At 59.8% G+C, this 115343-nt stretch carries 105 protein-coding genes and 4 pseudogenes (1 of these 109 running past the window's edge); 24 read left to right on the top strand and 85 right to left on the bottom strand.

Annotation, left to right across the window (positions count from 1 at the left end; translation table 11 throughout):
• The 11 genes from AC0Z4S_RS20980 to flhA all read right to left on the bottom strand — a co-directional run.
• Positions 1–257 carry the beginning of a ParA family protein gene (locus AC0Z4S_RS20980; RefSeq protein WP_024012121.1) on the bottom strand. It extends 532 nt beyond the left edge of the window, so the window shows 257 of its 789 coding nt (coding positions 1–257); its start codon is at positions 255–257; its stop codon lies off the left edge, out of view.
• A 43-nt stretch (positions 258–300) separates the two neighbouring features.
• Positions 301–1194 carry a flagellar motor protein MotD gene (motD, locus tag AC0Z4S_RS20975; RefSeq protein ID WP_429462228.1) on the bottom strand — a complete coding sequence of 298 codons (894 nt, stop codon included), beginning with the start codon at positions 1192–1194 and terminating at the stop codon, positions 301–303.
• A 12-nt stretch (positions 1195–1206) separates the two neighbouring features.
• Positions 1207–1947 carry a flagellar motor protein gene (locus AC0Z4S_RS20970; RefSeq protein WP_039763601.1) on the bottom strand — a complete coding sequence of 247 codons (741 nt, stop codon included), beginning with the start codon at positions 1945–1947 and terminating at the stop codon, positions 1207–1209.
• A complete protein-coding gene (locus AC0Z4S_RS20965) occupies positions 1947–3086 on the bottom strand; it encodes a protein-glutamate methylesterase/protein-glutamine glutaminase (protein ID WP_083353303.1) in 1140 nt (379 codons plus the stop codon). Before AC0Z4S_RS20965 ends, AC0Z4S_RS20970 begins: the two co-directional genes overlap by 1 nt.
• Before the next feature lie 49 nt (positions 3087–3135).
• Positions 3136–5406: a chemotaxis protein CheA gene (locus tag AC0Z4S_RS20960; protein WP_485624440.1), complete on the bottom strand. Its 2271-nt coding sequence runs from the start codon at positions 5404–5406 to the stop codon at positions 3136–3138.
• Positions 5407–5460: 54 nt separating this feature from the next.
• Positions 5461–6249, bottom strand: coding sequence for a protein phosphatase CheZ (locus tag AC0Z4S_RS20955; RefSeq protein WP_042607546.1), 789 nt, complete (start codon positions 6247–6249; stop codon positions 5461–5463).
• A gap of 18 nt (positions 6250–6267) precedes the next feature.
• Positions 6268–6639, bottom strand: a complete 372-nt coding sequence (locus AC0Z4S_RS20950) for a chemotaxis response regulator CheY (protein WP_024012118.1) — start codon at positions 6637–6639, stop codon at positions 6268–6270.
• Positions 6640–6806: 167 nt separating this feature from the next.
• Positions 6807–7547, bottom strand: a complete 741-nt coding sequence (gene fliA / locus AC0Z4S_RS20945) for an RNA polymerase sigma factor FliA (protein ID WP_016771059.1) — start codon at positions 7545–7547, stop codon at positions 6807–6809.
• Positions 7544–8374: a flagellar synthesis regulator FleN gene (gene fleN / locus AC0Z4S_RS20940; RefSeq protein ID WP_016771060.1), complete on the bottom strand. Its 831-nt coding sequence runs from the start codon at positions 8372–8374 to the stop codon at positions 7544–7546. The genes fliA and fleN overlap by 4 nt, the downstream gene beginning before the upstream one ends.
• Positions 8375–8490: 116 nt before the next feature.
• A complete protein-coding gene (gene flhF, locus AC0Z4S_RS20935) occupies positions 8491–9831 on the bottom strand; it encodes a flagellar biosynthesis GTPase FlhF (RefSeq protein WP_137216012.1) in 1341 nt (446 codons plus the stop codon).
• Between the two features lie 11 nt (positions 9832–9842).
• A complete protein-coding gene (gene flhA, locus AC0Z4S_RS20930; RefSeq protein ID WP_253500429.1) occupies positions 9843–11972 on the bottom strand; it encodes a flagellar biosynthesis protein FlhA in 2130 nt (709 codons plus the stop codon).
• A 613-nt stretch (positions 11973–12585) separates the two neighbouring features.
• Here flhA and AC0Z4S_RS20925 point away from each other — a divergent pair.
• Together AC0Z4S_RS20925 and AC0Z4S_RS20920 are read left to right on the top strand one after the other, a co-directional pair.
• Positions 12586–12828: pseudogene (locus AC0Z4S_RS20925) on the top strand (DUF6124 family protein); the annotation flags it as partial.
• 244 nt (positions 12829–13072) lie between these two features.
• Positions 13073–17533, top strand: a complete 4461-nt coding sequence (locus tag AC0Z4S_RS20920) for a hypothetical protein (protein ID WP_485624439.1) — start codon at positions 13073–13075, stop codon at positions 17531–17533.
• A gap of 331 nt (positions 17534–17864) precedes the next feature.
• Here the strand turns inward: AC0Z4S_RS20920 and AC0Z4S_RS20915 are convergent, their stop codons facing one another.
• A complete protein-coding gene (locus AC0Z4S_RS20915; RefSeq protein ID WP_485624438.1) occupies positions 17865–18101 on the bottom strand; it encodes a hypothetical protein in 237 nt (78 codons plus the stop codon).
• 374 nt (positions 18102–18475) lie between these two features.
• Here AC0Z4S_RS20915 and AC0Z4S_RS20910 point away from each other — a divergent pair, with 374 nt between their 5' ends.
• Positions 18476–21031, top strand: coding sequence for a putative mucin/carbohydrate-binding domain-containing protein (locus tag AC0Z4S_RS20910; protein ID WP_485624437.1), 2556 nt, complete (start codon positions 18476–18478; stop codon positions 21029–21031).
• Between the two features lie 39 nt (positions 21032–21070).
• Here the strand turns inward: AC0Z4S_RS20910 and AC0Z4S_RS20905 are convergent.
• The 54 genes and pseudogenes from AC0Z4S_RS20905 to AC0Z4S_RS20640 all read right to left on the bottom strand — a co-directional run.
• Positions 21071–21259, bottom strand: a pseudogene (locus AC0Z4S_RS20905) (flagellar biosynthetic protein FlhB); the annotation flags it as partial.
• Positions 21260–21391: 132 nt separating this feature from the next.
• A complete protein-coding gene (locus AC0Z4S_RS20900; RefSeq protein ID WP_485624436.1) occupies positions 21392–21676 on the bottom strand; it encodes a hypothetical protein in 285 nt (94 codons plus the stop codon).
• A 133-nt stretch (positions 21677–21809) separates the two neighbouring features.
• A complete protein-coding gene (gene flhB, locus AC0Z4S_RS20895; RefSeq protein ID WP_485624435.1) occupies positions 21810–22949 on the bottom strand; it encodes a flagellar biosynthesis protein FlhB in 1140 nt (379 codons plus the stop codon).
• 3 nt (positions 22950–22952) lie between these two features.
• Positions 22953–23738, bottom strand: a complete 786-nt coding sequence (gene fliR, locus AC0Z4S_RS20890) for a flagellar biosynthetic protein FliR (RefSeq protein ID WP_253500415.1) — start codon at positions 23736–23738, stop codon at positions 22953–22955.
• A gap of 3 nt (positions 23739–23741) precedes the next feature.
• On the bottom strand, positions 23742–24011 hold the full coding sequence (gene fliQ, locus AC0Z4S_RS20885) for a flagellar biosynthesis protein FliQ (RefSeq protein WP_016771067.1): 270 nt from the start codon (positions 24009–24011) through the stop codon (positions 23742–23744).
• Positions 24008–24766 (bottom strand): flagellar type III secretion system pore protein FliP, encoded by a 759-nt coding sequence (gene fliP / locus AC0Z4S_RS20880; RefSeq protein WP_485624434.1) that lies wholly within the window; start codon positions 24764–24766, stop codon positions 24008–24010. Before fliP ends, fliQ begins: the two co-directional genes overlap by 4 nt.
• The gene (gene fliO, locus AC0Z4S_RS20875) at positions 24766–25218 is read right to left on the bottom strand and encodes a flagellar biosynthetic protein FliO (RefSeq protein WP_485624433.1); all 453 of its coding nucleotides are present in this window, start codon (positions 25216–25218) and stop codon (positions 24766–24768) included. The genes fliP and fliO overlap by 1 nt, the downstream gene beginning before the upstream one ends.
• Positions 25219–25677, bottom strand: a complete 459-nt coding sequence (gene fliN / locus AC0Z4S_RS20870) for a flagellar motor switch protein FliN (RefSeq protein ID WP_016771070.1) — start codon at positions 25675–25677, stop codon at positions 25219–25221.
• 55 nt (positions 25678–25732) lie between these two features.
• A complete protein-coding gene (gene fliM, locus AC0Z4S_RS20865) occupies positions 25733–26701 on the bottom strand; it encodes a flagellar motor switch protein FliM (protein WP_003222890.1) in 969 nt (322 codons plus the stop codon).
• Between the two features lie 9 nt (positions 26702–26710).
• Positions 26711–27214, bottom strand: coding sequence for a flagellar basal body-associated protein FliL (gene fliL, locus AC0Z4S_RS20860; protein WP_110645071.1), 504 nt, complete (start codon positions 27212–27214; stop codon positions 26711–26713).
• Between the two features lie 339 nt (positions 27215–27553).
• Positions 27554–28921, bottom strand: coding sequence for a flagellar hook-length control protein FliK (locus AC0Z4S_RS20855; protein ID WP_485624432.1), 1368 nt, complete (start codon positions 28919–28921; stop codon positions 27554–27556).
• Positions 28922–29025: 104 nt separating this feature from the next.
• Positions 29026–29373 (bottom strand): Hpt domain-containing protein, encoded by a 348-nt coding sequence (locus AC0Z4S_RS20850; RefSeq protein ID WP_253500405.1) that lies wholly within the window; start codon positions 29371–29373, stop codon positions 29026–29028.
• Positions 29374–29403: 30 nt separating this feature from the next.
• Positions 29404–31107, bottom strand: coding sequence for an ATP-binding SpoIIE family protein phosphatase (locus AC0Z4S_RS20845; protein ID WP_485624431.1), 1704 nt, complete (start codon positions 31105–31107; stop codon positions 29404–29406).
• Positions 31108–31112: 5 nt separating this feature from the next.
• The gene (locus tag AC0Z4S_RS20840; protein WP_471879938.1) at positions 31113–31418 is read right to left on the bottom strand and encodes an STAS domain-containing protein; all 306 of its coding nucleotides are present in this window, start codon (positions 31416–31418) and stop codon (positions 31113–31115) included.
• A gap of 164 nt (positions 31419–31582) precedes the next feature.
• On the bottom strand, positions 31583–32032 hold the full coding sequence (gene fliJ / locus AC0Z4S_RS20835; protein WP_065617406.1) for a flagellar export protein FliJ: 450 nt from the start codon (positions 32030–32032) through the stop codon (positions 31583–31585).
• 6 nt (positions 32033–32038) lie between these two features.
• On the bottom strand, positions 32039–33397 hold the full coding sequence (gene fliI, locus AC0Z4S_RS20830; RefSeq protein ID WP_039761176.1) for a flagellar protein export ATPase FliI: 1359 nt from the start codon (positions 33395–33397) through the stop codon (positions 32039–32041).
• On the bottom strand, positions 33387–34193 hold the full coding sequence (gene fliH / locus AC0Z4S_RS20825) for a flagellar assembly protein FliH (protein ID WP_485624430.1): 807 nt from the start codon (positions 34191–34193) through the stop codon (positions 33387–33389). Before fliH ends, fliI begins: the two co-directional genes overlap by 11 nt.
• 4 nt (positions 34194–34197) lie before the next feature.
• A complete protein-coding gene (gene fliG, locus AC0Z4S_RS20820) occupies positions 34198–35217 on the bottom strand; it encodes a flagellar motor switch protein FliG (protein ID WP_039761172.1) in 1020 nt (339 codons plus the stop codon).
• On the bottom strand, positions 35210–36997 hold the full coding sequence (gene fliF, locus AC0Z4S_RS20815; RefSeq protein ID WP_253500389.1) for a flagellar basal-body MS-ring/collar protein FliF: 1788 nt from the start codon (positions 36995–36997) through the stop codon (positions 35210–35212). Before fliF ends, fliG begins: the two co-directional genes overlap by 8 nt.
• Positions 36998–37011: 14 nt before the next feature.
• On the bottom strand, positions 37012–37341 hold the full coding sequence (gene fliE / locus AC0Z4S_RS20810; RefSeq protein WP_016771081.1) for a flagellar hook-basal body complex protein FliE: 330 nt from the start codon (positions 37339–37341) through the stop codon (positions 37012–37014).
• Positions 37342–37469: 128 nt separating this feature from the next.
• The gene (locus tag AC0Z4S_RS20805; RefSeq protein WP_485624429.1) at positions 37470–38852 is read right to left on the bottom strand and encodes a sigma-54-dependent transcriptional regulator; all 1383 of its coding nucleotides are present in this window, start codon (positions 38850–38852) and stop codon (positions 37470–37472) included.
• A 5-nt stretch (positions 38853–38857) separates the two neighbouring features.
• Positions 38858–40069, bottom strand: coding sequence for a sensor histidine kinase (locus tag AC0Z4S_RS20800; RefSeq protein ID WP_485624428.1), 1212 nt, complete (start codon positions 40067–40069; stop codon positions 38858–38860).
• A gap of 110 nt (positions 40070–40179) precedes the next feature.
• On the bottom strand, positions 40180–41655 hold the full coding sequence (locus tag AC0Z4S_RS20795; RefSeq protein WP_485624427.1) for a sigma-54 dependent transcriptional regulator: 1476 nt from the start codon (positions 41653–41655) through the stop codon (positions 40180–40182).
• Between the two features lie 172 nt (positions 41656–41827).
• Positions 41828–42124, bottom strand: coding sequence for a flagellar protein FliT (gene fliT, locus AC0Z4S_RS20790; protein ID WP_016771085.1), 297 nt, complete (start codon positions 42122–42124; stop codon positions 41828–41830).
• Between the two features lie 11 nt (positions 42125–42135).
• Complete coding sequence (gene fliS, locus AC0Z4S_RS20785) at positions 42136–42534, bottom strand: flagellar export chaperone FliS (RefSeq protein ID WP_485624426.1); 399 nt, start codon at positions 42532–42534, stop codon at positions 42136–42138.
• Positions 42535–42663: 129 nt separating this feature from the next.
• Positions 42664–44112 carry a flagellar filament capping protein FliD gene (gene fliD, locus AC0Z4S_RS20780; protein WP_253500383.1) on the bottom strand — a complete coding sequence of 483 codons (1449 nt, stop codon included), beginning with the start codon at positions 44110–44112 and terminating at the stop codon, positions 42664–42666.
• An 82-nt stretch (positions 44113–44194) separates the two neighbouring features.
• Positions 44195–44551: a flagellar protein FlaG gene (locus tag AC0Z4S_RS20775; protein ID WP_253500381.1), complete on the bottom strand. Its 357-nt coding sequence runs from the start codon at positions 44549–44551 to the stop codon at positions 44195–44197.
• 73 nt (positions 44552–44624) lie between these two features.
• Positions 44625–45476 (bottom strand): flagellin domain-containing protein, encoded by an 852-nt coding sequence (locus AC0Z4S_RS20770; protein ID WP_073472782.1) that lies wholly within the window; start codon positions 45474–45476, stop codon positions 44625–44627.
• A gap of 242 nt (positions 45477–45718) precedes the next feature.
• A complete protein-coding gene (locus tag AC0Z4S_RS20765; RefSeq protein ID WP_485624425.1) occupies positions 45719–45985 on the bottom strand; it encodes a hypothetical protein in 267 nt (88 codons plus the stop codon).
• Entirely contained in the window at positions 45982–47271 is a 1290-nt protein-coding gene (locus AC0Z4S_RS20760; protein ID WP_485624424.1) for a motility associated factor glycosyltransferase family protein, read from the bottom strand. Before AC0Z4S_RS20760 ends, AC0Z4S_RS20765 begins: the two co-directional genes overlap by 4 nt.
• A gap of 87 nt (positions 47272–47358) precedes the next feature.
• Positions 47359–48285 carry a ketoacyl-ACP synthase III gene (locus AC0Z4S_RS20755; protein WP_485624423.1) on the bottom strand — a complete coding sequence of 309 codons (927 nt, stop codon included), beginning with the start codon at positions 48283–48285 and terminating at the stop codon, positions 47359–47361.
• 227 nt (positions 48286–48512) lie between these two features.
• Positions 48513–49565, bottom strand: a complete 1053-nt coding sequence (gene pseI / locus AC0Z4S_RS20750) for a pseudaminic acid synthase (RefSeq protein WP_485624422.1) — start codon at positions 49563–49565, stop codon at positions 48513–48515.
• Positions 49558–51063 carry a UDP-2,4-diacetamido-2,4,6-trideoxy-beta-L-altropyranose hydrolase gene (gene pseG / locus AC0Z4S_RS20745; RefSeq protein ID WP_485624421.1) on the bottom strand — a complete coding sequence of 502 codons (1506 nt, stop codon included), beginning with the start codon at positions 51061–51063 and terminating at the stop codon, positions 49558–49560. Before pseG ends, pseI begins: the two co-directional genes overlap by 8 nt.
• The gene (gene pseF, locus AC0Z4S_RS20740; RefSeq protein ID WP_485624420.1) at positions 51060–51755 is read right to left on the bottom strand and encodes a pseudaminic acid cytidylyltransferase; all 696 of its coding nucleotides are present in this window, start codon (positions 51753–51755) and stop codon (positions 51060–51062) included. Before pseF ends, pseG begins: the two co-directional genes overlap by 4 nt.
• On the bottom strand, positions 51752–52372 hold the full coding sequence (locus AC0Z4S_RS20735) for a pseudaminic acid biosynthesis-associated methylase (RefSeq protein WP_485624419.1): 621 nt from the start codon (positions 52370–52372) through the stop codon (positions 51752–51754). Before AC0Z4S_RS20735 ends, pseF begins: the two co-directional genes overlap by 4 nt.
• 27 nt (positions 52373–52399) lie before the next feature.
• Complete coding sequence (pseC, locus tag AC0Z4S_RS20730; protein ID WP_485624418.1) at positions 52400–53560, bottom strand: UDP-4-amino-4,6-dideoxy-N-acetyl-beta-L-altrosamine transaminase; 1161 nt, start codon at positions 53558–53560, stop codon at positions 52400–52402.
• On the bottom strand, positions 53557–54558 hold the full coding sequence (pseB, locus tag AC0Z4S_RS20725; protein WP_253500365.1) for a UDP-N-acetylglucosamine 4,6-dehydratase (inverting): 1002 nt from the start codon (positions 54556–54558) through the stop codon (positions 53557–53559). Before pseB ends, pseC begins: the two co-directional genes overlap by 4 nt.
• A 22-nt stretch (positions 54559–54580) precedes the next feature.
• A complete protein-coding gene (locus tag AC0Z4S_RS20720) occupies positions 54581–57496 on the bottom strand; it encodes a glycosyltransferase family 2 protein (protein WP_485624417.1) in 2916 nt (971 codons plus the stop codon).
• Between the two features lie 54 nt (positions 57497–57550).
• Entirely contained in the window at positions 57551–58288 is a 738-nt protein-coding gene (locus AC0Z4S_RS20715; protein ID WP_485624416.1) for a cephalosporin hydroxylase family protein, read from the bottom strand.
• Positions 58289–58305: 17 nt separating this feature from the next.
• A complete protein-coding gene (locus AC0Z4S_RS20710; protein WP_485624415.1) occupies positions 58306–59376 on the bottom strand; it encodes a class I SAM-dependent methyltransferase in 1071 nt (356 codons plus the stop codon).
• A complete protein-coding gene (locus AC0Z4S_RS20705) occupies positions 59366–60238 on the bottom strand; it encodes an NAD-dependent epimerase/dehydratase family protein (protein ID WP_485624414.1) in 873 nt (290 codons plus the stop codon). Before AC0Z4S_RS20705 ends, AC0Z4S_RS20710 begins: the two co-directional genes overlap by 11 nt.
• On the bottom strand, positions 60235–60795 hold the full coding sequence (gene rfbC, locus AC0Z4S_RS20700) for a dTDP-4-dehydrorhamnose 3,5-epimerase (RefSeq protein ID WP_485624413.1): 561 nt from the start codon (positions 60793–60795) through the stop codon (positions 60235–60237). Before rfbC ends, AC0Z4S_RS20705 begins: the two co-directional genes overlap by 4 nt.
• Entirely contained in the window at positions 60792–61874 is a 1083-nt protein-coding gene (gene rfbG, locus AC0Z4S_RS20695) for a CDP-glucose 4,6-dehydratase (RefSeq protein ID WP_485624412.1), read from the bottom strand. The genes rfbC and rfbG overlap by 4 nt, the downstream gene beginning before the upstream one ends.
• Positions 61856–62629, bottom strand: a complete 774-nt coding sequence (rfbF, locus tag AC0Z4S_RS20690) for a glucose-1-phosphate cytidylyltransferase (protein WP_485624411.1) — start codon at positions 62627–62629, stop codon at positions 61856–61858. Before rfbF ends, rfbG begins: the two co-directional genes overlap by 19 nt.
• Before the next feature lie 891 nt (positions 62630–63520).
• Entirely contained in the window at positions 63521–65455 is a 1935-nt protein-coding gene (locus tag AC0Z4S_RS20685) for a calcium-binding protein (protein WP_485624410.1), read from the bottom strand.
• A gap of 224 nt (positions 65456–65679) precedes the next feature.
• A complete protein-coding gene (locus AC0Z4S_RS20680; protein ID WP_485624409.1) occupies positions 65680–69267 on the bottom strand; it encodes a glycosyltransferase in 3588 nt (1195 codons plus the stop codon).
• A gap of 109 nt (positions 69268–69376) precedes the next feature.
• Entirely contained in the window at positions 69377–70945 is a 1569-nt protein-coding gene (locus AC0Z4S_RS20675) for a flagellar hook-associated protein 3 (protein WP_485624408.1), read from the bottom strand.
• Positions 70946–70959: 14 nt separating this feature from the next.
• On the bottom strand, positions 70960–73005 hold the full coding sequence (gene flgK, locus AC0Z4S_RS20670; protein ID WP_485624407.1) for a flagellar hook-associated protein FlgK: 2046 nt from the start codon (positions 73003–73005) through the stop codon (positions 70960–70962).
• Positions 73006–73030: 25 nt separating this feature from the next.
• Positions 73031–74347 carry a flagellar assembly peptidoglycan hydrolase FlgJ gene (flgJ, locus tag AC0Z4S_RS20665; RefSeq protein ID WP_485624406.1) on the bottom strand — a complete coding sequence of 439 codons (1317 nt, stop codon included), beginning with the start codon at positions 74345–74347 and terminating at the stop codon, positions 73031–73033.
• Between the two features lie 11 nt (positions 74348–74358).
• On the bottom strand, positions 74359–75447 hold the full coding sequence (locus AC0Z4S_RS20660) for a flagellar basal body P-ring protein FlgI (RefSeq protein WP_024012083.1): 1089 nt from the start codon (positions 75445–75447) through the stop codon (positions 74359–74361).
• A gap of 27 nt (positions 75448–75474) precedes the next feature.
• A complete protein-coding gene (gene flgH / locus AC0Z4S_RS20655) occupies positions 75475–76170 on the bottom strand; it encodes a flagellar basal body L-ring protein FlgH (protein WP_042607505.1) in 696 nt (231 codons plus the stop codon).
• A gap of 51 nt (positions 76171–76221) precedes the next feature.
• Positions 76222–77007 carry a flagellar basal-body rod protein FlgG gene (flgG, locus tag AC0Z4S_RS20650; protein ID WP_016771111.1) on the bottom strand — a complete coding sequence of 262 codons (786 nt, stop codon included), beginning with the start codon at positions 77005–77007 and terminating at the stop codon, positions 76222–76224.
• A gap of 45 nt (positions 77008–77052) precedes the next feature.
• Positions 77053–77793: a flagellar basal body rod protein FlgF gene (locus AC0Z4S_RS20645; protein ID WP_137216246.1), complete on the bottom strand. Its 741-nt coding sequence runs from the start codon at positions 77791–77793 to the stop codon at positions 77053–77055.
• A gap of 272 nt (positions 77794–78065) precedes the next feature.
• Complete coding sequence (locus AC0Z4S_RS20640; RefSeq protein ID WP_253500340.1) at positions 78066–79628, bottom strand: sigma-54-dependent transcriptional regulator; 1563 nt, start codon at positions 79626–79628, stop codon at positions 78066–78068.
• Positions 79629–80020: 392 nt separating this feature from the next.
• On the opposite strand from AC0Z4S_RS20640, the gene phhA reads away from it, so the two are divergent.
• The 6 genes from phhA to AC0Z4S_RS20610 all read left to right on the top strand — a co-directional run bounded on the left by phhA (position 80021) and on the right by AC0Z4S_RS20610 (position 84424).
• Entirely contained in the window at positions 80021–80812 is a 792-nt protein-coding gene (gene phhA / locus AC0Z4S_RS20635) for a phenylalanine 4-monooxygenase (RefSeq protein WP_485624405.1), read from the top strand.
• Positions 80813–80928: 116 nt separating this feature from the next.
• Positions 80929–81285, top strand: a complete 357-nt coding sequence (locus AC0Z4S_RS20630) for a 4a-hydroxytetrahydrobiopterin dehydratase (protein WP_016771115.1) — start codon at positions 80929–80931, stop codon at positions 81283–81285.
• Positions 81285–82478 carry an amino acid aminotransferase gene (locus tag AC0Z4S_RS20625; RefSeq protein ID WP_485624404.1) on the top strand — a complete coding sequence of 398 codons (1194 nt, stop codon included), beginning with the start codon at positions 81285–81287 and terminating at the stop codon, positions 82476–82478. Before AC0Z4S_RS20630 ends, AC0Z4S_RS20625 begins: the two co-directional genes overlap by 1 nt.
• Positions 82479–82739: 261 nt before the next feature.
• A complete protein-coding gene (locus AC0Z4S_RS20620; RefSeq protein WP_016771117.1) occupies positions 82740–82871 on the top strand; it encodes a hypothetical protein in 132 nt (43 codons plus the stop codon).
• A 70-nt stretch (positions 82872–82941) separates the two neighbouring features.
• A complete protein-coding gene (locus AC0Z4S_RS20615) occupies positions 82942–83124 on the top strand; it encodes a hypothetical protein (RefSeq protein ID WP_471880304.1) in 183 nt (60 codons plus the stop codon).
• Positions 83125–83236: 112 nt separating this feature from the next.
• A complete protein-coding gene (locus tag AC0Z4S_RS20610) occupies positions 83237–84424 on the top strand; it encodes an MFS transporter (protein ID WP_485624508.1) in 1188 nt (395 codons plus the stop codon).
• Here the strand turns inward: AC0Z4S_RS20610 and arfB are convergent.
• The 3 genes from arfB to AC0Z4S_RS20595 all read right to left on the bottom strand — a co-directional run bounded on the left by arfB (position 84421) and on the right by AC0Z4S_RS20595 (position 87022).
• A complete protein-coding gene (gene arfB, locus AC0Z4S_RS20605) occupies positions 84421–84834 on the bottom strand; it encodes an alternative ribosome rescue aminoacyl-tRNA hydrolase ArfB (RefSeq protein ID WP_016771119.1) in 414 nt (137 codons plus the stop codon). The two genes, AC0Z4S_RS20610 and arfB, sit on opposite strands and share 4 nt — an antisense overlap.
• 192 nt (positions 84835–85026) lie before the next feature.
• On the bottom strand, positions 85027–86439 hold the full coding sequence (locus tag AC0Z4S_RS20600; protein ID WP_485624403.1) for an amino acid permease: 1413 nt from the start codon (positions 86437–86439) through the stop codon (positions 85027–85029).
• A gap of 433 nt (positions 86440–86872) precedes the next feature.
• Positions 86873–87022 carry a hypothetical protein gene (locus AC0Z4S_RS20595; RefSeq protein ID WP_485624402.1) on the bottom strand — a complete coding sequence of 50 codons (150 nt, stop codon included), beginning with the start codon at positions 87020–87022 and terminating at the stop codon, positions 86873–86875.
• A 147-nt stretch (positions 87023–87169) separates the two neighbouring features.
• Here AC0Z4S_RS20595 and AC0Z4S_RS20590 point away from each other — a divergent pair.
• Positions 87170–87406: pseudogene (locus tag AC0Z4S_RS20590) on the top strand (hypothetical protein); the annotation flags it as partial.
• A gap of 184 nt (positions 87407–87590) precedes the next feature.
• On the opposite strand, the gene rluB reads toward AC0Z4S_RS20590, so the two are convergent.
• The 6 genes from rluB to AC0Z4S_RS20560 form a co-directional block, all read right to left on the bottom strand.
• On the bottom strand, positions 87591–88811 hold the full coding sequence (gene rluB, locus AC0Z4S_RS20585) for a 23S rRNA pseudouridine(2605) synthase RluB (RefSeq protein WP_039761212.1): 1221 nt from the start codon (positions 88809–88811) through the stop codon (positions 87591–87593).
• A 143-nt stretch (positions 88812–88954) separates the two neighbouring features.
• Complete coding sequence (locus AC0Z4S_RS20580; protein ID WP_016771121.1) at positions 88955–89146, bottom strand: DUF1289 domain-containing protein; 192 nt, start codon at positions 89144–89146, stop codon at positions 88955–88957.
• Positions 89147–89290: 144 nt separating this feature from the next.
• On the bottom strand, positions 89291–90262 hold the full coding sequence (gene scpB / locus AC0Z4S_RS20575; RefSeq protein ID WP_485624401.1) for an SMC-Scp complex subunit ScpB: 972 nt from the start codon (positions 90260–90262) through the stop codon (positions 89291–89293).
• A gap of 11 nt (positions 90263–90273) precedes the next feature.
• Positions 90274–90972: a segregation and condensation protein A gene (locus tag AC0Z4S_RS20570; protein WP_172828192.1), complete on the bottom strand. Its 699-nt coding sequence runs from the start codon at positions 90970–90972 to the stop codon at positions 90274–90276.
• A gap of 123 nt (positions 90973–91095) precedes the next feature.
• Entirely contained in the window at positions 91096–91725 is a 630-nt protein-coding gene (locus AC0Z4S_RS20565; RefSeq protein ID WP_016771124.1) for an L-threonylcarbamoyladenylate synthase, read from the bottom strand.
• A gap of 13 nt (positions 91726–91738) precedes the next feature.
• Complete coding sequence (locus tag AC0Z4S_RS20560; RefSeq protein WP_485624400.1) at positions 91739–92602, bottom strand: PHP domain-containing protein; 864 nt, start codon at positions 92600–92602, stop codon at positions 91739–91741.
• Between the two features lie 87 nt (positions 92603–92689).
• Between AC0Z4S_RS20560 and AC0Z4S_RS20555 the strand changes: the two genes are divergently transcribed.
• The 4 genes from AC0Z4S_RS20555 (at position 92690) to AC0Z4S_RS20540 (ending at position 94791) form a co-directional block, all read left to right on the top strand.
• On the top strand, positions 92690–93286 hold the full coding sequence (locus AC0Z4S_RS20555; protein ID WP_101158611.1) for a septation protein A: 597 nt from the start codon (positions 92690–92692) through the stop codon (positions 93284–93286).
• A 1-nt stretch (position 93287) separates the two neighbouring features.
• Positions 93288–93587 carry a YciI family protein gene (locus AC0Z4S_RS20550; RefSeq protein WP_016771127.1) on the top strand — a complete coding sequence of 100 codons (300 nt, stop codon included), beginning with the start codon at positions 93288–93290 and terminating at the stop codon, positions 93585–93587.
• Between the two features lie 108 nt (positions 93588–93695).
• The gene (locus tag AC0Z4S_RS20545) at positions 93696–94106 is read left to right on the top strand and encodes an SH3 domain-containing protein (protein WP_016771128.1); all 411 of its coding nucleotides are present in this window, start codon (positions 93696–93698) and stop codon (positions 94104–94106) included.
• 7 nt (positions 94107–94113) lie between these two features.
• The gene (locus tag AC0Z4S_RS20540) at positions 94114–94791 is read left to right on the top strand and encodes a response regulator transcription factor (RefSeq protein ID WP_016771129.1); all 678 of its coding nucleotides are present in this window, start codon (positions 94114–94116) and stop codon (positions 94789–94791) included.
• A 160-nt stretch (positions 94792–94951) separates the two neighbouring features.
• Here the strand turns inward: AC0Z4S_RS20540 and AC0Z4S_RS20535 are convergent, their stop codons facing one another.
• Genes AC0Z4S_RS20535 through AC0Z4S_RS20525 form a run of 3 tightly spaced genes read right to left on the bottom strand, consistent with a single transcriptional unit; the run spans position 94952 to position 96670 of the window.
• Positions 94952–95431, bottom strand: a complete 480-nt coding sequence (locus AC0Z4S_RS20535; RefSeq protein WP_485624399.1) for a hypothetical protein — start codon at positions 95429–95431, stop codon at positions 94952–94954.
• On the bottom strand, positions 95406–96104 hold the full coding sequence (locus AC0Z4S_RS20530; protein ID WP_485624398.1) for a hypothetical protein: 699 nt from the start codon (positions 96102–96104) through the stop codon (positions 95406–95408). The genes AC0Z4S_RS20535 and AC0Z4S_RS20530 overlap by 26 nt, the downstream gene beginning before the upstream one ends.
• Positions 96104–96670 (bottom strand): PAAR domain-containing protein, encoded by a 567-nt coding sequence (locus AC0Z4S_RS20525; RefSeq protein WP_485624397.1) that lies wholly within the window; start codon positions 96668–96670, stop codon positions 96104–96106. Before AC0Z4S_RS20525 ends, AC0Z4S_RS20530 begins: the two co-directional genes overlap by 1 nt.
• A gap of 255 nt (positions 96671–96925) precedes the next feature.
• Here AC0Z4S_RS20525 and AC0Z4S_RS20520 point away from each other — a divergent pair, with 255 nt between their 5' ends.
• Positions 96926–97366 carry a Spy/CpxP family protein refolding chaperone gene (locus AC0Z4S_RS20520; RefSeq protein WP_150742442.1) on the top strand — a complete coding sequence of 147 codons (441 nt, stop codon included), beginning with the start codon at positions 96926–96928 and terminating at the stop codon, positions 97364–97366.
• Positions 97367–97541: 175 nt separating this feature from the next.
• Positions 97542–98882, top strand: a complete 1341-nt coding sequence (locus AC0Z4S_RS20515; protein WP_485624396.1) for a sensor histidine kinase — start codon at positions 97542–97544, stop codon at positions 98880–98882.
• Between the two features lie 96 nt (positions 98883–98978).
• On the opposite strand, the gene AC0Z4S_RS20510 is transcribed toward AC0Z4S_RS20515, so the two are convergent.
• The gene (locus AC0Z4S_RS20510; RefSeq protein WP_042607492.1) at positions 98979–99545 is read right to left on the bottom strand and encodes a nitroreductase family protein; all 567 of its coding nucleotides are present in this window, start codon (positions 99543–99545) and stop codon (positions 98979–98981) included.
• A 121-nt stretch (positions 99546–99666) separates the two neighbouring features.
• On the opposite strand from AC0Z4S_RS20510, the gene AC0Z4S_RS20505 reads away from it, so the two are divergent.
• Positions 99667–101121 carry a TrkH family potassium uptake protein gene (locus tag AC0Z4S_RS20505; protein WP_485624395.1) on the top strand — a complete coding sequence of 485 codons (1455 nt, stop codon included), beginning with the start codon at positions 99667–99669 and terminating at the stop codon, positions 101119–101121.
• Here AC0Z4S_RS20505 and AC0Z4S_RS20500 read toward each other — a convergent pair.
• The gene (locus AC0Z4S_RS20500; RefSeq protein WP_485624394.1) at positions 101078–102139 is read right to left on the bottom strand and encodes an AraC family transcriptional regulator; all 1062 of its coding nucleotides are present in this window, start codon (positions 102137–102139) and stop codon (positions 101078–101080) included. The genes AC0Z4S_RS20505 and AC0Z4S_RS20500 overlap by 44 nt on opposite strands.
• A 165-nt stretch (positions 102140–102304) precedes the next feature.
• Between AC0Z4S_RS20500 and AC0Z4S_RS20495 the strand changes: the two genes are divergently transcribed.
• Positions 102305–102616, top strand: a complete 312-nt coding sequence (locus tag AC0Z4S_RS20495) for an Mpo1-like protein (protein ID WP_485624393.1) — start codon at positions 102305–102307, stop codon at positions 102614–102616.
• A 14-nt stretch (positions 102617–102630) separates the two neighbouring features.
• Positions 102631–103221 carry an HD domain-containing protein gene (locus tag AC0Z4S_RS20490; RefSeq protein ID WP_460125134.1) on the top strand — a complete coding sequence of 197 codons (591 nt, stop codon included), beginning with the start codon at positions 102631–102633 and terminating at the stop codon, positions 103219–103221.
• 111 nt (positions 103222–103332) lie between these two features.
• On the opposite strand, the gene AC0Z4S_RS20485 is transcribed toward AC0Z4S_RS20490, so the two are convergent.
• On the bottom strand, positions 103333–104148 hold the full coding sequence (locus AC0Z4S_RS20485; protein ID WP_024012063.1) for a UDP-2,3-diacylglucosamine diphosphatase: 816 nt from the start codon (positions 104146–104148) through the stop codon (positions 103333–103335).
• A 222-nt stretch (positions 104149–104370) separates the two neighbouring features.
• Here AC0Z4S_RS20485 and AC0Z4S_RS20480 point away from each other — a divergent pair, with 222 nt between their 5' ends.
• A complete protein-coding gene (locus AC0Z4S_RS20480; protein ID WP_485624392.1) occupies positions 104371–105264 on the top strand; it encodes a DMT family transporter in 894 nt (297 codons plus the stop codon).
• Here the strand turns inward: AC0Z4S_RS20480 and AC0Z4S_RS20475 are convergent.
• On the bottom strand, positions 105258–105545 hold the full coding sequence (locus AC0Z4S_RS20475; protein WP_253500310.1) for an Rdx family protein: 288 nt from the start codon (positions 105543–105545) through the stop codon (positions 105258–105260). The two genes, AC0Z4S_RS20480 and AC0Z4S_RS20475, sit on opposite strands and share 7 nt — an antisense overlap.
• Before the next feature lie 69 nt (positions 105546–105614).
• Here AC0Z4S_RS20475 and AC0Z4S_RS20470 point away from each other — a divergent pair, with 69 nt between their 5' ends.
• The gene (locus AC0Z4S_RS20470) at positions 105615–107804 is read left to right on the top strand and encodes a patatin-like phospholipase family protein (RefSeq protein WP_485624391.1); all 2190 of its coding nucleotides are present in this window, start codon (positions 105615–105617) and stop codon (positions 107802–107804) included.
• Between the two features lie 130 nt (positions 107805–107934).
• Here AC0Z4S_RS20470 and AC0Z4S_RS20465 read toward each other — a convergent pair whose 3' ends face one another.
• From AC0Z4S_RS20465 to recQ, 3 genes are all read right to left on the bottom strand, one after another.
• On the bottom strand, positions 107935–109734 hold the full coding sequence (locus AC0Z4S_RS20465) for a motility hub landmark protein FimV (RefSeq protein ID WP_485624390.1): 1800 nt from the start codon (positions 109732–109734) through the stop codon (positions 107935–107937).
• A 127-nt stretch (positions 109735–109861) separates the two neighbouring features.
• On the bottom strand, positions 109862–110296 hold the full coding sequence (locus AC0Z4S_RS20460; RefSeq protein WP_016771142.1) for a MarR family transcriptional regulator: 435 nt from the start codon (positions 110294–110296) through the stop codon (positions 109862–109864).
• A 322-nt stretch (positions 110297–110618) separates the two neighbouring features.
• Positions 110619–112748: a DNA helicase RecQ gene (recQ, locus tag AC0Z4S_RS20455; protein ID WP_485624389.1), complete on the bottom strand. Its 2130-nt coding sequence runs from the start codon at positions 112746–112748 to the stop codon at positions 110619–110621.
• 406 nt (positions 112749–113154) lie between these two features.
• On the opposite strand from recQ, the gene AC0Z4S_RS20450 reads away from it, so the two are divergent.
• From AC0Z4S_RS20450 to AC0Z4S_RS20440, 3 genes and pseudogenes are all read left to right on the top strand, one after another.
• Positions 113155–113742: a UPF0149 family protein gene (locus AC0Z4S_RS20450; protein ID WP_042607482.1), complete on the top strand. Its 588-nt coding sequence runs from the start codon at positions 113155–113157 to the stop codon at positions 113740–113742.
• A 10-nt stretch (positions 113743–113752) separates the two neighbouring features.
• Positions 113753–114148, top strand: coding sequence for a YbaN family protein (locus AC0Z4S_RS20445; protein WP_485624388.1), 396 nt, complete (start codon positions 113753–113755; stop codon positions 114146–114148).
• 416 nt (positions 114149–114564) lie between these two features.
• Positions 114565–114923, top strand: a pseudogene (locus tag AC0Z4S_RS20440) (DUF6124 family protein).
• The last annotated feature ends 420 nt before the right edge of the window (positions 114924–115343 follow it).

Below are 115343 nucleotides of genomic sequence, written 5' to 3'. Positions count from 1 at the left end.
ATGCGTTCGTCGCTGGTCGACAGCAGTAACTGTCCCGGCAGGCCTTGCGGCACGCTGCCCTTGTGCAGGAACAGGTCGTAGTTGCTGTGTTCCAGGCTGTCGGGGTCATAACCGAAATAGCTGGTCATCGAGCCGTGCGGGTCGAGATCGACCACAACCACGCGCTTGCCCGCCTCGGCCAGCAACCCGGCTAAAGCGATGGAGGATGTGGTTTTACCGACACCACCCTTTTGATTGGCGACTGCCCAGACTCTCATTCAGTTCGTTCCTCCCGGCCGGGTTGATTGGCCGAGACATGCTTCAGCGTGTTAATGCGGGCGACGGAGAATTGACGGCACTCTCGCGTCCCGGCGTCTTGACCGGGGTCGGTGCAGTTTGTGTGCCAGCGCGCTTCAACGCCGCATCCGGTTGCGCATTGGCGGTTCCGGTGCCGGTGAGGCTGCGGCGCACATCAAGATTGCGCGACACCACCAGCACCACGCGACGGTTCTTCGCCCGACCTTCGACCGTGGCGTTGTTGGCCACCGGCTGGAATTCGCCGTAGCCCACCGACGCCAGCCGGCCCGGGTTCACGCCCTGCATGGCGAGCATGCGCACGATGCTCGCCGAGCGCGCCGAGGACAGTTCCCAGTTGGTCGGATACTGCGCCGTGCGGATCGGTTGATCATCGGTGAAGCCTTCGACGTGGATCGGGTTGTCGAACGGTTTCAGGATCGCCGCGACCTTGTCGATGATGCTGAAGGCGATGTCGCTCGGCATCGCATCGCCGCTGCCGAACAACAGGCTGGAGTTGAGTTCGATCTCGACCCATAACTCGTTGCCGCGCACGGTCATCTGGTTGGAGCTGATCAAGTCACCGAACGCGGCACTGATGTCGTCAGCAATGCTTTTCAGCGGATCGCTGGCGCCGGCGATACCGGCGTCGACCTGTTCGGCATCCTTGACCAGCGGCTTGGCCGGGGTCACGGTTTTCGGCCGCTCGTCGCCGATCGGAATCGGTTTGAGCGAGCGATCGGAGTCGGTAAATACGCCGATCAGCGCTTCGGAAATGACTTTGTACTTGCCTTCGTTGATCGACGAGATCGAGTACATCACCACGAAAAACGCGAACAGCAAAGTGATGAAATCCGCGTAGGACACGAGCCAGCGCTCGTGGTTAACGTGTTCTTCCTGGTGCCTGCGACGAGCCATGATCCATTTCCCCCATCAATCCATGAAGCCCTGAAGCTTCAGCTCGATAGAGCGCGGGTTTTCACCTTCGGCGATCGACAGGATTCCTTCCAGCAACATTTCGCGATAACGCGACTGCCGCAATGCGATGGACTTGAGCTTGGCCGCGACCGGCAAGAGGATCAGGTTGGCACTGGCCACGCCGTAGATCGTCGCGACGAAAGCCACGGCAATGCCGTTACCCAGTTGCGACGGATCGGCGAGGTTGCCCATCACGTGAATCAGGCCCATCACCGCACCGATGATGCCGATGGTCGGCGCGTAGCCGCCCATGCTTTCGAAGACTTTGGCGGCTTCGATATCACGGGATTCCTGGGTGTAGAAATCCACTTCGAGAATGCTGCGAATGGCTTCCGGCTCGGCGCCGTCGACCAGCAGTTGCAGGCCCTTGCGCGAGTAACTGTCGGGTTCGGCATCGGCCACGCCTTCGAGACCGAGCAGACCTTCCTTGCGCGCCGTCAGGCTCCAATTGACCACGCGGTCGATGCCGCCGGCCAGGTCGACACGCGGTGGAAAGAAGATCCAGGCGAGAATCTGCATGGCGCGCTTGAACGCGCTCATTGGCGACTGCAACAGCGCAGCACCGACGGTGCCGCCCAGTACGATCAGCGCTGCCGGGCCGTTGGCCAGTGCGCCGAGGTGACCGCCTTCCAGGTAGTTGCCACCGATGATGGCGACGAACGCCATGATGAGGCCGATAAGGCTGAGAACATCCATCAGATACACGCCTCGACGATGTGCTTGCCGATGTCGTCCAGACCGTACACCGCGTCAGCCAGATCGGCTTTGACGATGGCCATCGGCATGCCGTAGATCACGCAGCTTGCCTCATCTTGCGCCCACACCGAGCTGCCGCCCTGCTTGAGCAGACGCGCGCCTTCGCGACCGTCGGCGCCCATGCCGGTCAGCACCACTGCCAGAACTTTGTCGCCGTAGGACTTGGCAGCAGAACCGAAAGTGATGTCCACGCACGGCTTGTAATTCAGACGCTCGTCGCCCGGCAGAATCTTCACCGCGCCACGGCCGTCGATCATCATCTGCTTGCCACCCGGCGCCAGCAGCGCCAGGCCCGGACGCAGGATGTCGCCATCCTCGGCTTCCTTGACGCTGATGCGGCAGAGCTTGTCGAGACGTTCGGCAAACGCCTTGGTGAACGCTGCCGGCATGTGCTGAATCAGCACGATCGGCGCCGGGAAATTCGCTGGCAATTGCGTCAGCACGCGTTGCAACGCAACCGGGCCGCCCGTCGAAGTGCCGATGGCAACCAGTTTGTAGGCCTTGCGTTTCGGGGCCGACGACGAAGCGCTGGCAGCGGATGCACGAGCAGGCGCTGGCGCTGGACGCGCCGGCACAGGGCTGCTGTGGCTGCTGTGGCTGCTGTAGCTCGAGGCTGCCGGGGCAGGCGTCGGCGCTGGCGCAGCGGCGGGAGCCGGCGCGCTATAGGCACTGAAACGACGATTGCTGCGCGAGATGCTGTGGACTTTCTCGCACAGCAACTGCTTGACCTTCTCGGGGTTGCGCGAGATGTCTTCGAAATTCTTCGGCAGGAAATCCACCGCGCCGGCGTCCAGCGCATCGAGGGTTACCCTTGCACCTTCATGCGTAAGCGAGGAGAACATCAACACCGGGGTCGGGCAGCGCTGCATGATGTGCCGCACTGCCGTGATGCCGTCCATCATCGGCATCTCGTAGTCCATGGTGATCACGTCAGGCTTGAGCGCCATGGCCTGATCGATCGCCTCTTTACCGTTGGTGGCCGTGCCGACCACCTGGATGCTCGGATCCGCCGAAAGAATTTCCGAGACGCGGCGGCGGAAAAAACCCGAATCGTCCACCACCAGGACTTTGACTGCCATAAACACTCCATTAGGTGCAGCGGCGCGTCATCGCGCCGCCGCCCCGGATTCAAATACGCTTTGTGGCGTAACGCTTGAGCATGCTTGGAACATCGAGAATCAGCGCAATGCGGCCGTCACCGGTGATGGTGGCGCCGGACATGCCCGGAGTGCCCTGGAGCATTTTGCCCAATGGCTTGATGACCACTTCTTCCTGGCCGACCAATTGATCGACGACGAAGCCGATCCGCTGGGTGCCCACCGAAAGAATCACCACATGGCCTTCGCGCTGCTCTTCGTGAGCGGCGGAGCTGACCAGCCAGCGCTTGAGGTAGAACAATGGCAGCGCCTTGTCGCGCACGATCACCACTTCCTGACCGTCGACGACGTTGGTGGTCGACAGGTCGAGGTGGAAGATTTCGTTGACGTTGACCAGCGGGAACGCGAACGCCTGATTGCCGAGCATCACCATCAGGGTCGGCATGATCGCCAGCGTCAGCGGCACCTTGATGACGATCTTCGAACCCTGGCCCTTGGTCGAGTAGATGTTGATCGAACCGTTGAGCTGGGAAATCTTGGTCTTCACCACGTCCATGCCGACACCACGGCCGGACACGTCGGAGATCTCGGTCTTGGTCGAGAAACCCGGAGCGAAAATCAGGTTGTAGCACTCGGTGTCGCTCAGGCGATCGGCCGCGTCCTTGTCCATCACACCGCGTTTTACCGCGATCGAACGCAGGACGTTCGGGTCCATGCCTTTGCCGTCGTCGGAGATCGACAGGAGGATGTGGTCGCCTTCCTGCTCGGCCGCCAGCACCACGCGACCGCCACGGGCCTTGCCCGACGCTTCGCGTTCTTCCGGCGACTCGATGCCGTGGTCGACGGCGTTGCGCACCAAGTGGACCAGCGGGTCGGCCAGGGCCTCGACAAGGTTTTTGTCGAGGTCGGTTTCTTCACCCACCAGTTCCAGGTTGATCTCTTTCTTCAGCTGCCGCGCAAGGTCGCGAACCAGACGCGGGAAGCGCCCGAAGACCTTCTTGATCGGCTGCATCCGCGTCTTCATCACGGCGGTCTGCAGGTCAGCGGTGACCACGTCGAGGTTCGACACGGCCTTGGACATGGCTTCGTCGCCGCTGTTGAGACCCAGGCGCACCAGACGGTTACGCACCAGCACCAGCTCGCCGACCATGTTCATGATCTCGTCGAGCCGCGCGGTGTCGACGCGCACGGTGGTTTCCGCTTCGCTGGCCGGTTTTTCCGCTGGCGGTGTCGCAGGAGCACGGGCCGGAGCCGGTGCAGCAGCGGCAGCCGGTTTCGGCGCCTCGGCTTTCGGTTCAGGCTTGGCCGCAGGTTTCGGCGCAGCAGCGGCAGCCGGTGCTTTCGCCGCTGGCGTGGCGACGCTCGACGCGGAGCCAGCAGTCGCAGCGCTGGCGTCAAACTTGCCTTTGCCATGCAATTCGTCGAGCAGCGATTCGAATTCGTGATCGCTGATCAGGTCGCTGCCGGCCGCTGCTGCGGCTGGTGCAGCAGGGGCTGCCGGCGCCGAGGCGATGGCCGATTCCAGCGCGTCAACGGCGAAGTTGCCCTTGCCGTGCAACTGATCGAGCAAGGCTTCGAATTCGTCGTCGGTGATGTCCGAGCTATCGCCCGCAGCAGGCGCGGCCGGCGCTGCTGGTGCCGCCGGAGCGACCGCATCGACAGCAAACTGGCCTTTGCCATGCAGTTGATCGAGCAGCGACTCAAATTCGGCATCAGTGATTTCATCGCTGGCGGCCGTGTCGGCAACCGGCGCGGGGGCCACAACAGCAGCCGGGGCCTCGGCTTGTGCCTTGACGGCATTCAGCGAGTCCAGCAGTTGTTCGAATTCGTTGTCGGTGATGTCGTCCGATGCGCTTTCGGCGACCGGCTCTTCCACCACTTCTACCGGTGCAGCAACAGCTTCATCAGCCGACTGCGGCTCGGCCAGACGCGCCAGCGCGGCCAGCAGTTCCGGCGTGGCGGCGGTGATCGGTGCACGCTCGCGGACTTCGCTGAACATGCTGTTCACCGCGTCCAGTGCTTCCAGCACAACGTCCATCAGTTCTGCATCAACGCGACGCTCACCCTTACGGAGGATGTCGAACACGTTTTCGGCGATGTGACAGCACTCCACCAGCTCATTGAGCTGAAGGAAGCCGGCGCCCCCTTTTACAGTGTGGAAACCGCGAAAAATTGCATTGAGCAGATCTGCATCATCCGGGCGGCTTTCCAGCTCGACCAGTTGTTCGGACAGTTGCTCAAGAATCTCGCCGGCCTCAACCAGGAAATCCTGAAGGATCTCTTCATCGGCGCCGAAGCTCATTAATGGGGTGCTCCTACAGGTCTAAAAACCCAAAAAACCTGAAATTCCGAAATACTAGAATCCAAGGCTGGATAACAAATCGTCCACATCGTCCTGACCGGACACAACGTCTTCTCGTTTATCGGCATGAATCTGCGGACCTTCACCCTGCGAGAGATGTTTTTGTGGATCTTTTTCGGCAAGCATTGCGGCGCGGTCATGTTCGATGCCCGCAAAGCGGTCGACCTGACTGGCCATGAGCACGAGTTTGAGCAGATTGCTTTCGACTTCGGTGACCAGTTGGGTCACACGCTTGATCACCTGACCGGTGAGGTCCTGGTAATCCTGAGCCAGCAGGATGTCGTTGAGGTTGCTCGACACCGCACGGTTGTCCGTGCTGCTGCGTGACAGAAAACCGTCGACCCGGCGCGCCAGCTCACGGAACTCTTCAGCCCCGACCTCGCGACGCATGAAGCGGCCCCAATCGGCACTCAACGTCTGCGCTTCATCAGCCAGACTGTTGACCACCGGCGTGGCGCTTTCCACCAGATCCATGGTGCGGTTGGCCGCGGCTTCCGTCAGCTTGACCACGTAGCCCAGGCGTTCGGTGGCGTCGGTGATTTGCGACACTTCCTCGGCCTGCGGCATGTGCGGATCGATCTGGAAATTGACGATCGCACTGTGCAGTTCACGTGTGAGCTTGCCCACTTCCTGATACAGGCCGCGGTCACGGGTCTGATTGAGCTCATGGATCAGTTGCACCGCGTCGCCGAACCTGCCTTTTTCAAGGCTCTCGACCAGTTCGACCGCGTGTTTTTTCAGGGTCGATTCGAAATCGCCCTGGGATGATTCGTTATGCTCCATAGCTCCCCCGCGCATTCATCAGCCGATGCGTTCGAAAATCTTCTCGATTTTGTCTTTCAACGCTTGAGCCGTGAAAGGTTTGACCACGTAACCGTTCACACCGGCCTGAGCGGCCTCGATGATCTGCTCGCGCTTGGCTTCGGCAGTCACCATCAACACCGGGAGGTGCTTGAGTTTTTCATCGGCACGCACGTGGCGCAGCAGGTCGATACCGGTCATGCCCGGCATGTTCCAGTCCGTTACCAGAAAGTCGATGCTGCCGCTGTTGAGCACCGGAATGGCAGTGGTGCCATCGTCGGCCTCGACGGTGTTGGTGAACCCAAGATCGCGCAGCAGGTTCTTGATGATCCGCCGCATCGTTGAGAAGTCATCAACGATGAGGATTTTCATGTCTTTGTTCAATTCGACCTCCAAGCAGTCTTAAACGCGCCCAGCACCTGGACGCGCCACTTCAATCAATCGGCGCAGCACTTAAAGTTTGTCTGGAGCACAACGGATCGAGACCGGCGCCGTTGATCACCGCACCAGCCTCGTTTCGCAGTGTCCCCACACTGCCTTCAGCGCGCTCGCCACTCCCCCAAACGCCCCCGCAGACGGGCCGCGCACTGGCTGTGTAACTGGCTGACCCGCGATTCACTGACGCCAAGGACCTCACCGATTTCCTTGAGGTTCAGCTCTTCGTCGTAGTACAGCGCCAACACCAGTCGCTCACGCTCCGGCAAATTGGCAATCGCGTCCGCCAGCGCCGCCTGGAAGCGTTCATCTTCCAGATCGCGTGACGGCTCCATATGCGCACTGGCGCCATCCTCGTGCAGCCCTTCGTGTTCGCCGTCCTGCAACAGGTCGTCGAAACTGAACAGGCGACTGCCCAAGGTGTCATTCAGAATCCCGTAGTAATCGTCGAGACTCAATTGGAGTTCGGCCGCAACCTCGTGATCTTTAGCGTCACGGCCGGTTTTAGCTTCAATCGAGCGAATCGCGTCGCTGACCATCCTGGTATTACGGTGAACCGAGCGTGGCGCCCAGTCCCCTTTGCGCACTTCGTCGAGCATCGCGCCGCGGATTCGAATGCCCGCGTACGTTTCGAAACTGGCGCCTTTGCTGGCGTCGTATTTGGTCGAGACTTCGAGCAAACCGATCATCCCGGCCTGGATCAGGTCTTCGACCTGCACGCTGGCCGGCAGGCGTGCCAGCAAGTGATAGGCAATGCGCTTGACCAGTGGCGCGTAGCGCTCGATCAATTCGTATTGCGCGTCACGCGCCGACTTTTTGTAAAGATTCATGCCACTGGCGGTCATATCACAGGCCCTGCGGTTTGCTGCACGAGACGCTCGACGAAAAATTCCAGATGACCGCGCGGGTTGGCGGGCAGCGGCCAGGTGTCGACCTTCTGGGCGATGGCCTTGAAGGCCAGCGCACACTTGGAACGGGGAAAGGCTTCGTAGACGGCGCGCTGCTTCTGCACCGCTTTGCGCACGCTTTCGTCGTACGGCACGGCGCCGACGTATTGTAGGGCGACGTCGAGGAAGCGATCCGTGACCTTGGTCAACTTGGCGAACAGGTTGCGCCCTTCCTGCGGGCTCTGCGCCATGTTGGCCAGCACGCGGAAGCGGTTCATGCCGTAGTCGCGGTTGAGCAACTTGATCAGCGCGTAAGCGTCGGTGATCGAAGTCGGCTCGTCGCAGACCACCAGCAACACCTCTTGCGCAGCGCGAACGAAACTGACTACCGAGTCACCAATACCCGCAGCGGTGTCGATCACCAGCACGTCGAGATTGTCGCCGATATCGCTGAACGCCTGGATCAGGCCGGCGTGTTGCGCCGGGCTCAGGTGCACCATGCTCTGCGTGCCGGAGGCCGCCGGCACGATGCGAATCCCGCCCGGCCCCTGCAACAGCACGTCGCGCAATTCGCAACGGCCTTCGATCACGTCGGCCAGTGTGCGTTTGGGTGTCAGCCCCAGCAGAACGTCGACATTTGCCAGGCCCAGGTCGGCGTCCAGCAGCATGACCCGACGGCCAAGCTCTGCCAGCGCCAGCGACAAGTTCACTGACACGTTAGTCTTGCCGACGCCACCTTTGCCGCCGGTCACCGCGATCACCTGTACGGGATGCATGCTGCCCATGTTATTTCTTTACCTTGTCTTGCATAGACGGAGGCCACATTACTGGCTGCGCGTTCCCGATCGGAACAATGCGTGGCAGACCATCGATGTAGGTACAAAAACTGTTCATGATTACCTCAGCCAACCTGCTTGGTCGGGCTGTGATAGATATCAGCGAACATGTCAGCCATGGCTTCTTCGCTGGGTTCTTCCTGCATTTGCACGCTGACGGCGCGGCTGACCAGTTGATGACGGCGCGGCAGATGCAGATCATCCGGAATCCGTGGGCCATCGGTCAGGTACGCGACCGGCAATTCATGACTGATCGCCAGGCTCAACACTTCGCCGAGACTGGCCGTTTCATCCAGTTTAGTCAGGATGCAGCCGGCCAGCCCGCACCGCTTGTAACTGTGATAAGCGGCGGTTAGAACCTGTTTCTGGCTGGTGGTTGCCAGCACCAGATAATTTTTCGAGCGAATGCCACGCCCGGCCAGGCTCTCGAGCTGCATGCGCAACGCCGGATCACTGGCTTGCAGCCCGGCAGTATCGATCAAAACTACGCGTTTGCGTAGCAGTGGATCCAATGCCTGCACCAGCGACTGGCCCGGATCGACGTGCGTTACCGGCACGTTGAGAATGCGTCCGAGGGTTTTCAGTTGTTCCTGCGCGCCGATGCGGAAGCTGTCCATGCTCACCAGCGCAACGTTCTGCGCGCCGTACTTGAGCACGTAACGCGCGGCGAGCTTGGCCAGCGTGGTGGTCTTGCCCATGCCGGCGGGGCCGACCATCGCAATCACACCGCCCTCTTCCAGCGGCTCGACTTCCGGTACGGCGATCATCCGCGCCAGGTGCGCCAGCAGCATGCGCCAGGCCTGACGCGGCTCTTCGATATCGGTAATCATCGCCAGCAGATCGCGCGACAGCGGACCGGACAGGCCGATGCGCTGCAAACGGCGATACAGATTGGCCTGGGCCGGACGGCTGCCCTGCAGCTGATTCCAGGCCAGGGTGCCGAGCTGCACTTCCATCAGCTCGCGCAGGCTGTTCAATTCAAAACGCATGGACTCCAGTGCTCGCGGATCGACACCCGCCGAAGCCTGCGCAGGGGCTGCGGCCGGACGCGCCGGGGCAGCGTAGGTCGGCTCGCTCAGCGGCTCGGCAGCGGTCAGCGGCAGGCCTGCGGTCAATGGCAGGCCGGCGAACAACTGTTGATTGGTGTTGCCGTCGGCTTCGCCACGCAGGCTCAGCTCGGCCTGGGCGGTGACGATGCGCGACTGGGTCTTGCGCAGCTCGTCTTCGAGTTCCATGTTCGGAACCCGCGGCGCCAGCGCCGACAATTTGTAATCCAGTGCTGCCGTCAACTCGACGCCGCCGGCGATGCGGCGGTTGCCGATGATGGCGGCATCAGCGCCCAGCTCATCGCGAACCAGCTTCATGGCCTGACGCATATCGGCGGCGAAAAAACGCTTAACTTGCATAAACCACTACCTCAGCCGTTGGGCCCTACTGTCGCAACGATGGTCACTTGCTTGTTGTCCGGTACTTCCTGGTAGGCCAGCACATGCAGCCCAGGGACTGCGAGGCGGCCAAAGCGCGAGAGCATCGCGCGAATCGGGCCTGCTACCAACAGGATCACCGGTTGGCCTTGCATTTCCTGACGCTGGGCCGCTTCGATCAACGACCGCTGCAGCTTCTCGGCCATGCTTGGCTCCAGCAGAACGCCCTCTTCCGAGCCTTGTCCTGCCTTCTGCAGACTATTGAGCAATATCTGTTCCAACCTTGGTTCCAATGTGATCACAGGCAGCTCGGACTCAGTGCCTACAATGCTTTGGACGATGGCGCGGGATACCCCGACCCGCACAGCGGCGACCAGAGCGGCGGTATCTTGACTCTTGGCGGCGTTATTCGCGATCGCCTCGGCGATGCTGCGAATGTCGCGCACCGGCACGTGTTCGGCGAGCAGCGCTTGCAGGACCTTGAGCAACTGCGACAGCGACACCACGCCCGGCACCAGCTCTTCCGCCAGTTTCGGCGAGCTCTTGGCCAGCAATTGCATGAGTTGCTGCACTTCCTCGTGGCCGATCAGCTCACTGGAGTGCTTGTACAGAATCTGGTTCAAGTGCGTGGCGACCACGGTGCTGGCGTCAACGACGGTGTAGCCGAGCGATTGCGCCTGGGCGCGCTGGCTGATTTCGATCCACACCGCCTCGAGGCCGAAAGCCGGATCTTTGGCGTTGATCCCGTTGAGCGAGCCGTAGACCTGGCCCGGGTTGATCGCCAGTTCGCGATCCGGGTAGATCTCGGCCTCGGCGAGGATTACGCCCATCAGCGTCAAGCGATACGCGCTCGGCGCCAGATCGAGGTTGTCGCGGATGTGCACGGTCGGCATCAGGAAGCCCAGATCCTGCGAGAGCTTCTTGCGCACGCCCTTGATCCGCGCGAGCAATTGCCCACCCTGATTGCGGTCTACCAGCGGAATCAGGCGATAGCCGACTTCCAGGCCGATCATGTCGATCGGCGTCACGTCGTCCCAGCCCAGCTCTTTGGTTTCCATGGCGCGGGCCGGCGACGGCAGCAGTTCCTGCTGACGCTTGACCTCTTCCAGGGCCACAACCTTGGCAACGTTCTGCTTTTTCCAGAACAGGTACGCGCCGCCCGCAGCCAGCGCCGCCATGGTCAGGAAGGAGAAGTGCGGCATGCCCGGCACCAGGCCCATCACCGCCATCAAACCAGCGGCCACGGCCAGCGCTTTCGGCGAGGCGAACATCTGGCGGTTGATCTGTTTGCCCATGTCTTCCGAGCCGGAAGCACGGGTCACCATGATCGCCGCCGCTGTCGATAACAACAGTGATGGCAATTGCGCCACCAAACCGTCACCGATGGTCAACAAAGCGTAAACCCGACCGGCATCGCCGAAGCTCATGCCGTGCTGGAAGATACCAACGGCCATACCGCCGATAAGGTTGATGAACAGAATCAGCAAACCGGCGATGGCGTCACCACGGACGAACTTGCTGGCACCGTCCATCGAACCGTAGAACTCGGCCTCCTGGGCGACTTCCTGACGGCGCATCTTGGCCTGGTTCTGGTCGATCAGGCCGGCGTTGAGGTCGGCGTCGATCGCCATCTGTTTGCCGGGCATGGCATCGAGGGTGAAGCGCGCGCTCACCTCGGAAATCCGCCCGGCACCCTTGGTCACCACGACGAAGTTGATGATCATCAGAATCGCGAAAACCACGATACCGACCACATAGTTACCGCCGATCACCACCTCACCGAAGGCCTGAATTACCTTACCGGCCGCGGCGTGGCCATCCTGACCGTGCAGCATTACCACCCGCGTCGAGGCCACGTTCAGGGCCAGGCGCAGCAGCGTCGCCACCAGCAGAATGGTCGGGAACACAGCGAAATCCAGCGGCCGCAGCGCATACACGCAGACCAGCAGGACGACGATCGACAGGGCGATGTTGAAGGTAAAGAAGACGTCGAGCAGGAACGGCGGCACCGGCAGCATCATCATCGCCAGCATGACCAGCAGCAGCAACGGCACGCCCAGATTGCCTCGACTGAGGTCGGCAACGTTGGTGCGTGCTGTATTGAATAACTGAGTGCGATCCACCGGTTTTCCCCGTTCCTTTAAAGCAAACTTTTGACGCCCCGAACGGGCGCAGGGCGGCTACTGCAAGAAGCTTTCCAACTTTTGCAAAGGATTGAAAAACACGGCCGATGTAGGAGTGAGCCTGCTCGCGATGAGGATTTTCCGCTCAATGCATTCAAACCAGACAGACCGCTATCGCGAGCAGGCTCACTCCTACACTGGTTTGCATTCCATTCCCAAATTGGAATGCGTCCACTTGTGGGAGCGAGCTTGCTCGCGAAGGGGCCATCAGAACCAACGCAATTCTTCGACTTAAACAAAGCTGTTTAAAAGACACCTCCAGACACGGTCTCAAGGCTACAAATCCTTGCGCCATTGCCTACAGCCAAGCCAGAATCCGCCGGCTTATGCGCCTTGGGGGCGGGTTCTATTGTTGTCCGGTCGCTGACGAATCAGCGATCGGGTCTCGCAGCCCGTCGATCTCTGGACGCACATCACCCGTTTTTTTTATGGCGGCTGTACGTGGGAGACCTTCGGGTCTGCCGGTTCTAGAGTCCCGGTCTGCGACCCGCGTATAGCTGCCACCAACCATTTCGTATCGCAGCGAAAGGTGGCGGCTCCGTCCACTCTATGACCCGGCTCCACGCCACCGCCCTATAGCCCCCGCGCGATGTACGCCGTCACCGCCGACACCAAAAATGAAGACCTGCTGGCCAACGCCTGCGAAACCCTCGCCTCGGCCAAAACCATCGCCCAGGAATTCGCCGGACTGGTGAAACCGTCGCAGCGTCGGACGCTGATGGGGATCGCGCAACTGATCATGCTCGGAGAATTGGCGGTGAATCGGGTGCTGGATAATCTGGAGTTGCCGCACTAGCGGGCCTCTGTGACACGTCATGACTGATGTGTTGGAGCGGCTAACTCCTTCGCGGGTAAGCCCGCTCCCACAGGAATCGGGGTCGATCACAAAGCTGCATTGACACCGCTGGACCTGCGCAAGCGAGCCCGCTTGTGAAGGCGACCGCTCGTCGGATACCCCTGCGCACCTGTCAACTCTGACAGGTGCGCAATCCCCTCAACCCGCGTTAACTCACGCTGTCCCTTTCCCCAGAGTCAGCGCCATGCCCAGCCCCAACAGCCCCCTGCTACTCAAGGAACTCGACATCCCCGGGCGCAGCAAAGACCCGGTGTCGACGGTTCCCATTATCTGGGGTATCAACATCGCGGCCGCGCTGGACAATTTTCCCCTTAACGGTCTGCTGTGCCAAGCGGGGCCGTGGGGGAACATGGCGGAACGCGACACGGTGACGATCTTCTGGGGCATCGGGCAGAACGCGTTGACCCATTCCGTCAGCAAAACCGAGGTCGGCCAGTCCGTGCAGATGTTCGTGCCGCCCCGGCACATGGTCGATGGCTCGTTTGCGGTGTCCTATTCCGTCAAGCCGCTGGGCGGCACGGATCAACCGTCCGAGGTCATGCAGGTGCTGGTCAAGCTCACGCGCCCGGGCGGGCACGATGACAATGGTGAAATCGGGCATTCCAAGCTGATCATGACCCTTCCCGAGGACATCGTTGACGGCGGCATCCACAAGGACAACGTTGCCGCAGGCGTGCCGATCACCCTTGGCAAGACCGATGGCACAGCGCCCTACCCGTTTGCGGCGGCAGGCGATGTCTGTCGCGTCAGCTGGGGCGGGATCTTTGTACTCAGTGAGCCGCTGACTCAGGAACAGGCCGAAGGCAAGGCGCCGGTCATCGTGACCATTACCGAAGCCGTCATCCGCGAGGCCGGTGATGCGGAAGCGCCCGGCGTGGCGGTGGTTTTCGAGGTGTACGACAAGGTGTTCAACCGCTCCGAGGACTGGAGCCCCGAGCAGCGTGTGGCCGTGGGCGTCAACGCGGACCCGCTGGACGCCCCCATCCTCAAGGAAGCGAAAAACAATGAGCTGGATCTGGACGCCCTCGCGGGCAAGCCGGGTACTGCACAAGTCCCCACCTCGAAGTCGAAATTCGAGCTGGGCGACATCATCATTGTGCGGGTAAAAGGCACGCCGACCGAGGGCGCGCCGATTGACTTCAAAGTGGAAAGCGCACCGCTGGACAACCTGCCGAGTGTTGTCGAACTCGAACTGCCCAACGCAATGCTGATGCAGCTGGCAACGAACAGATTTTCCTTGTCCTGCAGCGTGAAAAAAGCCGACTCCCCTCCCCATCTGCATTCCAAAAGCCAGTTCATCCGCGCCATCGGCGAAGTCCAGCGGCTGGCCGCGCCGATCATGCTGGATGCCGTGTCCGGGGCGCTGGACCCCGACCTCACACAGGTGCGTCTCGAAATCCCCTTCGACAAATCCTTTGCCGAAGGCCAGGTCCTCAAGATATTCATGCTCGGCACCAGGTCTGACCTCGGTCCCTACCTGCCTGACCTGCCCTTACGTCCAATCACCCATAACGACATCGTCGACGCGAAACCGCTGCTGTACAACATCGACGGCAAACACCTGGCCCCGGTCAACGGAGGCAAGGCGGAGTTCTACTACCAGCAATTGATCGCCGAAGCGGTGCTCGCCACGCTCAACCCGTACGAGGCCACCCGCGCCATTCGCGAGTCGATCCACACTGAAATCCTGCAAATCGGCGAGCCCCGCCTGGAACTGCCTGAACCGGAAGTGGCCGGCGTGGTGGACGGCGTCCTGCCTGCCGACACCGCCGGCACCACCCTGACCGTGGTGTATCTGGAAACGATCAGAGACGACGAAGTATTCATATTCTGGATCGGCTCGATCACCGGCGAATACCGCGACTCGATCAAGCTGAACGAATTCACCGCCGGTCAGCGAGTACCGTTCGCGATCCCGGCCACGGTGATCAAGGACAATGAAGGCGGAACGGTCGAGGCCAGGTACGAGATCAAACGCGCGGCGGGCGGGACGAGCTATTCCAATTCGCTTGTGTTCGGTGTTGGGCGCGAGGTAGAGGATCTCAAACCTGAAGTTACTTCAGTCAAAGACTCCAAAGGCGCAGAAATTGTGCACGGCGGTGGTACGGTCGATCCCGTCGTGACCTTGACCGGCACCGCCGCACCAGACCAGCAGGTCGAAATATTCGAGGGCGCCGCGTCAAAGGGCAAACACCCCGTCGACAACAAGGGCACCTGGACATACACCGCCTCATTGCCCAGCGTGGGAACTCGCACATTCAAGGCCAAAGCGGATTATGGCACCGGTCAGGAATCAGTCGGCAGAACCTTCACGTATTCAAATGTAATGATCCCGGCCATTACCTCGGTGCAGGATTCCAAAGGAGCGGAAATACCCAATAACACCGTTACCCTCGACACCGACATCAAGTTCACCGGCACCGCGACGCCACGCTTGCATGTCGAGATTTTTGATGGGGAGACGTCGAAAGGCAAAGCACAGGTGAGTGGCTCCACTGGCAAGTGGGAGCTGGAAGTGAAAGGCCTGAGCCCGACAGTCCACGAATTCACGGCCAAAGCGTTGTACGGCACGGAGCCGGTGTCGGCGGTCAGAACGTTGACCGTTACACCCGCCACCGCACCTACGCTGACCTCAGTGAAGGGTTCGCCAAGCGGTGCCGATATCCCCAACGCAGGGTTCACGGTAGAAACGGCAGTAACTCTCTCCGGGGCTGCAGCCAAAGGCCAGAAGATCGAAGTCTTCGACGGCGCTGTCTCCAAAGGTCAGGCAACCGCACATGCCACAACCGGTGTGTGGACGCTGCTGGTCACTGCACTGGCGGTGACAGTACACAGCTTTACCGCCAAGGCGTTGTACGGTTCAGGTGCCGCGTCGACCGCCAGAACACTGACCGTCACACCCGCTACCGCGCCTACGTTGACTTCCGTGAAAGGTTCGCCAAGCGGTGCCGATATCCCCAACGCAGGGTTCACGGTAGAAACGGCAGTAACTCTCTCCGGGGTTGCCGCCAAAGGCCAGAAGATCGAAGTCTTCGACGGCGCTGCCTCCAAAGGTCAGGCAACCGCAGATGCCACAACCGGTGTGTGGACGCTGCTGGTCACTGCACTGGCGGTGACAGCACACAGCTTTACCGCCAAGGCGCTGTACGGTTCCGGTGCCGCGTCGCCCCCCAGAACACTGACCGTTACACCCGCCACCGCGCCTACGCTGACCTCAGTGAAGGGTTCGCCAAGCGGCAATGAAATTCCACAGAGCGGCACCACGGTTGAAATCGCCGTGACGCTGTCCGGGATCGCTGCCAAGGGTCAGCAAATCGAAGCATTCGACGGTGCAATCTCAAAAGGTAAAGCGACTGCCGATACCGCAACAGGCAAATGGGAACTGCGGGTTATAAATCTGAACTTGGGCGCCCACAGCTTCAAAACGAAGGCGTTATATGGTGATAAACAAGAATCGGGAATACGGACTTTCACCACAATTCCAATCAAACCTTCCGTCAAGGAAGCCTCCGGCAACAGCCTTAACCCGTTCGCGGCCAAAGACCGCCTGACCGTGTTGGTGCCGCGCTATACCGGCATGGCCACCACCGACAAGTTCAGCGTAACCTGGACCGGCGCGGCCGGCACCCCGGCCGAGGGTTCGCACACCTCGACAGCGGTGGACGTCGGAACAGTGGGCCCCAAGGAGATCACCATCCCCAACAAAGTGGTGGCCTTCAACCTGGGCAAGCCGGTGACTGTGTTCTACACCGTGATCCGCAACGGCACATCGACCAAGTCTGAAGAGTTTGCCTTGAATGTGCAGACCATACCGAATGAACATGAGCTGCTACCCAATCCAATCATCAATGCCAATACCACGACCGAACTGGACGTCATCACCCTGCCGGCCAATGCCCAGACACGCATTGCCGCCTGGCTGTTTATCAGTGTGAAGGCAACGATCTGGTTGCGTTATTTTGTTGAAGGCAACCCAACGCCGATCAGCGTGACCTACAAAGGTGACCTGGTACCGCCCGAAGGAGTGTCCGGCGGCATGTATCCGAACACTCCGGTGACCGAGCTAAAGGCATTGGCCAATGGCGCCCGACTGCGGATCGAGTTCAAGGTCGGTTTCAACGGCAGCGACGATGAGCGCCAAGCGGTGACCTTTCCGTCGCGCACCTACACTGTAAAAAAACGCGTCACTGTTTCTGGAGTTGAAGATTTTGAACGTGAGCGCATAAGACCGTTTGTATTTAACACACCTGAAAGATTCGGCAGCGGTTTATCTGTGACCCCCACAAACAGAGGTAATGGATCGCACGCCCCAGGAGTATTTGGTTACTCAGGGACCCCAAAGCCGCCAACCTTTTACTATCTTGGGCTGTACACTGGAACCTCTGCCATTACTCGCTTTGAAATCTTCGAGGGACCAATAAAAGCAATCCGTTTTTTCTATGAACACGCACGCAACGCTAACGACAGGGCAATTTTTTTTGACGACAATGGGCAAGTGATAGGAACTAAATATTTAACAACCTATAACGGAACTCCTGTCGCCCACATAATGGAGTTTAACGATGACCGCCTTGCCTATTTTGAACTACACCTTAACTTGAGCACTGGCTTTGGAATTATCATCGACGCAATAAGCTGGTCTTAGAAAGACTGTCAGTCCATGTTTTCACTCCGGCAGTCCCTAAAATGAGAATGTAAAGTAAAAGATCGCAGTTCCCGGCGTTACCTGGGTCTGTGACACGCCTTGAGTGAGGTGTTGTGGCTGCTGACGTCTTCGCGGGCAAGCCCGCTCCAACAGGGATCCGCGCCGCTCCCAAACCCTGATCCCCCGACGAACCTGTGGGAGTAGGCTTGCTCGGGGCGGCGATCCGACGAAGGCGACCTCACAGCCAGCACATGTCTTCAGGCCTAAAAAACCGCCGCCCGATTGACTCGGGGCGGCGGTTTTTTCGTTTCACGGCTTTGCGATAGATTGCTCAGTACCGCAGGATTTTTACTTGTCCATTCTTGTTCCTGGGCAATTCGAACTCGACCTCGCCGCCGACTTTGACGCTCGCCTCCAGGGCATCGGCCAATGGAATGCTGAATCGGTATTCTTTGGCCGTCAGAAAAAAACCCGTGGCTTCAGCAAACGAAAGGGATCGTCCCGACTGCTTCGGTGTGATGGTGCCTTTGCCGGTTTTTTCATCGTAGCTGCTGAAAATACCTTTCATCGCCCTGCTCCTTTGCACTCGCTCGCCTGACCGCGCCAGTGCGCGGCCAGTACCTTGCATCAAACTGCAAAATCACCGCGGCTGCACCTGTCAGAGTTGACAGTAAAGGGAGATCTCAGACAAATGGCATCGCAGCAACATCGAGAATCCAGGCGCAAATCCGACGGAAGCAGCAAGTCATTGCGAGTTGCTGCCCTTGGCGAGCAGGGAGCAAAAAGGCGTTTGCTTTCGGACAGTCGCACCCAAATATGCAATCTCAAATATTGCTCAACTGATTATTTCAAAAAAATCTAAAAAACTGTCAGTGCTGACAGGTTACCGTTCAATTGTTTTAGAGGACTCTGAGCTACAACCTGATAGTACGAGCCCTTGACATGACAACGTGGACGAGTTCAACACACAGCCTCTATACACTACAACGTCCAACCTGGCTAACCAACGCAGGTTTGAGCAAAGGAATTGGCCACGACAAACAAACACTTGGAGTCATTCTCGAACCAGGCACGATCATTCGCATAAGACATTCAAGCCCATCGAATGGATTGGCAATGGTCCTTGAGTTATTGAATGATGACAGCAGTAAAGAAAATCTCGTCCATTTTGGGAATGAGCCATCGGAATTCACCGTCACCCACAAGTCAGTGCCCTTCGTCTCCACACTTTACACCGACACTCCATCCAATATTGAAATATTGATTGAGTACAGTACAAAGCCGTCCATCCTTCCCATCCATGATGAAAATACCGCCACCGCCGCATTCTTTAAACTTTGGGAGGACCAATCCAGTGCCTTTGCCCTTATCAGCACGTACTTTGCAGACATACTCGTTCCCGCAAAAGACCGACCTCACCTCAAACAACTCCACGAAAGCACTGGCATGGCGCACCTGGCGCGTTATTACCAGAGCATTTTTGAATATTTCAATCAGTTGGCAGGCCTGTCATTCTCGACAGATATATCAACGGATAAAAACATACCCAACCGATACTTCATGAAAGCGAATCGAACCGGAGGAGGAGCTGCATACTATGCCCACTCCCATACAGCTGAGACAAATGATAGCGTCGCAGGTTTCTGGTTAGACCCTCGCCCCGAAAACTGGGGATCAATTCATGAAATAGGCCATGGTTACCAAGGGTTATTCATGTCTTATAGTGAAATTGGCCTAGGGGAGGTCTGGAACAATCTGTACGCTTATTTTTACCAGGCAAAATATCTGGGTAATAATTTATTCACAAACAGCTGGCTCTATCACGGAGACCAGGAAATGCTTTTTGACATTACCGAGCGATTATTTGATACGAATCCTCCCATAAACTCATGGCAACTCCACGAACGACTTTTTTATCTGATTCTAATCTTCAATAAATCCGGAACAGCGGCTCTGACAGCTTTCAATCAGAATTACAGGGCACTCAGTAACCAACCCGATTTCAGACCAAAAGACCATACGTTTATAGAGCTGCTTATTACAAGCTGCGCCAAAATTTCAAATATCGATATCTCGCCTTTTCTCAGAACAGGACAAATCTCCAATTCGAGAGTCCGCAGCATCATCAATCAATACAGCAATCGAAAGCCTGTATGCCCCTTGTATAAGCTTGTACCCAAAGAAATAGCCGCTGACCTGGTGAGAAAACTGGGTTTAGGCAGCCGCCTGGACTTAATCGACAATCTCGACCTCAAGGAACACGGACTCATGGGCAACATTGAATTATTACTGGATAAAAAGCTATTCGATGAATTCAAAACCAAAGATTTCATGCTTCGGAATGGCACCAATGTAACAAACATCGTAAACATCAGCTCACAACAAATACTGATTTCCAATGTTCCAGCGGGAATATATACGCTTCAAGCCCCTTCTGCCAGCAATGGCAAACTGTCTATTTCCACACAATATATAGAGGTCAAGACCAATACAACCAACATCATAAATATCGAATATCAATACACGCCCGGCGTCAGACTGGCATCACAAACAATTCAACTGAATGGATTATATGGAGAGTTCGCCTTAATCGATATCGACTCCGCGAAAGACAACATTGGAATCAACATTCACGCAGAACGCCCTCATATATATTTCGGGGACCAGCTCTATGCGTCAATCACAATAAGAGATAAACGCCAACGCATTCTGTTTAAATCAGAGCTGCAGGGAAACAGCATCCAGTCGACAATACTCTCAATCCCTGCCGCCGCTGATTACACAATCGAAATATTTCACGCAGAACCTGGCCGCAACATGATTTTCCCAGCCAGCGATGCGGTACTTTCCCCGGACAAAAAGAATATTACCCTGACCATGACTGCGCAAGGGCTCAACAATATCGAAATGGATACTCCTGTCGAGAAGAACCTCGAACAGGAAATTGACAAACTTGCAACAATGATCAAAACCCAGCCGCACATGCTTCTATATAGAGACCATCCATTACTAGACGACCTCTATGTCGCTATTGACTCTTTCAATAAAAAAGAGCACAGCCGGATGATTGAAAAATTCAAAGACATGTATGTGTCGCACCAAAACACGCAGACGAGAATCGTTACAGGCACAAACTTCACTTGGCAACAGAGGGTACTGGGCAACGAAACCATAGCAAATATCGAGTTCAACCTTACACAGAGAACAGTCCATATCGAGGTTTACCCCTACATACCCCATAGCTATTTCGATAGCATTTACGTAGCAATCTGGGCCCACAACAAAAACGGCAACCTATTATTTTGCCAGGAATTACGCGGAAATAGCCTGGCCGAACATACATCAATCTCCCTGCCATTCCCCGAAGGCTCCGAGATAAACATCTTCCACGCCGAACCTTCAAGATCCCCGATAATCAATCAGGATACAAAAGAACAGTATGAGGTCATGCAGCGCCATCGCGTCCTCGCGCTGGATGAGGGCAAGCTTGCAATTTAACTGTGCAATCCCGTCGCCGCCCACACCGGACAATCGTAAGGAATCACGCCGCAAATCCGGCGGAATCGGCAAATCGTCCTTCAGCGGATCCGGGCGTTTGCCCTTGCCCGCCTGGTGCTGGCGGATCTGATAGACGTAGGTCAGTACCTGCGCGACTGCCAGATAAAAGCCACCGGGGATTTCCTGCTCCAGTTCGGTGAAGTAATACATCGAAGGCGCCAGTGCGGGGAATCGAGGAGCGTGCCGTTGTTGGCCAAGGCGATTCGCGGATTTCCGCAAATCAGGCGGAGTCGGCAGGAACTTGTTGAGAAACTGCAAACCCCGCCTCGTTCGCTCATTTTCAGAGCAAGACCAGACTATTTAGAACCGTAGATGTGTCACTTCTTCCGAACCTTCTTGCACAGGATCAAATTCGACCGCTGTGCCAAGTTTGATGTTCATCTTGTGCTTATGCTCTTCCGGGACGATGAAGAAGTATTCACGCCCAGGTATGTGCATTGGATATTGCACAGAAACGCTTATGTGAGACTCGTCTGATTTGTCGGTGTCGGTGAAGGGTGTGGGGGGAGGGGTAAAGACTCGATCTTCACTCCAGATAGTGCCCCTGCCAGTGTTTTCGTCATAGCTTTTGAATTTACCTTTCATGGTCTTCTCCCTTGCCATCGCAGAAGTATGCCCACCAATGTGCGGCATCACCCAGCAATGAAACCGCAAAAGCACCCTTTGCGCGCCTGTCAAACCTGACAGTTAAGGCCAATTTTCAGACGAACGGTAGACCTCAAGAATCACGCCGCAAATCCGGCGGAATCGGCAAATCGTCCTTCAGCGGATCCGGGCGTTTGCCCTTGCCCGCCTGGTGCTGGCGGATCTGATAGACGTAGGCCAGTACCTGCGCGACTGCCAGGTACAGCCCACCAGGAATCTCCTGCTCAAGCTCCGTGGAGTAGTAGATCGAACGCGCCAGCGCGGGCGACTCGAGGAGCATGACGTTGTTGGCCACAGCGATTTCGCGGATTTTCAAGGCGATGAAGTCGCTGCCCTTGGCCAGCAATACCGGTGCGCCGCCCTTCTCCGAGTCGTATTTGAGCGCGACGGCGTAGTGGGTCGGGTTGGTGATGACCACGTCGGCTTCGGGAATCGCCGACATCATCCGCCGCTGGGACATTTCGCGCTGGGTCTGGCGGATGCGCTGCTTGACCTCGGGACGGCCTTCCTGATCCTTGTGTTCGTCGCGCACTTCCTGCTTGGTCATCAGCAGTTTCTTGTGCGCTTCCCAGAGCTGCACCGGCACGTCGACGGCGGCAATGATGATCAGGCCGCAGGCCAGCCACAGCGTGCTCCAGCCCACCAGCAAAACGCTGTGGATGATCGCCATGTCCAGTGGCTCGTGGGCGATGCGCAGCAAGTCGTCGACGTCGGCGGACAACACCAACAGCGCCACGCCCAGGGTAATCAGAAACTTCGCCAGTGCCTTGAGCAGTTCGACCACAGCCTTGAACGAGAACATCCGTTTGAGGCCGGCGGCCGGGTTCATCCGGCTGAATTTGGGTGCCAGGGAGCTTGCGGCAAACAGCCAGCCACCGAGGGAGATCGGCCCGATCACGGCGGCGAGCAACAAGGTAATCATCACCGGCTGGATAGCCAGCAAGGCGATCAGGCCCGACTCCAGCAAGAACCGGCCCATGGCGCCTTGATCCATGACCACTTCGCGGGACAGGGTGAAGTTCAAGCGCATCACGTCCATCATTTCTTGCGCGAGCATGCCGCCAAAAATCAGCAGCGCAGCGGCACCGGCCATCATCACCGCAAGGGTGTTGAGCTCTTTGGAACGGGCGACCTCGCCCTTCTCACGGGAGTCTTTTTTGCGTTTCTCCGTGGGGTCTTCCGTTTTGTCCTGACCGCTCTCGCTCTCTGCCATGACTCAGCGCGCCCGTGCCAGTTCGCGTAGCAACTGCAAGGCCTCGCTGGCCAGCGGTTGATACTGGTTGAGAATGTCCGCCAACCCGACCCAGACGATGAACAGGCCGAGCACCAGGGTCAGCGGAAAACCGATCGAGAAGATGTTCAGTTGCGGCGCGGCGCGGGTCATCACGCCGAAGGCGATGTTGACCACCAGCAATGCGGTGATCGCCGGCAACACCAGCAGCAGCGCGGCGCCGAGCACCCAGCCGAGTTTGCCGGCCAGCTCCCAGTAATGCTCAACCATCAAGCCGCCGCCGACCGGCAGCGTGGTGAAGCTTTCGGTCAGGACTTCGAACACCACCAGGTGGCCGTTCATCGACAGGAACAACAGCGTGACCAGCATGGTGAAGAACTGCCCGATCACCGCCACCGAGACGCCGTTGGTAGGGTCGATCATCGAGGCGAAGCCCATGCCCATCTGCACCGCGACAATCTGCCCGGCCACGGCGAAGGCCTGGAAGAACAGTTGCAGGGAAAAGCCCAGCACCGCGCCGACCAGAATCTGTTCGCCGATCAGCAGCAGGCCGCTGAGATCCAGCGGGCTGACGGCGGGCATCGGCGGCAGCGCCGGGGTGATGACGACAGTGATCGCCACGGCAAAGTACAGGCGCACGCGGCGCGGGATCAGGGTGGTGCCAAACACCGGCATGACCATCAGCATCGACGCCACGCGAAACAGCGGCAACATGAACGACGCCACCCAAGTGCTGATCTGGGTGTCGGTCAGCTGAAGCAGCGATTGCATGGCTTAGCCGATGACCATCGGGATGTTTTTGTACAGCTGGATGATGTATTCCATGAACGTCTGCACGATCCACGGACCGCCGATGATCAGGGTCACCAGCATCACCAGAAGACGCGGCAGGAAGCTCAGGGTCTGTTCGTTGATCTGCGTGGCGGCCTGGAACATCGACACCAGCAGGCCGACCAAAAGGCTCGGCACCACCAGGATGGCGACCATCATGGTGGTCAGCCACAGCGCTTCACGAAAGATATCGACCGCGACTTCCGGCGTCATGGCGAAACACCTCCAAAACTGCTGGCCAGGGTGCCGATGATCAGCGCCCAGCCATCGACCAGCACGAACAGCATGATCTTGAACGGCAACGAAATGATCAGCGGCGAGAGCATCATCATACCCATGGCCATCAGCACGCTCGCGACAACGAGGTCGATGATCAGGAACGGGATGAAGATCATGAAGCCGATCTGGAACGCGGTTTTGAGTTCGGAGGTCACGAACGCCGGCACCAGGATGGTCAGCGGCGCCTGATCCGGGCTGGCGATGTCGGTGCGCTTGGACAGGCGCATGAACAGCTCCAGATCGCTGGTGCGGGTCTGCGCGAGCATGAAGTCCTTGATCGGCACCTGGGCTTTTTCCACCGCTTGTTGCGCGGTCAGCGTTTCGGCCAGGTACGGTTGCAGCGCGTCGCTGTTCACCCGGTCGAACACCGGCGCCATGATGAACAGCGTCAGGAACAGCGCCATGCCGGTGAGGATCTGGTTCGACGGCGTCTGTTGCAGACCGAGGGCCTGACGCAGGATCGAGAAGACGATGATGATCCGCGTGAAACTGGTCATCAGAATGACCGCCGCCGGAATAAAGCTCAGCGCGGTCATGATCAGCAGGATCTGCAGACTGACCGAATATTCCTGCGCGCCGTCGGCATTGGTGCCCAGCGTAATCGCCGGGATCGACAACGGATCGGCGGCCAACGCCAGCGGCGCGGCCAGCAACAGGACCAGCGTCAAGACGATGCGGAGCGCACCCATTACTTCGTATCCTTTTGGTCCTTGCCGAGAATTTTCAGCAGATGCTGAGCAAATTCCGGCGTCGCTTTTTCGCTGGCGGAGGGGACTTCGACCGGTTCCTTGAGCACATGCAGCGCGGTGATGGTACCGGGGCTGAGGCCGAGCAGAATCTGCTCGTTGCCGACCTGCACCAGCATCAAGCGGTCACGCGGGCCGAGGGCGCGCGAACCGATCAACTCGATCACCTGGCCCTTGCCCGCCGGCCCCGCCTGCTGCACGCGGCGCAAAAGCCAGGCGAGGAAGAAGATCAGGCCCAGCACCAGCAGCAAACCGAACACCAGTTGCGTCAACTGACCGGCCACGCCGCTGTTGACCATTGGCGCGGTGGCGGCAGGCGCGGCAGTGGTTGCGCTCGGCTCGGCAGCCAGCACGCTCAACGGCCATGCCAGCAGAACCCAGAGAAACCTTTTCACTCAGCGCAGCTTCTTGATGCGTTCGCTTGGGCTGATCACGTCAGTCAGGCGGATGCCGAACTTCTCGTTGACCACCACTACTTCGCCGTGCGCGATCAGGGTGCCGTTGACCAGCACGTCGAGCGGCTCACCGGCCAGACGATCAAGCTCGATCACCGAACCCTGGTTGAGTTGCAGCAGGTTGCGGATATTGATGTCGGTGCTACCGACTTCCATGGAAATCGACACCGGAATGTCGAGGATCACGTCCAGGTTCGGGCCGTCGAGGGTCACCGGATCATTGTTCTTCGGCACGCTGCCGAACTCTTCCATCGGCAGACGGTTGGAGCTGGAAGTACCGGCGTCGGCGGCCAGCAGTGCATCGATGTCAGCCTGGCCAGCATCACCGGTTTCTTCCAGGGCCGCAGCCCATTCATCGGCCAGTGCCTGATCGTCCTGCGCGTTCATATCGTCGTTCATCATGTGTCCTCGGCGGGCAACAATTCGGTTAAATACGGGGGTGAAAGGCGCCGCCTCAGCGACGCTCGATCGGCTCGATCACTTGCAACGCGAGGTTGCCTTTGTGCGAGCCCATCTTGACCTTGAAGGCCGGCACGCCGTTGGCGCGCATGATCATGTCTTCCGGCATCTCGACCGGGATCACGTCGCCCGGCTGCATGTGCAGGATGTCGCGCAGCTTCAACTGGCGGCGGGCAACAGTAGCGCCAATCGGCACGTCGACATCGAGCACGTCCTGGCGCAGGGCGTTGACCCAGCGCTCGTCCTGATCGTCGAGGTCGGACTGGAAACCGGCGTCGAGCATTTCCCGCACCGGCTCGATCATCGAGTACGGCATGGTCACGTGCAGGTCGCCGCCACCTCCATCGAGTTCGATGTGGAAGGTGGAGACCACAATCGCTTCGCTCGGGCCGACGATGTTGGCCATGGCCGGGTTCACTTCCGAGTTGATGTACTCGAAATTGACTTCCATGATCGCCTGCCAGGCTTCCTTCAGATCGACGAAGGCCTGCTCGAGCACCATGCGCACTACGCGCAGTTCGGTCGGGGTGAATTCACGCCCTTCGATCTTGGCGTGACGGCCGTCGCCGCCAAAGAAGTTGTCCACCAGTTTGAACACCAGTTTGGCATCAAGGATGAACAGCGCGGTGCCGCGCAGCGGTTTGATCTTGACCAGGTTGAGGCTGGTCGGCACGTACAGCGAGTGCACGTATTCGCCGAACTTCATCACCTGCACGCCACCGACGGCAACGTCCGCCGAGCGGCGCAGCATGTTGAACATGCTGATGCGGGTGTAACGGGCGAAACGCTCGTTGATCATTTCCAGCGTCGGCATGCGTCCACGGACGATGCGATCCTGGCTGGTCAGGTCGTAGCTTTTGACACTGCCGGGTTCGGCAGCATTATCGGTCTGTACCAGACCATCATCGACGCCATGCAACAGCGCATCGATTTCATCCTGGGACAGCAGATCCTGCACGGCCATGTCGTGTTCCTACTGCAGTACGAAATTAGTGAAAAGCAACTGTTCGATGACCACTTTGCCCAGCTCTTTCTGCGCCACTTCCTGGACGCTGGCGGTGGCCTTCTGGCGCAACATCTCCTGGCCGACCGGGGTCGCCAGTGTGGCGAAATCCTGACCGGAGAAGAGCATCACCAGGTTGTTGCGGATAACCGGCATGTGCACTTTGAGCGCGTCCAGATCGGCCTGGTTACGCGCCAGCATGGTGATGCTCACCTGCATGTAGCGCTGACGGCCGTTCTGGTTATAGTTGGCAACGAAGGCCGGCGCCATCGGCTCGAAAATCGCCGCTTGCTTGCCGACCGGCGCAGCATCGGCGGCCTCGGCAGGCTTGCTCTGCGCGCCGTGCATGAAGAACCAGGTCGCCCCGACGGATGCACCAATGGCCACCAGCAACGCCAGCACGATCACGATGATCAGCTTGAGTTTGCCTTTGGTTGCGGGGTCTTTTACTGCTGCAGCTTCGCTCTTCGCCATGCCAATAATCCGTCACTAATCGGGGGTTTCACAGTCGCACGGCAAGGCAAGAGCAAGTGTTATGCCAGAAGTGTCGGAGGTCGCGCAGACAGCGACAAAGTCAAAAGCCACTCTCACCCCAGCCCTCTCCCGGAGGGAGAGGGGGCTGACCGAGGTGTCACGGATCAAACATCGACCTGAGAGACCGAGTCGATTGGGGGGTAGAGACTTGGATGAACAGCTCGCCGAACCAGCCAAGGATTCAGCGATGCTCGTTCAGGTCGGCGTAGTCCTTCAATATTCCCCAATTGGTCCCCTCTCCCTCTGGGAGAGGGCTAGGGTGAGGGGCTTTTGATTTGCTCAGGCGTAATAGTCGACCGCACTGCTGCCGATGACGCTGGTGGTCTGCGCCGCCACTTCAGCCACAGTGGCCGGGGCCAATTCTTCATCCGCCGAATCCAGATGCCCGCCCGTGGCGCTGGTGCGTCCGGTGTGGCCCTGCTGCGCCTGTTCCTGCCCCTGCTGACCCTGCCAGCCACGGTTCTGGTCGGAGACGTTGACGTCGACCTGGCCCATACCCTGCTGGTTGAACATGTCGCGCAGTCGATGCATCTGGCTGTCGAGTGCTTCACGCACGCTCGGGTGCGCGCTCATGAAGGTGACCTGGGTTTGCTGATCGGGAACCATGTTCACGCGGATATCCAGACGCCCAAGCTCAGCCGGCTGCAACTGAATGTCGGCGGCTTTCAGGTTGACGCTGGACAGGTACATGACGCGATTGACCACTTCTTCGGTCCAGCCGCTCTGGTGCATGGCGATCGGTTGATTCACCGGCAACGCATTGGCGGTTTTCGGCGTAGCGGCCTGGGTCAGTGCAGCGAGACGGTTGGCGAAATCATCGACGCGGGTATCGCTGGTGGCGGATTTTAGATCCTTCAGGCCATCATCGATCAGACCACTGAAGGCTTTTTCGCCGCCCTGACTGGTGCTGTCCTTGTCGGCCTGGACGTCGAGCATGCTGGCCATGCCGGCGGCAAAGTTCTGCGCAGCGGTCAATTCGCCGTCGGCCTGAGCCTGGGCGGGAGAGGCTTTCGGTTGTGCCTGACTGGCAGCGGAGATATGCCCGCCCTGCTCCATCGCCATGCGCACGGCCGGCAGCGAGTCGAGCGGGTCGGCAGAAGGATCAAAATCGCTGTCGGTAGCCGCCGGATCTTTGACCATGCCCGGCACAGCAGCCAATGCAGGTGTCTCAGTTTCCGGCTGGGCTGGCGTTGCGACTACCGGAGGTTGCACGACAGGCGCTGCCACCAATGGCTGGACGACTTGAACCAGCGCCGGATCCAGCGCAGGGTCTACAGGCGCAGCATCGGCCACCGGGCTTTGTACCGTTTCAGTGGCGTCATTGTCGGTGGCAGTCGCGTCGTCGCTCGCCGCCGCTTTATCCGCAGGCAAGGCTTTGCCGCTATCGGCAACCGCTGGCTCGGGCGCGGCAGACTGATCTTTGCCGACGTCTTTTTTACCGCTGTTGTCAGCGACCTTGTCGCGTGCCGGTTTGACTGAATTATCGGCGCCTACCGCAGGTTTGGCCGGCGCCTGATCGGCGAACACTTTTGCGAAGCTGGAAGCCTTGTCCCCGGCGTCTGCGGCCACTGCCGACGATTTGGCAGAGGCGGCTTGCGCCTTGGCCTGGGCGGCGGTCTGAAGAAGAATGTTGGGGGTCGCAGGCATGACACGGTCTCCGCTGCACTGGATCGTAGGTACAGTTGAGCAAGATAACTGCAAGTGCCGGGCCAGTTTGGCCGGACACTTGCAAAAAGCGCCGGACGGCAGCTTCAGTGGGTGTGGAGGTGATGCTTTTCGTTTTCGTACACCGGACGCACGTTGGCGAATTCGGAACGGATATCGGCGACCAGTTGAGCGAGTGCTTCCGGACTTTTGTCCTTGGCGTTCGATTCCAGGTCCTGGCACAACGCAGCCAGCCGAATGGCGCCCATGTTGCTGGCGCTGCCCTTGAAACTGTGGGCGACATCAGACAACGCTTTGGCACTGATGCCGTCTCGCAACTCGTCCAGGCGGCTTTCCGAGTCTGCCAGAAAAGTCTCCAGCAATTCGGTGTAGCCCTCCTCCATCACCTCGCGCAAAGTGTCGAGGACGTCGCGATCTACATGTGGGTCAGTCACTTGCTCACTCCTTGATCAAGAATGGGCGGATTATGCCTCAATCTCCCAGAAAAACTCCACGCTGGCACTACGACCTTGGTCCGACCAGCTGGCGTTGCGCCCCAATTGCCGGACCAGGCTGATGCCGCGTCCCGACAAGCGGACATTATCCAAGGGCCGCTCCATGACCCGCGCTACATCAAATCCGTCGCCACTGTCCTCGACCCTGATGACCAGACGCCCACCTTCGCCCTGCGGTTGCACCTGCAGATGCACGCGCACATAACCATCCTGCAACGCTCCCAGGCGCGCCGCGCGCATTTCGTAGTAACGGGCAAAGCCAGCGGCATCGCGCTTGAGACTGGAATCCAGTCCCAGCACGCCATGCTCCAGCGCATTGGAATACAACTCGGCAAGTACGCTGTACAGCGCACCGCTTTGCGCGCGCAGGCCGTGGACCTCGAGCAACAATTGCAAGAGAAACGGCAAAGGATTGAACCGTCTGAGCGTGGCACCGCGAAACTCAAAACTGGCCGACCAGTCCAGCGGGCTCGACTGGCCGCTGTCGGAATATATCGGCGCGGCGCCGTGGGTCGGTGCCGACTCAAGCAGACTGACCTCGACCATGCTCACGTCATCACGGGCCTGCCCGCGAAAATCGCGCAAGGCCTGCTCGATATCCTCGAACAACCGATCCGGCTCGCGGTTCGCCGCAAAGACTTGCTGCAAGCGCTCGACGCCGAACAACTGGTCGTTGGCGTCGCAGGTATCGATCACTCCGTCCGACAGCAGAAACACCCGATCATCAACGGCCATCGGATACACATCCGTACGGTCGTCGAAGGCCTGTGCACTGAGAATCCCCAGCGGCAAGTGCCGCGCTGGCAACGGCACGCGTTCGCCGCTGGCCAGGCGGTGCAAGTAACCGTCGGGCATGCCGCCGTTCCACACCTCCACCGAGCGGCTTTGGAAACTCAGACAGAGCAACGTCGCGCAGCAGAACATGTCCACCGGCAGGATGCGCTTGAGCTTGGCGTTCATCTCGCGCAGGGTTTCCGCCAGGCCGTAGCCCTTGGCGGTCATGCCGTAGAACACTTCGGCCAGCGGCATCGCCCCGACTGCCGCCGGCAAGCCATGCCCGGTGAAATCGCCAAGCATGACGTGCATGTCACCGGCCGGCGTGTACGCCGCGAGCAACAGATCGCCATTGAACAGTGCGTAGGGCGATTGCAGGTAACGGATATTCGGTGCACTCAGACAGCCGGAATGCGCAACCTTGTCGAACACCGCTTTGGCTACGCGCTGTTCGTTGAGCAGATAGTCGTGATGTTTCGCGATCAGATCGCGCTGTTGCAGGACGGTCGCCTGCAAACGGCGCAAGCGGTCCATCGCCTTGATTTTGGCGGCGAGGATCACCTGGTTGTAAGGCTTCGCCAGAAAATCGTCGCCGCCGGCCTCCAGACAACGGGCCAGCGCTTCGCTTTCGGTCAGCGAGGTCAGAAAAATGATGGGCACCAGCGATTCACCAGCCAGCGCCTTGATGTGCTGCGCCGCTTCGAAACCGTCCATCACCGGCATCAGCGCATCCATCAACACCAGATCGGGTTGCTGCGCTTTGAACGTTTCGACCGCCTCGGCGCCATTTGACGCCGTCAGCACCTGATGACCCTGACGGCGGACGATGGTCGACAGCAGCAGTCGGTCGGCGGCGCTGTCTTCGGCGATGAGAATGGTCAGCGGCTCTTGCGCCTGCATGGGCGTCAACTGATGTCGAAGAGTTTGTCGAAATTGGAAATCGCGAGGATTTTCTTCACATCGGAGCTGCTGTTGACGACGCGGATATCCGACTCGTCGCCGCCAGCGTGATCACGCAGCAGAAGCAGCATGCCCAGCGCCGAGCTGTCGAGGTAAGTAGCCTCTTTGAGATCAACCACGATGGATTCGGGTTTGCGTGTGAGCCGCTCATACGACTCGCGAAACTCCTGATGGCGACCGAAATCGAACCGGCCTTTGACCGAGATCGTGAGCTTTTTCTGGTCTGGAGAAACTTCTGTAACAACTGACATTGACTGGCTTCCTTGTCATTGACGAACCTGTACAAGGTTTAGCACCTGGATAGGGTTGGGGCAAGGCTGGAAAAGCAGATCAAAAGATCGCGGCCTTCGGCAGCTCCTACATTTGAAAATGCATTCCCCTGTAGGAGCTGCCAAAGGCTGCGATCTTTTGATCTTTAAAAGGCATCACGCCGCGGCAAACGCTGCGACAGTTCATCCAGCAGCTTCTGCTCACGCTTGTCTTCGAGGCGTTGCGCTTCGTCGCGATAGCGCTGCACCAGTTTGCGCAAACCCTCTACGCGGGCGAACGCCTGTTGCCACTCCTCACGGGCCTTGTCGAGCTTGTTCTGGTGCCAGACCAGGCTCTGCCGCTGCTGATCGACGGCAGTGTCGAGTTGCGCCAGAAAGCCCTGAAACCCCAGCAGCCATTGTCCGGTCACGCCGGTGCTGCCGCGCACGATCCACTGCTGCGAGTAATCCAGACGAAAGGCATTGAGGTCGGCCAGTTTGCTTTCCGCAACTTTGACCTGACCCTGGAAATAGCCCAGTCGTTGCACGGCGGCTTTCTCGGCCTTCTCAGCCATTTCCACCACCGGTGCCAGGCGCGCTGCTCGGCTGACGGCCATGGCCGGTTACCCGCCCGCCGCTGGGGCGAACAGGGTTTCCAGGTAGGCCTGGCTTTCACCCATGGTGATTTTGTCGTTGAGGCCCTGGCGCTGATACCTGACCAATTGCGGCTGCAGGGAAATCGCCAGATCGGTCTCGCGATCGCCACCGGCAACATAAGCGCCCACGCTGATCAGATCGCGGCTCTGCTGATAGCGCGACCACAACTGCTTGAAGTACTGCGCACGCTGCATGTGATCCGGCGAAACCACCGCCGGCATCACCCGGCTGATCGAGGCCTCGATATCGATCGCCGGATAGTGCCCTTCCTCAGCCAGGCGTCGCGACAGCACGATGTGGCCGTCGAGCACGCCCCGCGCCGAGTCGGCAATCGGATCCTGTTGGTCATCGCCTTCGGACAGCACGGTGTAGAACGCCGTGATCGAACCACCGCCCTTCTCCGCATTACCGGCGCGCTCAACGAGCTTCGGCAGTTTGGCGAACACCGAGGGCGGATAGCCTTTGGTCGCCGGCGGTTCGCCGATGGCCAGAGCGATTTCCCGCTGCGCCTGGGCGAAACGGGTCAGCGAGTCCATCAGCAGCAGAACGTTCTTGCCCTTGTCGCGGAAATACTCGGCGATGCGCGTGCAATACATCGCCGCACGCATACGCATCAGCGGTGCGTCGTCTGCTGGCGAGGCGACCACTACCGAACGTTTGAGGCCTTCTTCACCGAGAATGTGTTCGATGAATTCTTTAACTTCGCGACCACGCTCACCGATCAGGCCGACGACGATGATGTCGGCCTCGGTGAAGCGGGTCATCATGCCCAACAGCACCGATTTACCGACACCGGTACCGGCGAACAGCCCCAGACGCTGGCCACGGCCGACGGTGAGCAAACCGTTGATGCAACGGATGCCGACGTCCAGCGGCACGCTGATCGGGTCACGGTTGAGCGGGTTGATCGTCGGGCCGTCCATCGGCACCCAGTCTTCGGCCTTCATGCCGCCCTTGCCGTCCAGCGCGCGTCCGGCGCCGTCGAGCACTCGGCCGAGCATGCTCATGCCCATTGGCAGACGGCCGGTATCAGCCAGCGGCACCACACGGGCGCCCGGGGCGATGCCGGCGACGCTGCCGACCGGCATCAGAAAGACTTTGCTGCCGGAAAAGCCCATGACTTCCGCTTCCACCTGGGACGGGTGGTAGCTGTCGTCGTTGATCACCATGCAGCGGGTGCCCATGGCGGCGCGCAGCCCTTCGGCTTCCAGAGTCAGACCGACCATGCGCAGCAGCCGACCCTCAAGGATCGGCGCGCCGGCAATCTCGGTGGCCTCGGCGTAGGTGCTCAGGCGCTTGGCGAAGCTGGTGCGTTCAAGGCGCATCGCTGGCGTCCGCGTGCGGCTCGTCGGAGTCGACAGGCGCTGGGGTGTCTTGAGGAATTTCCAGGCTCAGGTCAGGCGTTGCCGGGTGCAACGCTTGTTCGTGCAACTGGTCGAACAGTTTGGCCATGACCTGAGTCACCCGCGATTCGACGCTGGCATCGATGCGACTGTGCTCGGTTTCAACCCGGCAGCCGCCCGGCAACAGCGACTCGTCTTCGACGATGCGCCAGGATTCTTCGTGGCGTTCGCGCAGGGCTTTGACCTGAGCGAAATCTTGCGGATTGACGTACAGGCGCACGTTTTCCACGCCCAGCGGCAACAGCTTGAGGGCATCGCGCATGACGTGTTCGATCTGCGTCGAATCGATGGCCAGTTCGCGCTTGATCACCTGTCTGGTGATGTGTTGCACGAGGTCGACCAGCGACTTTTCAATCTGTGTGTCTTGCTCGGCGATCGGTTCGAACAGGTTGGCCATCAACAGCTCGAGGCTGGCGATTTTCGCCGCCAGCGCTGTTTCAGCCTCCTGACGCACCTTCAGCGTGGTGCTGTGAAAACCTTCCTTTTCGCCAATGGCGAAGCCCTCGTTGTAAGCCTCCTGACGGATGCTTTCGAGTTCTTCCAGAGTCAGTGGCTGGACTTCTTCCAGCGGCACTTCTTCCATTTCCGGCGGTTCGGGTTCCGGCTCAGGCTCGGGTTCCGGTTTCGGCGGATCGAAGCTGGGCATCGCCCAGGATTCGAAGCCGCGAACATCGCGGGCGCGGATCAGATCCGTCACAGACTCGTCAGGCTTATCCATGGGCTTAGATCATTTCCTCGCCGCCCTTGCCACCGAGCACGATCTCGCCTGCTTCGGCCATACGGCGGGCGATGGTGAGGATTTCCTTCTGCGCGGTTTCGACATCGCTGACGCGCACCGGGCCTTTGGCCTCGAGGTCGTCGCGCAACAGTTCGGCGGCGCGCTTGGACATGTTCTTGAAGATCTTTTCCTTGACGCCTTCGTCCGAGCCCTTGAGGGCCAGTACCAGAACATCGGAAGAGACTTCGCGCAACAGCGCCTGAATGCCACGGTCGTCGACGTCGGCCAGGTTGTTGAAGACGAACATGAGGTCTTCGATCTGACCGGACAGGTCTTCGTCGACTTCGCGGATCGAGTCCATGAGCTGGCCTTCGATCGAGCTGTCGAGGAAGTTCATGATATCGGCCGCACGCTTGATGCCACCCAAGGTGGTGCGCGAGGCGTTCGAGTTGCCGGAGAACTGTTTCTCGAGAATCTGGTTGAGCTCTTTCAGCGCTGCCGGCTGCACGGTGTTCAACGACGAAACGCGCAGGATGATGTCCAGACGCACCTTGTGGTCGAAGTTGCCGAGCACTTCACCGGCCTGATCCGGGTCGAGGTACGCAACCACGATTGCCTGGATCTGCGGGTGTTCGTAACGGATGACGTCGGCGACGGCGCGCGGCTCCATCCATTTCAGGCTGTCGAGGCCGCTGGTGTTGCCGCCGAGCAGGATGCGGTCGATCAGGCCGTTGGCCTTGTCTTCGCCCAGAGCCTGGGTGAGCATCTTGCGCACGTAATCGTCGGATCCGACGCCGAGGCTGGTCTGATCGCCGACGATGTCGACGAACTCGCTCATCACCTGCTCGACCTGCTCGCGATGGACGTTGCCCATCTGCGCCATGGCCACGCCGACGCGCTGAACCTCTTTGGGCCCCATGTGGCGCAGCACTTGTGCAGCATCGGTCGAACCCAGGGACAGCAGCAGAATCGCGGCTTTGTCGACCTTGGTCAGTTTGACGGCGGCGGCTCGGTTATCACTCATCTGCGTTAATCCACTCTTTTACGACCTGAGCCACGCGACCCGGGTCTTCAGCTACCAGACTCTTGATTGCATTCAGTTGCGCGTCATAACCCTCGCTCGGGCTCGGCAACAGAATGCTCTGCGGACCACCGAGGCTCACGCGGTCGTTGGCCAGGTCGCCGTCCAGGCCGCCCATGCCACCGAGTTCCACGTCGCTGCCCAGACCGGCCAGCTCCTTGCCTTTGCCACCGCCGGTGATGTTGTTGAGCACCGGACGCAGCACACCAAACACCAGTACGAGGATGAACAGCACACCCAGCACTTGTTTGACGATGTCCCAGAACCATGGCTGGGAGTAGAACGGAATATCGGCAATCACTTCACCGCGCTCGGCGGAGAACGGCATGTTGATCACGCTGACGCTGTCACCACGGCTGGCGTCGAAACCGACGGCGTCCTGCACCAGACGGGTGAAGCGCGCCAATTCGTCGGCGCTCCACGGCGCACGGCTGGTTTCACCGTTGGCCGGGTTGATCTTGACCTGATCATCGACCACCACCGACACCGACAGGCGATTGAGACGGCCCTGCTGCTGTTTGGTGTGGCTGATCGAACGGTCGAGCTCGAAGTTCTTCGTCGATTGTAGACGCTTGTCGGCCGGGTACGGCGCGAGCATCGGCTGGCCGGTGGCCGGGTCCATGATCTGTTGACCGTTGGCGTCAACCAGTGGCTGACCCGGCTGGATCATGCCGGCCGGCGCGGCGGTGCCACCGGTGGTCTGCGGCGCCGAGGCTGGCGACGGTGGCTGGTTGCTCAGGGCACCCGGGACACCTTGCGGGCCATTGCTGGCGGTGCGTTGTTCGTTGACCGACTGCTCGCTGCGCAACGCCGGTTGGTCCGGGTTGAACTGCTCGGCTGTCGATTCGACGGCACTGAAATCGACGTCGGCGGAGACTTCAGCCTTGTAGCGATCGTTGCCCAGTACCGGTTGCAGAATGTTGTGCACGCGCTGGGTGAGCATGCTTTCCATGCGACGGCTGTAATCGAACTGCTTGCCGGCCATGGTCATTTCCGAGTTCTCCGCCTGATCGGAGAGCAGATTGCCCTTCTGATCGACGACGGTGATCTGCGATTTGCTCAACTCGGGCACGGACGTCGCGACCAGGTTGATGATCGCTACCACCTGACCCGGCTCCAGCGAACGCCCGCTGTACAGCTCGACCAGTACCGAAGCGCTCGGCTTGCGCTCGTCACGGACGAACACCGAACTCTTCGGAATGGCCAGGTGCACGCGGGCACCCTTGACGTTGTTCAGGCTGGAGATGGTGCGCGCCAGTTCGCCTTCGAGGCCGCGACGATAACGGGTCGCTTCCATGAACTGGCTGGTGCCCAGACCCTGTTCCTTGTCGAGAATTTCGAAACCGATATTGCCGTCGCTGGGAGTGACACCAGCGGCAGCGAGTTTCATCCGCGCACGGGACAGGTCGTCGGCCTTGACCAGCAAGGCGCCGGAATTGGGTTCTACGTTGTAGGGAATGTCAGCGGCGGCCAGGGTTTCCATGACCTGCTTGGCGTCAAGGCCCGCAAGGCTGCCGTACAGTGGACGGTAATCCGGCTGCTGCGACCACAGCACCACGGCAAAGCCAATCGCCACGCTCGCAGCCAGACCGACCAACAGGCCGACCTGACGCAGCACGGTCATCTGGGAAAGGTTTTCCAGAAAGGACAGGCCGAACAGCGGCGGTTTGCCGTCGATCGGGGTGGCCTTGGCCGGAACGTTATCAGCGACTGCTTCTGCCATGACTTATTTCGCCCTTAAACCGGCATCTGCATGATGTCTTGGTAAGCCTGGACCAGCTTGTTGCGCACCTGGGTCAGAGCCTGGAACGACACGCTGGCTTTTTGCGATGCGATCATCACGTCGGTCAGGTCGACACCGCTCTTGCCGATCTCGAAAGCATTGGCCAGTTGAGTCGACGCCTGCTGGGTATCGCTGACTTTATTGATCGCCTGACCGAGCATGTCGGAAAAGCTGCTGCCGGCAATTTCAGGGACAGCGGCAGTCGATTTACGCGCAGACATGGCATCCACTTTCATGGCCTGCATGTCCATCATCAACCGATTAAATTCAATACCTTGGCTCATGGTCTACTCTCTTGGGCGGCCCGCAATTTTTTGACACTCACTCGGCGGGTACACAGGTATTAGCAACAAGGGTGCCAGCTCATGGGCACCCTTCTGAGAAAAGCATCTGGAATGTTTTGCAGCATTCGTCAGGTGGCGAACAGATAGCCTTCGACGTCCATTCCGGCGTCGCGCATTTGCGCCAGTTTGTAGCGCAGGGTGCGCGGGCTGATGCCGAGCTTTTCGGCAGCTTCCTTGCGCCGGCCACGCTCGGCGCGCAGGGTGTCGATGATCATCTGAAACTCCCGGCGGCGCAGGTCGTCGCCCAGGGCACCGGAGGAATCCGCCTCGATGTCCACCTCGCGAATCACCGGTGCCGCGACCGGCAACGGCGCAAATGTCACCGCACCGCTCAGGCAGAAATCCTGCGGCTGGATCAAACCGCCCTGCTGCAGAATCAGCGCGCGCTGAATGGCGTTGTCCAGCTCCCGCACGTTGCCCGGCCACGGGTACTCGGTCAGGCAGGCTTGTGCTTCGGGGGACAGCTTCGCCGCAGCGTGCTTCATTTTATTGACGTGTTTGGCCAACAACTTTTCCGCCAGCGGCAGGATATCGGCAGTGCGCTCGCGAAGTGGACGCCAGGCCAGAGGAAAAACCGACAAGCGGTAAAACAGGTCTTCACGGAAGCGCCCCGCTGCCACTTCGCCAGCCAGATCACGGTTGGTCGTGGCGACCACGCGGATATCCAGACTGATCGGCTTGCGTGCGCCCACGCGCTCGACTTCGCGCTCCTGCAGGACCCGCAGCAGTTTGGCTTGCAGACCCAGCGGCATTTCGGAAATTTCATCGAGCAGAATGGTGCCACCGTCCGCTTGCTCGAATTTGCCGGCCTGCGAGGCGATAGCGCCGGTGAACGAACCCTTCTCATGACCGAACAGCGTCGCTTCGAGCATGTTGTCGGGAATCGCCGCACAGTTGATCGCAATAAATGGCTGACTGGCCCGCCGCGATTGCTGGTGAATGTAGCGCGCCAATACTTCTTTACCGGTGCCGGACTCGCCGGAGATCAGGACAGTCGAATCACTGCGCGCCACCCGTGCTGCCAGTTCAAGCAGCTGCGCACTGGCCGGCTCGACCGCGACGGGGCCATCCGCTTCGCCAGCGTCAAGGCTGCCCAGCGCATGCCGGGCCACCAGATCAAGCAATGCCTTGGGCTCAAACGGTTTGACCAGGTAATCCGCCGCGCCTTGACGCATCGCATCGACCGCACGCTCGACGGCGCCGTGGGCGGTCATCAACAGCACCGGCAACTGCGGTTGGCGCGCGCGCAGCAGGGCAAGCAATTGATGACCGTCCATGCCCGGCATGTTGACGTCGCTGACCACCAGACTGAAGGCTTGCTGCGCAACGGCCGTCAGCGCTTCTTCGGCGCTGCCGACGGCGTGATAATCGTGGCCGGCGAGCAGCAGCGTATCGGCCAGCGCTTCGCGCAACGAACGGTCATCCTCGACCAGCAACACCTTGATGCCCATGACGTTTATTCAACTCCTTGTGCAGCGGAAAACAGCGGCAGACTGACCTGCGCGCAAGTGCCGCGCCCGACTCGCGAACGCAGGGTCAATTCTCCCTGATGGGCGCGGGCCACCGCTTTGACCACGGTCAGGCCGAGGCCGGTGCCGGTGACTTTGGTAGTAAAAAAAGGCTCGCCGAGGCGCGCCAAAACTGTCGGCTCAATGCCGCTGCCGCTGTCGCTGACACACATACGCAGGGTGTTGCCTCTGGTGTAGCAATGCACTTTCAGGCGCGCCTCACCGGCGCTGGCCTGAATGGCGTTTTCGATCAAGTTCAGCAATGCGCCGACCAGCGTGTCGCGATTGCACAGCAGCTCACCGGCATGACTGTCGCACTGCCAGCGAATCGGCAGATCCTGCACGTGGGTCAGCGCCGCAGCTTGCAGCGATTGCATCAAGGCATCGGGAGTAAGGCGATCAGTCAGGGGCAATTCACCACGGGCGAACACCAGCATGTCGCGCACTTGATGTTCGAGTTCGTGCAGACGCTCTTTCAGGCGTCCGGCAAAGCGTTGCTGGGTTTCCACCGGCAATTGCTGCTCAGTCAAATGACTGGCGTAGAGCAAAGCGGCGGACAGCGGTGTGCGAATCTGGTGGGCCAGCGAGGCAACCATGCGCCCCAGCGATGACAAACGTTCGTGGCGCGCCAACTGGTCTTGCAGATGACGGGTTTCCGTCAAGTCATTGAGCAGCACCAACTGCCCCGGCTCGGCATCCAGCGAGCGGGTGGAAATCGACAGGCGCCGACCGTTTTTAAGAGAGATTTCGTGACCGTCGTCTTCACGCGGAGCGAAGCAGCGTGCAATCACATGGCGCCAGAGTTCGCCTTCGAGTGGCGAGCCAAGCAGGTCGATGGCGGCGGGGTTGGCTTCGCGCACCAGACCGTGGCCGTCAATGACGATCACGCCGCCGGGCAATAGATCGAGAAGGTTTTGCAGGCGATTGGCCAGGCGTTCTTTTTCCGCCAGCTCCTGCATGCGCTGGGCGCTGACTACCGCCAGCTCGCCCTTGAGCTCGGTGACGCGGGCTTCGAGCAGGCTGTAGGAGTCGGTCAACTGGCTCGACATCTGGTTGAACAGCTGAAAGGCCTGCTCAAGTCCCTGACGACTTGCCTGCTCTACGGACGAGGGTTGCCCCACGATATTGGAGGCAGAAGAGATCTGGGCGGCTTGGGGCATTGGGCTCTCTCGCTTGGCTGACCGTCAGTGAAACGGAACGTTGCGAGGGCTATAGCAATACCCGTGCCTAAAAAAAACCGCTTATAAATGAAGCAGTTGAAAAACAGGCGTCAATCATCCGCCTGTTCGTCCCCTCCAGCGCGGCTCATGCCGTACTTGCGCATCTTCTCCACCAGCGTGGTGCGACGAATACGCAGACGCTCAGCAGCACGGGCGACAATGCCATTGGCATCGTCCAGCGCCTGCTGAATCAGGCCCTGCTCCAGGCCACCGAGGTAGTCCTTGAGGTCCAGACCTTCCGGCGGCAGCAGTGCGTTGGCGCTGAAATCCGGGGTATGGCCATTGATCGCCACGCGCTCTTCCAGATCGCTGCGCAGGCTGTCGACCATTTGCTCGTCTTCGTCGTCGACGTAGCGGAATTTCTTCGGCAACTCGACCACACCGATCACCCCGTACGGATGCATGATCGCCATGCGCTCGACGAGATTGGCCAGTTCGCGGACGTTGCCCGGCCAGCCGTGACGGCACAGCGACATGATCGCCGCTGAATTGAAACGGATCGAACCGCGCTTCTCGTGCTCCATGCGCGAGATCAGTTCGTTCATCAACAGCGGGATATCTTCGACGCGCTCGCGCAGCGGCGCCATCTCGATCGGGAACACGTTCAGGCGATAGTAGAGGTCTTCGCGGAACGAGCCGATCTCGATCATGCTTTCGAGATTCTTGTGGGTCGCGGCAATGATGCGCACGTCGACGCTCTGGGTCTTGTTGCTGCCCACGCGCTCGAAGGTACGTTCCTGCAGCACGCGCAGCAGCTTGACCTGCATCGGCAGCGGCATGTCGCCGATTTCGTCGAGGAACAGCGTGCCGCCGTTGGCTAGTTCAAAGCGTCCGGCACGGCTGGTGATCGCACCGGTGAAGGCGCCCTTCTCGTGGCCGAACAGCTCGCTTTCCAGCAGCTCTGCCGGAATCGCCCCGCAGTTGACCGGCACAAACGGCGCGTCGCGACGCTTGGAGTGGTAGTGCAGGTTGCGCGCGACCACTTCCTTGCCGGTGCCGGACTCGCCGAGGATCAGCACGCTGGCGTCGGTGTCGGCCACCTGCTGCATCATCTGGCGCACGTGCTGAATCGCACGGCTGGTACCGACGAGGCTGCGGAAAAGGTTGGGTTCGCGATGACGGCCGCGTTCGCGGGCCTGGTCGTACATTTCGCGATAGACCTGGGCGCGGTGCAGCGAATCGAGCAATTTGCTGTAGCTGGGCGGCATTTCCAGGGTCGACAACACGCGGCGACGCTGGTCTTCAGGCAGGTCAACGGAAGAATTATCGCCCATTAACAAAACCGGAAGGAACTCATCCCAGGTTGCGAGTGTCTTTAGCAAGCCCAAAAGCGCGCCAGGAGCATTAACGGTCCCGATCAGTACGCAAATGACTTCACGACTAGACGACAAAGAGGCGACTGCCTGCTGCCAGTCATGGCTGCCGCAGGGTAAATTTTCTTCGCCAAGAAAATTCAGAATCACCGCCAGGTCGCGGCGGCGGACGCTATCGTCATCGATCAGCAGAATTTTGGTTTCACGCCACATGCAATAGCAACTTCCCTAGTCAACTCAATGCCCGAAAAATAAGGCAAGCGAGACGCTTGCAGGACACCATGTGCCTGTAGACGCCCTAAACCTGATAATAGCCACTAGTTAAGTCAAAAAACCGTGCACAGTCAAATTTATGGCGCACATCTCTGGTTCAACTGACGGTTAATCAACCAAACAGATGGTAAACCTTTGCAGCCTTTTGCGCTTGGGTGATCTGCGACATCTCGTTGGCTATCGCCTGCCGCTCTCCCATCGCCACCTCAAGAAGCTCCTTGTAGACGAATAGCAGCTCCTCGAGGTTGTCGCGCAACGCTACTTCGTCCAGCGAAGCTTCCGCCATGACGTCTTCCATGCAGGAACGGCAAGCCAGATCCAGCTCGCCAATGGCTTCCCAGTTTCGCTCGGCCAATGCACCGACCAACGCTTCGCGGGTATCGGCAATTCGCTGCAATACAAGACTCATGGTGCTCTCCTTCAGAATTGCGGAGCCGGCACGGGCGCGATGGCGTCCCAGCCTTCTTTGACCGTTGTCAGCAAGCCGGCCACCTCATCGAGGGCACGTGGATCGCTGCTGATATTCGCCTCGGCAAGGCGCTTCATCATGTAGATGTACAGGCCATCCAGATCGGCCAGCGCTTCTGCATTGTTTTCAAGATCGAGACCTTCGCGCAAGCCACTGACGATGCCGATGGCTTTGCTGATCGCCGTGCATTTGGCGGGGATGTCCTTGCGCTCGATGGCGCCCTTGGCCTGAGCAATACGGGCCAGGCCACCTTCCATCAACATTTGCACCAGGCGGTGCGGGCTCGCTTCGGACGTCTGCGCATGGGCGCCGACTTTCTGGTATTGCCGAAGGGCTAACATCGGGTTCATGTTCTACCTCATTGCCACGTTGACTCGTATAACCAGTGTATCGCCAACCGGTTGGAAAACTTTAGATCAAAAGACAAAAACCCGGCGCACGCCGATAAAGCGTAGCCGGGTTTTTGTCGTTACTGACTGTTACTTCGCCGACTGCTGAGCGTTCAGCGAGCTGAAGAACGAGGTGATGTTGCTCGCCGTTGCCTTCATCTGGCCGACCAGCAAGTCCATGGCGTTGTACTTGGCGGTCAATGTCGTCGTCAGGTTGGCAACGCGCAGATCCAGCGCCGCCTGCTGCTTTTGCAGGCTCGAAGTCAGATTCGTCAGGTTGGAGCTGCGCTGATCGAGCAGTCCACCGGTCTTGACGTACGGATCAACCGCCGCAGTCATACGCGCCAACAGACCATTCTTGGCATCGGTGCCGCTGAACAGTTGTTGAACCTGACCAGCCATGCCGGGAGTTTCCATACGCTTGTTGAACACTGCAGTGTCGAGCGTCAGCAAACCGGTTTTGCTATCGGTCAATACGCCCATCTGCGACAGCACGGACAATTGCCCCGCTCCGCCCGCCCCTGGATCGGTCAACTGAGCGCGCACATCGGCCATCAACGAACGCGGCAGAGCATCACCGGTGAAGGCTGCGGAAACGGTCAGATTGCCATCGGCATCCGGCGTTGCCTTGGACAAGGTGTCGATGGTTTTCTTCAGGGTGTTATAGGAATCGATGAACGATTGCAGCGATGTCTGGATGCCGGCGGTATTGGTCGCAACCGAAACGGTCGCTGGCGTTGCGACGCCATTGACCAATGGACTGGCAGCAGTCAGGTTAAGCGTCATGCCGCTGATCGCACCGGTCACGGTATTGGTCTTGCTGGTAACGGCCAGGCCGTCGATGGTCAGGCTAGCGTCCTTGGCCACATCACCGACCGCACCGGATGCCCCTGCCGCAGGACTGTCACCCATCTTCTGGGTGCCATCGATCTCGAGACCGGCGATACCGCTGACCTGCAGGTCCATGCCGGCGCCTGTCTTGTTGGAGCTCAGTACCAGACGCGAGGCGCCGGTACTGTCAGTCACGATGTTCGCGGAAATGCCGTTGCTGGACTGTGCGGTGTTGATCGCATCGCGCGTGGACTGCAAGGTAGCATTGGCCGGAATCGCGACATTGTAATCAATGCCATTCTGACTGATTTTCAGAGTACCACTCGGAATGGCACTGGCGGCCCCGCCGGCAAAGGCGGCACTGGCAACTTTCGAGCCGGTGGCCAGGTTTTTCACGACGACGCTGTAAGTACCCGGTACGGCGGTTTTATCCGAGGTAGCACCGACAACCGATGGCGTGTCAGACGTTGCGGTAAAACCGGCAAACGCCGGACTCGAAGCTTTGTTCAGATCGCCCATCGCTTTCTGATATGCAGCCAGTGCACTTTTCAGCGAACCGACACCGGAGATCTTCAGGCTGTTGGTTTTGGTCGCAGTATCGATCTGCGTCTGCTTGGCAGACTTGTCGGCGTTGACCAGCGCGGTCACGATCGCGCCGATGTCCAGGCCGGAACCCAGTCCGGAACCCGGTAGAATTGGACTTGCCATGTGCATCTCCCTTCAGATTGTTGCCATTCTTTTGACCGTTACACGCGTCCTGAGAACGAACAAACACTATTCATGCCATTTATCAGACTTTGGCGTCGAACAATACATGACTTGCATTGGCGAGGCTGTCCGCCAGTTTGAGGGCTTCGGCGGAAGGAATCTGTCGAACGACTTCACCCGTCTCGCTCGCGATCACCTTGACGATGACCTTGCCGGAATGCTCGTCGATCGAGAACTCCAGATTACGCTTGATCGACTGGACGAACTTTTCGATCTCTTGCACCGCCAGTTTCAACTTGGCGCTGTCCGAATCCTGATCCTTGGCAGCGACCGGCGCTTCAGTCTTTTGGACTTTCGGCAGCTCTGACGGTTTGTCAGCAACCGGTGTCACTGGCTTGGGAGCCGGATAAGACACGTTAAGCTTTACGCTCATGTCCATGCCCATCACCTCTTAACGTAAAAAAGCGAGAGAGCACGACAAGCGCACTCCCCCGCTTAAACTCATTCCGAAATTACTGAAGCAGCTTCAGTACAGCGGAAGGCAGTTGGTTGGCTTGAGCCAGTACGGAGGTCGAAGCTTGCTGCAGAGTCTGCTGCTTGGTCAGGTTAGCAGTTTCAGCGGCGAAGTCGGTGTCCTGTACACGACCCTGAGCAGCGGTAGTGTTTTCAGTGATGTTCTGCAGGTTCTGGATGGTGCTGGTCAAACGGTTTTGCGAAGCACCCAGGCTGGCGCGGGTTGCACCGATGTTAGCGATAGCTGCGTCGATTGCAGTGATCGCGCTGTCGATGGCGACGGCAGCGTCAGAAGGGCTGGCGCCAGTCAGTACAACAGTGCCGCTGCCAACCGACAGGCTGACGGCGTCGAACTTGGAGCTCAGTACCAGGTCGATGTGGTTAGCCGAACCGGTGTTTGCGCCAACTTGCAGGGTCACAGTACCAGCCGAACCGTCCAGCAGGTTTTTGCCGTTCAGGTTGGTCGAAGCCGAGATACGGGTGATCTCGTCGGACATCTGAGCGAATTCAGCGTTGGTAGCGGTCTGGTCAGCAGTGCCGTTGGTACCGTTACGGGCTTTAACAGCCAGTTCACGCATACGCTGCAGGATGTCGGTAGTAGCTTGCAGAGCGCCTTCAGCGGTCTGGGCAACGGAGATACCGTCGTTGGCGTTCTGGATGGCCTGGGTGTTACCGCGGATCTGCGAAGACATACGGTTGGAGATCTGCAGGCCAGCTGCGTCGTCTTTGGCGCTGTTGATTTTCAGGCCGGAAGACAGGCGCTGCATCGAAGTGGACAGAGCGTCGGAAGCGCGGTTCAGGTTTTTCTGAACGTTCAACGATGTGGTGTTGGTGTTTACTGTTAAAGCCATGACGAATTCCTCGTTGGTTGGGTACTGCGGCTTCCGGCCCTGGCAACCGCCGGGTATGGCCTAGAGAACCTTCGTAATAGTTATCGTCGGGTTTGCAGGTTGCTTGAGGGCTTTTTGAAAAAATTTTGCCATCACCACGCCACCCCCGAGAAAACAAAGACTTAGCAGCACATTCAGCGCGGAAAAATGACGTCATAAAACCGCCTGTAACGCAGAGCCGCGGGCCAGCGCCATTGAGCGCTTCAGCGCCGGGCATCTTCGAGCAATTCAACCAGCTCGTATTCCATATAGTCAGCCAGGCCCAACCAGTCCTGGCGTTCCTGGCAATCGAGCATTTGCGTGAGCACCTGTGCCCACGCTTGCTGGATTTCCACTGAGGCAGACGCCAGACTTTGCTGAGCCTGTTCGAACACATCGACCATCGTCAGCGCCGCCTCGACGTCACGCCCCAGACGAAACAAAGCTGCGCACTGACGACACTGATCCAGACTCTGACTCAGCGCACTCATTGCACGAACTCCTGATTGAAAGCGGTTCCGGCGATCAGCGCACCGGCGCGGCTGCTGTTGAGAAACTCGACCTGTGGGTTGGCGGCGATGTAACGCTCCAGTACGCACAGATAACCGCGAAAATTCAGCTGGGTGCTGACGCGCTGACCGTGACCATCGCGCACCCAGTGCCGCGCCTGGGCCACCGGCGGGCCCAGATCGCCATCGCCCCAACCGGCGTGGGTCTTGTTCATCGGGAAGGCGAAGTCAGCGCCAAACAGTGTGATTCGACTCGTGCCCATTTTTACCGCGAGATCCACCGCCGGATGAATCACGCTGCCGCCGACGTGCAGCTCACCGCGCGGATACTGTTCTTTCAACTCGGCGTACATCGGGCTCGCCGAATAACCGCCATAGCGCCTACCCTTCCATGCCTTCAATACCTGCGGGTCGCTCATCGGCAGGTACACCAGCGTAATGCCGTCGGAGGCCTCGAAGGGCAGATGCCGGAAACCGATGCGCTGATCGATGCTCACCACGACGTCAGGCACGATGCCGTGCTCGCGCAATGGCCGGTAGGCCGTATCAACACAGATGAACAGCGGTCGTTGTGCGCACTGACGGATCGCCGCCAGACGTTCGAAATGCTGCTCCAGCGTCGGCCCCGTGGCGATCACGTAAACGTCCCGACCGGTGCAAGTGCCGAACAGCTGCGCCACATCAGCATCGCCGAGCAACACTGGCAGACACTCCTGCAAGCGCTGTTGAATCTCCGGTGACTGCGGATCGAAATCGCGGTTGTTGAACGTCAGATGCACTTCATTGATCAGGCGGTCGCGGATCTTCGCATTGAAGTCGTCGGCCAGCAGCATCTCGGCCGGCAAGGCAAAGAATGGCGTGAAGAAGTCCGGGTGATCACCGGCGTAAAACAGTTCGACCCGGGGATCCTGCAGCCACTGGCGCTGATCGAGCAGTTGCAGTACCAGCGCGAACAGCGCGCCATTGAGGATGTGCACGTAGAGGCGCTCGAGCCCTGCACGCTTGAGCAGCACGCCGGGCAAGTCGCCGAGGCCGGTGCCATAAACATGGAGTTGCGGTTTTTCCGGCAGGCTTGCCGCCTGAATCTGCGCCTCATGCAGCCGGTCATGGCGACTGGTGAGCTGAATGCCGTCAACGCTCAACGTCGAACCCAGCCCCTGCACGAGTTCGGCCTGCACAGCTGCGCTGTCTTCAGCCATCAGACGCTCGAACAGCGCCGGCCAGCGCAATTGCAGCACCTCGGCATTGGCCTGGAAAAACTCGCTCATGGCGCCTCGCGCTCCTTCTCGGGCAAAAAAATAGCGTCCAAGGTTAACCTTGAACGCTATTTTTGTATCAGTGCTTTTTCCTAGAACCTACGGACGATAGATGATCGCCGAGCCCCACGACAGGCCGACGCCAAAGCCGCTTAGCGCGACACGCTGCCAGTCGGAATCGAGCACGTGTTTTTCCAGCAACAGCGGAATGCTCGACGACACGGTGTTGCCGGTCTCGACCATGTCCTTGATGAATTTCTCCGGCTCGCCTTCGAAGCGTCGCGCCACCGCGTCGACAATCGCCGCACTGCCCTGGTGAATGCAGAATGCGTCGATGTCATCGGCTTTCAGCCCCGAATCGTCAAGCAGTTCATGCAAGTGCGCCGGGACTTTCAGCAGGGCGAAATTGAAGACCTGACGACCGTTCATGAAGAACACGCCGTTGCTGACTTTCAGGTGCGGAGCGCCGGAACCGTCGGTGCCGAACTTGGCCTTGCCCAGCGCCCAGGTCGGTTTCTCGCCCATCCACGTAGCGGTGGCGGCATCGCCGAAAAGCATGGTGGTGTTGCGGTCTTCCGGGTCAACGATTTTCGAATACGGGTCAGCGGTTATCAGCAGACCGTTCTTCAGGCCGGCGGCTTCCATGAAGCCCTTGATCGCGTAGATGCCGTAGACGTAACCGGAGCAGCCCAGAGAAATGTCGAACGCTGCAACATTGGTCGGCAGGCCGAGTTTGTCCTGGACGATGGCAGCAGTGTGCGGCAGGCCCTCTTCGTCACCGTTCTGGGTGACGACAATCAAGGCATCGATCGATTCACGTTTCAGTTCAGGGTTGCTGGCAAACAGCGCATTGGCCGCTTCCACGCACAGATCGGAGGTTTCCTGCTCAGCGTCTTTGCGCGGCAGGAATGCCGAACCGATCTTGCCAAGGATGAATTCTTCATCCTTCTCGAATTTTGCACCTTGTGCGTAATTGTCCACGCCGGCTACAGGAACGTAGCTCGCAATGCTTTTTATGCCAATCATTACGGCTTCCCAATAAAAAACAGCCCAAAACCACCGCTCGCAAGGATTCGAGGGGCGCCGACAAACAGAAAACGGCCGCCACGACGGGCAGCCACGGGAAGCGCAAAGGGCTATCACTGGAACCGCAAAACGGGCCAGGCGCCATCTCCCCGGTCAATACAATACAGTGAAGATGCGCGTTATGACTCGCAGGTCACGCTATTTTGCCGAATCGATGGCAGATTGGCTTATTCGATCAGCGACCAATCCAGTGGCGTACCACGCTTGATCGCGGTGCGCGCGCGGCGTCCGAGAACGGCATCAGTGTGCTTGGGCGGCAGACCGAGACCGGGACGAATGGCGCGCAGATTGTCCCCGGTAAAGGCTTCACCGGCAGCCATGTCTGCGGTGACGTACAGCGAACGGCGATAGACCAGCGACTTGCGCTCCGCCTCGGTCACGCCGTAATGCACCTGCCCCATGGCTTGCCAGGCACGCTCGGTTTCGACGACCAGACTGGCCAGCTCCGCCGGTTCCAGGGAAAAGCTCGCGTCGACGCCACCGGCCGAACGGTCGAGGGTGAAGTGTTTCTCCACCACCGTCGCGCCCAGCGCCACCGCCGCCACCGATACGCCAACGCCCATCGAATGATCCGACAGCCCGACCTCGCAACCAAACAATTCACGCAGATGCGGGATTGTGCGCACGTTGCTGTTGAGTGGCGTCGCCGGATAGGTGCTGGTGCACTTGAGCAAGACCAGATCCTTGCACCCGGCCTCGCGGGCGGCGCGCACGGTTTCATCCAGTTCAGCAATGCTGGCCATGCCGGTGGAGATGATCAGCGGTTTGCCGGTCGCCGCCACACGACGAATCAACGGCAGATCGGTGTTTTCAAAACTGGCGATTTTGTACGCAGGCACTTCAAGGCTTTCGAGAAAATCCACCGCGCTGTCATCGAACGGCGTCGAGAACGCGAGCATCCCCAACTCCTTGGCTCGAGCAAAAATCGGCGCGTGCCATTCCCACGGCGTGTGGGCTTTTTCGTAGAGATCGTAGAGCGACGTGCCGGCCCACAGACTGCCCGGATCCTTGATGAAGAATTCACCTTCGGCCAAATCCAGGGTCATGGTTTCGGCGGTGTAGGTTTGCAGCTTCAAGGCATGCGCACCAGCCTTCGCAGCAGCCTCGACGATTTGCAGGGCGACGTCGAGGGACTGGTTATGGTTGCCACTCATCTCGGCAATGATGAACGGCGGCGCGTCGGCACCGATGCTGTGGTGGCCAATCTTGAAACTAGGCATGCGAGTGATCCTTCAAAACACGGCTGAACGCGCAGATTTCCTGGATGAACCCGGCGTCGCGAAAGACTTTCAATGAAGACTGATTGGCGGGCATGACCCGGGCGTTGATGCGCGTCAATTGCGGCCAGTGCGCAGCGACAAACGCCTCGCCCCGGCTGAGCACTGCCCTGCCCCAACCGAGGCCGAAACGCCCTTCCAGCAGATAGATCGACACTTCAGCTTCGAACCCGCGCAAATCGTAACGCAGCACTCCGACCGGGCCGTCATCCGCCTCAGCGATCAACAGCAGCCGTTGCGGATTGCGCAGACTTGCCGTCAGCCAGTTGAGATGTTGCGGCCAGTCGATGACGCCATTTTCCAGCGACCAGCGCCGTACCGCTTCGGCATTGCGCCCATCGAACAGCAACTGCGCATCGTCCAGCGTCGCCGGACGCAGTTTCAGCACCGCGCCGGCCAGCGCTGCTGCCACGCGTTCGGCACCGCGTCCGTCGACCAGTTGCCGCGAGCGCTCGGCGAGGCTGCGGCGCAGAAAATGATTGTCCACGACAAAGCCGACCGCATCACGCAACTGCTCGACGCTGACCTGCTCGCGGGCGCCCATGAACACATGCGCGCCGGCAGCGGCCATGACTTCACCGTTGGCCTGCTGATTGTTTTCCACAGCGATGCAGATGGTCGGCAACCCCAACGCGGCACGCTCCCAACTGGTACCGCCGCCGGCGCCGATAAACAGATCGACCTCAGTCATGCGCTGATGGAAATCGCTGACGAAACTGTGCAGGCGCCAGTTCGGTCGCGTCTCGGCCAACGCCTGCATCTGCGTCCACGCCGGGTTGTCGGCGCCAGCGACGAAATCAATCTGCAATTCAGTGAAATCAGCCAAGGCGAGCATCGCGTGATGGGTCTGCATCGCCGCGTCGAAACCGCCGAAATTCACCAGCACGCGCCGGGCCTTCGGTTTGATCTCGATGGCATCGCAGTTGAATTCTTCGCGCAGCATGGCGTAGCGCGGGCCGAGCAAGGTGCGACAGCCTGGCGGCAGCAGCGGCGCGTAGTTTTCGCTAAGACCGGACAGGTTCTGATTGAGCAGCAGATCGACGCTGTAGCGCCGCGTGGCCAGATCATCCACGGCGGCAATTCGATGCGCCCAGCGTCGGGCAGCGGTTTGCCAGTGATGATCGAGGCCGTAATGGTCGACGATGATCCAGTCGAACGGTGCCTGCCCGTCCAGCAGCAGGCCCAGTGCATCAATGTCGAACTGCCACGGCAACATCGATTCGATGGCCTGCAGCGGGTCTTCATCACGATAGCGCTCGGGCAGCGCGAAGGTCTCGAAGCCTTCGGCATTCAAGGCTTCGAGTCGATGCCCCGGCAACCGCCGACAGGCAAACGCGACATGACTGCCCTGCCGGCGCAGCACCCGCGCCAGCGTCAGGCAGCGGGCGATATGGCCGCTGCCGATGGTCGGCGAGGCGTCGGCACGGATCAGCACTCTCATTGCAGTTCTCCGCCGGCCTTGAGCGCGGCGTAAAGGTATTCGGCGCGTTTCCAGTCCTCGGGGGTATCGATGTCCTGGACCAGATATCGCGGCAGAATCACCGGCAGGCTGGCTGGCGAATACAGCACATCACCGCGCATCCACGCCTCGCTGCGCCCCCAATAAAACTGCCCGGCGTCCTGAAACGCCTCGGGCAAGTCCTGCGAACGAGTATTGCGAAACTCGGGATACAACGCCGTCAAGGCGCCGTCCCCGTCGACTGTCAGTGCACGCTGTACCGGAAACGCGAAATCGCAAACCGAGAACGCAAATGATCGATGCAGATGCCGCTCCAGCAACTCCAAACCCTGACGCAGATAACGCGCCTGCAACAGCGGCGCAGTGGCGTAAATGCAGCAAGCGAAATCGAAGGACGGCAAATGCTGCAGTGCGTGCACGATAACCGCCGCAGTGCCGGCGTAATCATCGGCCAGATCGGCCGGGCGCATGAACGGTACCTGCGCACCGTGCGCCTTCGCGATGTCGGCAATCTCGGCATCGTCGGTGCTGACCACGACCTGCTCGAACAAACCTGAATCCAGCGCTGTGCGGATCGAGCGGACAATCATCGGCACGCCCGCGAACGGCAAGAGATTCTTGCGCGGGATGCGCTTGCTGCCGCCACGGGCAGGGATGATTGCGACGTTGCTCAAGAGCGTTTTTCCAACAGGAACCAGGTGATGTCATCGGCCGGAAACTGTCGATCACGGTGATAGACGAAGCCATAGTCGAGCAGTTGCAAATCGGCATAGCGATCAAGCATTTCCCCGGCAAAATCGCGCTTGAACAGCTTGCCGTTGTTACCGCGGTAAGCGATTTCCATCGGTGCCGGATTGTAGTACTCGGCGATCAGGATGTAGCGCTGGCTCAGCTCGTACATCTGCGCATAAGCGCGCGGTAACAGCTCGGGAGCCAGATGGATCAGCACGCCTTTGCTCAGTGTCAGATCGTAGCGGCGCTCGGCAGAAAAATCGAACAACGAGCCGTGCCAGATTTGCGCAATGTCCAGCGCCTGCGCCTGCGCGCACGCGCTTTCGTTGATCTCGACACCGAACAGTTCGCAACGCGGCAATAACTGACGCAATGCCTGCAAATTGTTGCCGGCGTTGGTACCCAGTTCCAGCAGACTGTCGACGCGACCCGCACGGCTCAGCGCCTTGGCGAAAAACCCTAGATTGCCCGCCACCAGCGCCTGGCCGACATTGCGCTCAACGTACTGATCGCCGAACTCACCCTGCCAGAATCTTTCCTGCTCGCTCAGATCGCGCATACACAGTCTCGTCTACCGCCGCAGCGGTCATTCTTCGGTCAGTCGGCGCAGTTGCTCGACTACATGATCCTGCTGCTCATCAGTCAGCAAGGGGAACAGCGGCAAGCTGATCGCCTCGGCGTAATAGCGCTCCGCCTCGGGGAAGTCGCCTCCGGCAAACCCCAGGTCACGATAGTACGGCTGCAAGTGCACGGGAATGTAGTGCAGATTGACGCCGATGCCGGCGCTGCGCAAACCTTCGAACACCTGGCGATGACTGAGGCTGCAGCGCTCGGTCTGCAAACGCACCACGTAAAGGTGCCACGCTGATTCGGCTTCCGGCTGCGCGCTCGGCAAGGTCAGCGGCAGGTAGGCGAGCAACTGATCGTAACGCGCTGCGAGTTCGCGGCGCCGTGCGACAAATTCGTCGAGCTTGCGCAGTTGCGACAGACCCAGCGCCGCTTGCAGATCGGTGATCCGATAATTGAAACCGAGCTCGATCTGCTGGTAGTACCACGGGCCATGGCTGGGCTCGGTCATGTGTTGCGGATCGCGGGTCATGCCATGGCTGCGCAGGCGTCGCAGGCGTTCGGCCAGCGCCGGGCGATTGGTCAGGACCATGCCGCCTTCGGCGCTGGTGATGATTTTCACCGGGTGAAAACTGAACACCGTCATCGCCGCAAACTCACCACAACCGACCGGACGGCCGGCGTAGCTGGCGCCCACCGCGTGGGAGGCATCTTCGATCACTGTGAAGTTGTAGCGCACCGCCAGATCGGCAATCTTGCGCAGGTCACAGCTCTGCCCGGAGAAGGCTACGGCGACGAGGACTTTCGGCAGCGTGCCGTCGCGCTCGGCCCGTTCGAGCTTCGCTTCAAGCGCGAACGCATCAAGGTTCCAGGTCAGCGGATCGATGTCGACGAAATCAACGTCAGCGCCGCAATAACGCCCGCAATTGGCCGAGGCGAGAAAGGTGTTTGGCGAAGTCCACAAGCGATCGCCCGGCCCCAGGCCCGCCGCCAGACAGGCAATGTGCAGTGCCGCCGTGGCATTGCACACCGCCACGGCAAAATCCGCCTGACAGCGCTCGGCCATGGCCTGCTCGAAACGCTCGATGGTCGGCCCCTGGGTCAGCCAGTCCGATTGCAGAACCTCGACCACCGCGTCGATGTCCGCCTGATCAAGGCTCTGCCGACCGTAAGGAATCATACCGACAGCTTCGCGTGCAGATCGGCGATCTGCCCTACTGAAAGGAAATGCGGGTTGGTGTCCGAGCGATACTCGAAATCCTCGCCCACGGCACGGCCACGTTCACCGAGTTTATCCACGGCGAAATCGACGTCGACGCTGGTAAAACGAATCGACGGCTGAATCGTGTAATGGTCTTCAAACTCAAGGGTCATACGCGCATCGTCCAGCGGCACCATCAGTTCGTGCAGCTTCTCACCGGGACGAATGCCGACGTTCTTGTGCGGCAGATGCTCGGCCATGCCGCGCGCCAGATCGACGATGCGGATCGACGGGATCTTCGGCACGAACACTTCGCCGCCGTGCATGCGGGCGAAGCTGTCGAGGACGAACTGCACGCCATGATCCAGGGTGATCCAGAAGCGGGTCATGCGCTCGTCGGTGATCGGCAATTCTTGCGCGCCATCAGCGATCAGCTTGCTGAAAAACGGCACCACCGAGCCGCGCGAACCGGCGACGTTGCCGTAGCGCACCACGGCGAATCGGGTCTGCTGCTCGCCGGCAATGTTGTTGGCGGCGACGAACAATTTGTCCGAGAGCAACTTGGTCGCACCGTACAGATTGATCGGGCTGGCCGCCTTGTCGGTGGACAGCGCGACGACTTTCTTCACGCCATTGTCGATGGCGGCGGCGATGATGTTTTCCGCGCCGTTGACGTTGGTGCGGATGCATTCGGTCGGGTTGTATTCCGCCGCCGGGACCTGCTTCAACGCCGCAGCATGCACGACGTAATCGATGCCGCGCATGGCCTGACGCAAACGGTCGGCGTCACGCACGTCACCGATGAAATAACGCATGCACGGCGCGTTGAAGGTCTGCTGCATTTCGTACTGTTTCAACTCATCGCGAGAGAACACAACGACGCGCTTGGGCTGGTATTGCTCCAGCAAGCGACGGATGAAATTGCGGCCGAACGAGCCGGTGCCGCCGGAGATGAAAATCGATTGTCCATTGAACATGTGGTAGTTCCTGTCGGCCTGCTCAGGCGAGCAACTGCGCCCAATTGATCGAGGCGTTTTCGCCCAGGGTAAAACCTTTGCCGGTCAGGGCCAGGTTGGCGTTGTAGGCCGGGTCGTGGGCGAAGGCGTCGGACCACTTTTCACGCAGCGCCGCCAGTGCCGCCGGCGGCTGTGGCAGTTCGCCGGTGTGCAGCACCTGCACCAATGGCGTCCACACGGTGAGGTAACCGGCCTGCCCGGACTTAAGGCACAGATCGACATCGGCATAACCTTCGGCGAAGGTCGCTTCATCCAGCCCGCCCAAAGCGTTGTACAGCTCTTTGCGAACCATCAGGCACACCTTGGAGACGGCAGAGTAATTCTGCTCGACAGCCAGCCGCTGCATGTAGCCCTCGGCTTTGTGTTTTTCACCTGTGAAAGGCGAACCGACACCGCCGTTCAGGCCGAGAATCAGACCGGCCTGGGCAACCTTGCCATCGCGATCGACTAGTTTGGCGCCGACGACGCCGACTTCCGGGCGCTGGGCATGGTTGAGCAGCGAATCGATCCAGTTCGGGTTGACCACCTCGCTGTCAGCAGCCAGCAGCACCAGGTATTCACCCTGAGCCTGCTCGCTGGCGGCGTTGTACAAAGCGATTTCGCACAGGGGCTGATCGGCACGCAATACATTGACCTTGGCGTGGCGCAGTGTGCCCAGCCAATCGTTGACCTCGGCCGACTGATTGCCGTTGGCTGCCAGCAGCACTTCGTAGCGGCTGTAACGGGTGCGCAGCAGCACGCCTTCGAGGCAGCGACGCAGTGCCGGCAGATCATCAATGACCGGCACAATGATCGACACCAGCGGTTGTTCGGTATGGCGATAATCGATCTGCCAGGTACCCGGCAGCGCCGAGGTGACTTTGGCCTTGTAGCCGCGATTGCCCAAGTGACGCAGCAACGCCTGACGCTCGTGGGCGTTTTCTTCCAGAGGCGCCTGCTCGGTGATCAGCAGCGGCTCGTCGAGATGCGCAAGGCCGTCGAGGCCACCCTGCTCGATGATGCGCAGCAACAGATCGAATTCCAGCGCCTTGCTGAAGTCGGCCTGATAACCGCCAGCGTCAAGCAGCACCTGGCGACGGATCAACCAATGCCGCGCCATCAGCGACGGCACGCTTTGCAGCAGATCAAGATTGAAACCGGGGCGGAACACGTCTATCAGCGCGCCGTTTTCCTTGCGCTGGATTTCATCGGTGGCGACCGCACGTACACTGTCGGCACCCATCAGTTCAAGGCTGGCGCGCAACAGGCCGCTAGCGGTGAACTCATCACCTGCCTGGGCCAACATCAACCAGTCGCTTGGCGACTGCTGAGCGCTCTGGTTGAGTTTGTCGACGAGATTGCCTGGCGTGACGCGGACAAAGTGCAGGGTGTTCTGCGCAGTGGTCGCTGCCGGCGCTTCACCGGTGGTGAACACGACAATCCTGAATGCTTTGCAGTGCCCCTCGACCAGGCTGTCGAGCGACACCTGCAGCTTGTCGATGTCGTTGTCCAGATCAAGCAGGAAGATACCGAACTGCGGGCCACCACCTTCAGCAGCCACGTGTTGGCTGATCGACTCGAGCTGCTCGATGGCAGGTGCACGCGCAGCCAGCCAATGCAACAAACGGCCCGATTGCATCGTGTCGAACGTGAGCTGATGATCGTCGACCGTCAGCGCCTCGAGGCGAGCGATCCATTCATGCATGGCTTGCACCGCCGTCTCGTCACCGAGCACTTGCAGCTGCGCGGCCAGACGTTTGGTAACCACCTGGTTGAACGCATTCAGATCATGCGCCTGCCACAACCGGTCGATCACACTCTCCGGCGTATCGTTATTGCGCGCCTGGAGCAGATGCGCCTGACGCGTCCATACGCCTTCCAGCCCTTCCAGCTGAAGGCGACCCGCCGGCAGGGTGTGCATCATGAATTCAAACTGTTCCAGAAGATCGAAAAACGCCTGGTTGTAGAACGGCATCTCAACGTACTGCAGTGGGCCGAAACGCCGATCAGGCCGCTGCAATTGCTGATTCCAGGTCGACTCGAAAATCAGCTCGGCAGTCAACGCCCGACGGACCGCCAGACTCTCGGCCATCGCCGCAAAGCTCTCCAGAACAAATGCCTTGGCCTGCCCTGCATCGAGGTTCTGGATACCAGTCGGCAGCGAGACGAGGAATTCGGCAAACGCCTCTCGTTCGGCGACCGACTTGCCATCAAGATAGGTCAGCGAGTGATACACGTCGGTATTGTGTTCGGAAACGCCGTAGTTGATCTCGCGTACCACATAGGGAATCGGCAGGATCCGTGCCTTGGCGCTCGCCAGCAGGAAATACACGTGCCCGATTTCCTGCCATTGGAAATTGGTCCCCGGCGGCAATGACGAGTGCCAGATTTTCATCAGATCGGTACGGGTCACCGCGTAAAACGGCGGGATGTACTGACTCATGTAGTCAATGACGCGATCCTGCGCCCGCTCGGATGAATAGTCTTCCTGAACCTTCTTGTCGCGGCGGTAGTAGTTCACGCCATCGGCCTTCGCCAGGTACATCAGGCAATAGCCATGGCACATGCCATAGTCACGATTGGCCAGAAGAAAGCCGACAGACTCGCAGAGCGAATCGAACACGATGAAATCGTCATCCGCCGCCAGCACCATGTATGGCGTGGTCAGTTGCTCGACGCCATAGGCCAGTTTGGCCTGCATCCCCCAGTAGGCGAATTGCGGCACATGATGATAATCGACGGCGGAAAAATCGCCTTCCGGGCGTTCCGGCGTGGAATCCAGCACCATGATCCGGCAGGGCAAGCTGCTGTAATACTTCACCGCACGGCGCAGGAACGCCGGCCGGTTGTGAGTAATCAGCACCACCGTCAACAACTCGTTGAGCGGTAGCGTCAGTTCAGAACTGTACTTGCCTTGCATAACTTCTCTCCACAACCGGCGACTCGCCGAAACAACGCTGGGTAATGTTGCGAATTAACGAACGCGGCGCAGATAACCGTCCGGCGCCACGGTGATCAGCAGTTTGTTCTGCATCTGCCGATCGATCTCGAAATCCTTGTTCTCTTCCAGGTATTTCCACACGGCGGTTTTCGGGTTATCGCCATGACCCCACGGGCGATCCGGAAAAAAGTCCGCCGGCATGTCTTCAACCACGGTGTCCATCACCACGCAGTAGCTGCCCACCGAAACCAGCGGCGCGTACAAGCGCAGCTCCTCGAGTACGTGGTCGTGGGTATGGTTGGAATCGAGGACCAGAATCACTTTCTTGCCCTCGGCAATCGCGCGGACTTTCTGCGCGGTCGCTTCATCGATACTCGAACCTTCGATCATCTGGATGCGCCTGGCCATCGGGTGGCTTTCGATGGCCTCACGGTTGTGCGGGCGAATATCGAGGTCGATACCCAGCACTTCGCCGTGGCCTTGCAGCTCCAGCAACGAGGCGTAGTAGATGATCGAACCGCCGTGGGCGATGCCGCATTCGATGACCAGGTCCGGTTTGACCTGCCAGATGATCTCTTGCATGGCCATCATGTCTTGCGGCAACTGGATGATCGGACGGCCCATCCACGAAAAGTGGTAGCTGTATTTATGGCGGGCCGATTCGTTGAAGAAATCCCGGGCCAGTGCTACCACTTTCTGGTCATTACCCTGGCGCGCGATCTCTTGCTGGCATTCGTTTTCGAAGGCTTGATGGATGCTGTTTTCGGTCATCTTGATAATCTCAACGGTCACTGGAACGAAGCGCTATCGACGGCGTGATAGACGTAGCGTCCACCGGTCATCCGCTTGATCTCTTCGAGGTAATTGGAATTCATCACAAACAGATTAGCGCCTTCAGGCAAGGCATCGATGGCCTCCTGTGGTGAGGAAACCCGCGCGCCACTGAGGGGCAGATAACGGCCCTGCTTGGCCGGATTGATGTCGACGACGTGATCGACCGCCACACCGGCGCGCTGCAAGGCCAGTGAATAGATCACGCCCTTGGACGAAGCGCCCCAAATGGCCGAGCCCTGTGTGGGCGCTGCTTGAATGATCTGCACGGCGCGATCGAGACTGGCGGTAAAGGTGGTCGACAGCGTCAGCAAGGACGGCGTCTCGACCGCCGCCCGTTGCAGCGTCGAGAGATCGGCAACGATGTAGAGATATTGGCCACCGAACAGATGCCCGGCCTCGAGCACGCTGCCGAACATGGCGCGCAAGTCGGCGAGACGGAAGTAATTGACGTGCTCATAGAACACGTCGAACCAGGCATTGTGCTCGACGATCCAGTCAAAGCACGGCACTTCGATATAGATCTGCCCGCCCTGATTGGCCGCAGCCATTTGCGCAAGAAACGCCAGCGGATCGCTGATGTGTTCCAGCACATGACGCAACACGATCGCATCCGCCGCCAACCCCAGCTCGCGGGTAAACGGTGCCTTGATCACGTCAGGATTGTCGCCTTCGTAAGAAGGATCGATGCCGGTAATGGCGTAGCCCTTCTCCCGGAGCATTTCGAGGAAATAGCCTTTGCCGCAGCCGACTTCAATCAGGGTCTGGCCCTTGAAGTGCCGGGCGAGGATCGCTTCGACGGCATTGAGGTGCGCCTGAAACTGCACCGAGTGCGCCTGTTCGTTCTGATAGTCGGCGTCATAGCTCAGCTTGTCGGCATCGAAGGCCTGGTTGAAGATCAACCCGCTTTGGCTGTCCTGTACCAGAACAATGTCTGCCGCCCCAGAGGCCCGCGCCTCTTCGGCGCTGGCAAACGTGCGGTTCTGCAACACCGGCAGTCCGGTCGCCCGATAAAGCTCATGCAGCATGTTCTTGCCCCTTCAGTTGCGAGATCCGCTGGGCATCACCCCAGAACGCCATGGGCTCATGGGCGGAATAACCGTAATGGCCCAGATTCAGCTTGATGGCGGACTGGCGCTCGCGAACACGCTGTTCAACCAGCGCGCGTACGGAAATCGGCCGGCCGCTACAGCAGTTGGTGACGCCGTCGACATCAGGCCGGCCGATCAGCGAAGCCAATTGCGCGGCCGCCTCGGTGATCTGCAGATAATCACGGAGCTGGTCGCCCATCGACATATTGAACTGCGCCTCACCGCCATCGATGGCGCGGTCGAGGCTGGCCAGCAGGCTGTTGCTGTTCTGCCCTTCGCCATAAAGGTAAAACAACCGCGCCCATTGCAGGGTGAACGCCTGCTCGCGCTGCAATGCTTCGAGAAACAGGCGCAAGGTGTGCTTGGCCAGTCCGTAAGGGGTGCAGGGTTGGGGCGAAACCGACTCGGCCAACGGGCCGCTTTGCAAGCCGTATTCAAAGCAAGTGCCGGTGACCAGCACCTGGCCCACGCCCGCAATCACTGCTCGCTTGAGAAACGCATAATCGGCCGGCAGGTTGCGCTCGAAGTGGAACAGCGCCTGATAGTTTGGCAAGCCGCTCCAGGCCAGATGTGCGACGACATCCACGCCTTCAACCAAGCGCTCGACATCAAGGTCTGGCGCATGCAGATCGGCGGGGACAAATTCCACCTGCGCGAACCACGGCAAACTGCGAGCCGAGTCGAGGGTGCGCGCAACCGCACGCACTTTGAAGCCTTTGGAAAGCAAAGCGCTGACCAAGTGGCGACCGACGAAGCCGGTGGCGCCAGTGACCAGCACAGTGGTGGTGGTCGCCGTCAAAGCTCGACTCCCTGAAACTGTTTGTCGAGCAGCGGATGACTGGAATCCTTGGCTGACAAATTCTTGACGGGCAGCGGCCATGCGATCGCGAGTGCCGGATCAAGGGCCGACAAACCCGCTTCATGCTCCGGCGCGTAGTCGGCATCGGTGAGATACAGCACTTCCGATTCATCGGTCAGTGACTGGAAGCCGTGGGCGAAACCGGCAGGAATCAAAAAGCTCCGACCATCGTCGGCGCGCAGCTCTTGCGCATGCCACTGCAGATACGTCGGCGATTGCGGCCGCAAGTCGACCGCCACATCCCAGACAGCGCCGCGCACGCAGGTGATGAGTTTGGATTCGGCATACCCGGCCTTCTGAAAATGCAGACCGCGTACGCTACCTTCCCCAACCGTGCGCGAATGATTGATCTGGCGGATCGCAAAAGGACGACCCTGGGCGGTCAGACGGCTCTGGCAGAACAGCCGGGCGAAACGCCCGCGCTCATCGCAGAAGACTTTCTGCTGGATGAGGTACAGGCCCTCCAACGGCGTTGTTTGCAGGGTGTAATCGCTCATGAACGCTCTCTGTACAGATTCAATTGGTTCAAGGTAACGGCGCGCATGTCATCGCCGTGTTGCCACGCCAGATGCCAGTCGAGGGTCTGCGTCAGGCACTGTTCCAGCGTCCAGCGCGGCTTCCATCCAAGCACCTGCCGCGCGCGGCTGCTGTCCAGACGCAGCAGACCGGCCTCGTGCAGTTCACTTGGTTCGATGCGCAGACCACGGGCCTGCGGCCAACGATTGGCGAGCAGTTCGACCACTTCGCCGACGCTGCACATGTCTGCCTCACCGGGGCCGAAATTCCACGCACCGGCGTATTCCGCGCCATACTCGTAGAGAGCGGCAGCCAATTGCAGATAACCGGCCAGCGGCTCCAGCGCGTGCTGCCACGGGCGCACGGCCTGCGGGTAGCGCAGGGTTACTGGCTCGTCGGCGCTCCAGGCTTTCAACACATCGGGAATCAGACGTTCCGGGGCGAAGTCACCACCACCCAGCACATTGCCGGCGCGTGCGGTCGCCAAGGCCAGACCGTGTTCGGCATGTTTGTCCGCCGGGAAGAACGACGCGGCGTAGGACTGCGCGAGCAATTCGCAGCAGGCCTTGCTGCTGCTGTAAGGATCGTGGCCACCGAGGGCTTCGTCTTCGCGGTATGGCCACAGCCATTCCTTGTTGGCGTAGACCTTGTCGGTAGTCACCAGTACGCAGGCACGCACGCAGCCAACCTGACGAATCGCTTCGAGCAGGTTCAGCGTGCCCATGACGTTGCTGGAGTAAGTGCCGAGCGGATCGCGATAGCCTTCGCGCACCAACGGCTGGGCCGCCAGATGCAGAACGATTTCCGGCTCGGTCTCGGCGATGATCTCCAGCAAGGCGCCGAGGTCACGCAAATCCCCGCGTTGATCGTTGATGCCTTCGTGCACGCGCGCCAGGTCGAACAGGCTCGGTTCAGTCGAAGGGTCCAAAGAAAAACCGCTGACTTGCGCACCAAGGCTTTGCAGCCAAAGGGTCAGCCAACTGCCTTTGAAACCGGTGTGTCCGGTGACGAGAACGCGCTTGCCACGCCAGAAATCCGCACTCAGGCCCATTGCTTCCATGGGGCCTCCCCGCTCTGCCACAGCGCTTCGAGATGGTTCTTGTCGCGCAGGGTGTCCATGGGTTGCCAGAAGCCCGAGTGTTCGTAGGCATGCAGTTGTTCCAGTTCGGCCAGTTGCATCAACGGTTCGGCTTCCCAACTGGTCGCATCGCCGGCGATGTAAGGCAGCACCCGCGGAGAGAGCACGAAGAAACCGCCATTGATCCAGCCGCCGTCACCTCGCGGCTTCTCGGTGAAGCCTATGACTTGGTGGCCTGTGCGTTGCAATGCGCCGTAACGGCCGGGCGGCTGCACGGCCGTTACGGTTGCGAGCTTGCCATGCGCTTCGTGAAAACGGATCAGAGCGCCGATATCGATATCCGAGACGCCGTCGCCGTAAGTAAAGCAAAAGGCTTTCTCGTCCTTGAGATAAGGCGCAGTGCGCAAAAGCCGGCCACCGGTCATGGTTTCTTCGCCGGTGTCGACCAGCGTGACGCTCCACGGCTCACTGTAATTCTGGTGCACCTCCATGCGGTTCTCGCGCATGTTGAAGGTGACGTCGGAGGTGTGCAGGAAGTAGTTGGCGAAGAAATCCTTGATCGCATAACCCTTGTAGCCCAGGCAAATGACGAAGTCGTGGATTCCGTGGGCGGAATACTGCTTCATGATGTGCCAGAGAATTGGCTTGCCGCCGATCTCGATCATCGGCTTGGGCTTGAGGTGCGACTCTTCACTGATACGCGTGCCGAGGCCACCCGCCAAAATTACTGCCTTCATCGTCTCCCCTCTTGTTCTTCACCGGGCTGCGCGCAGCTTGCTTGAGCGTTGCGGGCCTTCTGGCTCAACCTTTTGCCGATCCGGGCGCAGGTGGAGTGACCGCTAGCGCTCGTTTTATGGCGATTTGCGGGGGACTTGCAGGAAACGCGCCAGCTCACAGCCGAGGTGGCGGGGAACGCGCTGAGGATTTTGATTGGGGCATATCCGTTAATGCGGGTGCTGCCGCTGGCGGTTTCGCTCTCACACAGCGAGTCACTTTTCCAGACGCCGGAATGCCGGCCCAGCGAAAAGTAAGCAAAAGGCTTTGCCCCGACATTCGGCCCGCTCGCTGAAGCTCGGGGTACCTTCGTTACGGGACCGATCCCGTAACGCAGCCTGCCGAAGGGGCAAAAGATCAAAAGCCAGAGCAAAAGCAAAGCAGAAGCCAGATCAAAAGATCGCAGCCTTCGGCAGCTCCTACACAATGAGCGTTAGCTCGAGTGCTTTTGATCTTGATCCACGGGCGACTTCGGAAGGCTGAGTGGAGGGATTGATCCGGGCGTGGGAGCGCAGCGACCGTCTGGCGCAGCCAGACACAGCGCAAGGAGGTGCAGCGAAACAAACCGGAAACGCTGCGCCCGGATCGATCCCGCAGCGAAGGAACCCGAGCCTGCGAGGGCCGAACGCAGGAGCAAGCCTTTTTGGGTACTTTTTTCTGGGCCGGCATTCCGGGCGCCTGGAAAAAGTGCCTCGCCGTAAGGGCGAAACCGCCAGCTGCAACACCGCAAAAAACCGATATTCCCCCAAAACCCCGAGAGCCTGGTCGGCCCCAAGGCCGCCAAGCCCGCCAAGCCCAAAAACAAAAAAGGGATGAATCCAAAGACCCATCCCTTACTTCAACGATGCGCAAAACTACCCGAACATCGCAAACCCATCACCACCCACCGGCAGGTCATACACCTGACCACCAGCCGTCCGAATATGCTCGATGGTGTCAAACCCTGCATACCAATCCACCAGCTTCACGCCATTGTCCGGTACACCACTATTACCGTCATTGGCGCTATGCAGATAAACATCATCGCCAACACGGGTCACCCTCAGCTGACTGGCGTCAGCGATCATGTTCAGGATCAGCGTATCGTTGAGATCGAGCCCTTCATCCTTGATCGTCACCAATGCCGACGTGTTGACCACATAGGTATCATCGCCCTGCTCGCCAAACCCGCTGCCGCCGTCGCCGGACTGGCCGGCGGCATTGAAGATCAGCCGGTCATTGCCCTGTCCGCCGTAGGCCACGCCCCGCCCGAGCGTAAGGGTGTCATGGCCCTCATCGCCACTGACCCAGGTAAACAGACTGTCGTGCGCAGCGACGATAACGTCATCCCCGGCACCACCGAACAATGTGTCGGACTGCCCGGCAGCGTCGAGACCGGACGCCAGGCCACCGTAGATCTGATCGTTGCCTTCACCTCCCACAATCTGATCGTCACCGGCTCCGCCCTCAAGGACGTTGTCGCCCCACTCCCCCTCCAGAACGTCATTGAACTGGCTGCCACGCAGCCCTTCGATGTCGATGTAAACGTCCTGGAACGCGATGCCGCTCTGCGCCCCCCATTTCAGCGAAGCGCTCAAACCTTCAGAACTGTCGTCGTAGCTGACAATATCGATGCCGGCCCCACCCTCAAAGCGGTCGGAACCCGCACCGCCCAACAGCACATCGTTACCGGCACCCGAAACAATCGTGTTGGACTCGTCATTGCCGTAGCCGATGAAGTCAGCGCTACCGGTATACGTCAGGTTTTCAATGAACGCGCTCAGTCTCAATTCAGCCAGGGTGGTGTACACCTGATCCGTACCGCCCCTGAAACTGGAGTCCTCCTCGATCGTCACGCCAGCGCTGTTGACCGTATAAACGTCATCCCCTTCACCGCCCGCCACGGTTACCCCGCTGGCGTTAACGACAAAGCGATCTGCGCCGCTGGTGCCGATGATTTTTTCCACGTTGCTCAGCGTATCGCCCGCTGTATTGATACCGCTGCCGATCACAACGTTGGCTGTATCGAAGGCGTAGTGATAACTCACGGTGTCATAACCGTCGGCGCCATCGATAATCATCGAGCCTTGATGGCGATAAATCACATCATCGAAACCTGAGCCCTGAATGGCCTCGATACCGGTGAACATGTCGCCATATCCAATCGTCAGCCCGTCGTAGTTGGTAAAGTCTTCGACTCGCACGCCTTCAAGACTGTCGCTGTAGCTGACTGTATCGAAACCCTCGCCACCGACGAAGTGGTCAGCGCCGTCACCGCCCCACAGCCAGTCGTTGCCGGCACCGCCAATGATTTCATTGTCGCTGGCATTGCCGTAAGCCTTGAAATCGCCAGTGCCTGTGAAGGTCAGCTTTTCAATGAAGGGGTCCATCTTGATCGCACTGAGGCTGGTACGCAGCTCGTCGTGACCCAAGTAATCCTCTTCGATGATTGTCACGCCTTCACTGTCCACGATGTACAGGTCGTCCCCGGCGCTACCCTCCAGCGTGACCCCGCCAACCGAACTGGCAAACGTATCGTTGTGGAAAGTCCCGAAAACTTTTTCCACACCGATAAGCGTGTCTATCTTGCCTTCAAGCCCTGTGATCGTCGCCCCGGCATTGCCGAACCCGACTTGTATGCCAGAAGTCATTGCGTAATAGGTCGCGGTGTCGAAGCCCTCTCCGCCATCCAGCACATCCGATCCTGCGCTTGCGATCAATACGTCGTCCGACTCCATTCCATAGAGTTGGTCATTGCTATCGGTGCCCAACAGGACGTCCGCTTCACTCGTTCCATTTACTACTGCCATTTGCGTCTTCCTTGCTTTGTGGTTGAACCGGTTGCGCCCTGCGTGGGTGATGCCAATCTACGCCGCAATCCCTGCCTGACAGACAAACCAATATCGGGATATCGACCGGTAAAATTGAAACCTTGAGGGCTAGTTTCAGATCAGCGCGAAATGAGCGAGAGGCGATGTTTCAGGCACAAAAAAGGCGACCTTTACAGGTCGCCTGGTCAGCAGCGCTGTTTGAATCAATCCGCCAACCAACCGTATTCCCAATGACGAAGGTTGTCGCCCCGCAAGACGTAGTCACGCAACACCACCTCACGCAACTCATCGCCCATGCGATAGCTGGCATCCGGATCGGCCAAGTGCATACGGATCGCCTGCAGCCACTCATCGGTGCTGTTGGTCTTGACCCGCGTGCACGGCAAATAACCGCGATAAGCCTCGGTGTCGGTGCAGACCACCGGGTAGCCGCAGGCGCCGTATTCCAGCAGGCGCAGGTTGCTCTTGCAATCGTTGAAGATATGGAACTCCAACGGCGCCAAAGCCAGATCAAGGTTCAGGCTGGCCAGTTTTGCCGGATACACATCCAGCGGAATCACGCCATGAAACTCATGCATGTACGGCAGCAAGTCATCCGGGCACATGCCGAAGAAAACCCAGTCGACTTCGTTGGCCAGTTCGCGCACCACCTCGGCAATCACCGCCAGATCGCCATGGTGACTGGTCCCACCGCCCCAGCCAACACGCGGTTTTTTCGAGGTGCGGCGCTGGCTGCGCAGGTGTCCCCATAAATCCTGAGCCAACATGTTCGGCACCACGCGTATGTCGTGGTGCATGTCCGACAGTGCGTTGGCCAGCGGCGCTGTTGAAACGACCACGCGATCACACAGGCCGATCGCCCGGCGAACCATGCGCTCCATGTCTGGCTTGCCCGGCATGTTGCGAATGTGTGCGTTGCGATGGGGAACATCGATCACATAGTCGTCGAGTTCGAAAATCCGTCTGGCGTTGAAGAACTTCTTCAGCGGCGGGATCTCATCAATGGCGTGCTCTGAGTAGCGCCCCTGCAGGACAATCACGTCGGGCGCCTGCCGCTCGATATCGATGATCGACGGTAAGCCGTAGCAGACTCGCCCCTCCACCCGGTTGGCCGCTTCCAGTTCAATCATTGGCTGACTCATGCGGTAATGGCCGATCGCAGAGGCGTTGATCGGAACCGCGAGCACGTTCGGCAGTTGTGCCTTGGAGAACGCGCTCCAGCCGGTACGCAGGCCCGGTTCAAGGCTGAAGTTGGTGGCGCCAACGCCCTGCAAGGTCAGGTTGACGTTATAGGCCGGATCGCGCGCGACCAGTGGTAGCCAGCGTTGATAGAAGATGTCCTTCTCCTCGGCGTGCTGCGCTTGCTCTTGCTCCGTCGCCGTGATAACTGGCTGCGTGCCCACCGCCAGCACGGCGTGCGGGTTCATCACCACCAGATAACCGTCGCGGCCAATGCGCAGGCATAGATCCACGACATTGAGCGTTTGCTTGAAATCCTGCTCGTCCAGGCCGCCGGCCGCTTCGAATACCGATTTGCGAATCATCAGGCAGTCGCCACCGACCGCGCTCAGATCATGCACAGCTTGCAGTCGATGCATATACCCGTCCGACTGCATCGGCTGGCCGTAGAACGGCAGTCCCGCCGGACCATTCAGCCCCAGGATGAGACCGGCGTGCAGCACGCCACCGTCCGGGTTGAACAGCTTGGCGCCAACCACTCCGACTTCAGGGCGTTGTGCATGATTGAGCAGTTCGTCGAGCCAGTCGGCCTGGGTGATTACCGCAAAGGCGTTGAGCATCAGCACGTACTCACCGCGCGCCTGGCGCGCAGCGAAGTTGTGCACCGCAGCGGCATTGTCCTTTTGCGCATACCGCAGCACGCGAATCCGATCGCTGCCCAACTGCGCCATGCCGTTCAGCCACGCCAGCGCCTCAGCGCTTTCGCTGCCGTTGTCGATCAGGAGCAATTCGTACTCGGTGTAGGCGGTTTTCTCCAGCAGCGTTTCGACACAGCGCTGCAAGGCGGCAGTCTGGTCCTGAGTGACGATGATCACCGACACCAGAGGGCGCTGCGCGTGACGGTAGTCGACACGATTGAGCAGTCCGTTCTGGCGGATTTCATGAGCAATGCCGAGGCGCTGCAGATGCGCCTCGAGAATTCGCCGACTTTGCTCCACCACGCCAGGCTCGGTGAGCCATTGCGACAGGTCGAACTTCGACTCCAGCAATACCTCGGCAATATGTCCGACAACCTGCAGGCCATCGCTTTCGACCATCCGCCAGAGCATGTCGTGTGGCGCCAGTTCGGCGAACGCTGGTGCAAATCCACCGAGCACGAGAAAGCGTTCGCGCTGGAATGCCAGCGCTCGGCCGACGTATGGATAACTGCGCATGAGATCGAGGTTGAAGTCCGGTTTGAACGCCGGCTCCGCCGATTCGCCGTCGCGCAGGCTGCCTTCATCACTGTACAGACACGTCAGTGACCGCGAATGCGCGATGCGATCGGCCATCACCAGCAACGCCGGTGCCACCGGGCGATCTCCCGGTTGCAGCAGATAGAACCAGTCGGCGCCTTCGAGTTGCGGTAAAAGTGCATTGATCTGCTCCAGACCGTCATCCTGCAACGGCATGTGGAACACCCGATCCTGCAACACTGCTTCGTTACAGGCTACGGACAGTACCAGCACCAGCTCCGGTGGATAGTCCTGTGCAGCGAGGGCTTGCAGGGTGCGCTCGAGACCGTCACGGCTGCCCTGTGCATCGATAATGATCGGTACGATTCTCGGCTGCTGCGGCCAGCCAGCAAGGGTTTCCGGCAACCATTGGCGCTGCGTCTCGGTCAGCACCCGACACGCCAGCCACTGCGCATAGAGCTCGCCGAAACTGAAGCTGTCGACACCCACGCCCAGTTCCTGGCGGCTTTGCTTGGTACCAAGGGTACGGCTCAGCGGCAGTTCTTCCCAAACGCGAGGCGACTCGTCGGCCCTGGTCAGTCGCACGTAGCGAACCCAGCCCTTGGCGGGCGCCGACTCGCCGCTGCGTACTTTGAGCATTTGCGAAAGCCACTCGCGCTCAACCTCGGCAGCATCCTTCATCGGTTGCTGCGCGCTCAGGCGCTCAGGGTAAAGTCGCTCGGCGCTCAGGACATTGTTCGACGTCACCATGTTGCCGCGCCGCAACAGACACACATACAAGGCAAAATCCAGGGTCGCGACGAAGCATGCACCTGCTTCAGTCAGAGCGGGCAACAGTTCGGCGACATCGGCACGCCGGAACAACGCACTGCTGAAGCCGCCGAGGACGTTGACCGGGAATTTTTCGAAAATGCTCAGCACATCGTCGCCTTTGAGCAAGGCACTCACGGGTGATAGCGAGCTGTTTTCCAAACGGGCCGGCAGAATGATGTCGTTGGCGTCCCACAGCAGCCGCTGAGCGATCACCAGACTGACTTCTTCGCGCTGTAACTCATGGGCTTGCTGTTCGATGCAGGCCGAATAGAGCAGGTCATCGTCACAAAGGAATTTGATGAACTCGCCGCGCGCTTGTTCGAGGCAGACTTTCAGGTTGCCCACCAGTCCCAACGTCTGTGGGTTGCGCACGTAGCGCACCTGGGCCCCGGTTTGCTCCATGACCAGGCTGACAATGTCCTTGATCTCGTCGCCACGACTGTCATCGCACACGACGATGTCGAGATTGCTGTAAGTCTGGCTGACGGCACTGTTCAGCGTGCGCTCGAAAAAGCGCGGATTGAACGCAGGAATGGCAATGCTGACGAGGGGGAGTGAATTCACGGCGGGCTCACAGGCGGTACGAGCCCGCTCGGAAAAACGAGCCCTTGATACCGCAAAAAATCATTGACAGAGGGACAACGTTAGCGAGCGCTCACGCGCCCGCCAACCATCAGATCTTGTTGAACAGACCCAACTGACTGATCTTGCTGAACGCCAGTTGCGCGGCCTGCAGCATGGTCTGTTGCAGGGTCAGACGGGTCATGACTTCAGCCGGATCGGAATCACGGATCGAACCCTGGGTGGTGCTGTTCGCCGTGGTCAGACTGTCGTTGGTGATCGCCTGCATGTCCAGCGCCTGACCGCGGGCACCAATGGTGGTGACTGCGGTGCCGATCTGATTGGCGGCGGCATCGATGTTACCGAGGCCTGCCTCCATCGCACCCTGCAATTTCTGCTTGGCAACCGGATCGCCATCGACCGGCGTGTTCAGCGCGGTGATCATCTGGCCCAGGGTGTCGAGCACGTTCTGGGTCTGGTGATTGTTCGGCTGGATCGAGAACTGATCACCCGTTGCCGGCGTGTTGCCCAGTGCGAAAGTCACACCGGCAGCCGTCGCGTTACCACCCACTACCGTGCCCGAGGAAACCGGCTTGCTGTCGGCCGTCACTGGCGCGGCATACAGATCGAAATCGGTGGCACTGGTGAACTTGAGGACGGCGCCGCCCTGCGGGAAGGCTGCGGTGTAGGCCGCCTGATCGGTGATGGTCGAACCGGTGATCACGCTGGTCGACGGGTTACCCGGATTACGCGTGGTGGTGAACGAGTCCGGCGAGGCCGACAGCTGGAAACTGTGCCCGGCAATGACCGCGTCCGGGTTGGTGTCACCGGCCTTCAGGTTGACGTTCAGCTTGAGGTCGACGCCGCGGAAACTGACGGTCTGATTGGCGCCGCTGCTGTTGCTGATCAGGCCATTCTGGCTCGCCTCGGCGGTCACATCGTTGCCCAGGGCATCGGTGATTTTCAGCTGGGTGCTGCTGACGAAATCGATGGTATACGGCTGGCCTGCGGTGAACTTGGCATCGTAGGTGGCGGCAGTGCCGACGGTGCCGTTGGACAGCACGACACGGCCGTCATCCACGGCTGGCGCAGTCATTTTGGTATTGGTGCGACCAGTGTTGATGGTCTGCTGGAACGCATCCCAACCAGTGGTGTTGGTGCCCACGGTCATGCCGTCGCCGATGCCCAGATCGATGGTGGTCTGGTCGCCGTTGTAGCTGAATGTGCCGTCAGAATTCTTCGAGTACGGTGCAGTATCGGTTTTCGAACCGGAGAACAGGTAGTTGCCGTTGGCATCCTTGGCGTTCATCAGGCCCAGCACTTGTTGCTGGATCTCGCCCATTTCCGAGGCGTAAGCCTGGCGATCCTTGTCGGTGATCGTGCCGTTGTTCGCGGCCAGCGCAAGTTCCTTGGCGCGTGCCAACGCCGTGGTGATCGAATCCAGCGTGGACTCCTGCACATTCAACGCGCTTTTGGTGGTGTTGACGTTGGTCTTGTACTGATCCAGCATCGCCGCCTGCTGGCCCAATTGCAGCAAGCGCCCGGCACCGATCGGATCATCCGCCGCGGTGTTGATGCGCTGCAGGCTGCTCGCCTCGCTCGCGGTGGCAACGGCCTTGTTGAAGTTACGCTGATAGTCCGACGCTTGCGTGCCGTAATACTGGGCGGTGGAAATGCGCATGAATTACGACTCCTTTAAAGGCTGTTGATCAGCGTGGCGAAAGTTTCCTGCGCAGCTTTGATGATCTGCGAAGACGCTGTGTAGTACTGCTGGTATTTGACCAGGTTGCCGGTTTCTTCATCCAGGTTGACCCCGGACAGCGAATCGCGGGCACCCTTGGCGTTCTCCAGAATCGCCGTGGTCGCGGCGCTGTCGGACTTGCCTTGGGCGGTCTTGGTACCGACGTTGGTCACCAGGGTGTTGTAGGCGTCGGTCAGGCTGATGCCCTTGCTCGCCGAACCGGTGTCCACGGTCTGTTTGGTTTGCAACGCGACCAGTGCCTGGGCGTTGCGGTTGTCCGAAGACGCCGCGCCGGTCAGGTTCATGGTGAAGGTCTCGCCGGATTTCGGCGTGCCGCCCACGGTGGTCTGTACGGTAAAAGTCTTCTGCACGTTCGGCGTGACCGTAGTGTCCATCACCGGGTTGCCGCTGGCATCGACGATGCCGACTTTCAGGTTCAGCGTGTTCGACTGGCCAGGCACGATGGTGCCGGTGCCGATGGTCGCGCCCTTGGCATCCACCAGATTGTAGGACTGGCTGCCGCCGCTGGCTGCGCCGAATACCAGTTTGACCGGCGTCGAATTCTTCAGCGCCGCCTGCATGTCGGCCTGAGCGGTCGGGTTGTAGATGTCGATCTTATCGCTGAGCGTCGGCTGGGTGTAATTGCCCAGGCCGTTGGCGCTGGCGACGCCGGTCAAGGGACCTGCCGCCGCGATTTTCTTCGGATCGCTGAGCACCGTCTGAATGCTCGCCGCCGCGTTGCGGGTCGGCGTGACTTTGAACGAGTCACCTGCGCTCAGTGCGCCACCCTTGAGCGCCAGGGTGAAGCCATCGATCACTGGCGGCGGATTGGTCGTGGTGCTGAACGCACCCAGATCGGTGCCGTCGGAACGTTTGACGGTGTAGTCGGTGGCGCTGGTGAAGGTCACCTGATAATCACTGGTGGTCAGCTTGCCGGTGTCCTTGATGGTCACATCGAGGTTGCCCGAACCGGCGCTGTTGCCGTCCTTCGCAATGCTGCGCTGACTGATCAGCGCGGCACTGTTGATGTTGTTGAAAATCGCCGCGCCGAAGTCACCGTTCTTGTCGATGCCCTGGGCTTGCTGGCTGTTGATCTGATCGGCAATCACCAGGGCCACGCGACCGAGCTCGTTGAGCGACGGGTCGAGGACTTCCTTGCGATAGGTCAGCAGGCCACCGATTTCGCCACCGCTGATCACCGAGGTGATGTCGATGGTGCTCGAACCGCGATCCATCTGGATCGCCATGCGCGACGGGTCGGTCTTGCTCGCGACCATGCTCAGGCTGTTGGTGGTGTTGCCGATGACCAGAGGCTGACCGCTGCCGACATAAATGTCGAAGCTGGTGCCGCGCTCGACCACCTGGGCGCCGGTCAGCTCGGAGAGCTGACGCACCGCTTCGTTACGGCTGTCGAGCAGGTCGTTCGGCGCCCCGCCACTGGTGGAGATTTCGCCGATCTTCTGGTTGAGATTGGCGATCGCCGTGGCGAGTTTGTTCACCTGGGCGGTCATGTCGCCGAGGCTGCCGTTGATCGTGGTGTTCTGATCGTTGAGCTGCTTGGCCAGGGTGTTGAAACGGCTCGTCAGCGCCTGTGCGCCGGTCAGCACCGACTGACGCGAAGTGTCATCGGTGGCCGACGTCGATACGCCCTGCATCGAAGTGAAGAATTTCTGCAGCACACCGGTCAGGCCGGTGTTGGTGTCCGACAGAATGGAATCCAGCGGCGTCGCCTGCTTGAGGAACGCGGCCGATTCGCTGTCCAGCGAAGTCGCGGTGTGCAGCTGCGACTCCAGGTAGGAGTTGTACACGCGACGCACGTCGGCCAGGGTCGTGCCCGTGCCGATGAAAACGCTGCCGTACTGCTGCGAGGACTTGGTGCCCTGCACGGTTTGCTGACGTGAATAACCGGCGGTGTCGACGTTGGCAATGTTGTTGCCTGTCGTAGCCAGAGAGGACTGGCTGGCCGACAGTCCCGACATCCCGATATTGAGCAAACTCATGGTTCAGACCTTATTACCTGGTGCCTTATAAAGGCGTGGTGGAGACACCCGCCGCAGCGTAGTTTTCAAAACTGTTCATCTGCTTGGCAATTTGCGAAATCTTCGTCGCGTAGTTCGGGTCGGTGGCGTAACCGGCCTTCTGCAACTCGCGTACAAACTGTTCTGGGTTATCGGCCGACTTCAGCACTTCTTGATAGCGATTGTTGCTCTGCAGCAACGTCACCAGATCGTGGAAGCTGTCCTTGTACGAGGCATAGGAACGGAACTCGGCCGTTTCCTTGACCATCGCACCATTGCGGAACTCGCTGGTGATCGCGCGGGCCGAATCGCCCTTCCAGTTGCTGCTCGCCTTGATGCCGAACAGGTTGTGGCTGCTGCTGCCGTCCTGGGCGCGCATCACCGATTTGCCCCAGCCGGTTTCCAGTGCCGCTTGCGCCACCAGATAACGCGGATCGACGCCGATGCGGTCGGCGGCTTCCTTGGCCATCGGCAGCATGGTGTTGACGAATTCGTCGGCGGAACTGAAGGCCTTCTTCGCCGGCGCCAGCGGAATCTGCGCCATGGCGCGCCCGTAGACCTGCATCTGCCCGCCGGCGGCTTTCTGCTCTTCGGCACGGGCCAGCCAGTCGCCGTTGTACAACGCGCCGGAACCGCTGATGGCGGTGGTCGCAGCACGTTGCGGCAAGGCGTTGGTCGCGGCCGTCGTGGTGGTCGCAGTGGCAGCGCTCGGCGCCGACGGCACCAGGCCTGCGAGCAAGCGATCGGCCAGTTTCGGCGGCAGCGCCAGACGCCGCTGGTTGATCAGCGCCATGTCGTTGCGATGGGAAATATCGGTGTTGTTCGGCGCATGCACCGAGCGCGATGCCCACAACGGGCGCTCGCCGTTGACGCGCGACAGCGGGCCGGTGGCGACGGTGCCGGCGGCAATCGGCGTCGGCACGGCGGCGGCCTTGGCCAGCGCTTCCTGTTGCTTGGCGGCGGACGCGGCGGCAGCTTCGCCCGGCGCCATCGGTTTGTTCTTCGACATCTGCCGGATCAGCACGTCAGCCAGGCCGATACCACCGCCCTCGCGGGACATGGAAACCGCCAGTTGCTGGTCGTACATCTCCTGATATTGCTTGGCGGCCGGCGTGTTCAGCGGGTTGTCCTGGCCGAGGGCTTCGGTGGCCGAACGCATCGACTTGAGCATTTCGCCGAGGAACAGCGACTCGAATTCCTGCGCAACCTTGCGCATGTTTTCGTCGCTGTTCTTGTCGCCGACCTTGAGCTGGTTCAGACGATTGAGGTCGGAGTAGGAACCCGAATCGCTGCTGCTGACCAGACCGCTTTTGCGCATATCCATGGTGGCCGGCCTCAGATCACGATCAGGTCGGCTTGCAATGCGCCGGCCTGCTTCAGAGCTTCGAGAATCGCCATCAGGTCACCCGGTGCCGCGCCGACCTGGTTCACCGCACGGACGATCTCGTCGAGGGTGGTGCCCGGGCCGAACTTGAACATCGGTTTGGCTTCCTGTTCGGCATTCACCCGCGAGCGCGGCACGACGGCGGTCTGGCCGTTGGACAGCGGGCCCGGCTGACTGACGATCGGATCTTCGGTGATGGTCACGGTCAGGCTGCCGTGAGTCACGGCGGCTGGCGACACTTTCACGTTCTGGCCGATGACGATGGTGCCGGTGCGCGAGTTGATGATGACTTTCGCCACCGCCTGACCCGGATCGATTTCGAGGTTTTCCAGGATCGACAGGTAGTCGACGCGCTGGCTCGGATCCAGTGGCGCAGTCACGCGCACCGAACCGCCGTCGATGGCTTGCGCAACGCCAGGGCCGAGCATGTCGTTGACCTTGTCGACGATGCGCTTGGCGGTGGTGAAGTCGGAGCGGTTGAGGTTCAGCGTCAGGCTGTTGCCCTGGTTGAAACCGCTCGGCACCGCACGTTCCACCGACGCACCGCCAGGGATGCGACCGGCCGACGGAACGTTGACGGTAATCTTCGAACCGTCACGACCTTCGGCATCGAAACCGCCGACCACCAGGTTGCCCTGAGCAATCGCATAGACGTTGCCGTCGATCCCCTTGAGCGGCGTCAGCAGCAAGGTGCCGCCGCGCAGGCTCTTGGAGTTACCGATCGAGGACACGGTGATATCGACCTGCTGACCCGGTTTGGCAAACGCCGGCAGATCGGCACTCACCGACACCGCCGCAACGTTCTTCAGCTGCACGTTGCCCGATCCCGGCGGCACCTTGATGCCGAACTGCGAGAGCATGTTGTTGAAGGTCTGCAGGGTGAACGGGGTCTGCGTCGTCTGGTCACCCGTGCCGTTAAGCCCGACCACCAGGCCATAACCGATCAATTGGTTGGAGCGCACGCCGGAAATGCTGGCGATGTCTTTCAGCCGCTCGGCGTGTGCGGTGAAGGCCGCAGACATCAGTAATGCGGCCACCATAAGGCTTTTCAGATTCAACGTAGCCACCTAGAAAGGGAACAGCGGGCTGAGGAAGAAACGGTCGAACCAGCCTGGCTGACTCGTATCGGCAAACGCGCCGGTACCCGAGTAGGTGATGCGCGCATCGGCGACGCGGGTCGACGACACGGTGTTGTCGGTCGCGATGTCATCGGCGCGGACCATGCCGGCGATGCGCACCAGTTCGTCACCGGTGTTGAGCGTCAGCCACTTCTCGCCACGCACGGCGATGATGCCGTTGGGCAGCACGTCGGCCACGGTCACGGTGATCGAGCCGGTCAGGCTGTTGCTCTGCCCGGACTTGGCGTCGCCCTTGGTCGAACGGTCGGCGCTGTAGCCGGCGTTGAGACTCAGGTCGTTGCCACCGATCGGGTTGTTGGTGGTCAGGCTGGAGCCGAACAACGAGGTCAGACCGATCTTGTTGTCGCTGTTCTTGTCCATCTGCGAGTTGGCGTTCTTGCTCGCCTGGGTGCGCTCGTTCAGGGTGATGGTGATGATGTCACCGACCCGGAACGCCTTGCGGTCGCTGTACAGGTTCTGCTCGAAGCCGGCCTGATAGATCGAGCCGTTATTGGCGGCCGCCGGCAACGGTGTGCGCGGCAACACCGGGGCGTAGTAAGGGTCATTGGGCTTGGGCGCCGGAGCGACGCAGCCCGCGAGCGAGACGACCCCACCCAATGCCAGAACAGATACAAAGCGCTTCATGACCCTACCTCACGGTGTTGCTGGCGACCTCAGGCCGCCCCATAGACTGGATTACAGATTCTGCGTTACGAACGAGAGCATCTGGTCGGCGGTGGAGATCACCTTGGAGTTCATCTCGTAGGCGCGTTGAGTGGTGATCATGTTGACCATCTCTTCAACGGTGCTGACGTTGGAAGTTTCCAGGGTGTTCTGCAGCGTGGTACCGAAACCGTTCAGGCCTGGAGTGCCGATTTGCGGCGCGCCGGAAGCAGCGGTTTCCAGGAACAGGTTGTTGCCCACGGCTTGCAGGCCGGCCGGGTTGATGAAGTCGGCGGTCTGCAGGTTGCCGATCACTTGCGAAGCCGGGTTGCCGGCGATGGTGATCGACACGGTGCCGTCACGGCCGACAGTGAAGGTCTGCGCATCGTTCGGGATGATGATCGCCGGTTCCAGAGCGAAACCGCTGGCGTTGACGATCTGGCCATTGGAGTCGAGGTGGAACGTACCGTCACGGGTGTAGGACGTGGTGCCATCCGGCTGCAGGATCTGGAAGAAACCGCGACCGTCGATGGCCATGTCCAGCGGCTGCTCGGTGGTTTGCAGGCTGCCGGCGGTGAAGTTTTTCTGGGTGCCGACAATGCGCACACCGGTACCCACTTGCAGACCCGACGGCAGTTCGCTGTCCTGGGTCGACTGGGCGCCTGGCTGACGCTTGATCTGGTACAGCAGGTCCTGGAACTCGGCACGGTCACGTTTGAAACCCGTGGTCGAGACGTTCGCCAGGTTGTTGGAAATGGTGGTCAGGTTGGTGTCCTGGGCGGACAGACCGGTTTTGGCAACCCATAGAGCCGGAAGCATTCGATTCTCCTCGTGCGCCTGTTTTACGGCGCGACGTTCTGATAATTAGCTGATCTGCAAGACCCGAGCCATGGCCTGGTCGTCGTCTTTGGCGGTGTTCATCATCTTGACGTGCAACTCGAACTGCTTGGCCAGGGCCAGCACCGAAGTCATTTCTTCCACGGCATTGACGTTGCTCGATTCAAGGAAACCCGAGACCAGTTTGACGTTGGCGTCGGCTTGCGCCGGCTGGCCGTCCTTGGTGTAAATCGAACCGTCGAGACCTTTGTTCATGTTCTTGATGTCCGGGTTGACCAGCTTGATCCGGTCGACTTCGGCCATGACGCGTGGGCCCTCGCCCATCGCGCGAATGCTGATGGTGCCGTCTTCGCCGACCTCGACCTGCTGCTCGGGCGGCACGGCGATCGGGCCGCCATTACCGATCACCGGCATGCCGTTGCCGGCGCGCAGTACGCCGAGGGCGTCGATGTTGAGGCTGCCGGTGCGCACGTAGCTTTCGCCGCCATTAGGGTTCTGCACGGCGATGAAACCGTTGCCGGTGACCGCAACGTCGAGGTCCCGACCGGTCTGCACCAGCGAGCCCGGGGTGAAGTCGGTGGCGGGACGTTCGCTCATGGCAAACGCGCGCGCCGGAAAGCTGTCACCAAACACCGGCATCGACCGCGCCTGCTCGAGGTCGCGCTGGAAGCCGTTGGTGGAGATGTTCGCCAGGTTGTTGGCATGCGCCCGCTGCGCCAGTGCGTTCTGGCTGGCGCCGGTCATTGCCACATAAAGGTACTTGTCCACTGTGTTTCCTCTGCATGCCGGACGTTTGCCGCCCACCGCTGTACTGCTCAGCCATAAGCAATTTGCAGACCAACTTTTTATTGGCGGGCGAAGGCCCGGTAAACAGGGGGCTTGAGGGGATTGGAGGGGGAATCTGAAATGTGCAGAAGACGAAAAACCGGCGGTGTCATGCCGCTTCGCGGCAAGAGAGCAAAAGATCGCAGCGTTCCGCAGCTCCTACAGGGAACCGCGTTCCAAATGTAGGAGCTGCCGAAGGCTGCGATCTTTTGATCTTAAGCTTCGCTGTCTTTGCCAACCTCATACTCACGCAGCTTGTTGGCAATCGTGGTGTGCGAAACACCGAGCCGTTTGCCCAGTTGCCGACTGCTCGGGTGTTCGGAATACAAGCGCTCCAGCACCGCTTTCTCGAAGCGCCCGACGATCTCGTCGAGATTTCCATCCAGGGAAAAATCACCAAGCGGCTGACGCACGCCGTAATCCGGCAGACGGATATGCTCGGCCTTGACCTTACCGCCGTCGCACAATGAAACCGCCTGAAACAGCACGTTCTCCAGTTGCCGCACGTTGCCCGGCCAGTGGTAATGGCTGAGCCGCTCCATCGCCGCCGGGGCGAGTTTCGGCAGCGGGCAGCCGATCTGCCGACTGGCCTGATCGAGGAAGTGTTCAACCAGCGGCGTCAAACCGTCGAGGCATTCGCGCAACGGCGGAATGTGCAGCGACAGCACGTTCAAGCGGTGATAGAGATCCTGACGAAACTCGCCGCGCGCGCACAATTCGGACAAGTCTACCTGGGTGGCGCAGATCACCCGCACGTCGAGATACACCTCTTCATCGCTGCCGACACGACGGAAGCAGCCGTCCTGAAGAAAACGCAGCAATTTGACCTGCAAGCGCGGGCTCATCTCGCCGACACCATCGAGAAACAGCGTGCCGCCAGCGGTCAACTCCAGCAGGCCGAGCTTGCCTTCGGCCCGTGCACCTTCGAAGGCGCCTGGGCCGTAGCCGAACAGTTCGGTCTCGGCCATCGACTCCGGCAACCCGGCGCAGTTGAGCGCCATCAACGGCGACTGCCCACGCGGACTCGCGAGGTGACAGGCGCGCGCGAGCAGTTCCTTGCCGGTGCCGGTTTCGCCTTCTATTAATAGCGGCGCATCCAGCGGCGCCATGCGTCGCGCTTCGCGGACCACGGCGGCCATGACTTTCGAGCTCTGGAAGATACTGTCGAAGCCGCGCAATTCCTGCTTGCGCACATTGTAGATACGCTCGCCGACGCGATCGGCGCGGTGCAGGGTCAGCACCGCGCCGGCCATGGCCTCGCTGTCGTCATGCTCTGATTGCAGCGGTGCGATATCGGCGAGGAAGATGTCGCCCTTGACCTTGACCCGCATACCGTTGATTCGCGATTTGTTGGCGCGCACCAGTTCCGGCAGGTCGAAATCCTCGGCGTACCGCGACAGCGGAATCCCCGGCACTTCATCGACGCGCACCCCGAGCAACTGCGCCGCCGCGCGGTTGGCCGCCACGATCGAGCCGCCCATGTCGATCGACAGCACCGGAAACTCCAGCGCGCCGAGCAACGCATTCAATTCCATATGCCGGCGTTCGCTGGGCATCAGGCCGACGCGCTTGACCCCGAATACTCCGCCAATCGCCTCGAACTTCGGCCGCAGCGCCTGGAACTGGATGTTGATCAGGTTCGGACAGTGCAGATAGATCGCATTGCCATGCTCACCACCCACCTCGCCGCGCGCGACGTTGATCCCGTACGCCACCAGCAGATTGAGAATGTCGCGCAGGATGCCGATGCGGTTCTGGCAGTGGACTTTGATGCGCATAGAAAAGGCCCGACAGGTTTGAGAGGTGAACACATTCCCTTGTGGGAGCGAGCCTGCTCGCGAAGGCGGCGTCACATCCGATATCGATGTTTCAGCCAGACCGCTTTCGCGAGCAGGCTCGCTCCCACAGGGTTTTGTGGCGCGCTTGATGCAGAGTTTTCTATCGAGGCACGCAGATAGTTGTCAAGATTATGTGACAGCCACCGCCCTTTTCAAACCCGCCAATCGCCGTAAATGCGCATTAACCGACAAAGCGTAACGATAACTTTACGAAACCAGCAGAATTTTCCTACGCACACACGGCTAAACATGCTGCATGCCCGACCACTCTCGGGTATTCCTTAACCCATCGCTGGACATAACAAAAACGAATTTCCTAGCAGGAGAGCAGCATGAAGCAGACGCAATACGTGGCTCGCGAGCCCGATGCGCAAGGTTTTATCGACTACCCCGCCGAAGAACATGCGGTGTGGAACACGCTGATCACTCGCCAGTTGAAGGTGATTGAAGGTCGCGCGTGCCAGGAATACCTGGGCGGTATCGAAAAACTCGGTCTGCCCCACGACCGCATCCCGCAACTGGCCGAGATCAACAAAGTCCTCGGCGAGACCACTGGCTGGCAGGTTGCCCGGGTGCCGGCGCTGATTCCTTTTCAGACGTTCTTTGAATTGCTCGCCAGCAAGCAATTTCCTGTCGCCACGTTCATTCGCACCCGCGAAGAACTCGACTACCTGCAAGAGCCGGATATCTTTCACGAGATCTTTGGCCACTGCCCACTGCTGACCAACCCGTATTTCGCCGAGTTCACCCACACCTACGGCAAGCTCGGTCTGCAGGCGACCAAGGAAGAGCGCGTGTACTTGGCGCGGTTGTACTGGATGACCATCGAATTCGGTCTGGTCGACACCCCGCAGGGCAAGCGCATTTACGGTGGCGGGATTCTGTCCTCGCCGAAAGAAAGCGTTTATTGCCTGTCGGACGAGCCTGAACATCAGGTTTTCGATCCGCTTGAAGCCATGCGCACGCCGTATCGCATCGACATCCTGCAACCGCTGTACTTCGTCTTGCCGAATCTCAAGCGCCTGTTCGATGTCGCCCATGAGGACATCATGGCCATGGTTCGCCAAGGCATGCAGCTGGGCTTGCATGCGCCGAAATTTCCGCCGAAACCCAAAGCCGCCTGAACCGCGACTTTTACTGACAATTGCGCCTGTGCGTCGCCGCCACTTTGCTTTAGCGTGACGACATTGACGGCACACGCGCTTTAATAAAAAAACACACTCGTTTTCAGGAATACACCATGTCGACTTTGAACCAAGCCCACTGCGAAGCCTGCCGCGCCGATGCGCCACAAGTCAGCGACGAAGAACTGCCGATCCTGATCAAGCAGATCCCTGACTGGAACATCGAAGTACGCGACGGCATCATGCAGCTGGAGAAGGTTTTCCTGTTCAAGAACTTCAAACACGCGCTGGCGTTCACCAACGCCGTGGGCGAAATCTCCGAAGCCGAAGGTCACCACCCGGGCCTGTTGACCGAATGGGGCAAAGTCACCGTGACCTGGTGGAGCCACTCGATCAAAGGCCTGCACCGCAACGACTTCATCATGGCTGCGCGCACTGACGAAGTGGCGAAGACCGCAGAAGGACGCAAGTAATGCACTTCGACGCCATCGGCCGGGTCCCCGGCGATCCGATCCTCGGTTTGATGGAGGCCTATGCGCAGGATGCCAATCCGCGCAAGTTCGACCTCGGCGTTGGCGTCTACAAGGACGCCCAGGGCCTGACGCCGATCCCGGAAGCAGTGAAAATCGCCGAAGCGCGGCTGGTCGAAAGCCAGGACACCAAGACCTACATCGGTGGCCACGGCAATCCGCTGTTCGGCAAGGTCATCAATGAGTTGGTACTCGGTGCCGACTCGCAACTGATCACCGAACAACGCGCCGGCGCCACCCAGACCCCGGGCGGCACCGGAGCCCTGCGCCTGGCTGCCGACTTCATCGCCCAATGCCTGCCGGGCAAAGGTGTGTGGTTGAGCAACCCGACCTGGCCGATCCACGAAACCATTTTCGCCGCTGCCAAGGTCAAGGTCAGCCACTACCCGTACGTCGGCAGCGACAACCGCCTCGACATCGAAGCCATGCTCGCCGTGCTGAGGGAAGTGCCGAAGGGCGACGTGGTGCTGTTGCATGCGTGCTGCCACAACCCGACCGGTTTCGACCTGAGCCATGACGACTGGAAGCGCGTGCTGGAAGTGGTGCGCAGCCGCGATCTGCTGCCGCTGATCGACTTCGCTTATCAGGGTTTTGGCGATGGCCTCGATCAGGACGCCTGGTCGACCAGGCTGTTCGCGGCCGAAGTGCCGGAGCTGTTGATCACCAGTTCCTGCTCGAAGAATTTCGGTCTGTATCGCGATCGCACGGGTGCGCTGATCGTCTGCGCGACCAGCGCTGACAAGCTGATCGACATCCGCAGTCAACTGGCCAACATCGCCCGCAATTTGTGGTCGACACCGCCGGACCACGGCGCGGCAGTGGTCGCGACCATCCTCGCCGACCCAGAGCTGAAAGCGCGCTGGGCCGATGAAGTGGAAGCCATGCGTATGCGTATCGCGCAGTTGCGCAGCGGCCTGGTCGAGGCGCTGGAACCGCATGGTTTGCGCGAGCGTTTTGCGCACATTGGTGTGCAACGCGGGATGTTCTCCTACACCGGCCTGTCGCCGGAACAGGTGAAGCACCTGCGCGAACGCCACAGTGTGTACATGGTCAGCTCCGGCCGGGCCAACGTCGCCGGCATCGACGCCACCCGCCTCGCATCGCTGGCCGACGCCATCGCCGACGCCTGCAAATAGTCAGACACTGCAATAACCTGTAGGAGCTGCCGAAGGCTGCGATCTTTTGATCTTGTATTTAAAAGCAGAATCAAAAGATCGCAGCCTTCGGCAGCTCCTACATTTGTTTCTGCGGTGACCTTCTGGCTTCCTCCCTGCGGCCATCTGTCGCATTAATTTGAATTAAAAGTCTGATTGTCATTTTTCCTGCTGTATCCTGCGCAAGCTTTGTAAAAGCGCGGAGCACCTGATCTATCAACAGACTTAGCGAGGAGCGCAACCATGCACGAGATTCCCAATCTCCCCTTCCCGAGCCTGCACGTACCTGAGCAGACGACCCCGCAACACGCCGGCGCTGAAAAGCCCGAGCCGCAAGAAGCCGCTGACAGCCGCAAAGCCGACAGCGAAGAGTAAGACCCGCCGTACAGACCGTGTGGAAAGCGCTAACATGCGCTTTCCACACTGCCTGAAACCCGAGCCCGCCATGACCGACGAATTCTCTGAAAGCCAAGCTGCCGTACTGATCGGCGCCACCGAGAAAATGATCGAGATCTGGAATCGCCTTCCCCCTGCGAAACAGGCTGCCCTGCTCGAACGTTTCGGCAGCGAAGAGAACGCCCTCGCCGCCCTCGTCACCACGCAACTGGTCGCCCCTGCGAAATCCTGAAAGCGCCGCCCGGCAAATAGTTTTACTTTTCCCCGCCCCTGAACGGTTCACGCCGGTATCATGAGCAGCCTATCTAATCTGCTGCTCCCGTGGATCGTTACCCATGTCGTCTATATCCGAGCCCCAGCGCCCGCTGGCGGTTACGCTGCAAGTGGTTTCCATCGTCCTTTTCACCTTTATTGGTTACCTGAACATCGGCATTCCGCTCGCCGTGTTGCCGGGCTACGTTCACAGTGACCTTGGTTTCGGTGCGGTGATTGCCGGCCTGGTGATCAGTGTGCAATACCTCGCCACCCTGCTCAGCCGTCCGTATGCCGGCAAGATCATCGACAACCAGGGCAGCAAGCACGCGGTGATGATTGGCCTCGCGGGTTGCGGCTTGAGCGGTGTGTTCATGCTGATTTCCGCGTGGACGCCGAACCTGCCGCTGCTCAGCCTGATCAGCCTGTTGATTGGCCGTCTGGTACTGGGCAGCGCTGAGAGTCTGGTCGGTTCCGGCTCGATTGGTTGGGGCATCGGTCGCGTAGGCGCAGCGAATACCGCGAAAGTGATTTCCTGGAACGGCATCGCCAGTTACGGCGCTCTGGCGATCGGCGCGCCGTTCGGTGTGTGGCTGGTGAGCCGGCTGGGCTTGTGGAGCATGGGCGTGAGCATCATCCTCCTCGCCCTGCTCGGCCTCGCGCTGGCATGGCCGAAGACCGCGGCGCCGATCGTCGCCGGTGAACGTCTGCCGTTCATGCACGTGCTGGGCAAAGTCTTCCCTCACGGCTGCGGACTGGCGCTGGGCTCGATTGGCTTCGGCACCATCGCCACCTTCATCACCCTGTATTACGCAACCCAGCATTGGGACAACGCGGTGCTGTGCCTGAGCCTGTTCGGCGCCAGCTTTATCGGCGCGCGGCTGCTGTTCGGCAACCTGATCAACCGCCTCGGCGGTTTCCGCGTGGCTATCGCCTGCCTGTCGGTGGAAACCTTGGGGCTGTTGCTGTTGTGGATCGCACCGGATGCGCATTGGGCCTTGGCCGGCGCGGCGCTGAGCGGCTTTGGCTTCTCGCTGGTATTCCCGGCACTGGGCGTGGAGGCGGTGAATCTGGTGCCAGCTTCGAGCCGTGGCGCGGCGGTCGGTGCCTATTCACTGTTCATCGACTTGTCGCTGGGGATCACCGGGCCATTGGCCGGGGCAATTGCCGCAGGGTTCGGCTTTGCTTCGATCTTTCTGTTCGCCGCATTTGCGGCGTTGAGCGGGCTTGGTCTGAGCGTCTATCTGTATAGGCACACGGCAAAATACCGCGAGGCTTAAAAATCCACTTTGCCGCGCCCGGCCTTGATGCTGCCGCGCTTGGTTTTCGACTCCAGCCGACGCTTCTTCGAGCCGAGGGTCGGCTTGGTCGGGCGGCGTTTCTTTTCCACTTTGGTGGCGCTGAGAATCAGCTCGACCAGCCGCTCCAGCGCATCGGCGCGGTTGGCTTCCTGGGTGCGATATTGCTGCGCCTTGATGATCAGCACGCCGTCGCTGGTGATACGGCTGTCGCGCAGCGCCAGCAGACGTTCCTTATAAAACTCCGGTAACGATGAGTTGGGAATGTCGAAGCGCAGGTGCATGGCGCTGGAAACCTTGTTGACGTTCTGCCCACCCGCGCCTTGCGCGCGGATGGCGGTCAACTCGATCTCGGCATCCGGCAGATGCACATTGTTGGAAATCACCAGCATGGAAAAGCGTCCGTAATCAGTAAATGCAGGATACGCCATGAGCGTTGTAGGAGCTGCCGAAGGCTGCGATCTTTTGATCTTGATCTTTAAAAACAGATCAAAAGATCGCAGCCTTCGGCAGCTCCTACATGTACCTGTACATAAACAACAAACCCGGCACTCTGGCCGGGTTTGTCGTTTCTGCATGCGCGGTTATTTCGCCGTTGCAGCCACCACTGGCTGCACACTGCGCTTGTTCTTGATCAGGTAGCAGACCCACATGAACACCACCCACACCGGAATCGCGTAGACCGAGATCTGAATCCCCGGAATCAACAGCATCACGCCGAGGATGAACACCACGAACGCCAGGCAGACGAAGTTGCCGTACGGGTACCACAGTGCCTTGAACAGCGGCGTCTGTTTGGTCTGGTTCATGTGCTGGCGGAACTTGAAGTGCGAGTAGCTGATCATCGCCCAGTTGATCACCAGCGTTGCAACCACCAGCGACATCAGCAGTTCCAGCGCATGTTGCGGGATCAGGTAGTTGAGCAGCACCGCAACCAGGGTCACTGCCGCCGAAGCCAGAATCGAACGCACCGGCACGCCGCGCTTGTCGATCTTCGCCAAACCTTTCGGCGCATCGCCCTGCTCGGCCATGCCCAGCAGCATGCGGCTGTTGCAGTAGGTGCCGCTGTTGTACACCGACAACGCGGCGGTCAGTACGACGAAGTTGAGGATGTGCGCGGCGGTATTGCTGCCGAGCATCGAGAACACTTGCACGAACGGGCTGCCGCTGTAGGAATCGCCGGACGCGTTAAGGGTTTCCAGCAGGCTGTCCCACGGCGTCAGCGACAGCAGGATTACCAGCGCGCCGATGTAGAAAATCAGGATGCGGTAGATCACCTGGTTGATCGCTTTCGGGATCACGGTTTTCGGTTTGTCGGCTTCAGCAGCAGTGAAACCGAGCATTTCCAGACCACCGAAGGAGAACATGATGATCGCCATGGCCATGACCAGACCGCTCACGCCGTTGGGGAAGAACCCGCCGTGGGACCACAGGTTGCTCACCGAGGCTTGCGGACCGCCGTGACCGCTGACCAGCAGGTAGCTGCCCAGGGCAATCATGCCGACGATGGCCACGACCTTGATGATCGCAAACCAGAATTCGGCTTCACCGAAGACTTTGACGTTGGCCAGGTTGATCGCGTTGATCAATACAAAGAATGCCGCAGCGGAGGCCCAGGTAGGGATGTCCGGCGCCCAGTAGTGAATGTACTTGCCGACCGCGGTCAGCTCGGACATGCCCACCAGAATGTACAGAATCCAGCAGTTCCAGCCCGAGAGGAAACCGGCGAAACCGCCCCAGTATTTATGCGCGAAATGGCTGAAGGAACCGGCCACCGGCTCTTCGACGATCATTTCGCCGAGCTGGCGCATGATCATGAAGGCGATGAAGCCGCAGATGGCGTAGCCGAGGATCATCGACGGGCCGGCGGATTTCAGTACCCCGGCCGAGCCGAGGAACAATCCGGTACCAATCGCGCCACCGAGGGCGATCAGTTGAATATGGCGATTTTTCAGGCCGCGTTTAAGCTCGCCTGACTGCGAGGGTTGTCCACTCATGAAAAAGGTCTCACGCAAGGTTTGATGATGTTCAGTAGACGTTGCTGCAAGGTTGCGATTTCAGGCAGCCCCGATCAAACCCCAGCGCAGGCACCAGGAGTTCAGCTCATTTACAACGGTCATGCGTCACCTGTTTGTTTTTATCTGTGACGAAATCGAACCCGGCACGCTTGTGGCGCGGCGGAGTGAACAAGGCGGGTAGCCTCGAGATTTTTGCGATTACGCAGAGGGTCACAGTTAAAACGCGGCGCATTGTACACCGCTAACCCCCTGCTGCCAGACCCGCCTGATCAGCGTGTCGGTTGCCGGGATTGCGTGTGTCCGCCTCGACAGTCTCGAGCGGCTGCAAAATATGAGTCAGGCCTTTGCGGGCCATCGACGGGGACGAGGAGAAAACCGTCCCACGGGGAGAAGTGGAAATCAGTCGCGGCGTTCATTGCGCCTCCTTCTTGTTATTCGCCTGCACGACAGGCATGCCGCGCATCACACCTCGCCTGCACAACGGAAACAAGCGCCCCAGAGCCTCGCGCAGCGTCAGATCGAACGGCGTACGGAAGCTTTTCCTTACAAGCGCGCGCAACATGTGAAAGCACCGTATAGACCGCGCCCGATCGTCAGCTTTTCTTTACACCCCGTAACGTAAATTTTCCGAATCAGAAATTTCTGAAGGATGTCTGCATCTAGACGGTAGCTAGCTTGCTATCGAATTCAGTCACCCAGTTTTTTGTGGAATCGGCGGATTGAGGAACTGGGGATTGGCACCAACGAAGGCGTGAAAGATCTGTATGCGCGCAACGCCGGGTTTGAGGAGCGGCACTGTGGGCTGCATCTCGGCCTGGGCGGTGGAGCCAAGGGCAGCCATCACCTGGGCCTGATCTTTTCTGGCGGGGTGTTGGCGCTGGATGACAAGCCGGTGTTTGACGGACGATTCGTGTTCCAGCCTCCGCATGAGCCCTGTAGGAGCTGACGAGTGAAACGAGGCTGCGATCTTTTGATCTTGAAAATCAACATCAAAAGATCGCAGCCTCGTTTCACTCGTCAGCTCCTACGGGTGAGCGCACCGCATATGAGAGCCAGACAAAAAAACGCCAACCCTGAGGTTGGCGTTTTTGCTTCAGCTTGCAGCCTGCTGCTAGAAACTCACAGCTGCCTCACTCCGGTTTTTTGCGACCGAAACCCGGGCGCTGACCGGAGCCGGCCGGTGCGCCGCGACGCTTGCCCGAGGGCTTGTCGCCGTCGACCAGCTTGATCCCCGGACGCTTCGGCGCCGGTTTGGCCGGGCGCTTGTTGGTGGTGTCGGCTGGGCGATCCGCCACTGGCGTACCGCGACCGGCAGGAGCGCCGCGTTCGCCACGCTCGGTACGACCATTGGCCGGACGCGGTGCGCGCTCGCCGTCACGAGCGACTGGCTTGCGACCTGGACGCTCGCCTTCGATCTGCGGCTCGCGGCCCGGGCGTGGCCCGGTCGGTGCGCCAGCGGCTGGACGCAGGGTGCGCACGCGCTCGGTCTTGGCCATCGGCCGCGACGATTTGCGCTGCATGCGCTCGAGCTTGTCCTTGCTCTTGGCGTTCAGTTGCGGCATTGCCACCGGCGTCAGGCCAACTTCGGCGCTGAGCACGTCAACTTCGTACTGGCTCATTTCGCGCCAGCGGCCCATCGGCAGGTCGGAGTTGAGGAACACCGGACCGAAGCGCACACGCTTCAGACGGCTGACCACCAGACCTTGCGATTCCCACAGACGACGCACTTCACGATTACGCCCTTCCATGACCACGCAGTGGTACCAGTGGTTAAAGCCTTCACCGCCCGGCGCCTGTTGAATGTCGGTGAAACGCGCCGGACCGTCTTCCAGCACAACGCCAGCCTTCAGGCGTTCGATCATCTCGTCGTCGACTTCACCGCGTACACGCACAGCGTACTCACGGTCCATCTCGTAGGACGGGTGCATCAGACGGTTGGCCAGCTCACCGTCGGTGGTGAACATCAGCAGACCGGTGGTGTTGATGTCGAGACGGCCAATGTTGATCCAGCGGCCTTCTTTCGGACGCGGCAGCTTGTCGAACACGGTTGGACGGCCTTCCGGGTCGTCACGGGTGCAGATCTCGCCGTCGGGCTTGTTGTACATGATCACGCGACGCACCGATTCGGCGGCCTCTTCGCGCTTGATCACCTTGCCATCGATGGTAATGGCGTCGTGCATGTCGACGCGCAGGCCGAGGGTGGCGTCTTTGCCATTGACCTTGATCCGGCCCTGGCTGATCCAGGCTTCGACGTCACGGCGCGAGCCGACGCCGATACGGGCGAGGACTTTCTGCAGCTTTTCGCCTGCTGGGCCGATTTCCTGGTCGTCTTTCTGATTGATGTCACTCATCTGGGCACCTCCCGGTGTGGTCTGTTCAGGCGGCGCCTGAAGCATTGAAATCTGGGTATTCGGCCGAAGGGATCGGCGAAGGGTCGCGAATCATACGCGGATGTGCGCCGTCGCGCATCAGAGACTAGTCGATCACAGCGAGGTTATTTCTTTTTCCGCCGACCGGCACCGCCGAGTTTGATCAGGCGCAGCGCGGCTTCGGCCAGCACGGTGCGCTTGTCGTCCTTGTCGAGCTTCTTCCAGGCCTTGATCTCGCGCTTGCTGCGGCCACAGCCGAGGCAGATGTCGTCGGAGAATTTGCAGAGGCTGATGCAGGGGTCTTTTGTCGAACTCATTTGATATTCCTGGTTCACGCTAAACCCTGTGGGAGCGAGCTTGCTCGCGAAGGCGGCATGTCAGATACATCATCTTTGAATGACACCCCGTTTTCGCGAGCAAGCTCGCTCCCACAGGGGAAGTCATTGTTCACCGGATTTCGGTCAGTCGTCGAACTCGCGCCGTTCGGCTTCGATCGCCTCGGCCAGTGCGCGGGCTTCGGCTTCTTCTTCGCTGAGTTCCGCTTCCGGCTGTTCGAGGGCGGCGACAGCGGCCAGGAGTTTTTCCCGGGCTTCGGCGACGCCTAAAATGTCTTCTTCCGGTTCGGCGTCGGGCGCGGCTTCAAGTTCAACTTCCACCTCAACTTCCACGACCGGCTCAGTAATCTCAGGCTCGGACACCGGCGCTTCGCCATCCACCGCATCACGCAGCAAGTCGTCGAAGTCGGTCTTGATCCCATCTTCCATACTGTCCAGCTCCAGCAACAACGAATGGAAACTGGTTTCTTCCTTTTCCTCCTCCGGCTCGGCGCTGGCGTCGGCCAGTTCCTGCAGACTCTGCGGCACCGGCGCGTCGTCGAAGTCGAGCACCGGTTCGGCTTCCATTTCGCGCAATTCGGCCAGCGGCGGCAGGTCTTCGAGGTTTTTCAGGTTGAAGTGATCGAGAAACGCCTTGGTCGTGGCGAACATCGCCGGTTTGCCCGGCACGTCGCGGTAGCCGACGACGCGAATCCACTCACGCTCGAGCAAGGTCTTGACGATGTTGCTGTTGACCGCGACTCCACGCACGTCTTCGATCTCGCCACGGGTGATCGGTTGGCGATAGGCGATCAGCGCGATGGTTTCCAGCAAGGCGCGGGAATAGCGCTGTGGGCGCTCCTCCCAGAGTCGGCCGACCCACGGCGAAAACTTCTCGCGGATCTGCAAACGATAGCCTGACGAGACTTCCTTGAGCTCGAACGCGCGACCCTCGCAGGACTTGCCGAGCAGGGTCAGGGCTTTCTTGAAGACCGCCGGCTCCGGCCGCTCGCCTTCTTCGAACAGTTCAAACAGGCGCTCGAGGGATTGCGGCTTTCCCGAGGCCAACAGAAAGGCTTCAAGCAGGGGCGCCAGCTCGCGGGGTTCAGTCAGGTTCATGTATGGACTCGTTATTCGGCTCGGGCTCGGACGTGGATCGCGGCGAACGGCTCATTCTGCACCAGCTCGACCAAGGATTCCTTGACCAGTTCAAGGATCGCCATAAAGGTCACCACCACACCCAGGCGCCCCTCTTCGGCGGTGAACAGCTCGACAAACGGCACGAAGCCGCCGCCCTTGAGTCGTTCCAGCACATCGCTCATGCGCTCGCGGGTGGACAGCGCCTCGCGGCTGACCTGGTGGCTTTCGAACATGTCGCCACGGCGCAGCACTTCGGCCATGCACATCAGGATTTCTTCCAGCGCGACATCGGGCAACAGCTTGCGTGCCCGCGCTTCCGGGGCGTCGAGCTTGGGCACGATCACATCGCGGCCGACCCGGCTCAAGCCGTCGATGCCTTCGGCGGCAGCCTTGAAGCGCTCATATTCCTGCAAGCGGCGGATCAGTTCGGCGCGCGGGTCGTCTTCTTCGTCTTCGACGGTTTCGGCGCGCGGCAGGAGCATGCGCGACTTGATCTCGGCGAGCATCGCCGCCATCACCAGATACTCGGCGGCCAGTTCCAGGCGCACCGACTGCATCAACTCGACATAGCCCATGTACTGGCGGGTGATTTCCGCCACCGGGATGTCGAGGATATTGATGTTCTGTTTGCGGATCAGGTACAGCAGCAGGTCGAGCGGGCCTTCGAAGGCTTCGAGAAAGACTTCCAGTGCATCCGGCGGGATGTACAGGTCCAGCGGCATTTCCATGACCGCCTGGCCATAGACCATGGCAAACGGCAGTTCCTGCTGGGCGCCGGCCTGGGGATCGACCACGGTTTCCACTGCGGACATTCAGGCCTCGACCATGAACGGCGTCGGATCGCCGCAACCGACGCGGACCACTTCCGGGTCGTCGCCGGTCAGGTCAATCACCGTCGAGGCTTTGATGCCGCCGAAACCGCCGTCGATGATCAGATCGACCTGGTGCTCAAGCAACTGGCGCATTTCGTACGGATCGCTCAACGGATCTTCGTCACCAGGCATGATCAGCGTCACGCTCATCAGTGGCTCGCCGAGCTCGGCCAACAACGCCAGCGCAATCGGATGGCTGGGCACGCGCAGGCCGATGGTGCGTTTCTTCGGATGCAACAACAGGCGCGGTACTTCGCGGGTAGCGTTGAGAATAAACGTGTAAGGCCCCGGCAGATGCGCCTTGAGAATGCGGAAGGTGCCGGTGTCGATCTTGGCGTAGTTGCCCAGTTGCGACAGGTCGCTGCAGATCAGCGCGAAGTTGTGCTTTTCATCGAGCTGGCGCAGACGTCGCACACGCTCGATGGCGGTCTTGTCGCCGATCTGGCAACCGATGGCGTAGGACGAGTCCGTGGGATAAATCACCACCCCGCCCTTGCGGATGATCTCGACGGCCTGTTTGATCAGGCGCGCTTGCGGGTTTTCCGGATGTATCTGGAAAAATTGACTCACATTTTCTACCTGTTCAGACGGCGGCAATATCTGTGTCATGTTTGAACCGACACCACAGGGGTGGAAGGTCCTCGGGAACCGGCCGGTACTGGCCGATCTCGGACCAGCCGCCAGGGCCATGGAAGTCACTGCCGGCGCTGACCAGCAGACCGAACTCGCGGGCAAGGATTGCCAGGCTGCCGACCTGTTCTGCGGGCTGATGGCCATTGACCACCTCGATCGCATGCCCGCCTGCTTGAATATAGTCGGCAATCAGCTTTCGGCGTTTGCTACGAGTGAAATCGTAGTGCCAGGGATGCGCCAGGCTGACCCAGGCACCAGCGGCGCGCAGGGTGCCAACGGTGTCTTCCAGGGTCGGCCAGTGCAGCTTGACGTCGCCGAGTTTGCCGGCGCCGAGCCATTTGCGAAACGCCTCGGCGCGATCCTTTACATACCCTTCACGCACCATCCAGTCGGCGAAATGCGGCCGGGCCGGCGCATTGCCGCTGTCGCCCAGTTCCTGCTGGACTTGCCGGGCGCCATCGAGGGCATCGGGCATGCCCTTGAGAGCGAGTTTGCGGCTTATTTCTTCCGACCGCAGCCAACGGCCATCGTGCAATTTCGCGATCGCTTCGACCAATGGTGCGGCGTTGACGTCGAAACCGTAGCCCAACACATGAATGGTTGCCCCGCCCCAGGTGCAGGACAATTCGACGCCGTTGACCAGTTGCATGCCCAACTCTGTGGCCGCCGTCCGCGCTTCGGCGAGGCCTTCGAGGGTGTCGTGGTCGGTCAACGCCAGGACTCGCACGCCGTTTTCGAACGCACGCGCAACCAGAACCGCAGGCGCCAGGGCGCCGTCGGAGGCCGTGCTGTGGCAGTGCAAATCAACATTCACGGGGAGTTGTAACCTCAAATCAGCTGGCGCTATCGCGCGCCCGTATGTTTGTTATTATGCCGCCACATCCAGCTTCTGGCTCTCACTGTGAAACAATTCATCGATTTCATCCCGCTTCTGCTGTTCTTCATCGTTTACAAACTTGATCCACGGGTCGTCGACATCGCCGGCCAGCAAGTGACTGTAGGCGGTATCTACAGCGCCACGGCGATGCTGATCATCAGCTCCCTGGTGGTGTATGGCGCGCTGTTCATCAAACAGCGCAAGCTGGAAAAGAGCCAATGGCTGACGCTGATCGCCTGCCTGGTATTCGGCAGCCTGACGCTGGCCTTTCACAGCGAAACCTTCCTGAAATGGAAAGCGCCAGTGGTCAACTGGCTGTTCGCTGCCGCTTTCATCGGCAGCCATTTCATCGGTGATCGCCTGCTGATCAAGCGAATCATGGGCCACGCGCTGACCCTGCCTGACCCAGTCTGGACGCGCCTGAACATCGCCTGGATCGGCTTCTTTCTGTTCTGCGGTGCGGCCAACCTGTTCGTCGCTTTCACCTTCCAGAGCATCTGGGTCGACTTCAAGGTGTTCGGCAGCCTGGGCATGACCGTGCTGTTCCTGGTCGCACAGGGCATCTACCTGTCGCGCCACTTGCATGACACCGATACCACAACGCCAAAAACCGAGGACTGACATGCTCTACGCCATCATTGCCACCGACGTTGCCAACTCGCTCGAAGCCCGCCTGTCTGCGCGCCCGGCGCATCTGGAACGCCTGCAAGCGCTCAAGGGCGAAGGCCGCATCGTGCTGGCCGGCCCACACCCGGCCGTCGACAGCAATGATCCGGGTGCAGCGGGTTTCACCGGCAGCCTGATCGTCGCCGAGTTCGATTCGCTGAGCGCCGCCCAGGCCTGGGCCGACGCCGATCCGTACATTGCCGCTGGCGTCTATGCCAACGTGATCGTCAAGCCGTTCAAGCAAGTCCTGCCTTAAGTCCTTCCACGCGATGAACCTTCGCGGTTCATCGCGCTCTCAATCGCTCATTATTCTCGTTTGCCTGCCGACAACCTGCCCAATATCCATTTGTAAACAGGTGTCGCGATGCGCAAGGGTCCGTTGTGTCTGATGTTGCTCACGTTGTCGATCATGGCCCCCGCCCATGGTGAGGAAACCACCGAAAGCGGCAGCTCCACGCCATTGTCATTGAGCGCCGGCAGCCAGATCACCGAGCTGCAACAGCGCCTCAAGGCCAGTGAACAGCAGCGCGAAGAACTGAACAAACAACTGCAGAACGCCGACAACACCCGCGAAAGCGCCCAGCTCGCCCGGTTGCGCCAGGAGAACCAGCGTCTGAAGCTGCAACTCAAGGAAGCCCAGGCCAGCCCGTTGCCGCGTTTGCTGACCGATCAACAGCAATGGTTCGTCACTGGCGCCGGGGTAGCGCTATTGGCGCTGCTCTGCGGTATCTTTGCCAGCGGTGCAAGCCGAAAACGTCGGCAATGGCTAAATTGAGTGAGTCATGAGCGAGCTGTTATTGATTGATGATGACCAGGAGTTGTGCGAACTCCTGAGTAGCTGGTTGAGCCAGGAAGGCTTCCAGGTGCGCGCCTGCCACGACGGCCAGAGCGCGCGCAAGGCGTTGGCCGAAACTGCCCCGGCGGCGGTGGTGCTGGACGTGATGCTGCCCGACGGCAGCGGTCTGGAACTGCTCAAGCAATTGCGCAACGACCACGCCGACCTGCCGGTGCTGATGCTGTCAGCGCGTGGCGAACCGCTGGACCGCATCCTCGGCCTCGAACTGGGCGCCGACGATTACCTGGCCAAACCCTGCGACCCCCGCGAACTGACCGCGCGCCTGCGCGCCGTGTTGCGCCGCAGCCATCCCGCCGCTGTGTCAACGCAACTTGAGCTGGGTGATCTGAGTTTCAGCCCGGTGCGCGGTGTGGTCAGCATCGACGAAAAAGAGCTGACCCTGACCGTCTCCGAAAGCCGCCTGCTCGAAGCCCTGCTCAAGCAACCTGGCGAGCCGCTGGACAAACAGGAACTGGCGCAACTGGCCCTCGGCCGCAAGCTGACCCTGTACGACCGCAGTCTCGACATGCACGTCAGCAACCTGCGCAAGAAAATCGGCCCCCACCCCGACGGCCGCCCGCGCATCGTTGCGCTGCGTAGTCGGGGTTATTACTACAGTCTATAGACCTGCGCCTTGTAGGAGTGAGCCGCACGCAATGGCGGTGTGTCAGTCAACACATTCTTGTCTGGCACACCGCCATCGCGAGCAGGCTCACTCCTACAGAGGGGTATCTGATCGTTTCCACGCTCTGTAGGGAATGCAGCCGTCGGTGGCTTTGCAGTGGTTAATCGGGCATCGAACGAATAATGTCGGCCAAATCGTCCTTGGTTATCTCGTTGGCCTTAATGGCAGCGGCAATGTCTTTTTTGGAAAGTGGAAACCGCTTGAAAATTTCTTTCAAAGTATCTGCATCAACATTTGCCAGCCAGAGCGGATCAATGAAAGAACCGCCATACTCAGGCTTCATCGGTACTTCTTCATGGGCAATCGTACCCTTATGGTTGAGATACACCACATAACGATCATGCCCTTCAGGAAAGCTTTTATCGTGATATAGCGTAGTACCCTGCGGCAGCACGTAGTAATTCTCGTCGCCGTTTTGACCCTCGATCAGCAACGGTTCTTTAGTTTTAATCATCTTCATATCGTGCCCCTTCCCATTATCATCAAAAATCAGAAAAGCCAAAAAAATCGCATTGACGGTTAAAGCTGCTGCCGCCAGGCATAAGCCGAGTCGCTTATTTGTAAATGTTTTTCTTATCATAGGGTGCCTCGGCATTTGCTTCGAGCATGGCTTGCAAGTCCGCAGGCATGAAGATCCCATCCTGCGGACTATTTTGCGTACGCGCGGCCTGCCGTTCGATGAAAGAAAGACCTCGCATTTCGTTATATTTCGAAGGGTTGTACAAAATTGACTTACCTGAAATTTTTGCTCCTGCAATCGTCACTGTTGTGCAGTTATTCGTAGTCGGGTGATAGTTTGAAGGAAGGACATAACGTGCTGACGAAGCTGTTTTTCTCCTCTGCTCTTTTTGCTGAGCGATAACAGCATCGAAATGAGCGATCACAGCCTCAGCCTTTGCGTTATCCAAAAAATAAACAAAACCTGTCGTCGTACGCCCTAAGCTATTTTCACCAGAGATATAAGCCTTGAAAGAAGTCCAGACATTCAGAACGCCCTCACCCTCGCTATCAAACGTACCCCATGTCTTACCATAACGGCCAAAGTCGTAAGTGATATCTTTGCTACCGACCACTACATGTAAAGCTGCGTGTCCGAAAGGATGCTCTTCTTTATCGCGAGTGTAAGGGCCTCCCACCAGTATTTCCATATAGGCACCGGATACGACTACCTGGTTGGTCTTCGTTGTTTTCCCTGACACACCTGTGTTCTTTGCTGACTGTGTTGTGCTAGTAGATTGAGTGGGCTGAACCATTAAAGATGTTCCGTATCTTCAAGTTTCGGAAACTTTATGCTGCAACTTCCCCTGGGAACATTTGCAACATGCACAAAGCCATTTTCGTCAAGCAAGCCTGTCAACAAGGTGCCATCGGGGAGCGTCAATTCATACGCCTCGTTGGCGATAGGCTCATCTCTTTCGTTGAGCAACTGAAACTCAACGAAAGTCTTTTCTTTCAAAAATTGCGAGAAGAAGCTAATGGGAGCGCCACCACCAGACTCACCTACGAAGGTGTCGGGCGATCCAGCAGTAATCGTCGCTCCGCATGCCGTCAGGGAGCCAACATGGGCAACTTCTTTCCCCAAACCGAAAACATGGGGAGCGCCAGTCGTGATGGGATTGCTGCCGTGAATTGGGCAAGAGTAAATATCCCCAACCAAAGCCACGGGCATCGAATTCACAAAAATAGGACTTGATCCAGTCGTGATATTTCCGCCGTGACTCCCTGAATCTCCGAGCCTTGCGACCGGCTTTCCTGCCATCGTTTTTCTCCTTTGAATTTCACGATAAGCAGATGTTACCTCAAACTCCTCAACGATCACTGTGCCCGTCCTTTCGCATCAACACCCTGCAGGGCGACTCTCAATTCAATGCGTATCTTCCTCAACTGCAAATCAGAAAGATCGCAGCCTTCAGCTCCTCCCACATTGCTTCGCGGGTCATTCACATCAGTGCTTGTCAGTTCGGGCACGAAGCGTCTTTACCGAAGCTTTACGCTGCGCTGACAGCCGCTGACCTTGATCTGCGTAATCTGCACTCATCCGGAACGTACCGGGAACGAGACAAGGAGATACACCATGCGCAAGACTCTTATCGCTCTGATGTTCGCTGCCGCTCTGCCAACCGTGGCCATGGCCATGCCGCAGGATGGCGGTCCGCTGGATGGCCCGCGCCACGGCGGTCAGATGCACGGCGGCATGCACGGCAAAGGTCCGTACAGTCAGCTCGACCTGACCCGCGAACAGCGCGAGCAGATTCGCAAGATCATGGGCGAGCAGATGCATGAGCGTAAGCAGGTGGTCGACAAGTACCTGGAAAAACTCTCGCCGGCCGACCAGAAAGCCATGAAGGACGAGATCGCGGCCAACCACAAGAAAGCCGAATCCGATGTCCGCGCACTGCTGAAACCTGAGCAACAGAAGCAGTTCGACGAGATCCAGAAAAAACGCGCCGAACGCCGCGCCGAATGGGCCGAGTTCAAGGCCTGGAAAGCGCAGCAGGCACAAAAGGCGCAATAATGGCTTGACCCTGGGCCCGACGACTCACCTCGTCGGGCCTGTTTTCACCGATCCAATTGTAGGAGTGAGCCTGCTCGCGATAGCGGTGTGTCAGACAAGCATCAATTGACTGACACACCGCTACCGCGAGCAGGCTCACTCCTACAGTTTGAATTGTGTTTTTTGAGGATTTTCTGTGCGTTCACTGTTCTGGCGGATTCTTGCGAGCTTTTGGCTGGCCATCGCTCTGGTAGCCGGGCTGTCGATCCTGCTTGGGCACATGCTCAATCAGGACGCGTGGATCCTGAGCCGCCATCCCGGCCTCAACACGCTGGCGGCAGAATGGACGCAGACCTACGAGGCCCAGGGCGAAGAAGCGGCGCAGGACATTCTTGAACAACGCAAACGCCAGTATCACATCGACGTTCAGGTGCTCAACGAAACCGGCGACCCGGTGGTGCGTGGCACCTTCCCGCGTCGCGCCGCAGCGTTCGAAGCGCGGCAGAACAACGACGATCGCCGGCTACCGTGGAGGCGTCTGACCGACGAGATCACCAGTGAAAAAACCGGTGACACCTACCTGTTCATCTATCGTATTCCACACCCGGAACTCGACGCCTGGCACCGCGAAAGCCTGCTCTGGCCGCTGAGCGCGCTGGGTATCGCATTGGTGGTGCTGACCCTGTTCAGTTTGCTCGTGACCTTCTCGATCACCCGCCCGCTCAGTCGCTTGCGCGGCGCGGTGCATGATCTGGGGCAGACCACTTATCAGCAGAACAGCTTGGCAAAACTGGCCAACCGGCGCGATGAATTCGGCGTACTCGCCACCGATTTCAACCGCATGGGCGCGCGTCTGCAAAGCCTGATCGGCAGTCAGCGGCAGTTGCTGCGTGATGTCTCCCATGAACTGCGCTCACCCCTGGCGCGCCTGCGTATTGCCTTGGCTTTGGCCGAGCGGGCCAATCCTGAGGAGCGCGAAAAACTCTGGCCACGGCTGACCCGTGAATGTGATCGGCTCGAGGCGTTGATCAGTGAAATTCTGGTGCTGGCGCGAGTCGATGCCGACAACGCCAGCGCTGAAGAAGTGGACCTGAATGCGTTGCTCGCCACACTGCAAAAGGATGCGCAGCTCAGCTCCCCCGAACAGACCGTGCGCCTGCAAGCTGAGCCACAACTGAATCTCAAAGGCTGGCCAACGATGATCGAACGCGCCGTGGATAATCTGCTGCGCAACGCCCAGCGCTTCAACCCGAGCGATCAGCCGATTGAATTGCAGGCTGCGCGGCAGGGCGAGCGGATTGTCATCAGCGTGCGCGACCATGGGCCGGGCGTGCAGGCGGAACATCTGAGTCAGTTGGGCGAACCATTCTATCGGGCGCCGGGGCAAACGGCTGCCGGGCATGGCTTGGGACTGGCGATTGCCAAACGCGCGGCGGAACGGCATGGCGGCACGCTGACGCTGGCCAATCATCCGCAGGGCGGGTTTGTGGCGAGTCTGGAATTGCCCCTCGTACCGGGAGTTATCGCTCAGCCGTAGCTTTACGGTGAGACAAAAAAGATCGCAGCCTTCGGCAGCTCCTACAACGTCATGTGAACACCTGTAGGAGCTGCCGAAGGCTGCGATCTTTTGATTTCAAGCCTTGCTTGGCCAGGCGCTGACGAACTCGGCCAGATCGACCTTCTCCGCCACGCGCGGCTCTTTCTGCGGCGTACCAAGGTAAAGGAACGCGATGACTTCCTCGCCTTCCACCAGCCCCAAACCTTCGGCGACATGTTTCGAATACGCCAGATCCCCGGTGCGCCACACCGCACCAATCCCCTGCGCATACGCCGCCAGCAGAATCCCGTGGGCCGCGCAGCCGGCCGTGAGCAGTTGCTCAGCCTTCGGATATTTCACGTGTTCCTGCAATTTGGCGATTACCACAACCACCAGCGGCGCACGAAGTGGGCCGTTACGGGCCTTGTCGATCATCGCTTCGGTGACTTCGCCGCCCTGCTGGCGGGCCGCTTCGGCGAGCAACTCGCCCATTTGCTCACGTGCCGCGCCTTCGACGGTCAAAAAGCGGTACGGCTGCAAATGCCCGTGATCCGGGGCACGCAATGCCGCGCCAAACAGGGCTTCACGCTGCTCGGCAGTGGGGGCCGGTTCGACCAGGCGGGGAACGGAAACACGGTTGAGCAACGCGTCGAGAGCCTGCATCGGCCACCTCCTTTGAAAAATGTGCGGCTATTCTAGCTGCAACTGCGCAACGCCTGCCGGTTTACATGCCTTGCCCCGCAGGTAGAATGGCGCCCTTCTTCCACCAGCCCGAGCGGAATTCATGGCGTTGCCGACCTTACGGATCATTGGTTTTATCATCGGCATCTTCCTGATCACGCTGGCTGTGGCCATGATCGTGCCGATGGCTACGCTGGTGATTTTCGAGCGCACCAGCGACCTGCCGTCGTTCCTTTGGGCAAGCATGATCACCTTCGTCGCCGGTCTCGCGCTGGTGATTCCCGGCCGCCCCGAACACATTCACCTGCGTCCGCGCGACATGTACCTGCTGACGGTCAGCAGCTGGTTGGTGGTGTGCATTTTCGCCGCGCTGCCGTTTTTGCTGACCCAGCACATCAGCTACACCGACTCGTTCTTCGAAAGCATGTCCGGCATCACCGCCACCGGCTCCACCGTGCTCAATGGCCTGGACAACATGTCGCCGGGCATTCTGATGTGGCGTTCGCTGTTGCACTGGATCGGCGGTATCGGCTTTATCGGCATGGCGGTGGCGATTCTGCCGCTGCTGCGCATCGGTGGCATGCGCCTGTTCCAGACCGAATCCTCAGACCGTTCGGAAAAGGTCATGCCCCGCTCGCACATGGTGGCGCGGCTGATCGTGGCGGCCTACGTCGGCATCACCATCCTCGGTAGTCTGGCGTTCTGGTGGGCGGGGATGAGCCCGTTCGATGCGATCAACCACGCGATGTCGGCGATTTCCACCGGCGGTTTCTCGACCTCAGACCAGTCGCTGGCCAAGTGGACGCAACCGGCGGTGCACTGGGTGGCGATCGTCATCATGATTCTCGGCAGCCTGCCGTTCACCCTGTACGTGGCGACGCTGCGCGGCAACCGCCGGGCGTTGATCAAGGATCAGCAGGTGCAAGGCTTGCTGGCAATGTTGTTGGTGACCTGGCTGGTGCTCGGCACCTGGTACTGGTGGACCACCAAGCTGCATTGGCTGGAAGCACTGCGGCATGTGGCGTTGAACGTGACCTCGGTGGTCACCACCACCGGGTTTGCCCTCGGTGACTACAGCCTGTGGGGCAACTTCTCGCTGATGCTGTTTTTCTATCTGGGCTTTGTCGGCGGCTGTTCCGGCTCGACGGCGGGCGGGATCAAGATTTTCCGCTTCCAGGTCGCCTACATCCTGCTCAAGGCCAACCTTAATCAGCTGATCCACCCGCGCGCGGTAATCAAGCAGAAGTACAACGGTCACCGCCTCGACGAAGAAATTGTCCGCTCGATTCTGACCTTCTCGTTCTTCTTCGCCATCACCATCTGCGTGATCGCCCTGCTGCTCTCGCTGCTCGGGGTCGACTGGATGACCGCGCTGACCGGTGCCGCCAGCACAGTGTCCGGCGTCGGCCCGGGTCTGGGCGAAACCATCGGCCCGGCGGGCAACTTCGCCACCCTGCCGGATGCGGCCAAGTGGATTCTGTCGTTCGGCATGCTGCTCGGCCGACTGGAGATCATTACGGTGTTTGTGCTGTGTATTCCGGCGTTCTGGCGTCACTGACCGCGTTCGGCACCTGCGTCAGGCGCAAGCGGTACTCGCCGGGCGTGGTGTCGAACCAGCGGCGAAAGGCACGGAAGAAATTGCTCGGGTCGGCAAATCCCAGCAGATAGGCAATCTCCAGCAAGGTCATGCTCGGCTGCGCCAGATACTGCTCGGCGAGTTCACGGCGGGTGTCGTCAAGCAACTGCTGGAAACTGGTGCCCTCCTCCTGCAAGCGGCGCTGCAAAGTGCGCTGCGACAAGTGCAACGTCTGAGCCACGGTGTCGCGCTTGGGCTCGCCCTGGGGCAGCAAACGACACAGCACCTGCCGTGCCCGGTGCGTCACGCGGCTCTCGGAAAACCGCGCCAGATATTCCCCGGCAAAGCGGTCATGCAGCAATGCCATGGCTTCGTTGGCCGTAGGCAGCGGCGCTTCCATGTCGGCACGTTCGAAGATCAAGGCGTCATAAGGCGCATCGAATACCAGCGGCGCATGAAAAGCTTCTTTATAGGGTTGCAGATTGGCCGGCTGATCGCCCTGGATCAGCACTTTCACCGGATGCAGCGGACGCCCGGTCAGCCAGCCACACAGTGCCAATGCGCAGGCCAGTGACGCTTCAGCGCTCTGCCGGGTCGGCGGCAGATGATCGCCGTGCACGGTGAGAATCAGCGCGTAACCTTCATCGAGCCGGCGAAAACTCAGGTCGGCGCTTTCGGCAATGATGCGTTGATAGCGCACCAGGCGCTGGAAGCCTTCAGCCAGCGTATTGCTCGACATCAACGCGTAGCCGGCGACGTGAAACGAGGCCGGGCGCACCACTTTGCCCATGTTCAGGCCGATCGCCGGGTTGCCGGAAACCTCCACCGCGCGCTGCCACAGCCGGGTCATGGAGTCCTGCGGGAAACGCGCATCCGGATCTTCAAGGGCACTGAAGTCCAGCCCCAGTTGCTTGAACAGAACCCGGCAATCCAGGCCGTCCATCTCCAGCGCTTTGACAATCCCCATCGCCCAGCTTGCAGAAGTCGTTCGTTCGCTCATGGTTGTTATTCTTTTACATGACGGGCTGCAGGTGACCGCCCTATTTGCGAAGGATACTAAAGTGGCGCCGATTGTCACTGGCCCACGCCAATGATCACTCTAGACTCAAATAAGCTACCCGACGCACAACTTGTCGCCAGAACAATCACCACAGAGAGCGCGGTCGTGGAAAACATCAAGCAGTTCAACAGCTTCGCCGATTTCTACCCGTATTACCTCGCCGAGCACAGCAACAGCACCTGCCGTCGTCTGCATTTCATCGGCACTTCTCTGGTCATCTTCATTCTCGCCCTGAGCATCGCCAAGGGCGCCTGGCTGTTGTTGCTGGCGTTGCCGCTGGCCGGTTACAGCTTCGCCTGGATCGGCCATTTCTTTTTCGAAAAGAACCGCCCGGCGACGTTCCAGCATCCGCTTTACAGCCTGCTCGGCGATTTCGTCATGTACCGCGACATGATTCTCGGTCGCGTGGCGTTCTGAATGAGGGTCTGCCCATGAATGCCCATGCTCGCTTCACCCATATGAAGGACGGCACCGAGGACGACTGGGCGATCATCGCCGCCGACTTCAGCGCCTATGCCAGGCAGCTGCCGTCGCGGATTCTCGCGCATCTGAAACTGCTTGAAGGCGACTTCGGCGGTTTCCCGGTGGATCGCCTTACCCACTCATTGCAAACCGCGACCCGGGCCTTTCGCGACGGCCGTGATGAGGAATACGTGGTCTGCGCGCTGTTGCATGATATTGGCGACACCCTCGGCTCGTACAACCATCCGGACATCGCTGCGGCGATTCTCAAGCCGTTCGTCAGTGCGGAAAATCTGTGGATGGTGGAGAAACACGGAATCTTTCAGGGCTATTACTTCTTTCATCACCTGGGCATGGATCGGCATCTGCGCGAGCAATTCAAGGATCATCCGCAGTTTCAGGCCACCGCCGAGTTCTGCGCCAAATACGACGCGGCGGCGTTTGATCCGGCGTATGACACGCTGCCGCTGAGTTTCTTCGAGCCGATGATGGAGCGGCTGTTTGCGCAGCCGAAGAACTCGATTTACAAGGCTGCGATGCAAGAACACAGCCCGGCCTGAAAACACATGTGGGAGCGAGCCTGCTCGCGAAAGCGCTGTATCAGGCACAGAAGTTTCGTCTGACACTACGCCTTCGCGAGCAGGCTCGCTCCCACAGGGTTTCTCTTTCGTTCAAGCGATCTCTGCAACTTTGGCAGCTTTCAATTCCGCCTCCCGCGCCTGGGCATCCGCCAGCCGATACAGCTCGATCGTGCCGTCCCAATGCTCGATCAACGCCGTGCACGATTCGACCCAATCGCCGCAATTGAGGTAATCCACCTCGCCGACCTTGCGGATCTCGGCATGGTGGATATGTCCGCAGACCACGCCATGCAATTCGCGCTTCACACATTCGTGGGCGATGGCTTCTTCAAAGTCGCTGATGAAACTTACCGCGGTTTTCACCTTGTGTTTCAGGTACGCCGACAGCGACCAGTAACCATAGCCGTAACGGGCGCGCCAGTGATTGAGCCAGCGGTTGAGGGTCAGGGTGAATTCGTACGCCGAGTCACCGAGAAAGGCCAGCCAGCGATGATAACGGGTGATCACGTCAAACTGATCGCCGTGAATCACCAGCAAATGTCGACCATCGGCGGTGACATGCACCGCCTCGTCGACCAACTGGATATTGCCCAGAATCAGTTTCGAATAGCGCCGCAGAAATTCGTCATGGTTGCCGGTGACGTAGATTACTTCAGTGCCACGCTTGCTCATGGTCAGCAGTCGGCGGATGACGTTGGTGTGCGCCTGCGGCCAGTACATGCCGCTGCGCAGTTTCCAGCCGTCGATAATGTCACCGACCAGATAGACCTTGTCGGCGTGGTAGCCCTTGAGAAATTGCGACAAGTGCTCGGCCTGACAATCCCGCGTGCCCAGGTGCACATCGGAGATCCACAGGGTTCGCACCCGTTGTTTGCGACTGGGTCTGGCGAGCTCGGCGCTGGTCATGGGCAACCCTCTGCGATGTTTTCGCCAGCTTGCGCGCGCCCGGTTAATCGACCGTGACAAGTGTGAGTCAGTCGTGTGACAACGCACATCGCTAGCAAATAGAGGAACCGGATGACAGACGCGACCGCGACAGCGCTTTAGACTGGCGCGCAATTGTTCTGTCATGATCGTTCCCCCGCTCCGCGTGGGAATGATCATCGCGTTTGAAATAGAAGGAATGCAATGACTCCGCGTACCGCCCTCGGCGCCCTGCATATCGGCGCGTTGATGTTCGGCCTGACCGGTGTGTTCGGCAAACTCGCAGCCGCGTCCCCCGCCGTGATCGTCTTCGGTCGCGCGGCTTTCGCCGTGCTTGCCCTGGCCTTCTTCGCTCGATTTGCCAGCCAGAGCGGCTGGCAAAAGCTGCAAGCGCTGGACTGGCGACGCCTGGCGCTCAGCGGTGTGTTGCTGGCCGGGCACTGGGTGAGTTTTTTCGTATCGGTGAAGATCGCCGGGGTGGCCATTGCGACATTGGGCTTCGCCAGCTTCCCGGCGTTTACGGTGATTCTCGAAGGGCTGATCTTCCGCGAACGCATCCGCGCCAATGAAATAGTGCTGGTGGTACTGGTCAGTATCGGTCTGGTGCTGGTGACCCCGGCGTTCGATCTGGGCAGCGGCGCGACCATCGGCTTGCTCTGGGCGGTGTTGTCCGGGCTGTTGTTTTCCCTGCTGTCGCTGACCAACCGCGCCAGTTCCGGACGCATCCCGGCGGTGCAGGCGGCGTTGTGCCAGAACGTTGTCGTGGCGCTGTGTCTGCTGCCGGTCGCGGCGCCACAGTTGGTTCAAGTCCGAGCGCTGGACTGGTTGTGGATCGCCCTGCTCGGGGTGTTCTGCACAGGCGTGGCGCACAGCCTGTTCGTCGCCAGTCTCGCGGTGATCAAGGCACGCACGGCAGCGGTGGTGTTCGCCATGGAGCCGGTTTACGGCATCACCATCGCCTGGCTGCTGTTCAGTGAAACACCGACCCTGCGCATGCTCATCGGTGGCGCGCTGATCATCGTCGCGATCGTGGTCTCGGCGCGGATGTCGGGCGGCAGCGATAAAAAAACCGTCGCCGCCGAGGCCGCCTCTCACTGAGTGCGGTCGTTGTGGCCGAGGTCGCGGTCAGGATCGATCTGATCGCGCACCCGCTGCTTCAATACCTTGGCCTCGGGGAAACCACCATCTGCCTTGCGTTCCCATATCTGCACGCCTGAACAAGTGATATGAAACACCCCGCCGGTGCCCGGCACCAACGACACTTTGCCCAGGTCGTCAGCGAACGTGCTGAGCAGTTCTTGCGCCAGCCATGCGGCGCGCAGCAACCACTGGCATTGGGTGCAATAAGTGATGACAACTTCGGCTTTGGCGACGGTCATGATCGCTGAAACTCCTGACAAAGGGCGCCGCTATAATAGCCGGCTTTACCGCTTGCCCCGAGACTCACAATGCGCCGTTTGCTGTTCTGCCTGCTGCTTGGTTTCCTTCCCCTGCTGGTCCACGCCAGTGAAGCGCCACGACCGAAAATCGGCCTGGTGCTGTCCGGCGGTGCTGCGCGCGGGCTGGCGCACATCGGCGTGCTCAAGGCGCTGGAAGAACAAGGCATCAGGATCGATGCGATTGCCGGCACCAGCATGGGCGCGGTGGTCGGCGGCCTGTACGCCTCGGGTTACAAGATCGATGAGCTGGAAAAACTCGCGCAGAGCATCGACTGGCAAGCCGCGCTCTCCGACGCCCCACCGCGTGAAGATGTGCCGTTCCGGCGCAAGCAGGACGACCGCGATTTTCTGGTGAAGCAGAAACTCAGCTTTCGTGATGACGGCAGCCTCGGCCTGCCGTTGGGGGTGATTCAGGGCCAGAACCTCGCGCTGCTGCTGGAAAGCCTGTTGGCCCACACCAGCGACACCCGCGACTTCGACAAACTGCCGATCCCGTTTCGCGCCGTGACCACCGACATCGCCAATGGCGAAAAAGTGGTGTTTCGCAAAGGCCACCTACCGCAAGTGATCCGCGCCAGCATGTCGATCCCCGCGGTGTTCGCCCCGGTCGAGCTCGACGGGCGCCTGTTGGTGGATGGCGGCATGACCGACAACATCCCGCTGGATGTCGCGCGGGAAATGGGCGTCGACGTGGCGATCGTCGTCGATATCGGCACACCGCTGCGCAATCGCAAACAGCTGACCACCGTAGTGGATGTGCTTAATCAGTCGATCACTTTGATGACCCGGCGCAACTCCGAAGAGCAACTGGCGACTCTGCATGCCAATGACGTGTTGATCCAGCCTGCGCTGGCCGCGTTCGGCGTGACCGATTTCGGCAAGGCTCAGGAGATGATCGACGCTGGATACCGCGCCACGCGCATCCTCGATGCCCGTCTGGCTCAACTCAAACCGACTCAAACCCAGGACGCGGAATTGAACGCCGCCCGCCAGCCGGGACAGCGCACACCGATCATCACCGCAATCCGGGTCGAGAACGACTCGAAAGTCGATGATGACGTGATTCGCTATTACATCCGCCAGCCGATCGGCGAACCGCTGGATCTGGGGCGCCTGCACTCGGACATGGGCACGTTGTACGGCCTCGATTACTTCGATCAAGTGCGTTACCGCGTGGTGCACAAAGGCCAGGATCACACCCTGGTCATCAGCGCCAGCGGCAAGCGCAGCGGCACCGATTACTTGCGAGTCGGCCTCAATCTGTCGGACGACATGCGCGGCGACAGTGCTTTCAACCTCGGCGCCAGTTACCGCGTCAACGGCATCAACCGCCTCGGCGCGGAATGGCTGACCCGCGCGCAAATCGGCGACAAGCAGGAGCTGTACAGCGAGTTCTATCAGCCGCTGGATGTCGGCTCGCGTTACTTCGTCGCGCCCTACGCGTCGTTCGAGGCGCAGAACGTTGACTCGGTGCTGGATAACGATCCGATCGCTCAGTATCGGGTCGAGCGTTACGGTTTCGGTCTCAATCTCGGCCGACAGATCGGCAACAACGGCGAAGTGCGCTTCGGTGTCGGCCAGGCCTGGGGCAAGGCTGACGTGCGCATCGGTGATCAGGATCTGCCGAGCGAGAGCTTCAACGAAGGTTTCTATACCGTGAAGTATTCCTACGACTCGCTGGACAACGTGTATTTTCCGCACGAGGGCAAGGACGTCAGCCTGACGTTCGCCCAGTTCGAGCCAGGTCTGGGTTCAGACAACCGCTATCGCCAATGGGAAGCGAAGTTCGACAAGGCAATGAGCCACGGGCCGGATACGCTGATTCTTGGTGGGCGCTATGGCCGTACGCTGGACGATGCCAATGTGGTGACGTCGAGTTTCCTGCTCGGCGGCGCGCGGCAGCTATCGGGTTTCCGCGAGGACGCGCTGTCCGGGCAGAACGTCAGCCTGATGCGCGCCGTGTATTACCGCCGTCTGACGCCGCGCTCCTATCTGCCGCTGGACTTCCCGCTGTACGCCGGCGCCTCGCTGGAACGCGGTCGGGCGTGGAACAACGACAACGAGTTCGACAGCGGCTACATCAATGCCGCGAGTGTATTTATCGGCTTCGATACGCCGCTGGGGCCATTGAATTTCACTTATGGATTGAATGATGCGGATGAGCAGGCGGTTTATCTGAATCTGGGGCAGACGTTCTGACCTGAAACCGGCGTTGGCCGATCTGGCGCCTTCGCGAGCAGGCTCGCTCCCACAGGGAGAACGCATTCCATTTGTGGGAGCGAGCCTGCTCGCGAAAGCGGTCCAGGATGAACCCGAAATCCGTTGGCGCTCAGCGAATCCCCGCCAGCAACGTCCTTGCCGTCTGCTTCAACGGCTCATCCCCTTCCTTGAGCAACTCATTGAGCAGCGTGATCGCACTGTCGATGTCGCCGTCGTCAATGCAGGTTTGCGCCTGTTCGAGCTTGCCAGCGGCCTCGGTCTCGCCGGACTCGGGTAATTGCAGATCCAGAGGCTGCAACACCAGCGATGGCTCGGGATCGCCGAACTCATTGAGAAAGTCGTCGTCCAGCGGCTGGGCGTCGGGTTCGGGAATCCACTCAAGTTCGGCTTCCTCGCCAGATGCAGCCTGTGGCAATTCGAAGTCGACCGGTAGCACGGACAGGCTTGTGCCCAGCTCTGGATCATCGATCGGCGGCGCGGCGGAATCGGTGCGGCTGTCGTTGAGATCCCAATTTGAATCCATCGACAGCTCACCCAGATTCAATTCGAAATCGTCTTCGGCAGAGCCGAGCGTTGATGCGAGCGGCGCGGTGACGGTCGCTGCCGTGGCCACGGGCAGCTCGGGGGCAACTGGCGTCGCGAACACTGCCGGTGTTGCGCCCACCAGTTTCGGATGGCGAGCGCGTGCTTCGACCAGTTCGCGGTCATCAACACCGAGGGCACGCAGATGGTTTTCCTGCTGTTCGTAAGCGGCGCTGTCGCCCTGCCGTCCCAATACTTCCAAAAGTTGCAAACCGATATCGGTACGCCCGGGTTCCTTGTGCAAGGCGTCGCGCAGCAACCCGGCCGCTTCGCTGAGTCGGCCATAGGCCAAGTAGATGCCCACGGCCTCCAGCACGTCGCCGGCACCGGGTTCGTCGCGATGATCGGTGGCCGCGTGCGAACCGACAGATTGTTGAAGTTCGGGCTCATCGACGTCGTCTTCAGCGCTCACCGGTAATAGCGGCAGCGGCGTGCCATCTGCTGTCGAACGTTGCTGACGGCGGCGTATGAGCAACGCTGCCAGCACGCCCAGCAGCAATACCAGTCCACCAAGCAATGGCCAGTTCAAGCCATCGTCTGTCGCCTCGACCGGAGCTGAAACAGCAGGCGGAACCGGCGCGACCACGGGCGGTGGCGGTGCTTTCTGCACTTCGGCCAGACGGGTTTGCAAATCTTCGATCTGCTTCTTGCCGTCGGCTATTTGCACTTGTTGCTCTTGCAGTCTGAGGTTCTGTTCGTCGAGGGTCTTTTGCAACTGCTGAGTCAGCAGCACGCTGGCGGCCAGTTGCTCGGCCTGCGCATCGTTGGCAGGTGCCGCTGGCGTTGGCGGCACAGGCGCGGCGGTGCGTTTGCCCTGGGCAGCCTGGGGCGGTGCGGTAACCGGTTCGACGGTTGGAAACTCGGACGATTGCGGGCGCGGATCCGGCTCGTCGGTGGCGGGCACGATGCCCGGCGAACCCGGCGGATCGATCAGCACCGTGTATTCGCGCAGCAGTCGGCCGTTGGGCTGATCGAGTTGCACGAGGAAGTTCAGGAAAGGTTCGTTGACCGGTTTGCCCGACGTCACCCGGATCATCTGGCGGCTGCCACGCAGGATCGGAGTGAACTTGAGGTCGTTGAGAAAGAACACCCGCTCAACGCCGGCCCGGCCGAATTCATCCGCCGAAGCCAGGCTGGCCGAGAGATCGTTTTGCGTCAACGTGCCGACATCGACCAAAGCGATGTCGGCCTTGAACGGCTGATTGAGGGCTGAGTGAACAGTGATTTCGCCCAACCCCAACGCCATCGACCAGGTCGAATAGCTGAATACACCAGCAGCGAGCAGCCATTTGGCGCCCCCGCGCAGCATGTGGCGACTTGCGAGCATGAGCATCCCTTAAATAAGCAAAACCGGTTTCTATGCGTTCGCACATCCGGTACGAACACGATATTGCCCAGTAGTTCTTATAGTCGGCTCAGAGCGATCTCTCAAAAAATCGCCGTCGGGATGTGCCTCAAGATTTTTCCAGATTGGCCAGAATGTGCCCGTGAACGCGCATGCACACCTTCAAATCCGCCTCGTCGACGCCTTCGAACAATTCGTGGCGCAGTTGTGTGGCAATGGTTTCGATTTGTTCAATCAGCGGCAGCGCGGGTGCGCAGAGAACGATTTTTTTCGCCCGGCGGTCTTCCATTACTGACTGGCGTTGCACCAGTCCCTGGTTTTCCAGACTATCGAGCAAGCGCGCCAGAGTCGGGCCTTCGACGCCGACACTCTGCGCCAGTTCGCGTTGGGTCGGCGCCTCCTCGAAGCGCGCCAGATGCAGCAATACCAGCCAGCGCGCCTGCGACAGGCCCAGCCCGGCGAGACGACGATCCAGTTCGGCACGCCAGCCACGGGACATCTGGGCCAGTTGCATACCAAAGCGATGTTGATCGGTTAACGGCATAAAACACTCACGGTTAGACTGAAAATACGGGAAATCTAATTATTAGTCAGCTAAGCATGGGTGGCAGTTATAGGCAAGAGTCGCTCTGTACTGAATCGTTACAACTGCGTGAAGATCAAAAGCCCCTCACCCTGACCCTCTCCCAGAGGGAGAGGGAACTGATTGGGGGATGCTTTGAAGATTCGCCGACCTGGCAGCGCTCGCTGAATCCATGTCGACTCGTTCTTGCAGGTCGACGTATGGCGCCAGACACCGCGATCGGCCCCCTCTCCCTCCGGGAGAGGGATGGGCGGGCGGCGTTCCGATGAGGGGACGGGCCAGATTACATCTCGAATTCAGACTGCAACGCCGCCCGCACACAATAAAGCACGCCTTCCGGGACACGCCCGGCAAACAACTCGGCCACTTCGGCGACGGACGGCAACTCGCCTTCGCCGTCGAGAAATGCGTCCTGCACTTCGCCCATCAATTCCTCCGGCAAGTCCAGCGCCTGCTCCAGCGACAATTGCTGCTTGCCGATGGCCTCGGCGAGCATGGCGTAGACGTTCTTCTCCGAGCACTGCAGTTGCCCGGCGATCTGCAGTGGCGTCATGCCGGCGCGGGCCAGGGTGATCAGCTCGTGACGGACATCGGCCACCACCTTCGGCGCCTCGGCCTCGCCGCCGAGCACTTCGAGGAAGGCTTCGCCGTAGCGTTCCAGCTTGCGCGCGCCGACGCCGCTGACCCGGGCCATTTCCGCCAGCGAAGTCGGCTGGCTGCGCAGCATTTCCAGCAGGGTCGAGTCGGGAAAGATGACGTACGGCGGCACGCCATGTTCTTCGGCAAGCTTGCGGCGCAGTGCGCGCAAGGCTTCCCACTGTTCGCGTTCCTCACCGCGCACGAGTTGGCTGGCCTGGCTCTTGCTGCCGGTTTTGGCGGTGACCTGCGGTTTCAGGTCGCGGCGCAGTTCCAGTTTCACTTCACCTTTGAGCAGTGGGCGGCAACTGTCGTTCAAGCGCAGACCGCCATAACCTTCGTGATCGACATCGGCCAACCCACGCGCGACCAACTGGCGGAACAGCGAGCGCCACTCGCTCTCGCTCAACGCCTTGCCCACGCCATACACCGACAAATGCTGATGGCCGAAGCTGCGCACTTTTTCGTTGTCCTTGCCCAGCAACACGTCGACCAGATGGCCGACGCCGTAACGCTGACCGGTGCGGAAAATCGCCGACAATGCCTGGCGCGCCGGCTCCGTCGCGTCCCAAGTCTGCACACCGTCGACACAGTTATCGCAATGGCCGCACGGTTCGGGCATGTCTTCGTCGAAATAGGCCAGCAGTGCCTGCCGACGGCAGCGGGTTTCTTCGCACAACGAGAGCATGGCGTCGAGCTTGTGCTGCTCCAGACGCTTGTGCCGCTCGTCGCCTTCGGAGTTCTGCAGCATCTGCTTGAGCATCACCACGTCTTGCAGACCGTAAGCCATCCACGCATCCGCCGGCAGACCGTCACGGCCGCCGCGCCCGGTTTCCTGGTAATACGCCTCGAGGGATTTCGGCAGATCCAGGTGCGCGACAAAACGTACGTTGGGCTTGTCGATGCCCATGCCGAACGCCACCGTGGCGACCATGATCAGGCCTTCTTCGTTGAGGAAGCGTTTCTGGTGATAGGCGCGCAGATCGTTGGGCAGGCCGGCGTGATACGGCAGCGCCGGGAAACCCTGCTCGCTGAGAAACGCCGCTACTTCTTCGACCTTCTTGCGCGACAGGCAATAAACGATGCCGGCGTCGCTGCGCCGTTCGGCGAGGAACGCCAGCAATTGCTTGCGCGGCTGCTCTTTCGGGACGATGCGGTAGAAAATATTCGGGCGGTCGAAGCTCGACAGGAAGCGCTCGGCGTTCTGCAGGTGCAGGCGATCGACGATTTCTTCGCGGGTGCGCTTGTCGGCGGTCGCGGTGAGAGCGATGCGCGGAACGTTGGGGAACAGTTCTGCCAATTGACCCAGTTGCAGGTATTCGCGGCGGAAGTCGTGGCCCCATTGCGACACGCAATGCGCTTCGTCGATGGCGAACAGGGCGATTTCCAGGCTTTGCAGGAATGCCAACATGCGCGGCTGAACCAGACGCTCGGGTGCCAGGTAGAGCATTTTCACTTCGCCGCGCTTGATCCGCACGGCAAGGTCGCGCTGCTGCTCGGCGCTCAGCGTGGAGTTCAGTGCAGCGGCAGCCACGCCCAGCTCTTCGAGGGTGGCGACCTGATCGTCCATCAGCGCGATCAACGGCGATACCACTACCGCCAGACCTTCACGCAGCAGAGCCGGCACCTGGAAACACAACGATTTGCCGCCACCGGTAGGCATCAGCACCAGCGCATCACCACCGCTGGCCACGCGCTCAATGATCGCACCCTGACGGCCACGGAAACTGTCGTAGCCGAAGATGTCCTTGAGGACGCGTTGAGCCTGTTCGAGCATAAAAACTCCAAAAATCTACCGATACATCCCTGCTCAGGCTGGTTCAGAGCAGCCTCGGCTGCTTAAACAAAACGTAAGAACACATTGCATGACCAGCGCAGCGCCGGCAGGGATCGCAAAACGCGGCAGTATACCCGAGGCCTCCGCCGCAGAGGGTGCCGCTGAGAAGACACCTGATAAACCTGCCACACACAAAACCCTGTGGGAGCGAGCCTGCTCGCGAAAGCGACCTGTCAGTCGATATGAAAGTGCCTGATACACCGCCTTCGCGAGCAGGCTCGCTCCCACAGGGTTATTCATCTTTCCAGCAAGGCCGGTAATATGGGCAAATCTGCCAAGCGGCTGGCTAGAGCGCGCAAGAAGGCCTAGAATTCCCGCATTGTTTATTCCCCAAGGTAGCCCCGTAATGTCCTTCGCTGAGCAACTGACCCGCCTGCAAGTCTTCCTCGACGCCGACGAGCTGCACGAAGAGGCGCTGGATTACGTCGCCGCCCACGGTTACCTGACCGCGCTGTCGATCTGCTCCGAAGACGTTCCGGAGCGCGAGTGGATCGACGCGCTGTTCGCCGAAGAGCCGCATTACAGCGACGAAGCCCAGCGTGCCGAAATCGAAGCCACGCTGATTGGCCTGAAAGCGCACATTGCTCGTCAACTGGCCTCGGATGAAGAATTCGAACTGCCTTGCGAACTGGATCTGGGCGAAGAGCCGGACGATTCCGAACTGCGCGGCTGGTGCATCGGCTTCATGGAAGGGGTGTTCCTGCGCGAAGCGGCCTGGTTCGAAACCGCCGAAGAAGAAGTCAGCGAAATGCTCCTGCCGATCATGGTCGGTTCCGGCCTGTTCGATGAACAACCGGAGTTCGAAGACATCGCCAAGGACGCCAATCTGATGGACGACATGATCGTGCAGATCCCGGAAGCCCTGACTGCGCTGTACCTGCTGTGCCAGGCCCCTGATGAAAAACCGGCGATCCTCAAGCCACGCCACCACTAAGACCCGGCCTATGGACAACCCCATAGGCAACCGCTCCCTGATGTTGCGCTACGTCCTGCTGGCCATCGGCTGGCTCAGCGTGGCATTGGGGGTGATCGGCATCTTCCTGCCGGTCCTGCCCACCACCCCTTTCCTCCTGCTCGCCGCGGCCTGTTTCGCGCGCAGCTCTCCGCGCTTCTATCGCTGGCTGGTCGAGCATCCTCGCCTGGGGCCATGGATTCGCGACTACCTCGAAGGCAACGGCATTCCACTCAAAGGCAAGGTCTACGCGATCGGACTGATGTGGGCGAGCATTCTGTTTTCCTGTTATCTGGTGCCGCTGGCCTGGGCGCGAGGTTTCATGTTGACCAGCGCGGTATTGGTGACGGTTTATATTTTGCGGCAGAAGACGTTGCGCAAATCCTGAGTGACAAACCAAAATTACGTCTCCCGTAGGAGCTGCCGAAGGCTGCGATCTTTTGCTTTTTAAACGATGAGTTTAAAAGACACCTGCCGACACGGTATCAAGGCTACAAATTCTTGCGCCAATACCTACAGCCAAGCCAGAATCCGCCGGCTTGTGCGCCTTGGGGGCGGGTTCTATTGTGGTGCGGTCGCTGACGAATCAGCGATCGGGTTTAGCGATCCGACACCTTACAGACGCACCAATGCCGAGCCTCAATGCAGTTTTCGATCTGCACTTGATGTCATGGTGGCTGTGCGTGGGAGACCTTAGGGTCTACCCGGGGTTTCTGTGACCCGGATCGCTAACCTGCGTACAGCCGCCACCTTTACTTGTTTAGCGATGAGCCGTGGCGGCTAAATCAACCACGGAGTCTCACCATGATCAAACCAACACCCAACCCGCCCGAAACCGACCCCACCTCCCCCTACGAATCCCTCGACTCCAAAAAACTCCACGAAGCCGCCGACCGCGCCCTCGATCACTACCTCTGCCCACCCGGCTCCACCCCGCCGCCCTATAGCCCCCGAGCAATGTACGCCGTCACCGCCGATACCAAAAACGAAGACCTGCTAGCCAACGCCTGCGAAACCCTCGCCTCGGCCAAAACCATCGCCCAGGAATTCGCCGGGCTGGTGAAACCGTCGCAGCGCCGGACGCTGTGGGCATCGCGCAACTGATCATGCTCGGAGAATTGGCGGTGAATCGGGTGCTGGATAATCTGGAGTTGCCGCACTAGCGCGCCTCTGTGACACGTCATGACTGATGTGCTGGAGCGGCTGAAGCCTTCGCGGGCAAGCCCGCTCCCACAGGAATCGGTGTCGATCACAAAGCTGCATTGACACCGCTGGCCTGCGCAAGCGAGCCTGCTTGTGAAGGCGACCGCTCGTCGGATACCCCAGCGCACCTGTCAACTCTGACAGGTGCGCAATACCGCCAATCCGCGTTAACTCGTTGCGTCACTTTCCCGCACGGAAGCCGCGCCATGACCACGCCTGCCCAGCCAGACGAAGCCACCCCGCAAGCCTTGAAGCCGCCCTATTTTCCCGCCCAGACCGTGCTCGACCCATTGGCTTCGGGAGAAACCTATGAGGGGGGCATCCCCATTCGTGCTCTGGAGGGCGGTCTGCAGGTCATTATTCCGGCGTGGCTGGAAATG

The sequence above is a fragment of the Pseudomonas sp. 1L-B-1-E-C1 genome (assembly GCF_057291835.1).
Note: the sequence above shows the minus strand (reverse complement) of the source record. Positions and strands in the feature narration are given on the sequence as shown.

Coding starts and splice junctions, on each gene's coding strand:
- AC0Z4S_RS20720 (WP_485624417.1), bottom strand. CDS start 57,496: ATGCAAGGCAAGTACAGTTCTGAACTGACGCTACCGCTCAACGAGTTG.
- rfbF (WP_485624411.1), bottom strand. CDS start 62,629: ATGAAGGCAGTAATTTTGGCGGGTGGCCTCGGCACGCGTATCAGTGAA.
- AC0Z4S_RS20955 (WP_042607546.1), bottom strand. CDS start 6,249: ATGGAGCATAACGAATCATCCCAGGGCGATTTCGAATCGACCCTGAAA.
- pseC (WP_485624418.1), bottom strand. CDS start 53,560: ATGATTCCTTACGGTCGGCAGAGCCTTGATCAGGCGGACATCGACGCG.
- arfB (WP_016771119.1), bottom strand. CDS start 84,834: ATGCTGGTGATTTCCAACAATGTGCATCTGCCGGATGCCGAGATCGAG.
- AC0Z4S_RS20625 (WP_485624404.1), top strand. CDS start 81,285: ATGCACTTCGACGCCATCGGCCGGGTCCCCGGCGATCCGATCCTCGGT.
- AC0Z4S_RS20500 (WP_485624394.1), bottom strand. CDS start 102,139: ATGAGCGAACGAACGACTTCTGCAAGCTGGGCGATGGGGATTGTCAAA.
- AC0Z4S_RS20450 (WP_042607482.1), top strand. CDS start 113,155: ATGTCCTTCGCTGAGCAACTGACCCGCCTGCAAGTCTTCCTCGACGCC.
- AC0Z4S_RS20950 (WP_024012118.1), bottom strand. CDS start 6,639: ATGAAAATCCTCATCGTTGATGACTTCTCAACGATGCGGCGGATCATC.
- AC0Z4S_RS20580 (WP_016771121.1), bottom strand. CDS start 89,146: ATGAGTTCGACAAAAGACCCCTGCATCAGCCTCTGCAAATTCTCCGAC.
- flgJ (WP_485624406.1), bottom strand. CDS start 74,347: ATGGATATGCGCAAAAGCGGTCTGGTCAGCAGCAGCGATTCGGGTTCC.
- fliN (WP_016771070.1), bottom strand. CDS start 25,677: ATGAACGACGATATGAACGCGCAGGACGATCAGGCACTGGCCGATGAA.
- fliG (WP_039761172.1), bottom strand. CDS start 35,217: ATGAGTGATAACCGAGCCGCCGCCGTCAAACTGACCAAGGTCGACAAA.
- AC0Z4S_RS20910 (WP_485624437.1), top strand. CDS start 18,476: ATGACAACGTGGACGAGTTCAACACACAGCCTCTATACACTACAACGT.
- fliD (WP_253500383.1), bottom strand. CDS start 44,112: ATGGCAAGTCCAATTCTACCGGGTTCCGGACTGGGTTCCGGCCTGGAC.
- AC0Z4S_RS20480 (WP_485624392.1), top strand. CDS start 104,371: ATGACTCCGCGTACCGCCCTCGGCGCCCTGCATATCGGCGCGTTGATG.
- AC0Z4S_RS20920 (WP_485624439.1), top strand. CDS start 13,073: ATGCCCAGCCCCAACAGCCCCCTGCTACTCAAGGAACTCGACATCCCC.
- AC0Z4S_RS20630 (WP_016771115.1), top strand. CDS start 80,929: ATGTCGACTTTGAACCAAGCCCACTGCGAAGCCTGCCGCGCCGATGCG.
- AC0Z4S_RS20550 (WP_016771127.1), top strand. CDS start 93,288: ATGCTCTACGCCATCATTGCCACCGACGTTGCCAACTCGCTCGAAGCC.
- recQ (WP_485624389.1), bottom strand. CDS start 112,748: ATGCTCGAACAGGCTCAACGCGTCCTCAAGGACATCTTCGGCTACGAC.
- AC0Z4S_RS20855 (WP_485624432.1), bottom strand. CDS start 28,921: ATGCCTGCGACCCCCAACATTCTTCTTCAGACCGCCGCCCAGGCCAAG.
- flhB (WP_485624435.1), bottom strand. CDS start 22,949: ATGGCAGAGAGCGAGAGCGGTCAGGACAAAACGGAAGACCCCACGGAG.
- AC0Z4S_RS20660 (WP_024012083.1), bottom strand. CDS start 75,447: ATGGTGGCCGCATTACTGATGTCTGCGGCCTTCACCGCACACGCCGAG.
- AC0Z4S_RS20620 (WP_016771117.1), top strand. CDS start 82,740: ATGCACGAGATTCCCAATCTCCCCTTCCCGAGCCTGCACGTACCTGAG.
- flgG (WP_016771111.1), bottom strand. CDS start 77,007: ATGCTTCCGGCTCTATGGGTTGCCAAAACCGGTCTGTCCGCCCAGGAC.
- fliE (WP_016771081.1), bottom strand. CDS start 37,341: ATGAGCCAAGGTATTGAATTTAATCGGTTGATGATGGACATGCAGGCC.
- AC0Z4S_RS20715 (WP_485624416.1), bottom strand. CDS start 58,288: ATGACCGAAAACAGCATCCATCAAGCCTTCGAAAACGAATGCCAGCAA.
- AC0Z4S_RS20710 (WP_485624415.1), bottom strand. CDS start 59,376: ATGCTGCATGAGCTTTATCGGGCGACCGGACTGCCGGTGTTGCAGAAC.
- AC0Z4S_RS20960 (WP_485624440.1), bottom strand. CDS start 5,406: ATGAGCTTCGGCGCCGATGAAGAGATCCTTCAGGATTTCCTGGTTGAG.
- phhA (WP_485624405.1), top strand. CDS start 80,021: ATGAAGCAGACGCAATACGTGGCTCGCGAGCCCGATGCGCAAGGTTTT.
- AC0Z4S_RS20685 (WP_485624410.1), bottom strand. CDS start 65,455: ATGGCAGTAGTAAATGGAACGAGTGAAGCGGACGTCCTGTTGGGCACC.
- AC0Z4S_RS20545 (WP_016771128.1), top strand. CDS start 93,696: ATGCGCAAGGGTCCGTTGTGTCTGATGTTGCTCACGTTGTCGATCATG.
- AC0Z4S_RS20760 (WP_485624424.1), bottom strand. CDS start 47,271: ATGAGCGAGTTTTTCCAGGCCAATGCCGAGGTGCTGCAATTGCGCTGG.
- AC0Z4S_RS20445 (WP_485624388.1), top strand. CDS start 113,753: ATGGACAACCCCATAGGCAACCGCTCCCTGATGTTGCGCTACGTCCTG.
- AC0Z4S_RS20775 (WP_253500381.1), bottom strand. CDS start 44,551: ATGGACATGAGCGTAAAGCTTAACGTGTCTTATCCGGCTCCCAAGCCA.
- pseG (WP_485624421.1), bottom strand. CDS start 51,063: ATGAGAGTGCTGATCCGTGCCGACGCCTCGCCGACCATCGGCAGCGGC.
- AC0Z4S_RS20800 (WP_485624428.1), bottom strand. CDS start 40,069: ATGCCCCAAGCCGCCCAGATCTCTTCTGCCTCCAATATCGTGGGGCAA.
- flhF (WP_137216012.1), bottom strand. CDS start 9,831: ATGCAAGTTAAGCGTTTTTTCGCCGCCGATATGCGTCAGGCCATGAAG.
- AC0Z4S_RS20535 (WP_485624399.1), bottom strand. CDS start 95,431: ATGATAAGAAAAACATTTACAAATAAGCGACTCGGCTTATGCCTGGCG.
- AC0Z4S_RS20540 (WP_016771129.1), top strand. CDS start 94,114: ATGAGCGAGCTGTTATTGATTGATGATGACCAGGAGTTGTGCGAACTC.
- AC0Z4S_RS20470 (WP_485624391.1), top strand. CDS start 105,615: ATGCGCCGTTTGCTGTTCTGCCTGCTGCTTGGTTTCCTTCCCCTGCTG.
- AC0Z4S_RS20465 (WP_485624390.1), bottom strand. CDS start 109,734: ATGCTCGCAAGTCGCCACATGCTGCGCGGGGGCGCCAAATGGCTGCTC.
- AC0Z4S_RS20735 (WP_485624419.1), bottom strand. CDS start 52,372: ATGCGCGATCTGAGCGAGCAGGAAAGATTCTGGCAGGGTGAGTTCGGC.
- AC0Z4S_RS20510 (WP_042607492.1), bottom strand. CDS start 99,545: ATGCAGGCTCTCGACGCGTTGCTCAACCGTGTTTCCGTTCCCCGCCTG.
- rluB (WP_039761212.1), bottom strand. CDS start 88,811: ATGAGTGACATCAATCAGAAAGACGACCAGGAAATCGGCCCAGCAGGC.
- AC0Z4S_RS20965 (WP_083353303.1), bottom strand. CDS start 3,086: ATGGCAGTCAAAGTCCTGGTGGTGGACGATTCGGGTTTTTTCCGCCGC.
- fliI (WP_039761176.1), bottom strand. CDS start 33,397: ATGCGCCTTGAACGCACCAGCTTCGCCAAGCGCCTGAGCACCTACGCC.
- AC0Z4S_RS20485 (WP_024012063.1), bottom strand. CDS start 104,148: ATGACCAGCGCCGAGCTCGCCAGACCCAGTCGCAAACAACGGGTGCGA.
- AC0Z4S_RS20505 (WP_485624395.1), top strand. CDS start 99,667: ATGGCGTTGCCGACCTTACGGATCATTGGTTTTATCATCGGCATCTTC.
- flgK (WP_485624407.1), bottom strand. CDS start 73,005: ATGAGTTTGCTCAATATCGGGATGTCGGGACTGTCGGCCAGCCAGTCC.
- fleN (WP_016771060.1), bottom strand. CDS start 8,374: ATGGGCAGCATGCATCCCGTACAGGTGATCGCGGTGACCGGCGGCAAA.
- AC0Z4S_RS20915 (WP_485624438.1), bottom strand. CDS start 18,101: ATGAAAGGTATTTTCAGCAGCTACGATGAAAAAACCGGCAAAGGCACC.
- AC0Z4S_RS20755 (WP_485624423.1), bottom strand. CDS start 48,285: ATGATTGGCATAAAAAGCATTGCGAGCTACGTTCCTGTAGCCGGCGTG.
- fliQ (WP_016771067.1), bottom strand. CDS start 24,011: ATGACGCCGGAAGTCGCGGTCGATATCTTTCGTGAAGCGCTGTGGCTG.
- pseB (WP_253500365.1), bottom strand. CDS start 54,558: ATGTTCAATGGACAATCGATTTTCATCTCCGGCGGCACCGGCTCGTTC.
- AC0Z4S_RS20475 (WP_253500310.1), bottom strand. CDS start 105,545: ATGACCGTCGCCAAAGCCGAAGTTGTCATCACTTATTGCACCCAATGC.
- AC0Z4S_RS20805 (WP_485624429.1), bottom strand. CDS start 38,852: ATGGGCATCAAGGTGTTGCTGGTCGAGGATGACCGTTCGTTGCGCGAA.
- fliJ (WP_065617406.1), bottom strand. CDS start 32,032: ATGGCCGTCAGCCGAGCAGCGCGCCTGGCACCGGTGGTGGAAATGGCT.
- fliH (WP_485624430.1), bottom strand. CDS start 34,193: ATGGATAAGCCTGACGAGTCTGTGACGGATCTGATCCGCGCCCGCGAT.
- AC0Z4S_RS20970 (WP_039763601.1), bottom strand. CDS start 1,947: ATGGATGTTCTCAGCCTTATCGGCCTCATCATGGCGTTCGTCGCCATC.
- fliM (WP_003222890.1), bottom strand. CDS start 26,701: ATGGCCGTGCAGGATCTGCTGTCCCAGGATGAAATCGATGCGCTGTTG.
- AC0Z4S_RS20840 (WP_471879938.1), bottom strand. CDS start 31,418: ATGTCAGTTGTTACAGAAGTTTCTCCAGACCAGAAAAAGCTCACGATC.
- fliF (WP_253500389.1), bottom strand. CDS start 36,997: ATGGCAGAAGCAGTCGCTGATAACGTTCCGGCCAAGGCCACCCCGATC.
- rfbG (WP_485624412.1), bottom strand. CDS start 61,874: ATGGAAGCAATGGGCCTGAGTGCGGATTTCTGGCGTGGCAAGCGCGTT.
- AC0Z4S_RS20675 (WP_485624408.1), bottom strand. CDS start 70,945: ATGCGCATTTCCACCGCCCAGTATTACGGCACGCAAGCGTCGGACTAT.
- AC0Z4S_RS20845 (WP_485624431.1), bottom strand. CDS start 31,107: ATGCAGGCGCAAGAGCCGCTGACCATTCTCATCGCCGAAGACAGCGCC.
- AC0Z4S_RS20640 (WP_253500340.1), bottom strand. CDS start 79,628: ATGCGCATCAAAGTCCACTGCCAGAACCGCATCGGCATCCTGCGCGAC.
- AC0Z4S_RS20490 (WP_460125134.1), top strand. CDS start 102,631: ATGAATGCCCATGCTCGCTTCACCCATATGAAGGACGGCACCGAGGAC.
- fliS (WP_485624426.1), bottom strand. CDS start 42,534: ATGAACCCGATGTTAGCCCTTCGGCAATACCAGAAAGTCGGCGCCCAT.
- fliP (WP_485624434.1), bottom strand. CDS start 24,766: ATGGGTGCGCTCCGCATCGTCTTGACGCTGGTCCTGTTGCTGGCCGCG.
- rfbC (WP_485624413.1), bottom strand. CDS start 60,795: ATGAGCGATTACACCCTGCAAACAACGCCGTTGGAGGGCCTGTACCTC.
- AC0Z4S_RS20460 (WP_016771142.1), bottom strand. CDS start 110,296: ATGCCGTTAACCGATCAACATCGCTTTGGTATGCAACTGGCCCAGATG.
- AC0Z4S_RS20795 (WP_485624427.1), bottom strand. CDS start 41,655: ATGTGGCGTGAAACCAAAATTCTGCTGATCGATGACGATAGCGTCCGC.
- AC0Z4S_RS20900 (WP_485624436.1), bottom strand. CDS start 21,676: ATGAAAGGTAAATTCAAAAGCTATGACGAAAACACTGGCAGGGGCACT.
- fliL (WP_110645071.1), bottom strand. CDS start 27,214: ATGGCGAAGAGCGAAGCTGCAGCAGTAAAAGACCCCGCAACCAAAGGC.
- flgH (WP_042607505.1), bottom strand. CDS start 76,170: ATGAAGCGCTTTGTATCTGTTCTGGCATTGGGTGGGGTCGTCTCGCTC.
- fliA (WP_016771059.1), bottom strand. CDS start 7,547: ATGACCGCCAGTGGCATGAATCTTTACAAAAAGTCGGCGCGTGACGCG.
- AC0Z4S_RS20595 (WP_485624402.1), bottom strand. CDS start 87,022: ATGTTGCGCGCGCTTGTAAGGAAAAGCTTCCGTACGCCGTTCGATCTG.
- AC0Z4S_RS20530 (WP_485624398.1), bottom strand. CDS start 96,104: ATGGTTCAGCCCACTCAATCTACTAGCACAACACAGTCAGCAAAGAAC.
- scpB (WP_485624401.1), bottom strand. CDS start 90,262: ATGAACCTGACTGAACCCCGCGAGCTGGCGCCCCTGCTTGAAGCCTTT.
- AC0Z4S_RS20520 (WP_150742442.1), top strand. CDS start 96,926: ATGCGCAAGACTCTTATCGCTCTGATGTTCGCTGCCGCTCTGCCAACC.
- AC0Z4S_RS20600 (WP_485624403.1), bottom strand. CDS start 86,439: ATGAGTGGACAACCCTCGCAGTCAGGCGAGCTTAAACGCGGCCTGAAA.
- fliR (WP_253500415.1), bottom strand. CDS start 23,738: ATGCAATCGCTGCTTCAGCTGACCGACACCCAGATCAGCACTTGGGTG.
- AC0Z4S_RS20765 (WP_485624425.1), bottom strand. CDS start 45,985: ATGAGTGCGCTGAGTCAGAGTCTGGATCAGTGTCGTCAGTGCGCAGCT.
- pseI (WP_485624422.1), bottom strand. CDS start 49,565: ATGCCTAGTTTCAAGATTGGCCACCACAGCATCGGTGCCGACGCGCCG.
- AC0Z4S_RS20615 (WP_471880304.1), top strand. CDS start 82,942: ATGACCGACGAATTCTCTGAAAGCCAAGCTGCCGTACTGATCGGCGCC.
- fliT (WP_016771085.1), bottom strand. CDS start 42,124: ATGAGTCTTGTATTGCAGCGAATTGCCGATACCCGCGAAGCGTTGGTC.
- AC0Z4S_RS20770 (WP_073472782.1), bottom strand. CDS start 45,476: ATGGCTTTAACAGTAAACACCAACACCACATCGTTGAACGTTCAGAAA.